129 protein-coding genes, 4 tRNA genes and 1 pseudogene (2 of these 134 running past the window's edge) are annotated in these 106,692 nt (G+C 61.1%); 45 read left to right on the forward strand and 89 right to left on the reverse strand.

Going from position 1 to position 106,692, the window contains the following annotated elements; genetic code table 11:
* From ACODR6_RS17470 to ACODR6_RS17485, 4 genes are all read left to right on the forward strand, one after another.
* On the forward strand, positions 1 to 63 hold the 3' portion of the coding sequence (locus ACODR6_RS17470; protein ID WP_130278479.1) for a universal stress protein. 780 nt of this gene lie to the left of the window's left edge; the window shows 63 of its 843 coding nt (coding positions 781-843); the start codon falls outside the window, past its left edge; it ends in the stop codon at positions 61 to 63.
* Positions 64 to 222: 159 nt separating this feature from the next.
* The gene (gene gpt / locus ACODR6_RS17475) at positions 223 to 717 is read left to right on the forward strand and encodes a xanthine phosphoribosyltransferase (RefSeq protein WP_112711515.1); all 495 of its coding nucleotides are present in this window, start codon (positions 223 to 225) and stop codon (positions 715 to 717) included.
* A gap of 197 nt (positions 718 to 914) precedes the next feature.
* Positions 915 to 1,508: a hypothetical protein gene (locus tag ACODR6_RS17480; protein ID WP_489023272.1), complete on the forward strand. Its 594-nt coding sequence runs from the start codon at positions 915 to 917 to the stop codon at positions 1,506 to 1,508.
* Between the two features lie 590 nt (positions 1,509 to 2,098).
* Positions 2,099 to 5,923: a vitamin B12-dependent ribonucleotide reductase gene (locus tag ACODR6_RS17485; RefSeq protein ID WP_489023274.1), complete on the forward strand. Its 3,825-nt coding sequence runs from the start codon at positions 2,099 to 2,101 to the stop codon at positions 5,921 to 5,923.
* Between the two features lie 501 nt (positions 5,924 to 6,424).
* Here ACODR6_RS17485 and ACODR6_RS17490 read toward each other — a convergent pair.
* A complete protein-coding gene (locus tag ACODR6_RS17490; protein WP_489023276.1) occupies positions 6,425 to 6,721 on the reverse strand; it encodes a GIY-YIG nuclease family protein in 297 nt (98 codons plus the stop codon).
* 203 nt (positions 6,722 to 6,924) lie between these two features.
* Here ACODR6_RS17490 and ACODR6_RS17495 point away from each other — a divergent pair, with 203 nt between their 5' ends.
* Positions 6,925 to 7,137 carry a hypothetical protein gene (locus ACODR6_RS17495; protein ID WP_112711510.1) on the forward strand — a complete coding sequence of 71 codons (213 nt, stop codon included), beginning with the start codon at positions 6,925 to 6,927 and terminating at the stop codon, positions 7,135 to 7,137.
* A 90-nt stretch (positions 7,138 to 7,227) separates the two neighbouring features.
* Positions 7,228 to 7,821 carry a carboxymuconolactone decarboxylase family protein gene (locus ACODR6_RS17500; protein WP_489023278.1) on the forward strand — a complete coding sequence of 198 codons (594 nt, stop codon included), beginning with the start codon at positions 7,228 to 7,230 and terminating at the stop codon, positions 7,819 to 7,821.
* Between the two features lie 419 nt (positions 7,822 to 8,240).
* Here the strand turns inward: ACODR6_RS17500 and ACODR6_RS17505 are convergent, their stop codons facing one another.
* The 4 genes from ACODR6_RS17505 to ACODR6_RS17520 all read right to left on the reverse strand — a co-directional run bounded on the left by ACODR6_RS17505 (position 8,241) and on the right by ACODR6_RS17520 (position 11,386).
* The gene (locus tag ACODR6_RS17505; RefSeq protein WP_203429011.1) at positions 8,241 to 8,432 is read right to left on the reverse strand and encodes a hypothetical protein; all 192 of its coding nucleotides are present in this window, start codon (positions 8,430 to 8,432) and stop codon (positions 8,241 to 8,243) included.
* Positions 8,433 to 8,451: 19 nt separating this feature from the next.
* Entirely contained in the window at positions 8,452 to 9,447 is a 996-nt protein-coding gene (locus ACODR6_RS17510) for an alpha/beta hydrolase (protein WP_489023280.1), read from the reverse strand.
* Positions 9,448 to 9,563: 116 nt separating this feature from the next.
* Positions 9,564 to 10,409 (reverse strand): oxidoreductase, encoded by an 846-nt coding sequence (locus ACODR6_RS17515; protein WP_489023282.1) that lies wholly within the window; start codon positions 10,407 to 10,409, stop codon positions 9,564 to 9,566.
* A gap of 89 nt (positions 10,410 to 10,498) precedes the next feature.
* Positions 10,499 to 11,386: a LysR family transcriptional regulator gene (locus ACODR6_RS17520; RefSeq protein WP_489023284.1), complete on the reverse strand. Its 888-nt coding sequence runs from the start codon at positions 11,384 to 11,386 to the stop codon at positions 10,499 to 10,501.
* Positions 11,387 to 11,514: 128 nt separating this feature from the next.
* On the opposite strand from ACODR6_RS17520, the gene ACODR6_RS17525 reads away from it, so the two are divergent.
* Entirely contained in the window at positions 11,515 to 12,348 is an 834-nt protein-coding gene (locus tag ACODR6_RS17525; RefSeq protein WP_489023286.1) for an oxidoreductase, read from the forward strand.
* Between the two features lie 56 nt (positions 12,349 to 12,404).
* Here ACODR6_RS17525 and ACODR6_RS17530 read toward each other — a convergent pair whose 3' ends face one another.
* Entirely contained in the window at positions 12,405 to 13,391 is a 987-nt protein-coding gene (locus ACODR6_RS17530) for a zinc-dependent alcohol dehydrogenase family protein (RefSeq protein ID WP_489023288.1), read from the reverse strand.
* A gap of 101 nt (positions 13,392 to 13,492) precedes the next feature.
* On the opposite strand from ACODR6_RS17530, the gene ACODR6_RS17535 reads away from it, so the two are divergent.
* Positions 13,493 to 14,350, forward strand: a complete 858-nt coding sequence (locus tag ACODR6_RS17535) for a LysR family transcriptional regulator (protein ID WP_489023290.1) — start codon at positions 13,493 to 13,495, stop codon at positions 14,348 to 14,350.
* Positions 14,351 to 14,365: 15 nt separating this feature from the next.
* On the opposite strand, the gene ftsZ is transcribed toward ACODR6_RS17535, so the two are convergent.
* Positions 14,366 to 15,388 carry a cell division protein FtsZ gene (gene ftsZ / locus ACODR6_RS17540; protein WP_112711502.1) on the reverse strand — a complete coding sequence of 341 codons (1,023 nt, stop codon included), beginning with the start codon at positions 15,386 to 15,388 and terminating at the stop codon, positions 14,366 to 14,368.
* Positions 15,389 to 15,589: 201 nt separating this feature from the next.
* Between ftsZ and ACODR6_RS17545 the strand changes: the two genes are divergently transcribed.
* The 6 genes from ACODR6_RS17545 (at position 15,590) to ACODR6_RS17570 (ending at position 18,870) form a co-directional block, all read left to right on the forward strand.
* Entirely contained in the window at positions 15,590 to 15,808 is a 219-nt protein-coding gene (locus ACODR6_RS17545; RefSeq protein WP_130282461.1) for a hypothetical protein, read from the forward strand.
* An 87-nt stretch (positions 15,809 to 15,895) separates the two neighbouring features.
* Positions 15,896 to 16,897: a ketopantoate reductase family protein gene (locus ACODR6_RS17550; RefSeq protein ID WP_489023293.1), complete on the forward strand. Its 1,002-nt coding sequence runs from the start codon at positions 15,896 to 15,898 to the stop codon at positions 16,895 to 16,897.
* Between the two features lie 113 nt (positions 16,898 to 17,010).
* Entirely contained in the window at positions 17,011 to 17,154 is a 144-nt protein-coding gene (locus tag ACODR6_RS17555) for a hypothetical protein (RefSeq protein ID WP_489023295.1), read from the forward strand.
* A 7-nt stretch (positions 17,155 to 17,161) separates the two neighbouring features.
* Positions 17,162 to 18,061 carry a dihydrodipicolinate synthase family protein gene (locus ACODR6_RS17560; protein ID WP_489023297.1) on the forward strand — a complete coding sequence of 300 codons (900 nt, stop codon included), beginning with the start codon at positions 17,162 to 17,164 and terminating at the stop codon, positions 18,059 to 18,061.
* Positions 18,062 to 18,180: 119 nt separating this feature from the next.
* Positions 18,181 to 18,447 carry a hypothetical protein gene (locus ACODR6_RS17565; RefSeq protein ID WP_489023298.1) on the forward strand — a complete coding sequence of 89 codons (267 nt, stop codon included), beginning with the start codon at positions 18,181 to 18,183 and terminating at the stop codon, positions 18,445 to 18,447.
* 117 nt (positions 18,448 to 18,564) lie between these two features.
* Complete coding sequence (locus ACODR6_RS17570) at positions 18,565 to 18,870, forward strand: DUF1883 domain-containing protein (protein ID WP_203429021.1); 306 nt, start codon at positions 18,565 to 18,567, stop codon at positions 18,868 to 18,870.
* Positions 18,871 to 18,879: 9 nt separating this feature from the next.
* Here the strand turns inward: ACODR6_RS17570 and ACODR6_RS17575 are convergent, their stop codons facing one another.
* Together ACODR6_RS17575 and ACODR6_RS17580 are read right to left on the reverse strand one after the other, a co-directional pair.
* Positions 18,880 to 20,196 carry a replication-associated recombination protein A gene (locus tag ACODR6_RS17575; protein ID WP_489023300.1) on the reverse strand — a complete coding sequence of 439 codons (1,317 nt, stop codon included), beginning with the start codon at positions 20,194 to 20,196 and terminating at the stop codon, positions 18,880 to 18,882.
* Positions 20,193 to 21,596 (reverse strand): DegQ family serine endoprotease, encoded by a 1,404-nt coding sequence (locus tag ACODR6_RS17580; protein ID WP_112711495.1) that lies wholly within the window; start codon positions 21,594 to 21,596, stop codon positions 20,193 to 20,195. The genes ACODR6_RS17575 and ACODR6_RS17580 overlap by 4 nt, the downstream gene beginning before the upstream one ends.
* Positions 21,597 to 21,668: 72 nt before the next feature.
* On the opposite strand from ACODR6_RS17580, the gene ACODR6_RS17585 reads away from it, so the two are divergent.
* A complete protein-coding gene (locus tag ACODR6_RS17585; protein ID WP_489023302.1) occupies positions 21,669 to 21,806 on the forward strand; it encodes a hypothetical protein in 138 nt (45 codons plus the stop codon).
* On the opposite strand, the gene ACODR6_RS17590 is transcribed toward ACODR6_RS17585, so the two are convergent.
* Entirely contained in the window at positions 21,803 to 23,053 is a 1,251-nt protein-coding gene (locus ACODR6_RS17590) for a sensor domain-containing diguanylate cyclase (protein ID WP_489023304.1), read from the reverse strand. The genes ACODR6_RS17585 and ACODR6_RS17590 overlap by 4 nt on opposite strands.
* A gap of 154 nt (positions 23,054 to 23,207) precedes the next feature.
* Here ACODR6_RS17590 and ACODR6_RS17595 point away from each other — a divergent pair, with 154 nt between their 5' ends.
* Positions 23,208 to 23,579 (forward strand): YkvA family protein, encoded by a 372-nt coding sequence (locus ACODR6_RS17595; protein WP_489023306.1) that lies wholly within the window; start codon positions 23,208 to 23,210, stop codon positions 23,577 to 23,579.
* Positions 23,580 to 23,610: 31 nt separating this feature from the next.
* Positions 23,611 to 23,955, forward strand: a complete 345-nt coding sequence (locus tag ACODR6_RS17600) for a lysozyme inhibitor LprI family protein (RefSeq protein ID WP_489023308.1) — start codon at positions 23,611 to 23,613, stop codon at positions 23,953 to 23,955.
* Positions 23,956 to 23,958: 3 nt separating this feature from the next.
* Here the strand turns inward: ACODR6_RS17600 and ACODR6_RS17605 are convergent, their stop codons facing one another.
* The 3 genes from ACODR6_RS17605 to ilvD all read right to left on the reverse strand — a co-directional run bounded on the left by ACODR6_RS17605 (position 23,959) and on the right by ilvD (position 26,485).
* The gene (locus ACODR6_RS17605) at positions 23,959 to 24,297 is read right to left on the reverse strand and encodes a type II toxin-antitoxin system PemK/MazF family toxin (RefSeq protein ID WP_130282474.1); all 339 of its coding nucleotides are present in this window, start codon (positions 24,295 to 24,297) and stop codon (positions 23,959 to 23,961) included.
* The gene (locus ACODR6_RS17610) at positions 24,284 to 24,502 is read right to left on the reverse strand and encodes a type II toxin-antitoxin system PrlF family antitoxin (RefSeq protein WP_489023310.1); all 219 of its coding nucleotides are present in this window, start codon (positions 24,500 to 24,502) and stop codon (positions 24,284 to 24,286) included. The genes ACODR6_RS17605 and ACODR6_RS17610 overlap by 14 nt, the downstream gene beginning before the upstream one ends.
* A gap of 147 nt (positions 24,503 to 24,649) precedes the next feature.
* Positions 24,650 to 26,485 (reverse strand): dihydroxy-acid dehydratase, encoded by a 1,836-nt coding sequence (gene ilvD / locus ACODR6_RS17615; RefSeq protein ID WP_489023312.1) that lies wholly within the window; start codon positions 26,483 to 26,485, stop codon positions 24,650 to 24,652.
* Positions 26,486 to 26,810: 325 nt separating this feature from the next.
* On the opposite strand from ilvD, the gene msrP reads away from it, so the two are divergent.
* From msrP to ACODR6_RS17630, 3 genes are all read left to right on the forward strand, one after another.
* Positions 26,811 to 27,758 carry a protein-methionine-sulfoxide reductase catalytic subunit MsrP gene (msrP, locus tag ACODR6_RS17620; protein WP_489023314.1) on the forward strand — a complete coding sequence of 316 codons (948 nt, stop codon included), beginning with the start codon at positions 26,811 to 26,813 and terminating at the stop codon, positions 27,756 to 27,758.
* Positions 27,758 to 28,417, forward strand: a complete 660-nt coding sequence (gene msrQ / locus ACODR6_RS17625) for a protein-methionine-sulfoxide reductase heme-binding subunit MsrQ (RefSeq protein WP_489023316.1) — start codon at positions 27,758 to 27,760, stop codon at positions 28,415 to 28,417. The genes msrP and msrQ overlap by 1 nt, the downstream gene beginning before the upstream one ends.
* 105 nt (positions 28,418 to 28,522) lie before the next feature.
* Positions 28,523 to 29,362, forward strand: a complete 840-nt coding sequence (locus ACODR6_RS17630) for a dienelactone hydrolase family protein (protein WP_489023318.1) — start codon at positions 28,523 to 28,525, stop codon at positions 29,360 to 29,362.
* 69 nt (positions 29,363 to 29,431) lie between these two features.
* Here ACODR6_RS17630 and rplQ read toward each other — a convergent pair whose 3' ends face one another.
* The 31 genes from rplQ to rpsL all read right to left on the reverse strand — a co-directional run bounded on the left by rplQ (position 29,432) and on the right by rpsL (position 48,721).
* Positions 29,432 to 29,857, reverse strand: a complete 426-nt coding sequence (rplQ, locus tag ACODR6_RS17635) for a 50S ribosomal protein L17 (RefSeq protein ID WP_489023319.1) — start codon at positions 29,855 to 29,857, stop codon at positions 29,432 to 29,434.
* A 122-nt stretch (positions 29,858 to 29,979) separates the two neighbouring features.
* A complete protein-coding gene (locus ACODR6_RS17640; protein ID WP_112387893.1) occupies positions 29,980 to 30,990 on the reverse strand; it encodes a DNA-directed RNA polymerase subunit alpha in 1,011 nt (336 codons plus the stop codon).
* A gap of 100 nt (positions 30,991 to 31,090) precedes the next feature.
* Positions 31,091 to 31,480: a 30S ribosomal protein S11 gene (gene rpsK / locus ACODR6_RS17645; protein ID WP_003547577.1), complete on the reverse strand. Its 390-nt coding sequence runs from the start codon at positions 31,478 to 31,480 to the stop codon at positions 31,091 to 31,093.
* A 131-nt stretch (positions 31,481 to 31,611) separates the two neighbouring features.
* Positions 31,612 to 31,980 (reverse strand): 30S ribosomal protein S13, encoded by a 369-nt coding sequence (gene rpsM, locus ACODR6_RS17650; protein ID WP_112711484.1) that lies wholly within the window; start codon positions 31,978 to 31,980, stop codon positions 31,612 to 31,614.
* 223 nt (positions 31,981 to 32,203) lie between these two features.
* Positions 32,204 to 32,854, reverse strand: coding sequence for an adenylate kinase (locus ACODR6_RS17655; protein WP_112711483.1), 651 nt, complete (start codon positions 32,852 to 32,854; stop codon positions 32,204 to 32,206).
* Positions 32,851 to 34,191 carry a preprotein translocase subunit SecY gene (gene secY / locus ACODR6_RS17660; protein ID WP_112711482.1) on the reverse strand — a complete coding sequence of 447 codons (1,341 nt, stop codon included), beginning with the start codon at positions 34,189 to 34,191 and terminating at the stop codon, positions 32,851 to 32,853. Before secY ends, ACODR6_RS17655 begins: the two co-directional genes overlap by 4 nt.
* Positions 34,192 to 34,424: 233 nt before the next feature.
* Positions 34,425 to 34,898, reverse strand: a complete 474-nt coding sequence (gene rplO / locus ACODR6_RS17665; RefSeq protein ID WP_112711481.1) for a 50S ribosomal protein L15 — start codon at positions 34,896 to 34,898, stop codon at positions 34,425 to 34,427.
* A gap of 16 nt (positions 34,899 to 34,914) precedes the next feature.
* Positions 34,915 to 35,124 (reverse strand): 50S ribosomal protein L30, encoded by a 210-nt coding sequence (gene rpmD / locus ACODR6_RS17670; protein ID WP_112711480.1) that lies wholly within the window; start codon positions 35,122 to 35,124, stop codon positions 34,915 to 34,917.
* A gap of 14 nt (positions 35,125 to 35,138) precedes the next feature.
* Positions 35,139 to 35,708 (reverse strand): 30S ribosomal protein S5, encoded by a 570-nt coding sequence (rpsE, locus tag ACODR6_RS17675; protein ID WP_112711479.1) that lies wholly within the window; start codon positions 35,706 to 35,708, stop codon positions 35,139 to 35,141.
* Positions 35,709 to 35,840: 132 nt separating this feature from the next.
* Positions 35,841 to 36,203 (reverse strand): 50S ribosomal protein L18, encoded by a 363-nt coding sequence (rplR, locus tag ACODR6_RS17680; RefSeq protein WP_112711478.1) that lies wholly within the window; start codon positions 36,201 to 36,203, stop codon positions 35,841 to 35,843.
* A 12-nt stretch (positions 36,204 to 36,215) separates the two neighbouring features.
* Entirely contained in the window at positions 36,216 to 36,749 is a 534-nt protein-coding gene (rplF, locus tag ACODR6_RS17685; RefSeq protein WP_112711477.1) for a 50S ribosomal protein L6, read from the reverse strand.
* Between the two features lie 44 nt (positions 36,750 to 36,793).
* Positions 36,794 to 37,192 carry a 30S ribosomal protein S8 gene (rpsH, locus tag ACODR6_RS17690; protein WP_003547562.1) on the reverse strand — a complete coding sequence of 133 codons (399 nt, stop codon included), beginning with the start codon at positions 37,190 to 37,192 and terminating at the stop codon, positions 36,794 to 36,796.
* Positions 37,193 to 37,204: 12 nt separating this feature from the next.
* On the reverse strand, positions 37,205 to 37,510 hold the full coding sequence (gene rpsN / locus ACODR6_RS17695) for a 30S ribosomal protein S14 (protein ID WP_112711476.1): 306 nt from the start codon (positions 37,508 to 37,510) through the stop codon (positions 37,205 to 37,207).
* 32 nt (positions 37,511 to 37,542) lie between these two features.
* A complete protein-coding gene (gene rplE, locus ACODR6_RS17700; protein ID WP_112711475.1) occupies positions 37,543 to 38,100 on the reverse strand; it encodes a 50S ribosomal protein L5 in 558 nt (185 codons plus the stop codon).
* Complete coding sequence (gene rplX / locus ACODR6_RS17705; RefSeq protein ID WP_112711474.1) at positions 38,100 to 38,402, reverse strand: 50S ribosomal protein L24; 303 nt, start codon at positions 38,400 to 38,402, stop codon at positions 38,100 to 38,102. Before rplX ends, rplE begins: the two co-directional genes overlap by 1 nt.
* 12 nt (positions 38,403 to 38,414) lie before the next feature.
* On the reverse strand, positions 38,415 to 38,783 hold the full coding sequence (gene rplN, locus ACODR6_RS17710; RefSeq protein ID WP_003547558.1) for a 50S ribosomal protein L14: 369 nt from the start codon (positions 38,781 to 38,783) through the stop codon (positions 38,415 to 38,417).
* 259 nt (positions 38,784 to 39,042) lie between these two features.
* A complete protein-coding gene (gene rpsQ / locus ACODR6_RS17715) occupies positions 39,043 to 39,282 on the reverse strand; it encodes a 30S ribosomal protein S17 (protein WP_004674926.1) in 240 nt (79 codons plus the stop codon).
* Between the two features lie 12 nt (positions 39,283 to 39,294).
* Positions 39,295 to 39,495 carry a 50S ribosomal protein L29 gene (rpmC, locus tag ACODR6_RS17720; RefSeq protein ID WP_007531673.1) on the reverse strand — a complete coding sequence of 67 codons (201 nt, stop codon included), beginning with the start codon at positions 39,493 to 39,495 and terminating at the stop codon, positions 39,295 to 39,297.
* A gap of 10 nt (positions 39,496 to 39,505) precedes the next feature.
* On the reverse strand, positions 39,506 to 39,919 hold the full coding sequence (rplP, locus tag ACODR6_RS17725) for a 50S ribosomal protein L16 (RefSeq protein WP_003573792.1): 414 nt from the start codon (positions 39,917 to 39,919) through the stop codon (positions 39,506 to 39,508).
* A gap of 36 nt (positions 39,920 to 39,955) precedes the next feature.
* Entirely contained in the window at positions 39,956 to 40,675 is a 720-nt protein-coding gene (gene rpsC / locus ACODR6_RS17730) for a 30S ribosomal protein S3 (RefSeq protein WP_018857109.1), read from the reverse strand.
* Positions 40,675 to 41,064 carry a 50S ribosomal protein L22 gene (rplV, locus tag ACODR6_RS17735; RefSeq protein ID WP_007531667.1) on the reverse strand — a complete coding sequence of 130 codons (390 nt, stop codon included), beginning with the start codon at positions 41,062 to 41,064 and terminating at the stop codon, positions 40,675 to 40,677. The genes rpsC and rplV overlap by 1 nt, the downstream gene beginning before the upstream one ends.
* Positions 41,065 to 41,066: 2 nt before the next feature.
* Positions 41,067 to 41,345 carry a 30S ribosomal protein S19 gene (gene rpsS, locus ACODR6_RS17740; protein ID WP_007531666.1) on the reverse strand — a complete coding sequence of 93 codons (279 nt, stop codon included), beginning with the start codon at positions 41,343 to 41,345 and terminating at the stop codon, positions 41,067 to 41,069.
* Between the two features lie 15 nt (positions 41,346 to 41,360).
* Entirely contained in the window at positions 41,361 to 42,197 is an 837-nt protein-coding gene (gene rplB, locus ACODR6_RS17745; protein WP_112711473.1) for a 50S ribosomal protein L2, read from the reverse strand.
* 11 nt (positions 42,198 to 42,208) lie between these two features.
* The gene (locus tag ACODR6_RS17750) at positions 42,209 to 42,502 is read right to left on the reverse strand and encodes a 50S ribosomal protein L23 (RefSeq protein ID WP_112711472.1); all 294 of its coding nucleotides are present in this window, start codon (positions 42,500 to 42,502) and stop codon (positions 42,209 to 42,211) included.
* Positions 42,499 to 43,119 carry a 50S ribosomal protein L4 gene (gene rplD / locus ACODR6_RS17755; protein WP_112711471.1) on the reverse strand — a complete coding sequence of 207 codons (621 nt, stop codon included), beginning with the start codon at positions 43,117 to 43,119 and terminating at the stop codon, positions 42,499 to 42,501. Before rplD ends, ACODR6_RS17750 begins: the two co-directional genes overlap by 4 nt.
* A 13-nt stretch (positions 43,120 to 43,132) precedes the next feature.
* The gene (gene rplC, locus ACODR6_RS17760) at positions 43,133 to 43,774 is read right to left on the reverse strand and encodes a 50S ribosomal protein L3 (protein ID WP_008521348.1); all 642 of its coding nucleotides are present in this window, start codon (positions 43,772 to 43,774) and stop codon (positions 43,133 to 43,135) included.
* Positions 43,775 to 43,808: 34 nt separating this feature from the next.
* The gene (rpsJ, locus tag ACODR6_RS17765; protein ID WP_003547547.1) at positions 43,809 to 44,117 is read right to left on the reverse strand and encodes a 30S ribosomal protein S10; all 309 of its coding nucleotides are present in this window, start codon (positions 44,115 to 44,117) and stop codon (positions 43,809 to 43,811) included.
* 311 nt (positions 44,118 to 44,428) lie between these two features.
* Positions 44,429 to 45,604: an elongation factor Tu gene (gene tuf, locus ACODR6_RS17770; protein WP_130282487.1), complete on the reverse strand. Its 1,176-nt coding sequence runs from the start codon at positions 45,602 to 45,604 to the stop codon at positions 44,429 to 44,431.
* Between the two features lie 68 nt (positions 45,605 to 45,672).
* The gene (gene fusA / locus ACODR6_RS17775; protein ID WP_112716894.1) at positions 45,673 to 47,772 is read right to left on the reverse strand and encodes an elongation factor G; all 2,100 of its coding nucleotides are present in this window, start codon (positions 47,770 to 47,772) and stop codon (positions 45,673 to 45,675) included.
* 29 nt (positions 47,773 to 47,801) lie between these two features.
* Complete coding sequence (rpsG, locus tag ACODR6_RS17780; protein WP_112716896.1) at positions 47,802 to 48,272, reverse strand: 30S ribosomal protein S7; 471 nt, start codon at positions 48,270 to 48,272, stop codon at positions 47,802 to 47,804.
* A gap of 77 nt (positions 48,273 to 48,349) precedes the next feature.
* Complete coding sequence (gene rpsL / locus ACODR6_RS17785; RefSeq protein WP_003547537.1) at positions 48,350 to 48,721, reverse strand: 30S ribosomal protein S12; 372 nt, start codon at positions 48,719 to 48,721, stop codon at positions 48,350 to 48,352.
* A 496-nt stretch (positions 48,722 to 49,217) separates the two neighbouring features.
* On the opposite strand from rpsL, the gene ACODR6_RS17790 reads away from it, so the two are divergent.
* Positions 49,218 to 49,511: a transcriptional regulator gene (locus ACODR6_RS17790; protein WP_112716928.1), complete on the forward strand. Its 294-nt coding sequence runs from the start codon at positions 49,218 to 49,220 to the stop codon at positions 49,509 to 49,511.
* 97 nt (positions 49,512 to 49,608) lie between these two features.
* Here ACODR6_RS17790 and ACODR6_RS17795 read toward each other — a convergent pair whose 3' ends face one another.
* Together ACODR6_RS17795 and ACODR6_RS17800 are read right to left on the reverse strand one after the other, a co-directional pair.
* The gene (locus ACODR6_RS17795; RefSeq protein WP_489023331.1) at positions 49,609 to 49,824 is read right to left on the reverse strand and encodes a type II toxin-antitoxin system RelE/ParE family toxin; all 216 of its coding nucleotides are present in this window, start codon (positions 49,822 to 49,824) and stop codon (positions 49,609 to 49,611) included.
* Positions 49,821 to 50,075 (reverse strand): type II toxin-antitoxin system ParD family antitoxin, encoded by a 255-nt coding sequence (locus ACODR6_RS17800; protein ID WP_199630022.1) that lies wholly within the window; start codon positions 50,073 to 50,075, stop codon positions 49,821 to 49,823. The genes ACODR6_RS17795 and ACODR6_RS17800 overlap by 4 nt, the downstream gene beginning before the upstream one ends.
* A 172-nt stretch (positions 50,076 to 50,247) precedes the next feature.
* Between ACODR6_RS17800 and ACODR6_RS17805 the strand changes: the two genes are divergently transcribed.
* Positions 50,248 to 50,958, forward strand: coding sequence for an acid phosphatase (locus tag ACODR6_RS17805; protein ID WP_112716902.1), 711 nt, complete (start codon positions 50,248 to 50,250; stop codon positions 50,956 to 50,958).
* 131 nt (positions 50,959 to 51,089) lie between these two features.
* Positions 51,090 to 51,293 (forward strand): hypothetical protein, encoded by a 204-nt coding sequence (locus ACODR6_RS17810; RefSeq protein ID WP_489023333.1) that lies wholly within the window; start codon positions 51,090 to 51,092, stop codon positions 51,291 to 51,293.
* A 62-nt stretch (positions 51,294 to 51,355) separates the two neighbouring features.
* Here ACODR6_RS17810 and rpoC read toward each other — a convergent pair whose 3' ends face one another.
* The 15 genes from rpoC to ACODR6_RS17885 all read right to left on the reverse strand — a co-directional run bounded on the left by rpoC (position 51,356) and on the right by ACODR6_RS17885 (position 67,137).
* Positions 51,356 to 55,567, reverse strand: coding sequence for a DNA-directed RNA polymerase subunit beta' (gene rpoC / locus ACODR6_RS17815; protein ID WP_130282491.1), 4,212 nt, complete (start codon positions 55,565 to 55,567; stop codon positions 51,356 to 51,358).
* Positions 55,568 to 55,756: 189 nt separating this feature from the next.
* Positions 55,757 to 59,896 carry a DNA-directed RNA polymerase subunit beta gene (gene rpoB / locus ACODR6_RS17820; protein WP_112716906.1) on the reverse strand — a complete coding sequence of 1,380 codons (4,140 nt, stop codon included), beginning with the start codon at positions 59,894 to 59,896 and terminating at the stop codon, positions 55,757 to 55,759.
* 261 nt (positions 59,897 to 60,157) lie between these two features.
* Positions 60,158 to 60,538, reverse strand: a complete 381-nt coding sequence (gene rplL / locus ACODR6_RS17825; RefSeq protein WP_112716908.1) for a 50S ribosomal protein L7/L12 — start codon at positions 60,536 to 60,538, stop codon at positions 60,158 to 60,160.
* Positions 60,539 to 60,596: 58 nt separating this feature from the next.
* Positions 60,597 to 61,115, reverse strand: a complete 519-nt coding sequence (gene rplJ, locus ACODR6_RS17830; protein ID WP_112716910.1) for a 50S ribosomal protein L10 — start codon at positions 61,113 to 61,115, stop codon at positions 60,597 to 60,599.
* A gap of 323 nt (positions 61,116 to 61,438) precedes the next feature.
* Positions 61,439 to 62,137 (reverse strand): 50S ribosomal protein L1, encoded by a 699-nt coding sequence (rplA, locus tag ACODR6_RS17835; protein WP_112716912.1) that lies wholly within the window; start codon positions 62,135 to 62,137, stop codon positions 61,439 to 61,441.
* A 4-nt stretch (positions 62,138 to 62,141) separates the two neighbouring features.
* Complete coding sequence (gene rplK / locus ACODR6_RS17840) at positions 62,142 to 62,573, reverse strand: 50S ribosomal protein L11 (RefSeq protein WP_112716914.1); 432 nt, start codon at positions 62,571 to 62,573, stop codon at positions 62,142 to 62,144.
* Between the two features lie 175 nt (positions 62,574 to 62,748).
* Positions 62,749 to 63,279 carry a transcription termination/antitermination protein NusG gene (nusG, locus tag ACODR6_RS17845; protein WP_112716916.1) on the reverse strand — a complete coding sequence of 177 codons (531 nt, stop codon included), beginning with the start codon at positions 63,277 to 63,279 and terminating at the stop codon, positions 62,749 to 62,751.
* Between the two features lie 17 nt (positions 63,280 to 63,296).
* Positions 63,297 to 63,497 (reverse strand): preprotein translocase subunit SecE, encoded by a 201-nt coding sequence (gene secE, locus ACODR6_RS17850; protein ID WP_112716918.1) that lies wholly within the window; start codon positions 63,495 to 63,497, stop codon positions 63,297 to 63,299.
* 188 nt (positions 63,498 to 63,685) lie between these two features.
* Positions 63,686 to 63,761 (reverse strand) — tRNA-Trp (locus ACODR6_RS17855).
* Positions 63,762 to 63,901: 140 nt separating this feature from the next.
* Entirely contained in the window at positions 63,902 to 64,795 is an 894-nt protein-coding gene (locus ACODR6_RS17860; RefSeq protein WP_112716922.1) for an NAD-dependent epimerase/dehydratase family protein, read from the reverse strand.
* 77 nt (positions 64,796 to 64,872) lie between these two features.
* Positions 64,873 to 65,172 (reverse strand): HigA family addiction module antitoxin, encoded by a 300-nt coding sequence (locus tag ACODR6_RS17865; RefSeq protein ID WP_199630020.1) that lies wholly within the window; start codon positions 65,170 to 65,172, stop codon positions 64,873 to 64,875.
* 20 nt (positions 65,173 to 65,192) lie between these two features.
* The gene (locus ACODR6_RS17870; RefSeq protein ID WP_112716926.1) at positions 65,193 to 65,474 is read right to left on the reverse strand and encodes a type II toxin-antitoxin system RelE/ParE family toxin; all 282 of its coding nucleotides are present in this window, start codon (positions 65,472 to 65,474) and stop codon (positions 65,193 to 65,195) included.
* A gap of 107 nt (positions 65,475 to 65,581) precedes the next feature.
* Complete coding sequence (tuf, locus tag ACODR6_RS17875; protein ID WP_130282487.1) at positions 65,582 to 66,757, reverse strand: elongation factor Tu; 1,176 nt, start codon at positions 66,755 to 66,757, stop codon at positions 65,582 to 65,584.
* Positions 66,758 to 66,955: 198 nt separating this feature from the next.
* Positions 66,956 to 67,029: transfer RNA gene (locus ACODR6_RS17880), tRNA-Gly, on the reverse strand.
* Between the two features lie 23 nt (positions 67,030 to 67,052).
* Positions 67,053 to 67,137: transfer RNA gene (locus ACODR6_RS17885), tRNA-Tyr, on the reverse strand.
* A gap of 202 nt (positions 67,138 to 67,339) precedes the next feature.
* On the opposite strand from ACODR6_RS17885, the gene rlmB reads away from it, so the two are divergent.
* The 3 genes from rlmB (at position 67,340) to ACODR6_RS17900 (ending at position 68,686) form a co-directional block, all read left to right on the forward strand.
* The gene (gene rlmB, locus ACODR6_RS17890) at positions 67,340 to 68,230 is read left to right on the forward strand and encodes a 23S rRNA (guanosine(2251)-2'-O)-methyltransferase RlmB (protein WP_199628676.1); all 891 of its coding nucleotides are present in this window, start codon (positions 67,340 to 67,342) and stop codon (positions 68,228 to 68,230) included.
* An 89-nt stretch (positions 68,231 to 68,319) separates the two neighbouring features.
* Positions 68,320 to 68,487: a hypothetical protein gene (locus tag ACODR6_RS17895; RefSeq protein ID WP_199628677.1), complete on the forward strand. Its 168-nt coding sequence runs from the start codon at positions 68,320 to 68,322 to the stop codon at positions 68,485 to 68,487.
* 61 nt (positions 68,488 to 68,548) lie between these two features.
* A complete protein-coding gene (locus tag ACODR6_RS17900) occupies positions 68,549 to 68,686 on the forward strand; it encodes a hypothetical protein (RefSeq protein WP_165402738.1) in 138 nt (45 codons plus the stop codon).
* A gap of 55 nt (positions 68,687 to 68,741) precedes the next feature.
* On the opposite strand, the gene ACODR6_RS17905 is transcribed toward ACODR6_RS17900, so the two are convergent.
* The 3 genes from ACODR6_RS17905 to ACODR6_RS17915 form a co-directional block, all read right to left on the reverse strand.
* A complete protein-coding gene (locus ACODR6_RS17905; RefSeq protein WP_413709317.1) occupies positions 68,742 to 69,245 on the reverse strand; it encodes a hypothetical protein in 504 nt (167 codons plus the stop codon).
* A 1-nt stretch (position 69,246) separates the two neighbouring features.
* Entirely contained in the window at positions 69,247 to 70,020 is a 774-nt protein-coding gene (locus ACODR6_RS17910) for an NAD kinase (protein WP_112720409.1), read from the reverse strand.
* Between the two features lie 111 nt (positions 70,021 to 70,131).
* Positions 70,132 to 70,207: transfer RNA gene (locus ACODR6_RS17915), tRNA-Thr, on the reverse strand.
* A 174-nt stretch (positions 70,208 to 70,381) separates the two neighbouring features.
* Here ACODR6_RS17915 and ACODR6_RS17920 point away from each other — a divergent pair.
* Positions 70,382 to 70,696: a hypothetical protein gene (locus tag ACODR6_RS17920; RefSeq protein WP_130282513.1), complete on the forward strand. Its 315-nt coding sequence runs from the start codon at positions 70,382 to 70,384 to the stop codon at positions 70,694 to 70,696.
* Positions 70,697 to 70,749: 53 nt separating this feature from the next.
* On the opposite strand, the gene prfB is transcribed toward ACODR6_RS17920, so the two are convergent.
* From prfB to ACODR6_RS17935, 3 genes are all read right to left on the reverse strand, one after another.
* Positions 70,750 to 71,881, reverse strand: a protein-coding gene (gene prfB, locus ACODR6_RS17925) for a peptide chain release factor 2 (protein ID WP_112720412.1) whose coding sequence is annotated in 2 segments (ribosomal slippage) — positions 70,750 to 71,811 and positions 71,813 to 71,881 — 1,131 coding nt in all. Because the reading frame shifts where the segments join, the coding sequence is not laid out codon by codon here.
* A gap of 101 nt (positions 71,882 to 71,982) precedes the next feature.
* Positions 71,983 to 74,442, reverse strand: coding sequence for a penicillin-binding protein 1A (locus tag ACODR6_RS17930; RefSeq protein WP_112720413.1), 2,460 nt, complete (start codon positions 74,440 to 74,442; stop codon positions 71,983 to 71,985).
* Between the two features lie 241 nt (positions 74,443 to 74,683).
* Positions 74,684 to 75,895 carry an N-acetylmuramoyl-L-alanine amidase gene (locus tag ACODR6_RS17935; protein WP_489023339.1) on the reverse strand — a complete coding sequence of 404 codons (1,212 nt, stop codon included), beginning with the start codon at positions 75,893 to 75,895 and terminating at the stop codon, positions 74,684 to 74,686.
* A 675-nt stretch (positions 75,896 to 76,570) separates the two neighbouring features.
* Here ACODR6_RS17935 and ACODR6_RS17940 point away from each other — a divergent pair.
* Positions 76,571 to 79,468: an Rne/Rng family ribonuclease gene (locus ACODR6_RS17940; RefSeq protein WP_489023341.1), complete on the forward strand. Its 2,898-nt coding sequence runs from the start codon at positions 76,571 to 76,573 to the stop codon at positions 79,466 to 79,468.
* Between the two features lie 89 nt (positions 79,469 to 79,557).
* On the opposite strand, the gene ACODR6_RS17945 is transcribed toward ACODR6_RS17940, so the two are convergent.
* The 5 genes from ACODR6_RS17945 to ACODR6_RS17965 form a co-directional block, all read right to left on the reverse strand.
* The gene (locus ACODR6_RS17945; RefSeq protein WP_112720416.1) at positions 79,558 to 79,815 is read right to left on the reverse strand and encodes a hypothetical protein; all 258 of its coding nucleotides are present in this window, start codon (positions 79,813 to 79,815) and stop codon (positions 79,558 to 79,560) included.
* Positions 79,816 to 79,980: 165 nt separating this feature from the next.
* The gene (locus tag ACODR6_RS17950; RefSeq protein WP_489023343.1) at positions 79,981 to 81,234 is read right to left on the reverse strand and encodes a D-arabinono-1,4-lactone oxidase; all 1,254 of its coding nucleotides are present in this window, start codon (positions 81,232 to 81,234) and stop codon (positions 79,981 to 79,983) included.
* A gap of 75 nt (positions 81,235 to 81,309) precedes the next feature.
* On the reverse strand, positions 81,310 to 81,510 hold the full coding sequence (locus ACODR6_RS17955) for a hypothetical protein (RefSeq protein ID WP_489023345.1): 201 nt from the start codon (positions 81,508 to 81,510) through the stop codon (positions 81,310 to 81,312).
* Between the two features lie 29 nt (positions 81,511 to 81,539).
* On the reverse strand, positions 81,540 to 81,947 hold the full coding sequence (locus ACODR6_RS17960; RefSeq protein WP_489023347.1) for an SRPBCC family protein: 408 nt from the start codon (positions 81,945 to 81,947) through the stop codon (positions 81,540 to 81,542).
* Positions 81,944 to 82,273, reverse strand: a complete 330-nt coding sequence (locus ACODR6_RS17965; RefSeq protein WP_112720420.1) for an ArsR/SmtB family transcription factor — start codon at positions 82,271 to 82,273, stop codon at positions 81,944 to 81,946. Before ACODR6_RS17965 ends, ACODR6_RS17960 begins: the two co-directional genes overlap by 4 nt.
* A 151-nt stretch (positions 82,274 to 82,424) precedes the next feature.
* Between ACODR6_RS17965 and ACODR6_RS17970 the strand changes: the two are divergent.
* Positions 82,425 to 82,922: pseudogene (locus tag ACODR6_RS17970) on the forward strand (ribonuclease H family protein).
* Between the two features lie 56 nt (positions 82,923 to 82,978).
* Here the strand turns inward: ACODR6_RS17970 and ACODR6_RS17975 are convergent.
* Positions 82,979 to 84,136, reverse strand: a complete 1,158-nt coding sequence (locus tag ACODR6_RS17975) for a pyridoxal phosphate-dependent aminotransferase (protein ID WP_489023349.1) — start codon at positions 84,134 to 84,136, stop codon at positions 82,979 to 82,981.
* A gap of 203 nt (positions 84,137 to 84,339) precedes the next feature.
* Between ACODR6_RS17975 and ACODR6_RS17980 the strand changes: the two genes are divergently transcribed.
* The 5 genes from ACODR6_RS17980 (at position 84,340) to aat (ending at position 88,164) form a co-directional block, all read left to right on the forward strand.
* A complete protein-coding gene (locus ACODR6_RS17980; protein ID WP_489023351.1) occupies positions 84,340 to 85,098 on the forward strand; it encodes a DsbA family protein in 759 nt (252 codons plus the stop codon).
* Between the two features lie 145 nt (positions 85,099 to 85,243).
* Positions 85,244 to 85,681 carry a type II 3-dehydroquinate dehydratase gene (gene aroQ / locus ACODR6_RS17985; RefSeq protein WP_112720423.1) on the forward strand — a complete coding sequence of 146 codons (438 nt, stop codon included), beginning with the start codon at positions 85,244 to 85,246 and terminating at the stop codon, positions 85,679 to 85,681.
* Positions 85,682 to 85,703: 22 nt separating this feature from the next.
* Positions 85,704 to 86,183, forward strand: a complete 480-nt coding sequence (accB, locus tag ACODR6_RS17990) for an acetyl-CoA carboxylase biotin carboxyl carrier protein (protein WP_112720424.1) — start codon at positions 85,704 to 85,706, stop codon at positions 86,181 to 86,183.
* 10 nt (positions 86,184 to 86,193) lie between these two features.
* Positions 86,194 to 87,543, forward strand: coding sequence for an acetyl-CoA carboxylase biotin carboxylase subunit (gene accC, locus ACODR6_RS17995; RefSeq protein WP_130282528.1), 1,350 nt, complete (start codon positions 86,194 to 86,196; stop codon positions 87,541 to 87,543).
* A 6-nt stretch (positions 87,544 to 87,549) separates the two neighbouring features.
* Entirely contained in the window at positions 87,550 to 88,164 is a 615-nt protein-coding gene (gene aat / locus ACODR6_RS18000) for a leucyl/phenylalanyl-tRNA--protein transferase (protein ID WP_203429048.1), read from the forward strand.
* Positions 88,165 to 88,435: 271 nt separating this feature from the next.
* Here the strand turns inward: aat and ACODR6_RS18005 are convergent, their stop codons facing one another.
* From ACODR6_RS18005 to gatB, 5 genes are all read right to left on the reverse strand, one after another.
* Complete coding sequence (locus ACODR6_RS18005) at positions 88,436 to 88,873, reverse strand: DUF2155 domain-containing protein (RefSeq protein ID WP_489023354.1); 438 nt, start codon at positions 88,871 to 88,873, stop codon at positions 88,436 to 88,438.
* A 118-nt stretch (positions 88,874 to 88,991) separates the two neighbouring features.
* Complete coding sequence (locus tag ACODR6_RS18010; RefSeq protein ID WP_112720428.1) at positions 88,992 to 89,387, reverse strand: NADH:ubiquinone oxidoreductase subunit NDUFA12; 396 nt, start codon at positions 89,385 to 89,387, stop codon at positions 88,992 to 88,994.
* Positions 89,388 to 89,491: 104 nt separating this feature from the next.
* Positions 89,492 to 89,956, reverse strand: a complete 465-nt coding sequence (locus ACODR6_RS18015) for a GNAT family N-acetyltransferase (protein WP_489023356.1) — start codon at positions 89,954 to 89,956, stop codon at positions 89,492 to 89,494.
* 7 nt (positions 89,957 to 89,963) lie between these two features.
* Positions 89,964 to 90,470 (reverse strand): GNAT family N-acetyltransferase, encoded by a 507-nt coding sequence (locus ACODR6_RS18020; RefSeq protein WP_489023358.1) that lies wholly within the window; start codon positions 90,468 to 90,470, stop codon positions 89,964 to 89,966.
* Positions 90,471 to 90,520: 50 nt separating this feature from the next.
* Positions 90,521 to 92,026: an Asp-tRNA(Asn)/Glu-tRNA(Gln) amidotransferase subunit GatB gene (gatB, locus tag ACODR6_RS18025; protein ID WP_203429050.1), complete on the reverse strand. Its 1,506-nt coding sequence runs from the start codon at positions 92,024 to 92,026 to the stop codon at positions 90,521 to 90,523.
* A gap of 135 nt (positions 92,027 to 92,161) precedes the next feature.
* On the opposite strand from gatB, the gene ACODR6_RS18030 reads away from it, so the two are divergent.
* Complete coding sequence (locus ACODR6_RS18030; protein ID WP_489023361.1) at positions 92,162 to 92,467, forward strand: DUF1294 domain-containing protein; 306 nt, start codon at positions 92,162 to 92,164, stop codon at positions 92,465 to 92,467.
* On the opposite strand, the gene ACODR6_RS18035 is transcribed toward ACODR6_RS18030, so the two are convergent.
* Entirely contained in the window at positions 92,464 to 92,973 is a 510-nt protein-coding gene (locus tag ACODR6_RS18035) for a GNAT family N-acetyltransferase (RefSeq protein ID WP_489023363.1), read from the reverse strand. The two genes, ACODR6_RS18030 and ACODR6_RS18035, sit on opposite strands and share 4 nt — an antisense overlap.
* Before the next feature lie 288 nt (positions 92,974 to 93,261).
* Here ACODR6_RS18035 and ACODR6_RS18040 point away from each other — a divergent pair, with 288 nt between their 5' ends.
* The 3 genes from ACODR6_RS18040 to ACODR6_RS18050 all read left to right on the forward strand — a co-directional run bounded on the left by ACODR6_RS18040 (position 93,262) and on the right by ACODR6_RS18050 (position 94,071).
* Positions 93,262 to 93,519: a YjhX family toxin gene (locus ACODR6_RS18040; protein WP_130282543.1), complete on the forward strand. Its 258-nt coding sequence runs from the start codon at positions 93,262 to 93,264 to the stop codon at positions 93,517 to 93,519.
* 86 nt (positions 93,520 to 93,605) lie between these two features.
* The gene (locus tag ACODR6_RS18045; protein ID WP_130282545.1) at positions 93,606 to 93,791 is read left to right on the forward strand and encodes a hypothetical protein; all 186 of its coding nucleotides are present in this window, start codon (positions 93,606 to 93,608) and stop codon (positions 93,789 to 93,791) included.
* Positions 93,781 to 94,071, forward strand: coding sequence for a type II toxin-antitoxin system RelE/ParE family toxin (locus tag ACODR6_RS18050; protein WP_130282547.1), 291 nt, complete (start codon positions 93,781 to 93,783; stop codon positions 94,069 to 94,071). Before ACODR6_RS18045 ends, ACODR6_RS18050 begins: the two co-directional genes overlap by 11 nt.
* 2 nt (positions 94,072 to 94,073) lie before the next feature.
* On the opposite strand, the gene ACODR6_RS18055 is transcribed toward ACODR6_RS18050, so the two are convergent.
* The 4 genes from ACODR6_RS18055 to ACODR6_RS18070 form a co-directional block, all read right to left on the reverse strand.
* Positions 94,074 to 94,343 carry a hypothetical protein gene (locus ACODR6_RS18055; RefSeq protein WP_489023366.1) on the reverse strand — a complete coding sequence of 90 codons (270 nt, stop codon included), beginning with the start codon at positions 94,341 to 94,343 and terminating at the stop codon, positions 94,074 to 94,076.
* A gap of 179 nt (positions 94,344 to 94,522) precedes the next feature.
* Entirely contained in the window at positions 94,523 to 96,004 is a 1,482-nt protein-coding gene (gatA, locus tag ACODR6_RS18060) for an Asp-tRNA(Asn)/Glu-tRNA(Gln) amidotransferase subunit GatA (RefSeq protein WP_130282551.1), read from the reverse strand.
* 54 nt (positions 96,005 to 96,058) lie between these two features.
* Positions 96,059 to 96,346 carry an Asp-tRNA(Asn)/Glu-tRNA(Gln) amidotransferase subunit GatC gene (gene gatC, locus ACODR6_RS18065; RefSeq protein ID WP_112389713.1) on the reverse strand — a complete coding sequence of 96 codons (288 nt, stop codon included), beginning with the start codon at positions 96,344 to 96,346 and terminating at the stop codon, positions 96,059 to 96,061.
* Between the two features lie 69 nt (positions 96,347 to 96,415).
* Positions 96,416 to 97,120: a metal-dependent hydrolase gene (locus ACODR6_RS18070; protein WP_489023369.1), complete on the reverse strand. Its 705-nt coding sequence runs from the start codon at positions 97,118 to 97,120 to the stop codon at positions 96,416 to 96,418.
* Between the two features lie 118 nt (positions 97,121 to 97,238).
* Here ACODR6_RS18070 and ruvX point away from each other — a divergent pair, with 118 nt between their 5' ends.
* The gene (ruvX, locus tag ACODR6_RS18075) at positions 97,239 to 97,727 is read left to right on the forward strand and encodes a Holliday junction resolvase RuvX (protein ID WP_489023371.1); all 489 of its coding nucleotides are present in this window, start codon (positions 97,239 to 97,241) and stop codon (positions 97,725 to 97,727) included.
* Here ruvX and ACODR6_RS18080 read toward each other — a convergent pair.
* The 5 genes from ACODR6_RS18080 to ACODR6_RS18100 form a co-directional block, all read right to left on the reverse strand.
* Positions 97,670 to 97,996 carry a DUF6105 family protein gene (locus ACODR6_RS18080; RefSeq protein WP_112720441.1) on the reverse strand — a complete coding sequence of 109 codons (327 nt, stop codon included), beginning with the start codon at positions 97,994 to 97,996 and terminating at the stop codon, positions 97,670 to 97,672. The two genes, ruvX and ACODR6_RS18080, sit on opposite strands and share 58 nt — an antisense overlap.
* Complete coding sequence (locus tag ACODR6_RS18085) at positions 97,993 to 98,184, reverse strand: hypothetical protein (RefSeq protein WP_199628874.1); 192 nt, start codon at positions 98,182 to 98,184, stop codon at positions 97,993 to 97,995. The genes ACODR6_RS18080 and ACODR6_RS18085 overlap by 4 nt, the downstream gene beginning before the upstream one ends.
* 124 nt (positions 98,185 to 98,308) lie before the next feature.
* Positions 98,309 to 98,962, reverse strand: coding sequence for a TetR/AcrR family transcriptional regulator (locus tag ACODR6_RS18090; protein WP_199628721.1), 654 nt, complete (start codon positions 98,960 to 98,962; stop codon positions 98,309 to 98,311).
* A gap of 127 nt (positions 98,963 to 99,089) precedes the next feature.
* The gene (locus ACODR6_RS18095; RefSeq protein WP_489023374.1) at positions 99,090 to 99,707 is read right to left on the reverse strand and encodes a GNAT family N-acetyltransferase; all 618 of its coding nucleotides are present in this window, start codon (positions 99,705 to 99,707) and stop codon (positions 99,090 to 99,092) included.
* A 3-nt stretch (positions 99,708 to 99,710) separates the two neighbouring features.
* Positions 99,711 to 101,360, reverse strand: coding sequence for an acyl-CoA dehydrogenase family protein (locus ACODR6_RS18100; protein ID WP_489023376.1), 1,650 nt, complete (start codon positions 101,358 to 101,360; stop codon positions 99,711 to 99,713).
* A 178-nt stretch (positions 101,361 to 101,538) separates the two neighbouring features.
* Between ACODR6_RS18100 and ACODR6_RS18105 the strand changes: the two genes are divergently transcribed.
* From ACODR6_RS18105 to dprA, 5 genes are read left to right on the forward strand one after another with little or no spacing between them, the layout of a single operon-like run.
* On the forward strand, positions 101,539 to 102,495 hold the full coding sequence (locus tag ACODR6_RS18105; protein ID WP_489023378.1) for an aspartate carbamoyltransferase catalytic subunit: 957 nt from the start codon (positions 101,539 to 101,541) through the stop codon (positions 102,493 to 102,495).
* Complete coding sequence (locus ACODR6_RS18110; RefSeq protein ID WP_489023380.1) at positions 102,492 to 103,781, forward strand: dihydroorotase; 1,290 nt, start codon at positions 102,492 to 102,494, stop codon at positions 103,779 to 103,781. Before ACODR6_RS18105 ends, ACODR6_RS18110 begins: the two co-directional genes overlap by 4 nt.
* An 11-nt stretch (positions 103,782 to 103,792) precedes the next feature.
* Positions 103,793 to 104,008: a hypothetical protein gene (locus ACODR6_RS18115; protein ID WP_489023382.1), complete on the forward strand. Its 216-nt coding sequence runs from the start codon at positions 103,793 to 103,795 to the stop codon at positions 104,006 to 104,008.
* Positions 104,009 to 104,054: 46 nt separating this feature from the next.
* The gene (gene plsY, locus ACODR6_RS18120; RefSeq protein WP_489023384.1) at positions 104,055 to 104,675 is read left to right on the forward strand and encodes a glycerol-3-phosphate 1-O-acyltransferase PlsY; all 621 of its coding nucleotides are present in this window, start codon (positions 104,055 to 104,057) and stop codon (positions 104,673 to 104,675) included.
* A 1-nt stretch (position 104,676) separates the two neighbouring features.
* Positions 104,677 to 105,822, forward strand: a complete 1,146-nt coding sequence (gene dprA / locus ACODR6_RS18125) for a DNA-processing protein DprA (RefSeq protein ID WP_489023386.1) — start codon at positions 104,677 to 104,679, stop codon at positions 105,820 to 105,822.
* A gap of 5 nt (positions 105,823 to 105,827) precedes the next feature.
* Here the strand turns inward: dprA and ACODR6_RS18130 are convergent, their stop codons facing one another.
* Entirely contained in the window at positions 105,828 to 106,007 is a 180-nt protein-coding gene (locus ACODR6_RS18130) for a hypothetical protein (protein ID WP_112720450.1), read from the reverse strand.
* A gap of 251 nt (positions 106,008 to 106,258) precedes the next feature.
* Between ACODR6_RS18130 and topA the strand changes: the two genes are divergently transcribed.
* Positions 106,259 to 106,692 carry the 5' portion of a type I DNA topoisomerase gene (gene topA / locus ACODR6_RS18135; protein WP_489023387.1) on the forward strand. 2,263 nt of this gene lie beyond the right edge of the window, so only the first 434 of its 2,697 coding nucleotides appear in the window; the start codon lies at positions 106,259 to 106,261; its stop codon lies beyond the right edge, outside the window.

Consider the following 106,692-nt stretch of genomic DNA (forward strand, 5'->3'; position numbering starts at 1 on the left):
TTTGGCGGCACGACCAAGTCCCTCTTGCAGTCGATGACGGCGCTGACGCTGCTATCCCGTTGATGATTGCGTGCCGGGACTTGCGTTCCGGCCGCAAATGCCGCTATTTCAGGCGACCGGTGACGGGCCCCGGCAATCATTCGCGCAGCTCCGGCTGCGCGATTTGCGTTTGTGGTCGCCCTGAGGTCGCCGGCGGTTTCCATCATGCCGCGGAGCAGTCCCATGTCCCTTCCCGATAAAGCCTTTCCCGTTTCCTGGGACCAGTTTCACCGCGATGCGCGCGCGCTCGCCTGGCGGATCGCAGGATTGAACAAGGAATTCACAGGCATCGTCTGCATCACCCGCGGCGGCCTGGTTCCGGCAGCGATCATCTGCCGCGAGCTCAACATCCGCCTGATCGAGACAGTCTGCGTCGCCTCCTACCACGACTATGTGAACCAGGGTGACATGGTCGTCCTGAAGGGCATCGCGCCCGAGCTGCAGGAAAATGGCGGCGAAGGCATTCTCGTCATCGACGACCTGACCGACACCGGCAAGACGGCGGCCCAGGTGCGCGGCATGCTGCCGAAGGCGCATTTCGCCTGCGTCTACGCCAAGCCCCAGGGCGTGCCGACCGTTGATACCTTTGTCACGGAAGTCAGCCAGGATACGTGGATCTATTTCCCGTGGGATATGGGCTTCACCTATCAGGAGCCGATTGCAAAAGGCCCGAAATAAACCTAAAGATGATAATATCCGAAGCAGCAGCCGCTGCGGGTATTGATTGTTATCTTAGTAATATTGCGAATGTATAGTGGGTGCTCGGCAAGGGCATCCACAGTTTACCGGCATCAGGGCGCGCCGGAAAACATGCCCCCCGCTGCATAGACTATATGGGCAACCGCGTGCCGTCAGGCGCGCAGCAAGGAAGGGCAATGCGCTACGGGGGTTGGGTCATTGCGGTCGCGGCTTCAGGGCTTTCGATCTCGCCATTTGCGCTGCCCGCGCCGTCCTATGCCGAACCTGCCTATATCTCCGTCGTGCGCGAATATGTGGATACCGTGGTCCGGCCGATGGTCAACAATCCCGTCGTTCTGAAAGCCATCAAGGACCAGAACGTCCGCTTCGGCGATGTCAGCAAGACCGATATCCAGGTTCTGGACGGCACCTACCGCTCCGAGGTCGAGACCGGCCAGTTCCAGATGATCTCGAAGCTGATGATGAACCCGGTCTCCCGCTATCTGAAATCGAAGCAGGACAATTCCCAGGGCGTCATCATCGAGTTCTTCGTCACCGACAAGAATGGATTGAATGTCGGCGAGAGCCGCACGACGATGGATTACTGGCAGGGCGACGAGAACAAATACCTCCGAACCTTCGCGCGTGATTCGGACGAGACCTTCATCGACCGCGCCGAGCGCGATGACGTGACGCAAATCCTTGAAACACAAGCGAGTTTCACGATCCGGGACGAGACCGGCAAGGCCATCGGCATCGCCACCGTGACGATCGCGCTGGACGCAATCTGAAGCTTCTTCGTGTTTCGAATCGCTAGACCGATTTGCCGACGAAACACCATCGCTAGATTTAAAATTTCGTGTTTTTTTGATGACATCGGTATCATTTCCCGGCTTGACCGCGCCAAGCCCTTGAAAAACAAGGCCTCCAGGCTTTTCCCCAGTGTCCACAGCCCCATCCACAATATGTTGTGGTGAACGCTTCGTTAAAAACCACCCCTTGACGGAATCGCGTGTTTCAAACTTAATGGGATCCGATGTTGCGGCGGCAACTGGACCGGAATTAACGAGGCCGGTTCTCTTCAAAATTCAAGCGTGGAATCAGGGCGTTGCATCTATGACGGATGACCGCTGCGTGGCATTCCTTGCGCAAATTTTTGACCGCCCGGCAGTGACATTGGGGCTGGCGAAAAATAGCTGTTAATACTATATTTAGTGCTAGCAGCCATCATCACCACAATATACAGGAAGGACATCTCCGGATGACACCCCTGTCACAATACGGATACGAGAACTGGCTGCGCCCTTCCTGGCGCGCTGCCGGATGAGGAAACTTGCGCCTTGGTCATCGGGGACGGGCGCGCAGATTAGAGGTTGGCGACATGCGCATTGAACGGCGTTTCACGAAAGCGGAACAAGGTGCCTATGGGGAAATCGAATTCCGCAAGGCGACCAGCGAGATCAAGAACCCTGACGGTTCGATCGTCTTCCGCCTCGAGAACATCGACGTTCCCGCGCAGTTTTCGCAGGTCGCCGCCGACATCCTGGCGCAGAAGTATTTCCGCAAGGCCGGCGTTCCCGCACGCCTGAAGAAGGTCGAGGAAAACGACGTTCCGTCGTTCCTGTGGCGCTCGGTTGCCGATGAAGCAGCGCTGAAGGATCTGCCGAAGGATCAGCAGTACGGCTCGGAAACCGACGCCCGTCAGGTCTTCGACCGCCTGGCCGGCACCTGGACCTACTGGGGCTGGAAGGGTGGCTACTTCTCTTCGGAAGAAGATGCGTCGGCATTCAAGGACGAGCTCGCCTACATGCTCGCCACGCAGCGCGTTGCCCCGAACTCGCCGCAGTGGTTCAACACCGGCATGCATTGGGCATACGGCATCGACGGCCCGGGCCAGGGCCACTATTACGTCGATCCGTTCACCGGCAAGCTGACCAAGTCGAAGTCCGCCTACGAACATCCGCAGCCGCATGCCTGCTTCATCCAGTCGGTTGAAGACGACCTCGTCAACGAAGGCGGCATCATGGACCTCTGGGTGCGCGAAGCGCGCCTATTCAAGTACGGCTCCGGCACCGGCTCCAACTTCTCCATGCTGCGCGGCGAAGGCGAAAGGCTTTCCGGCGGCGGCCGCTCCTCCGGCCTGATGAGCTTCCTGAAGATCGGCGACCGCGCTGCCGGCGCCATCAAGTCGGGCGGCACGACCCGCCGTGCGGCCAAGATGGTCGTCGTCGACATCGACCATCCGGATATCGAGGAATACATCAACTGGAAGGTCAAGGAAGAGCAGAAGGTTGCCGCTCTCGTCACCGGCTCGAAGGTCGTCGCCAAGCATCTGAAGGCGATCATGAAGGCTTGCGTCAACTGCGACGGCGGCGATGACGGCGAGTGCTTCGACCCGGCCAAGAACCCGGCCCTGAAGCGCGAAATCCGCGCTGCCAAGAAGGACCAGGTTCCGGAAAACTATATCGGCCGCGTCATCCAGTTCGCCCGCCAGGGCTACACGGACATGGAATTCAAGACCTACGACACGGACTGGGATAGCGAAGCCTATCTCACCGTTTCGGGCCAGAACTCCAACAACTCAGTCTCGATCAAGGACGACTTCCTGCGCGCCGTCGAAAACGATGGCGACTGGCACCTGACCGCCCGCAAGGACGGCAAGGTCATGAAGACGCTGAAGGCCCGCGACCTCTGGGAGTCGATCTCCTACGCCGCCTGGGCATCGGCCGATCCGGGCTTGCACTTCAACACGACGATGAACGACTGGCACACCTCGCCGGCCGGCGGCCAGATCCGCGGCTCGAACCCGTGCTCGGAATACATGTTCCTCGACGACACGGCCTGCAATCTGGCTTCGCTGAACCTCTTGCAGTTCAAGGACAAGGCAACGAAGCGTATCGACATCGCCGACTACGAACACGCCGTCCGCCTCTGGACCGTCGTGCTCGAAGTTTCGGTCATGATGGCGCAGTTCCCGTCGAAGCGGATTGCCGAACTCTCCTACGAATACCGCACGCTCGGCCTCGGCTACGCCAATATCGGCGGCCTGCTGATGTCCTCCGGCATCCCCTATGACTCGGCAGAAGGCCGCGCCATTGCCGGCTCGCTGACCGCGATCATGACCGGCATCTGCTACGCAACCTCGGCTGAAATGGCCTCCGAGCTCGGGCCGTTCCCGAACTTTGCGCCAAACCGCGAGAGCATGCTGCGCGTCATGCGCAACCATCGCCGCGCCGCTTACGGCGAGACCTCAGGCTATGAGGCCCTGTCGGTCAACCCGGTCGCGCTGATCCATTCCGAAAACCCGGATCAGGACCTTGCCGCCCACGCCAAGAGCGCCTGGGACAAGGCGATCGAACTCGGCGAGAAGCATGGCTACCGCAACGCGCAGGTCTCGGTCATCGCTCCGACCGGCACGATCGGCCTCGTCATGGACTGCGACACGACGGGCATCGAGCCTGACTTCGCACTCGTCAAGTTCAAGAAGCTCGCCGGCGGCGGCTACTTCAAGATCATCAACCGCGCCGTTCCGGATGCGCTGCGTTCGCTCGGCTATTCCGAAGCGCAGATCGCCGAGATCGAAGCTTACGCTGTCGGCCACGGCAACCTGAACCAGGCGCCCGGCGTCAACCCCTCGACCCTGAAGACCAAGGGCTTCACCGACGAGAAGGTGGAAGCCGTCAACGCCGCGCTGAAGAACGCCTTCGACATCAAGTTCGTCTTCAACCAGTGGACGCTCGGCACAGATTTCCTCAAGGACACCCTGAAGGTTTCCGACGAGCAGCTCGCCGACATGAGCTTCAACCTGCTCGATCACATGGGCTTTTCGAAGAAGGAGATCGAGGCCGCCAACGTTCACGTCTGCGGCGCGATGACCCTGGAAGGCGCACCGTTCCTGAAGAACGAGCACCTGCCGGTCTTCGATTGCGCCAACCCGTGCGGCAAGATCGGCAAGCGTTATCTCTCGGTCGAAAGCCACATCCGCATGATGGCGGCTGCCCAGCCGTTCATCTCGGGTGCGATCTCCAAGACGATCAACATGCCGAACGACGCCACCGTCGAGGATTGCAAGAGCGCCTACATGCTCTCCTGGAAGCTCGGCCTGAAGGCAAACGCCCTCTACCGTGACGGCTCCAAGCTGTCGCAGCCGCTGAACGCCTCGCTGATCGAAGACGAAGCCGATGAGGATGCACTCGAAGAGCTGCTGCAGCAGCCGGTCGCGGCCCAGGCCGTCACGGTCACCGAGAAGATCATCGAGCGTGTTATCGAACGCGTGACCCGCGAACGCGAGAAGCTGCCGAACCGCCGCCAGGGCTACACCCAGAAGGCAGCTGTCGGCGGACACAAGGTTTATCTGCGCACCGGCGAATTCGGTGACGGCCGCCTTGGCGAAATCTTCATCGACATGCACAAGGAAGGCGCTGCTTTCCGTGCGATGATGAACAACTTCGCGATCGCCATCTCGCTCGGCCTGCAGTATGGCGTGCCGCTCGAGGAATATGTCGAAGCCTTCACCTTCACCAAGTTCGAGCCGGCCGGCATGGTCATCGGCAACGACGCGATCAAGAATGCCACGTCGATCCTCGACTACGTGTTCCGCGAACTCGCCGTCTCCTATCTCGGCCGTCATGACCTGGCGCATGTCGATACGTCCGACTTCTCGAACACGGCACTCGGCAAGGGCATCCAGGAAGGCAAGACCAACCTCGTCTCGACCGGCTGGACCCGCGGCTACAAGCCGACGCTCGTTCCCGGCACCGGCGACCGCCTGGTCGGCGAACCGAAGGGCGCATCGGCAGCAACGCCTGTCCGCGCCTCCTCGGCCGGCACGGTCACCGCCTTTGCTGGCTCTGCCGCCCGCAAGCTCGAACCGGCAACCGCCGTCGCCACCTCCGAAATCGTCGCCTTCAAGCGCGATTACGAGGAACGCGCCAAGGAACTGGCCGAGGAAATCGCCGAGGAAGTGACCGAAGAGCTCGCTTCCGAAGCCCAGCAGCAGGCCACCGCCCTCTTCTCCGACAAGGCCGCCGCCGACGCTGCGACCGCCAAGACGGAAGCCAAGAAGGTCGAAGCCGAACGCCGCGCCCGCTCCATCATGCAGGGCTACACGGGCAACATGTGCTCCGAGTGCCAGAACTTCACGATGGTCCGCAACGGCACCTGCGAGAAGTGCGACACGTGCGGCGCGACAAGCGGCTGCAGCTGAGTTCTTGATGGACAGTGAATGTGATAGGGGCGCTTCGGCGCCCCTTTTTGTTTTCGTGGCACGGCCGCTCATCACCCGCCCTCATCCTTCGAGGCTCCGGCTTCGCCTCCGCGCCTCAGGATGAGGGCTGGTCGTTGGGCGCTAGGCCGAAAGAAGCAATGCCGCGAGTGAGTTGCTAGAGGTCTGGTCGCCCGTCGCAGGCAAAACGCCCGCTCCAGCCTCATCCTGAGGTGCGAAGCCCAACGGGCGCAGCCTCGAAGGATCGGGGCTGGCCACTGGTGCCTCGTCACCCGCCCTCGACCTTCGAGGCTCCGGCTTCGCTTCCGCACCTCAGGATGAGGGCTAGTCAGTGGCGCCCGGCCGATGACAGGCATGTCGCAATTGAATTATTGGATGTCTCGGTTCTTGCCGCGAGGCGGAGCGCGACACCCACTCCAGCCTCATCCTGAGGTGCGAAGCCGGCAGGGCGCAGCCTCGAAGGATCGGAGCTGGCCACCACCCCTACTTTACCGACACCGGCCCGCGCTTCGACAGACTAGGCAACGCCTCATAATTCAGGGCGATCAGCGCCTCCTTCTTGCGCCGCGACCAGCCCTTGATCTGCCGCTCCCTCGCTATGGCATCGATAATGCGGTCGTAGGTCTCGGTGAAGACCAACTCGACGGGCCGGCGTTTGGCGGTGTAACCGTCATAGACGCCAGCATTGTGCTCCCAGACGCGCGCTTCGATATTCTGCTTCGTCAGCCCGGTATAATAGGAGCCGTCGCGGCATCGCAGGATGTAGACGGTCACTTCCATGGACTGCTCCGATGCCGACGACGGACGCTACCATGGCGAGTGCCGGAGCTACAACCCGCCCTCGTCCTTCGAGGCTTCGGCTTCGCCTTCGCACCTCGGGATGCGGGCTGGCCGTTGTGCGCGTGTTGTTTTTGCCTAGAAACACCGGCCGGCTTCATGCCATATGCAGACATCAAGACAGCCGGTTGAGTTTGGGTAGGATCATGGACGAAAAACAATTCCTCGCGCTTTGCAAGAACGGGCAGTTCAAGGAAGCGCTGGCGCTGGCGAATGAGGGCCGTGAGGACCAGAAGTTTACGCCGAGCCGGTTCTCGATGGACAAGAAGACCAAGAAGCCGATCTTCTATCGCGGCAACAAGCGCGTCGAAGTCGATGAAAACGGCGAATGGCAAATTTCCAAGAATACACATGATTGAGCGCTTGCTGTGACCGCCGGCGCGCGAAGCGCATAGGCGAAAAGGCCATTCTGGAATATCCTGAGCGGACCAGAAACGGAGGATCGCGCCATGGCCTTCATTCACACTCCCGATGCATCCACAAATGACAAGACGGCATCGATGTATGCCGCGGCGGAGGCGAGTTACGGGTATCTGCCGAACATGTACCGCGCCTTCGGGCACCGGCCGGAGGTGATGGAGCATTGGGGCGCGCTGCTGTCGAGCATCCGCAGCCACATGACGCTCAGGCGCTACGAGCTGGTGACGCTGGCTGCCGCCAAGGAGCTGAAATCCTCCTATTGCATGCTGGCGCACGGTTCCGTGCTGCTGCGCGAAGGCTTTACCAATGACGGGCTGGCGGCAACCGCCGATGGCGGCGAGAAGGCGCCTGTCGATGCGGGCGAGCGGGCGATCATGGCGTTTGCCGCCAAGGTGGTGCGCGACGCCACCAGTATCAACCAGCAGGATGTCGACGCGCTGAAGAAGCACGGGCTCTCGGATGCGGAGATTTTCGATATCACGGCAGCGGCCGCCGTGCGCTGCTTCTTCTCGAAGATGCTGGATGGTCTCGGCGCTGCACCCGACCATGCCTATGCCGAGCGGCTCGATCCCAATCTGCGCAAATCGCTCGCCATCGGCCGGCCGATCGAGGGGCTCGTCTAACAATGCAATCGACCTCTCGCCGTCCACCACCTTGCGGCTGTGGCTGGTTCGTGGAGCATGCGGCTTTTCTCGCTTAGGTTCCTCGGGTCACTCAACGCTGACGGGAGGAAATGATGGCTTACAGGAAGCGCAACGGCAAAGATACCTGGCATTGGTGCCGCAACTGCAGCAACTGGCCGATGTCAGACTATGACGAACGCCCTACGAAGCCTGCGAGCGGCGAGCTTTGCAATGAGTGCTTGGCCAAGGACAATGCAGGAAACTGCACCAAGTAGATTATTCACCCCTCGGTCCCTTTGCGTCTCAGTGGGATCAAGTGCGCCCAGTATTGGGGCATGGGCGTGGAGACGTGAGTCAGCCACCGCGCAGACGAGCGGTGGCTGGATTCCTGTGACAGGCACAGGCATGAGGGAGCGGCCCTAGGCCCGCCGTCTGGCGAGCGCGATCACCACGACGCCGACGATGGCGGCCAGCGCGCCCCAATAGATCCAGGGCGTCTGGTCGATCATGAAGCTCTCGGCGGGATAGGGGAAGTAGCCGCTGCCCTGCCCCATCCAGACGAGGCCGACGAGGATCAAGAGTATTCCGAGCACATAGGCGGCCTTGGTCATTGGCGGTCTCCTGCCCGCGTTATTGCTGCGGGCTGTCGGCGAAATGGCGCATGGCGAATTCGGCGATGCGCTGGTTGGATTTGTCGGCATCCTCGAGCAGATGCGGGAAGAGCTGCCAGCCGTGGATCAAGCCCGGCCAGACTTCAAGCGTCACATCGACACCGGCCTGGCGTGCCTTGTCGGCAAGGCGCAGGCTGTCGTCGAGCAGCGCTTCGCTGCCGGATACCTGCAGCAGCATCGGCGGCAGACCGGAAAGATCGGCGAAAAGCGGCGAGACGGCTGGATCCTGCGGCGCGGTGGCGCCGAGATAGGGCTTGGCGAACGCATCGATCACCGCCTTGCTGATCACCGGATCGGTCGCGGCATTGGCCTGCATCGAGGCGCCGCTGGCGGACAGATCGGAAACCGGGCTGATGGCGACGAAGGCTGCAGGAAGCTGGCGGCCAGCCGCCTTCTGCCGCAATACCGCTTCGAGCGCCAAGTTGGCGCCGGTGCCATCACCGGCGACGACGATATTGCCGCTCTCGTAGCCGTTTTCGAGCATCCAGCGATAGGCGGTCCTGATATCGTCGATCTGCGCCGGATAGCGCCCCTCCGGCACCAGACGGTAATCGATCAGCAGCACGTCCGACGAGGCCGCCTTGGCGAGCGAGCCCGCCAGCAGCCGGTGCGTGCGCGGCGAGCCACCGTGAAAACCGCCGCCATGGACATAGAGAATGCCGCGGCGGCCGAGCGGATGGTGAAGGCGGGCCGGCCAGATGAGATCGGCCTCGACGCCATCCGCATCCATATGGCGGATCTGCACACGGGTCGGTTCGGGGTTGTCGGCCATGAAGCTGCGGAAGGCGGCGGCCCGCTTTTCCGGCGTCGCGGCCTCGGCGAAATGCTTGGTCCAGCGGGAGCTCAGCGTCTCGACCTCGGTCTTCGACTTGGCGCTCTGCGGCGGCACATCGGCGGCGATCGCGAGCCCGGCCAAAGCAGGCAGGAGCGCAAGCGCCAGAACGGCCGTCCTCATCGCCCTTGCCTGAGATATTAACCGGTCATGCATCCAACCCTCCGAAAACCGCGGCCGCCCTGCCCGATCATCGGACAGGACGGCCGCAGAAGTCAAAGGGTTGCTCGGGATTGCCCTCAGCTTTTCGGGAAGTCGGCGCCGATGCTGGTATCCTTCCAGGCTTCGACGAGCGCCAGCCGCTCGGCAAGCTTCTTGGTGACTGCTTCATAGCCGAAGGCACCTAGCACGAGATGGCGGGGCGCCTTCTCGACCTCGGTGATCTTGATCATCGCCTCGGCAGCACGCACGGGATCACCCGGCTGCTGGCCGCTATAGCCCGATGTCTGCTTCATGCGCCCGGCAGCGGTCTCGGCATAGTCGGCGATCTTGCTTTCCGTCTGGCGCAGGGAACGGCCGGCCCAATCGGTGCGGAACGGGCCGGGTTCGACGCAGGTGACCTGGATGCCGAGGGCAGCCGTCTCGGCCGCCAGCGAATCCGAGAACCCTTCGACGGCGTGCTTGCTGGCCGAATAATAGCCGGATGCCGGGAAGCCGATGAAACCGGCAACGGAGGTGATGTTGATCACATGGCCGCGGCGACGGGTGCGCATGCCGGGCAGCACGGCGCGGGTCATGGCGAAGAGGCCGAAGACATTGGCTTCGAATTGATCGCGGATTTCCTGATCGTCGCCCTCCTCGATCGAGGACTGGTAGCCATAACCGGCATTGTTGACGAGAACGTCGATGCGGCCGAAGCGCTCCTCGGCTTCCTTGACGGCCGAGGCGATCTGTCCCTTGCCGGTGACATCGAGCGCGATGGCCAGCGCATTGTCATGACCTTCGGCGAGATCGGCGACGCGAGCCTTGTCGCGGGCGGTGACGATGGTCGGCCAGCCGCGGGCAATGGTGAGCTTGGCCAGCTCGCGGCCGAAGCCTGTCGAACAGCCGGTGATGAACCAGACGGGGGCGTTGTCTTGGGACATGGTATTTTCCTGATCTTTGGGGAGTGCCTCTGGGAGGCAAGAGGTAACAACACTGATGTAGGTCGAAACGGCCGGATTTCCAGACCAGCCTACTCCGCCCGGATCGCCTCGATCAGCGCCCGGAAGCCGGCCGACATGTGGCGGCGGCTTGGATAATAGAGGTAGAGCGGCTCCTCGGGCTGGCACCAGTCGTCCAGCACCTTGATCAACCTGCCGGCGGCGACATGCTCGGCGACGCGGTTTTCCCAGACATAGGCGAGCGCGACGCCGCCCAGCGCAGCCTGGGTCATCAGTTCGTGATCGTCGAGCGACAGCGGCCCGTTTGGATGGAAGGTGACCGGCTGGCCGTCGCGCTCGAAATCCCAGGGATAGCGGACGCCCGAAGGATACATGTTCTGGATACAGAGATGGCGCTTCAGATCATGCGGCGTCAGCGGCTTCGGGCGATGCTCGAAATAGGCGGGCGAGCCGACGACGACGAGGCGCAGGCGCGGCCGGATGCGCAAGGCAATCATCCCCTCGGTGACGCGCTCGCCGAAACGGATCCCGGCATCGAAGCCTTCCTCGACGATATCGACCAGCCGGTCCGTGGCGCTGATTTCCAATTGCAGATTGGGGTTCTTCGACAGCAACGGGCCGATGATATGGCCGATGACGAAGGGGGCAATCGAATTGGCGACGTTGAGGCGCACCTTGCCGAAGGGCGTGTCGCGGAACTGGTTCAGCGTATCGAGCGCCGAGCTGATCTCACCGAAGGCGGGATCGAGGTGGGATTTTAGGAGCTCACCGGCCTGGGTCAACGATACGCTGCGGGTGGTGCGGTTGAGCAGTCGGATGCCGATCCGCTCCTCGAGATTGAGCACGGCATGGCTGATCGCGGACGCAGTGACGCCCCGCTCCTCGCCTGCTTTGCGGAAGCTCAGATGCCGGGCGACTGCAGCGAAGGCCGCCATTTCGGAGAGATCGGTGGCGCGCATTGATGAATTTCACTCAGCATAATTCGGAGAATAACAAATCTTATGCATGAGCGCGCTTCAGGTCAAATTCTCCTAACCGGCACAGAGAGACCGGCACACAACGAAGAGAGATCTGAAAGGAACGTGTCATGAAAGTCTGGTTCATCACTGGTGCATCCCGCGGTTTCGGCGCGCTGATGACCAAGGAAGCCCTTGCCGCAGGCGATGCCGTCGTTGCCACCGCCCGCAATCCGAAGACCGTCATCGATGCCATCGGCGAGCATCCCAATCTGCTTGCGGCAGCACTCGATGTCACCAATGAGCGACAGGCGCAGGAAGCTGCGGCCGCGGCCGTCCAGCGCTTCGGGCGCATCGACATCCTGGTCAACAATGCCGGCTACGGGCTGCTTGGCGCCGTCGAGGAGGCAACGGCCGAGGAGATCGAGAAGATCTATGCGACCAATGTCTTCGGGCTGCTGAAGGTCACCCGCGCCGTGCTCCCCCATATGCGCCGCCAGCGCTCGGGCCGCATCCTGAACTTCTCGTCGATCGGCGGCTATGCCGGCTATCCCGGCTGGGGCGTCTATGGCTCGACGAAGTTTGCGGTGGAGGGCCTGTCGGAATCGCTCGCCACCGAAGTCGAGCCGTTCGGCATCAAGGTGACGATCGTCGAGCCCGGCTTCTTCCGCACGGATTTCCTGGCCGACAATTCGCTGTCGATCAGCCCCGCCTCGATCCCCGACTATGTGGGAACGCCGGCCGGCGACATGCGGGACTTTGCGGCCAGCGCCCATCATGCGCAGCCCGGAGATCCCGCAAAGTTTGCGGCCGGCATCGTGACGCTTGTCAATGCCGAGAACCCACCGCTGCGTATGCCCTTCGGCAGCGATACGGTGGCCAAGCTCGGCGAGAAGAATGCTTTCGTCGAGCAGGAACTTTCGGCCTGGCGGGCGCTTGCGGTCTCGACCGACTTCGCCGCCTGAGGGCAGACCTCATCGCCAAAATGCCGCTCGCGGATTGCGGGCGGCGTTTCGGTGTCTCAGGCGATATCGATCACCAGCTTGCCCTTGGCCTGGCGTTCCTCGATCAGGCGGTGCGCCTCGGCGGTCTCTTCGAGCGTGAAGCGGCGGGCATCGAGGCGCGGGACAAGCTTCCCGGCTTCCGCAAGCCTGGTTGCTTCCTGCATGATTTCGCCGTGATGCTCGCGGCCCTCGCCGGTCAGGAGCGGCAGCAGCGTGAAGACGCCGGAATAGCTCGCGGCCTTGAAGGAGAGCGGCGCCAGCGCATGCGTGCCCCAGCCGAGACTGGTCACCACATGGCCGAAGCGCCTGACGGCTTTGAAGGCGGCATCGAGCCCTGCCCCGCCGACCGTGTCATAGACGAGATCGAAGCCCTTGCCGCCGGTATATCTGGCGACATAGTCCTCGACGCTTTCGGCAGTGTGATCGATGGGGGTCGCGCCGAGGCTGCGGATATAATCGGCCTTCGAGGCGCCATCGGCAGCGTAGACGTCCGCGCCGAATGCCCTGGCGATCTGAACCGCGACGTGGCCGACACCACCGGCGCCGCCGAGGACCAGAACGCTCTGACCTGATTTCACGGCAGCGCGATCGACAAGGCCTTCCCAGGCGGTGATGAAGACCAGCGGCAGGGCCGCCGCCTCGCGCATCGTCAGGTTCGCGGGCTTGATCGCCAGCAGGCGGGCATCGACAGCGGCGAATTCCGCCAGCGAGCCCTGCACGCCGCCGACGCCGCCGGTCATGCCGTAGACTTCATCGCCGGGGCGGAAGCCAGAGACACCCTGGCCGACCTCTTCGACGACACCGGCCATGTCGATGCCGAGAATGGCAGGCAGCGGCTGGCGGGCATGCTCTGCGGCACCGGCGCGGATCTTGGCGTCGAGCGGGTTGACGCCGCTCGCCTTGATGCGAACGAGGACTTCGCCGGCAGCAGGCTTCGGGCGGGCGATCTCGGCCAGCCGGAACGGTGCATTGTGGTTTTCAAGGATCAGGGCTTTCATGCTCATGTCGGTCACTCCGGTTTCGATGGCCGGATGATCTCCCCAACACGATTGAATGAAAATCAAAGATATCGCATGATCTCCATTCATTATTGAATGAGGCGATCATGGAATGGAGCGATGTCAGGATCTTTCTCGCGATTGCCCGCGAAGGCACGCTCGGCGCTGCCGCGCGCAAGCTCGGCCAGACGCAGCCGACCATGGGGCGGCGGCTGAAGGCGCTGGAGGCGGCGACCGGCCACATGCTGTTTCAGCGAACGGCCGACGGCTTCGTGCTGACCGACGAGGGCAGCATCGTCCTGCAGCATGCGTTGAGGATGGAGGAAGAGGCCGTTGCGCTGGAGCGGCAACTGCAGGGCAGCACGCGATCGCTCGAGGGCATGCTGCGGATCTCGTGCTCTGACTGGTTCGGCCTTCACATGCTGACGCCGGTGCTCGCGGAATTCTCGCAGGCACATCCGAAGGTCTCGGTCGAGTTGCTCACCGATGCGCGGCTCCTCAACCTCTCCCGGCGCGAGGCCGATCTGGTGTTCCGCATCCGGCCGTTCACCGAGCCGGAGGTGATCTCACGCAAGCTGATGCATATCGGCTATGGACTTTACGTTGCGAAAGGCGCGCCTCACCCAACGGCAGGAGACGGCAGCGGTTTTACCATCGTCACCATGGACGAGGCCTTTGCCGAAATGCCCGATGTGCATTGGGTGACGCGGACCTTCCCCAACGCGACGATCACCATGCGCAGCAACAATCGCGATGTGCAGGCGGCCCTTTGCGCCCGCGGCGCGGGAATGGCCGTTCTGCCGCGGCCGCTCGGCGATCATTTTCCGGGATTGGAGCGCGTCGAGGTGCCCGAAGCGCCGCCCGGGCGCGAGACGTTCCTCGGCTATCACCGCGATCTGAAGCGGCTGCCGCGGCTGCGGGCATTCATGGATGTGGTGATCAGCCGGCTCACTCCGGCCGGCTGATCACCGGGCGGTGACTTACTGCAGCGTGCGTGTCGGGATCGCCTGCGCGGCAACGCCCGGGGCAGCAGCGGGAACGCCGTTGCCATCGAGGCCGGTCGCCACGACGGAAACGCGGAATTTGCCATCGAGGTTGCGGTCGAAGATCGCACCGACGACGATGTCGGCATCGTCCTGAACCTCGTCGCGGATGCGGCTTGCGGCTTCGTCGACTTCGAACAGCGTCATATCGGAGCCGCCGGAGATCGAGATCAGCACGCCCTTGGCGCCCTTCATCGAGATATCGTCAAGCAGCGGGTTGGCGATTGCCGCTTCGGCGGCCTTCATCGCACGGCTCTCACCGGCCGCCTCGCCCGTACCCATCATCGCCCGGCCCATGCCGCGCATGACGGATTTGACGTCGGCGAAGTCGAGGTTGATCAGGCCTTCCTTGACGATGAGATCGGTGATGCAGCCGACACCGGCGTAGAGAACGCGGTCGGCGGTCATGAAGGCATCGGCGAAGGTGGTCTTCGCGTCGGCGATACGGAACAGGTTCTGGTTCGGGATGACGATGACGGTATCGGCGGCCTGACGCAGGGCCTCGATGCCGATCTCGGCCATCTTCATGCGGCGGTTGCCCTCGAAGGTGAAGGGCTTGGTGACGACGCCGACGGTCAGGATGCCGGCCTGGCGCGCGGCGTGGGCGATCACCGGCGCTGCACCCGTTCCGGTGCCGCCGCCCATGCCCGCGGTGACGAAGCACATGTGCGAACCGGCCAGGTGATCCATGATCTCGTCGATCGATTCCTCAGCGGCCGCATGACCGACTTCCGGCAGCGAACCGGCGCCGAGACCTTCGGTGACATGCGCACCGAGCTGGATGCGGCGCGAAGCCTTGGAGGTGGCGAGCACCTGGGCATCGGTATTGGCGGCGATGAAATCGACGCCCTCAAGATTTTCAGCGATCATGTTGTTGATCGCATTGCCGCCGCCGCCGCCGACGCCGATTACCGTAATACGCGGCCGCAGTCCCGAAATGCCGCTCTTGGCGTCCGTCATCCCATTCTCCTTTGATGCAAAGTGTATGCCCCGCCCTCGTTGCGGAACAGCGAATCGAGCGTCAGGTTATGGCTGCAAGAAGGCAGAGGCAGGGCGAAAGAACAAGATGGAGACCATCCGAAATAAAATACGGAACCTTTTCCACTGTCGTGCATTGTGACGGATTCATGTCACCATCTAACGGAGAGGAGAAAAGCTGAAATGCCTAGCATTGCCGCACGCCAGACCGTCGCCCCGCCGCATGATCACGTCCTGACAGTCCAGGAGGCGCTCGAGCCGCTGTTCCTGGCGCTCGAACAGGAAGTCGAGGTCAAGATGGTGGCCGCAGCCCTTCGCGCCGGCTGGTCAGCCGAAGACGCGGTGGCCGCCATCGACGAGCTGCGCCGCAACGAACTCGTCGACCCTCCGGCCACGCATTAATTTGATGGCCCGCCAAAAATTGTCATTCGCCATCGCGCGCGAATGACCTAAGTCTAGCGCGACACTTCATGTTCGCGGAGCCTCCCCATGTCCTTCAAATCGATCTGCGTTTACGGCGCCGGTGCACTCGGCGGCGCCATCGCGGCAAAGCTTGCCGCCGCCGGTAACGGCGTCACTATCTCCGCCGTCGCCCGCGGTGCCCATCTCAGGAGCATCCGCGAAAACGGCCTGAAGCTTTACGAAGCCGGCGCCGAAAAGCCGATCAAGGTGGAGATCACCGCGACCGACGACCCCTACAGCCTGCCGAAACAGGACCTGATCATCACCGGCCTCAAGGGCCATCAGCTCGGCGATGCGGCCGAGGGCATTGCTGCGCTCCTGAAGGACGGCACGCGGGTGATGATGATCCTGAATGGCATTCCCTGGTGGTATTTCCACCGCGACAGCCAGAGCCCGCATGCCGAGCTGCAGTTCGAAGAGCTCGATCCGGCTGGACGCCTATGGCGGCTGATCGGACCGGAGCGCGTGATCGGCTGTGTTGCGATGCAGGGCGCCGAAGTCGTCAATCCCGGCGAGATCCAGCTGTCCAACAACGGCCGCTATATCCTGGGCGAGCCCTCGGGCGAGATGAGCGATGATCTCGAAGGCATCAAGGCGCTGCTGACTGCTGCCGGCCTCAACGTCTCGACGACGCCGCGCATCCGCGACGAGATCTGGAACAAGCTGACCGGCAACGCCGCCTTCAATCCGCTCAGCGCGCTGACACGAGCCCTGATGACCGACATCATGGCCGACCCGGCGCTCTACGACATGGTCGGCAAGATCATGAACGAGGTGCGCGCCGTCGGCACGGCACTCGGCGCGAAATTTTCGATCACCATCGAGGAACGCCTCGAGCAATCCCGCCATATCGGCGCTGTCCGAACATCGATGCTGCAGGATCTTCTGGCCGGCAAGGCGCTGGAGATCGTGCCTCTGAGCGGCATGGTCGTGGCGCTCGGCCGTCTTGCCTCGGTGCCTACCCCGGTCTCCGAGACGGTGCTGGCGCTCGTCTCGCAGCTCGACATCGAGAACCGCCGCAGCGCCTAGCGCCCGGCCTTTATGCTTTTCATATATGGCGCATGACGGCCCGGAATGGATTTCCTACGGCCCGCGGGATTAGCCTTTGCCGGGAATGCAGAGGTAACCCCATGCGAGACGTCATGCCTGCCAATCCCCTTCCGCACCGCCCGCGCCGCGGCACTACTCCGCGCGTGATGCGCGAACGCCGCACGGCGCGGGTGCTGATGGTGTTCGGCATCATCCTTGCCTGCGTCGAGCTCTACGTCATCCTCGGCTGGATGTGAGGCCCTGATGCGACGCAATGTTTGGCCGCGCCTTTCCGGCGCGATCACCCCGCTCGTCACGCCTTTCCGTCACGGCGCCGTCGATATCGCCAGCTTGGAGCGGTTGACCGAGTGGCAGATTGCCAGCGGCATCGGCGGCCTGGCGGTCTCAACCGTCACCGGTGAAGGTCCTGCTCTCTCCGATACGGAGCGCGACCTTGTTCTCTCCACGGTGCTGCGCGCTGCCGATGATCGCGTGCCCGTCATTGCCGCGACGGGTACGAACGGCACGGCGAGCACGATCGCGCTGACCAGACGCGCCGAAGCGCTCGGCGCCAGCGCAGCCCTCGTCACCGTTCCCTATTATTCGAAGCCGGGACAGAAGGGCATTCTGCGGCATTTCAGCGAGCTTGCCTCGGCATGCAGCCTGCCGCTGATCATTTCAAGCGATCCCGGCCGCACCGCCTCGCCGTTGCTGCCATCGACCCTCGATGAACTGTCGCAGACCGGCACGATCTTCGGCCTGCTCGATGCCGGCGGCGACATCGGCACACTGGCGCCTTACCGCGACCGGTTCCACCTGTTCACCGGCAACGCGGTGACAGCACCGGCCTTCATAGCTTGCGGCGGAGACGGCATCATCGCGCCCGCCGCCAATGTGCTGCCGAAGCTCGTCACCTCGCTGCAGCATGCGTCTGCCTGCGGCAACCTTCCGGCAGCGCTGGTGCTTGCCGACCGCCTTGCGCCGCTTGCCACAGCGATCGGCGATGGCGAGCCTGCCAATATCAAGTTCGCGCTCGGCGCTTTCCCCGGCATCCCCGCTGATGTGCGCCTGCCGCTGGTTCCTGCTGAGCAAATCGTGCAGGAGGCAATCTGTGCGGCTCTGCAGAGCTGCACCTCCCCGGTGCGCCATGCGCTATCCCTATGAGATTTTTATAGTTTCAGCCGTGGCCGCGAATGGAACGCCAACCGCACTTACCATAGATTTCCAGTGCTAGCCCGCAGCGCCCAAAGGCAGATGCGGGAAAACTTCGAAAGGACATATCGATGTCACGACTTTCTTCCGGCGCGTCCGCCGATCCGCTTCAACGCAACAACGCGCCCGCCCGCTTCACCATCGGCAGGAACAGGCGCGGACAGTGGATCGTTGCCGACCGCGACGGACTGGTCGGCGGCCTCTTCATCAACGAGGCCGCCGCCCTGCATTTTGCCGCTGCGGAGTGCAATCACAACCCGGCCGATATCTGCCGCGCGGCAGACGGAACGCTGATGGAATTCGGCGTCTCCGACGGCAGCGGCATGTGGCTGCACTAGGCGCCTACAGGCTCCCGTTGTGCCAAACCGGGAGCCTTCGCCGCCAGGCTGCCAAACCTTTCCTTAACCGCGCAGCCTTAAGATCACCGGTCAAATAGCAGCCAGTTTTCGGGACCGATGAGCAAGCCGAATTTCCGCTTCAAGCATTACGACCTTCATGAGCAGCGCGCCGGCACGATCGTCGAAGTGGCGCTGAATGCGGTGAACAACGTTCGCCTGATGACGGCACCGCAGTTCCAGCGCTTCACTGAGGTTCTCGATTTCAAATATATCGGCGGCGTCGCCAAGAAATCGCCGGTCAAGATGGTGATCCCCGATAGCGGGCATTGGCACCTGATCGTTGATATGGAAGGCCATCACGGTCTGGCGGAATCCGCCGTCAAGGTGATCGCGGCACCCGGTGGCCAGAAGAAAGCCTCCTGACGCCCTGCATCAGCGCGGATTGCGCTCTTTCCTGAGCTTCGACCACCATTCCAGCCGCTTGCGGATTTCCCGCTCGAAACCGCGCTCCGGCGGATCGTAGAAGGTCTTGCGGCCCATCTTCTCCGGGAAGTAATCCTGGCCTGAAAAGGCATCGGGCTCGTCGTGATCATAACGATAGCCCTCGTTATAGCCTTCATCCTTCATCAGCTTGGTCGGTGCATTGAGGATGTGCTTCGGCGGCAGCAGCGAGCCATTCTGCTTGGCCGCCATGATCGCCGCCTTGAAGGCCGTATAGACGGCATTGGATTTCGGCGCCGTCGCCAGATAGACGCAGGCCTGCGCCAGCGCCAGCTCGCCTTCCGGTGAGCCGAGATAGTCGTAAGCGTCCTTGGCGGCGTTGCAGATGACGAGCGCCTGCGGATCGGCAAGGCCGATATCCTCGACGGCCATCCGCACCAGACGGCGGCCGAGATAGAGCGGGTCTTCTCCGGCATCGAACATGCGCGCCAGATAGTAAAGCGCCGCATCCGGATCCGAACCGCGGACCGATTTGTGAAGCGCCGAAATCAGATTGTAGTGGCCGTCCTGCGCCTTGTCATAGACGGGCGCCCGGCGCTGAACGATGCGCGTCAGGCCTTCGGTATCGAAGACCTCGCTTGGGCGCGCGGCGCGCCAGACCTCTTCGGCGAGCGTCAGGACGGCGCGGCCATCGCCATCGGCCATGCGCAGCAGGCTGGCGCGGGCGTCCTCCGTCAGCGGCAGCGGCTTCTGCTCGACCTCCTCGGCGCGCTTCAGCAATTCGCTGAGGCTTTCCTCGTCATGCGACTTGAAAGTCAGCACGCGGGCGCGCGACAGGAGAGCGGCGTTGAGCTCGAAGGACGGGTTCTCGGTGGTAGCGCCGACGAGGATGACGGTGCCGTCCTCCATCACCGGCAGGAAGCTATCCTGCTGGGCGCGGTTGAAGCGATGGATCTCGTCGACGAAGAGCAGCGTCTGGCGGCCATCCATGCGGCGCAGCCGGGCGGCCTCGAACACCTTCTTCAGATCGGCGACGCCCGAGAAGATCGCGGAGATCTGCTCGAAGGCGAAGCGCGCCTCGCCTGAAAGCAGGCGCGCCACCGTCGTCTTGCCGGTTCCGGGCGGCCCCCAGAAGATCATCGAACCGAGCGATCCGCTCTCTATCATCCGCCGGAGAACACCATCCTCGCCGGTCAGGTGGCCCTGCCCCGCGACTTCCGACAGCGTCTGCGGCCTCAACCGATCGGCAAGAGGCCGCCGGCTGGCGACCTCGTCTGGAACGCGCGGTGCGAAGAGATCATCACTCATCGGAAGAACTGCCTGATCCTCTGGCCGTCACGCTCGATTTCGACGCGCCAGAGACCTGCATCGTCGGATGCGATCTGCGACAGCTGCTCGGTGGTCTGCACCGGCGTGCCATTGATGGCGACGATGATATCCTTCGGTTCGAAGCCGAGGCGCGCGGCCGGAGAGTCATCCTTGACCTCGGCAACGACGACGCCGGTCGATTCCGTCGGCATGCGCAGCTCGTCAGCAACGCGCGGCGAGAGGTTTTCGACGACGGTGCCGGTGAAGGGCGTGCGGCCGCCGATGGTGCGCTGGTCGCGCGGCGAGGTTTCGGGGGCGCGATCGAGCTTCAGCGCAACCTGCTGTTCGCCGCCATTCTCGACGACGCCGAGCTTGACCGTATTGCCGAGGCCGGCCGTCGTCAGACGATAGAGGAGCGCATCCGGATGCTCGACCGGGATGCCGTTGACCGAGGTGACGATCTCGCCGGCCTTCAGGCCGGCCTTCTGCGCCGGGCTACCGTCGGTCACCTTGACGATCAGCGCGCCGCGGGCCTTGTCGAGGCCGAGCGCCTCGGCGACTTCCGAGGTGACGGCATCGAAGGTGGCGCCGACATAGGGACGCTCGAAGGACTTCACGCCGGCATCGGCCGAGGTGAGGAAGACCTTCACCAGATTGGCAGGGATCGCAAAGCCGATACCGTTCGAGCCGCCGCCACGCGAGAAGATCGCCGTGTTGATGCCGATCAGCTCGCCCTTCATGTTCATCAGCGCGCCACCGGAATTGCCGGGGTTGATCGAGGCATCGGTCTGGATGAAGAAGCCGAACTCGTTCTTGACGACCTGATTGCGGGCGAGCGCGGAAACGATGCCCGAGGTCACCGTCTGGCCGACGCCGAAGGGGTTACCGATGGCGAGCACGAGATCGCCGACCTCGACGGCATCTGAATTACCGATCGGCAGCGTCGGGAAATTCGCCTTGGTATCGATCTTCAGCACTGCGAGATCGAGGCGATCGTCACGCAGCACGACCTTGCAGGGAAACTCGCGGCCGTCGGAGAGCGCCACCTTGATATCGTCGGCGCCTTCGATGACGTGATTGTTGGTGACCACGGTGCCGTTCGCCTCGACAATGACGCCGGAGCCGAGCGACGACTGCTTTTCCGACCGGTTCGGCATCTGCTGGCCGAAGAACTGCTCGAAGAAGGGATCACCGGCAAAGGGCGACTGCCGCTGCACGGTCTTTTCGGCATAGACGTTCACAACCGCGCCCGAGGTCTGCTTGACCAGCGGGGCGAAGGACAGCTGCATTTGCATCTGGCTCTGCGGTACGGTTTTCGCGTCCTCGGCATGCGCGCCAAGCGGCAGGAGAACCGCGAGCGCAAAAAGCGGGACAAACGAACGTTTCAACAGGCCTTGCATTGGAATCCCTTCTGAAATGCTTCCGGATCAGTGTTGTAGCGCCGGACGCTAGAAAGGAAAGAGGGCGGAAGCATGGAAGCTTCCGCCCGCCTGATGATGCTTCCGGCTTGCGTGTTTGATTCAGCAAAGCCGGATATGGAATTGATCGGCAAGGCAAAAGACCTCACCTGGTCACCGCAGCGTGACATCCACCTCGCAGAGAGACCCTAGAAGGCAACCTCGAGGTTCTGGCGGTCCTGGGCGATGACCCGGCAGGTGGTCTCGAAGCCCTCGCCCTTGATCGCCAGAATGAATTCCGGCGGGATCCCGGCCGAGTTCGAAACCGAGAGGCCGGCGCTATCGGCGCCGAGCGACTTGATGGTGCAGTCGATGGTCGAGCGGCGGTCGTTGAACAGGATCGAGCCTGCCTTCAGGACGCGGCGGCGGGCGCCTGCCGAACCTTCGGACCGGATGGAGCTCCACGATACGCAGCGATCGCGCCCGCTGTTCTTGGCGTGGTACATCGCGGCATCGGCCTGGGCGAGCAACGTTTCTATATCCTTGGTGATGATCGACATGGAGGAGATGCCGAAGCTCGCGGTTACCGTCAGCGAGCCAAAGTCGCCCTGGATCGGCTGGGCCGAGATTGCCGCCCGCATCTTTTCGGCCACGGCTGCGGCACCCTCGCGGTCGATATGCGGCAGCACGATGCAGAATTCCTCGCCGCCGAGGCGACCGAACAGATCGCCGGCCCGGAGATTGGCCTTGCAGGTCGCGGCCACCGCGCGCAGCACCTGGTCACCCGCGGCATGGCCATGGGTATCGTTGACGCTCTTGAAGCGGTCGATATCGAGCACGATGGTGGAGAGATTATGCTGATGGCGGATCGCCAGCGATATCAGCTGATCGGCTTCCTGTTTGAAGGCGCGCCGGGTCAAGGCTTCCGTCAGGCTGTCGGTCGCCGCCGATTGCAGGAGTTCGATACGGTCCATCGCCGCACCCGCGAGCTCTTCCAGGACGGCGAGGTCGCGGGCGCCGAAGGATCGCGGCCGGCGATCGATGGCGCAGACGGTTCCGATGATATGCCCGGCCTTGGTCGTCAGCGGCACGCCGGCATAGAAGCGGATATGGCTGTCGCCGGTGACTGCCGGATGCTGCGCGAAGCGTGGATCCTTGGTGGCATCCTGGACGATGACGGGCTCTTCGTAATCGACGACATAGCGGCAGAACGTATCTTCCCGCGGCACTTCATCGGCAGTGAGGCCAGAGCAGGCCTGATACCATTGCCGATGCGCATCGATGAGCGAGACGAGGCCGATATCGATCGCGAAGATCTGCTTGATCAGCCGGACGATGCGATCGAAGCCCTCGTCTCTCGGAGCGTCGAGAAGATCGAGCTGCTCCAGCGCCGCAAGACGCTCCATTTCCCGCTTCCGTGCGTCTACGGAAGACTTACCGAATGCACGTGCAACGACCATTGCCGCATTGCTCCTCAACCGACCGATATAGCGATGCATCCCATATATTGGTGAACAAATCGGATATATTGCATTTAGCGAATCCTTCATATTCCGATCGAGGCATGGCTGAAGGCGAAGGCCGACCTGCGATCTTGATTCAGGAAATGCGCATATGGAATTGATCGGAAAGGCAAAAGCCTGGGCGAAGTCACTGAAGCGTGACGTCACGGCGCTGTGGCTCGCGGCCCGCGATCCCAGGGTGCCATGGTATGCGAAAGCGGTCGCCGCGGCCGTCGCCGCCTATGCACTGTCGCCGGTCGACCTCATTCCGGATTTCATCCCGGTGCTCGGCTATCTCGACGATCTGATCATCGTGCCGCTCGGCATCATGCTGGCGATCAGGCTCATCCCGCAGCCAGTCATGGCGGAGCTGCGCCAGCGGGCTGCAGAGCGCGCGGGGCGGCCTGTCAGCCGGGCCGGATTGATTTTCATCCTTGCCGTATGGGCCGGCTGCATCATCTTCCTGGTCCGGGCGTTCCTATAAGCGCCTGCCAGGAAACAGGATCATAGCCCGCATGAAAGCAGCCATCGCCGCCCTCGCCTTCTCGACCGTCTCACTGCTCGCCCCGCTCGCACATGCCGCGAGCTTCGATTGCGATGCCAAGGAGCTGAAGCCCGACGAGAAGGCGATCTGCGACAACCGGGCGCTCAACGATGCCGACGTGAAGATGGTCACCACCTTCGACCTGCTCTCCGGCCTGCTCGCCATGGGCACGCGCGGCACGCTGCAGGACGAGCAGACAGCCTGGCTGAAGAAGCGCCAGGAATGCCAGGCAGACGCCGCCTGCATCAAGGCCGCCTATGACGAGCGGATGAAGCAGCTCGACGAGACCTATAAGAACATCAACCGGCCGCTTTAGCGTTTAGCCGCCAAGTTGAGCTCGGATTGCCGATATCACCACCGCAAGCGCGGCATCCGGTAGCCGTCCGATCCGGTCGATCTGCGATGTCTCGACGGTGGCGATCTTCGCCGGTCGAACGACCGAAGGCGCCGGCAGGCCTGCCGCATGATGATCAGGGATCTCGACATCTCCGAGCCATGGCCGATTTTCGGCCGAGGTTATCATGACGGCCCAGACGAGAGCATCATTCTCGCCGAGCGAACCGGCGGAAACAACGAGCGCCGGACGCCGCTGGCGCGTATCGCGATCGGTATAGGGAAAGGGCACCCGTATGATGTCACCCTGCTCAAAGGTCGGCATAGGCTTTCCGATCGGCTTCGCTATCCCATTCCAAGAAGGTCGCAAAAGGATCGTCGGACATCGGTTCGGCAGCCCGCGATATCACCACGCGATTGTCAGCCTCCAGCGTATAGACGATGGAATCCCCTTCCTTCAGGTGCAACGCGGAGCGCACGGCCTGCGGGATCGTCGTTTGAGCCTTGCTGGTCATCTTGCTTGTGATCATCATTCACCTCGGAATGGAATGTAAGGAAATTCCTTACCGATGACAACGGCGGATAAGCAAACCGTGCCGAGACCGGAACCTCTGAAAACGAAAAGACCCGCTGCCTAGGAGACAGCGGGTCTTCTGATCAGATCGAAGTTTTTCAGCTTATTCCGGCAGGATGCGCACTGCACCGCGATCGGCGCTGGTGGCGAAGGCCGCATAGGCCTTCAGCGCCGTCGTGACGTTGCGCTTGCGGACTTCGGCCGGGCGCCAGCCCTTGGCTTCCTGCTCGGCGCGGCGCGTTGCGAGTTCGGCGTCGCTGACGCGCAGGCTGATCGTGCGGTTCGGGATGTCGATGTCGATCATGTCGCCCGGCTGCACGAGGCCGATCGTGCCGCCGTTGGCGGCTTCCGGCGAAGCGTGGCCGATCGACAGGCCCGAGGTACCGCCCGAGAAGCGGCCGTCGGTGATCAGGGCGCAGGCCTTGCCGAGGCCCTTCGACTTCAGGTAGCTGGTCGGATAGAGCATTTCCTGCATGCCCGGGCCGCCCTTGGGGCCTTCGTAGCGGATGACGACGACATCGCCGGCGACGACTTCGTTGCCGAGGATCGCCTTCACGGCCGCATCCTGGCTTTCATAAACCTTGGCGGGACCGGAGAATTTCAGGATCGATTCATCGACGCCTGCGGTCTTCACGATGCAGCCGTCGAGCGCCAGATTGCCCTTCAGAACAGCGAGACCGCCATCCTTCGAGAACGGATGCTGAGCATCGCGGATGACGCCGTTTTCGCGGTCGAGATCAAGCTCGTCCCAGCGGGCGCTCTGGCTGAAGGCAACCTGTGTCGGTACGCCGCCGGGCGCTGCGCTGAAGAGCTTCAGGGCGACGGGATTGTCCGTGACCGAGATATCCCACTGCGCCAGTGCGTCGCCAAGCGTCGGCGAATGGACGGTCGGCAGGCCGGCATTGATCAAGCCGGCGCGGTTCAGCTCCCCGAGGATCGCCATGATGCCGCCTGCACGGTGGACATCTTCCATATGGACGTCGGACTTCGCCGGTGCGACCTTCGACAGGCACGGGACACGGCGCGACAGGCGGTCGATGTCTTCCATGGTGAAGTCGATTTCGCCCTCGTGGGCGGCTGCCAGAATGTGAAGAACGGTATTGGTCGATCCACCCATGGCGATATCGAGCGCCATGGCGTTTTCGAAGGCGCCCTTGCTGGCGATGGTGCGCGGCAGTGCCGTTGCATCGTCCTGCTCGTAATAGCGCTTGGCGAGTGCCACGACGCGGCGGCCGGCCTCGAGGAAGAGTTCCTTGCGGTCGGAATGCGTGGCGAGCGTCGAGCCGTTGCCGGGCAGCGACAGGCCGAGCGCTTCCGTCAGGCAGTTCATCGAGTTGGCGGTGAACATGCCGGAGCATGAACCGCAGGTCGGACAGGCCGAGCGCTCGATGACCTTGACGTCTTCGTCCGAAACCTTGTCGTCGGCAGCCGCAACCATGGCATCGACGAGGTCGAGGGCGTGGGTCTTGCCGTTGAGCACGACCTTGCCGGCTTCCATCGGGCCGCCGGAAACGAAGACCGTCGGGATATTGAGGCGCAGCGACGCCATCAGCATGCCGGGGGTGATCTTGTCGCAGTTGGAGATGCAGACCATGGCGTCGGCGCAGTGAGCGTTGACCATGTATTCGACGCTGTCGGCGATCAGCTCGCGCGAGGGCAGCGAATAGAGCATGCCGTCATGACCCATGGCGATGCCGTCGTCGACGGCGATCGTGTTGAATTCCTTGGCAACGCCGCCGGCCGCTTCGATTTCGCGGGCGACGAGCTGGCCGAGGTCCTTCAGGTGCACATGGCCGGGTACGAACTGCGTGAACGAGTTCACCACCGCAATGATCGGCTTGCCGAAATCGCTGTCCTTCATGCCCGTGGCGCGCCAAAGGCCGCGCGCACCCGCCATGTTGCGGCCGTGGGTCGTGGTTCTCGAACGATAGGCTGGCATCGGTGTCTTCCTCAAAGTGCCGGATTTATCTGCGATATAGGGCGGCGAAGCTGTTTGCTGGCCGGCGATCGCCGTATTTTTGAATTGTCCTAATCCAATCGGCGGGGGCTGTCACTACCGGCAAGGGCAAATCCGGTACGGCGCGCGCGGCGTCCATCGGGCATATACGGAGCGGAGGAGCCTTTTGTTACAGGCTATTCCTTCACATCCGAACACAAAAAATTGGCTTTCCGTCAGGCCGGTTCAAGGCCTAGACACTAATCTGAAAACGCCGATCATGCGTTTAAAGAGATATTTGGGCCGCCCCCAGCCCAGGAGGTTTGAAATGCCGACCTACCGCCCCCCGAAGATCCGCTCGTCGGAGATCACGCCGCATCAGGTCTATCTGCGCCGCCGCGAATTTCTCGGCGCTGCAACGCTTGGCGCCATGGCGCTCTACGGCGCCGGAAAGGCGAGCGCTGCCGCGCTCAACGCCGTCGACAGCAAATATACCGTCGACGAGAAGACGACGCCGCTGAAGGACGTCACCACCTACAACAATTTCTACGAATTCGGCCTCGACAAGGGTGACCCAGCAGCGCTTTCGGGCGACTTCAAGCCCCTGCCCTGGACCATCAAGGTTGACGGCATGGTCAACAAGCCGGGCACTTTCGATCTCGATGCGCTGATGAAGGAATTCCCGGTCGAGAGCCGCACCTACCGGATGCGCTGCGTCGAGGCGTGGTCGATGGTCATCCCTTGGGATGGCTTTCCGCTGGCAGCACTACTGAACAAGGTCGAGCCGCAGGGAAGCGCCAAGTACGTCGCCTTCGAGACGGTCGTCCGCCCGGAAGAAATGCCGGGCCAGAAGGGCATCTTCCAGTCGCTGGAATGGCCCTATGTCGAGGGTCTGCGCCTCGATGAGGCGATGCATCCGCTGACGCTGCTTGCCGTCGGTCTCTACGGCCAGACGCTGCCGAACCAGAACGGCGCGCCGATCCGCCTCGTGGTGCCGTGGAAATATGGCTTCAAGGGCATCAAGTCGATCATCCGCATCTCGCTGACAGACAAGGAGCCGAAGAATACCTGGCAGGTCACCAATCCGCAGGAATACGGCTTCTATGCCAATGTGAACCCGGCGGTCGATCATCCTCGCTGGAGCCAGGCGACTGAGCGGCGGATTGGCGAAAGCGGCTTCTTCGGCGCCAGCCGTCACCCGACGCTACCCTTCAACGGCTATGCCGATGACGTGGCGAGCCTCTATTCCGGCATGGATCTCAGGGCGAATTTCTGATGGCGGGCTTCTCGTTCAGCCTGCCGAAGCGCTGGCAGCCGGCTTCGGTCTGGGCACTCTATGCCGTCGGCCTGCTGCCGGCGGCCTGGACCTTCTATCTCGGCGCCACCGACCAGCTCGGCGCCGATCCGGTCAAGACCTTCGAGCTGTTTCTCGGCCTCTGGACCATCCGCTTTCTGATCCTGACGCTTGCCGTCTCGCCTGCCCGCGATCTGCTGGGCTGGAACTACCTGCGCTATCGCCGGGCGCTCGGCCTGCTGACCTTCTATTACGCGCTGATGCATTTCACCGTTTACATGGTGCTCGATCAGGCGATGGACCTTTTCGCCGTCGTCGACGACGTCCTGAAGCGGCCCTTCATCATGTTCGGCATGGCGGGCCTTGCCTTGCTCGTCCCGCTCGCCGTCACATCGAACAATTTCTCGATCCGCAAGATGGGCATGAAATGGATCTGGCTGCACAAGCTGATCTACATCATCGCCGCCGCCGGTGCCCTGCATTTCGCGCTGTCGACGAAGATCCTCGACCTTGAGCAATATATCTATGTAGGCCTGATCATCCTGATGATCCTCTATCGCTCGTGGCGCCCGATCGCAAAGAGCCGCAAGCGCGCGGCACAGGGGCGCCAGCGCGGGCGGGCTGCGGCGACGGTCTCCTAGCCGGTGGCTCGCGCCAGCTTCGAGTGAGCAGTGCCTCTCGACGTTTACGGTCCTCAGTCTAAATGATGAAGGGTGAAATAGGCGGCAGGACAGCGGAGCCGTTCGATGCAGATATCCAAACTTGCCCTCGGCATACTGGCGTCAGCACTCTTGCAATTCGACTCGGCTCAGGCGGACGAACTGGTTCGTTTCGATAGTGCAGGCACGCGGCCGAGCGCGTTTCTTGAGCGCAAGGCAAGAGAGCAAGGCGTCACGGTCCCGGACGTTCCGATAACGCATCTGCAGGGTTATCTGAGCAGACCGCCGGGAGACGGTCCGTTTCCGGCCGTTGTCGTCATGCACGGCTGCGGCGGTATCCATCCGAATACCAAGACCTATTGGCCGCAGCGATTGATCTCGTGGGGATATGTCGTGCTCGTCGTCGATAGCTTCACCACGCGTGGAATCGAAGATACCTGCCAACGCTATCTTCCTGAGCGGGTATTCGATGCCTATGGCGCTCTCGATTACCTGTCGACCCTGCCCTTCGTTGATACCGGACATGTCGCGCTGATTGGCTTCTCGGCCGGAGGGATCGCTGCGCTTGAAGCGACGAAGACAGACGGGAATGAGCAGCTGATGGATCGCAAGTTCAAGGCTGCCGTCGGCTATTATCCGGTCTGCGCGCCTCATGTGGGCGACGCGACGGTGCCGACATTGATCTTGAACGGCGATCTGGACGACTGGAGCCCCGTCGAGCGATGCCGGCAGAGGGTTTCACATCTCAGCGGCAAGGGACCATCCGTCGAACTCGACGTCTATCCCGGCGCCTATCACGCCTTCGATGCTCCCGACGTTGCCACCGCAAAGATCAAGCTCGGGCATAGGGAGGAATATAATGCGGCAACCGCGGAGCAGTCCTTCATTCGGGTAAAGGCATTCCTGCATCAGTATCTGCAGGACTGAGCACCACCACAAACGAAAACAGCCGGGCTTTGCAGCCCGGCTGTTTTGCTTCCGGAGAACCGGAAAGAATTAAGCAGCTTCGGCCGCAGCGGCTTCGGCTTCGACGCGGGCCTTGTCGGCTGCACCCTTGGCATTGACGTCGCGGTCAACGAATTCGACGACTGCGAGAGCGGCGTTGTCGCCCTGGCGGAAGCCAGCCTTCATGATGCGCAGGTAGCCACCGTTGCGGGTGGCGTAGCGCGTTGCGATGGCATCGAACAGCTTCGAGACGATCGCGGTGTCGCGGATCTGCGAGATCGCCTGACGGCGAGCGTGCAGGTCGCCACGCTTGCCGAGGGTGACGAGCTTTTCAACGATCGGACGGATTTCCTTTGCCTTCGGCAGGGTGGTCACGATCTGCTCATGCAGGATGAGCGAAGCCGCCATGTTGGCAAACATTGCCTTGCGGTGGCTGGCAGTTCTGTTCAGCTTGCGGCCGGCTTTTGCGTGGCGCATTGCTATTCTCCTTTGATGCAGGGCTCTTCGCTTCTAGCGAGCCTGCCGTTTCCTGGCACATACAGGCGATCTGCCTGCTGTTTGACTGGGAAAGGCAGCCTCAGAGCCTGCCTTTTTGGTTCTTAATACTGGTCTTCGTAACGCTTGGCGAGATCTTCGATGTTCTCGGGCGGCCATGCCGGCACTTCCATGCCGAGGTGCAGGCCCATGGAAGCGAGAACTTCCTTGATTTCGTTCAGCGATTTGCGACCAAAGTTCGGGGTGCGGAGCATTTCTGCTTCGGTCTTCTGAATGAGGTCGCCGATGTAGACGATGTTGTCGTTCTTCAGGCAGTTTGCCGAGCGAACAGACAGTTCGAGTTCGTCCACCTTCTTCAGGAGCGCCGGGTTGAAGGCCAGTTCGGTGACGGCTTCTTCCTCGGTTTCCTTCTGCGGCTCGTCGAAGTTGACGAACACGCCAAGCTGATCCTGGAGAATGCGAGCCGCGAAAGCGACGGCATCTTCACCGGAGATCGAGCCATCGGTTTCGATGGTCATGTTCAGCTTGTCGTAGTCGAGAACCTGTCCTTCGCGGGTATTTTCAACCTTGTAGGACACCTTCTTGACCGGCGAATACAGGCTGTCGACCGGGATGAGACCGATCGGAGCGTCTTCCGCACGATTGCGCTCGGCCGGAACGTAGCCCTTGCCGTTGTTGACGGTGAATTCCATACGGATTTCGGCGCCCTCGTCGAGCGTGCAGATCACATGCTCGGGGTTGAGGATTTCGATATCGCCGACCGTCTGGATGTCGCCAGCCGTTACAACGCCCGGGCCCTGCTTACGCACGACCATGCGCTTTGCGTCGTCGCCATCCATCTTGATGGCGATTTCCTTGATGTTGAGCACGATGTCCGTAACGTCTTCGCGGACGCCCGGGATCGAGGAGAATTCATGCAGCACGCCATCGATCTGCACGGCCGTAACAGCGGCACCGCGCAGCGACGACAGCAGAACGCGGCGAAGCGCGTTACCGAGGGTGAGGCCGAAACCGCGCTCCAGCGGCTCTGCTACGAGCGTCGCCTTGGTGCGCGAGCTCGAAGAGAACTCGACCTTGTTCGGCTTGATCAATTCCTGCCAGTTCTTCTGAATCATGTCTTTGCCTTCCGTTCGTTACCACCATCCAATCGTGGTAACCGAGCTTGAGAAACACCGGGAGCGCGCTGGCGCTCACCGGTGTTGTGAGTGGCGATGATCAGACGCGGCGCTTCTTGCGCGGGCGGCAGCCATTGTGCGGGATCGGCGTCACGTCGCGGATGGACGTGATCATGAAACCAGCAGCCTGGAGCGCGCGCAGAGCGGATTCACGGCCGGAGCCCGGGCCGCAAACTTCGACTTCCAGCGACTTCATGCCATGTTCCTGGGCCTTCTTGGCGCAGTCTTCAGCAGCGATCTGGGCAGCGAACGGGGTCGACTTGCGCGAACCCTTGAAGCCCTTGGCACCAGCGGACGACCAGGCAATGGCGTTGCCCTGTGCGTCGGTGATGGTGATCATCGTGTTGTTGAAGGTCGAGTTGACGTGCGCCACGCCCGACGAGATGTTTTTACGTTCGCGACGGCGAACGCGTACGGCTTCCTTGGCCATTCTTATCCCTTTCTTGGATATCGTCACCGCCGTAATACCAGCGGCTCCACCGGAGCGATGCCTTGAGGCAACGCTCCAAACTCAAAAGAGGCCGGCGGACCGCCAGCCTCCCCTTCCCGGTTTCCCGGAAATTACTTCTTCTTACCAGCGATCGCCTTTGCCGGACCCTTGCGGGTGCGGGCATTGGTGTGCGTGCGCTGACCGCGAACCGGCAGGCCGCGGCGATGACGCAGGCCGCGATAGCAGCCGAGGTCCATAAGGCGCTTGATGTTCATCGCGGTGTCGCGACGAAGATCACCTTCGACCTGGTAATCGCGGTCGATGGTTTCGCGGATCTGGAGCACTTCGGAGTCCGTCAGCTGATGGACGCGCTTGTCAGCCGGAAGACCGACCTTCTCCATGATTTCCTGTGCGAATTTCGGACCGATCCCGTGAATGTAGGTCAGCGCGATAACAACGCGCTTTGCAGTCGGGATGTTGACGCCAGCGATACGTGCCACGCCTGTTCTCCTTGCATTCCTGTTGCCATCCGGCAAGAGGGCTTCGTTATGCCGCCCTCAAGGGGCCGCTCGTTCATATTGGGGTTCGTAACATGTCAAAACGACCGAACCCGGACTTCGTAGGAAATCCGCGCCGATCGCATCAAATGTCGCGAGTTGGCGCGGTGTTTAACGGAATCAGTGCTGAAACGCAACCGCTTCCGCCAAGTTTATTTTCGAGGCTCTAGAGCTTCGAAAGAATGGCGTCGATCTCCGTCGTGACATGATCGATGTCGGCCATTCCATCGACCACCTTCAGCTTACCCTTGGCATGGTAATAACCGATCAGTGGCGAGGTTTCCTTGTAGTAAGCGGCCAGACGGGTCACCACGGTCTCGCGGTTATCGTCGGGGCGGCGCTTGAAGTGGGTCGAACCGCAGCGGTCGCAGACCCCTTCCACCTTCGGCTTGACGTTTGTGTCGTGATAGCCGGCGCCGCAGTTGGCGCAGGTGTAACGGCCGGAGACGCGATCAGCGAGAATCTTGTCGTCGACTTCGATCTCGATGACGGCCGAAAGCTCTATGCCCTTGCCCTTCAGCATCACCTCGGTGGCATCCGCCTGCACGAGCGTGCGCGGGAAACCGTCGAGGATGAAGCCATTGGCGCAATCCGGGGCATCGAGACGCTCGGAGACGATGGCATTGACGATCTCGTCAGAAACAAGCTTGCCGGCGTCCATGACGGCCTTCGCCCGCTTGCCCACCTCCGTGCCGGCCTGAACGGCTGCACGGAGCATGTCACCGGTGGAGAGCTGCGGAATGCCGTGCTTCTCCACGATCCGCTGGGCCTGGGTCCCCTTACCCGCGCCCGGCGGCCCCAAAAGTATGAGTCTCATCGCCCCCTCTTTCCTCCACGCAACTTCGATTTCTTGATCAGACCTTCGTACTGCTGTGCAATCAGGTGACCCTGAATCTGCGCAACCGTATCAAGAGTTACGCTAACCACGATCAAAAGCGAAGTCCCACCAAGGGATAATGGGATGCCGGTTTGCGACACCAGGATCTCAGGCAGGATGCAGACGAACACGAGGTAGATTGCGCCGATGACCGTGATTCGGGTCAGGACGTAATCGATATATTCGGCGGTACGCTCACCCGGACGGATGCCCGGAATGAAGCCGCCATGCTTCTTGAGATTGTCGGCCGTGTCCTTCGGATTGAAGACGATAGCCGTATAGAAGAAGGCGAAGAATGCGATAAGTGCGCCGTAGAGCAGCATGTAGAGCGGCTGGCCGTGGCCGAGCGCTGCGACGATCGAGGTTGCCCAGGACGGCAGAGCGGTCGTGTTGGCAAAGCCTGCAACGGTTGCCGGCAAGAGCAGCAGCGACGACGAGAAGATCGCCGGGATGACGCCCGAAGTGTTGAGCTTCAGCGGCAGGTGCGACGTATCGCCCTGGAACATCCGGTTGCCGACCTGACGCTTCGGATACTGGATCAGAAGGCGGCGCTGGGCACGTTCGACGAAGACGATGATGGCGATGACGGCGATCGCGATGACGATGACTGCGAGAATCAGCGTCGTCGACAGAGCGCCGGTACGGCCGAGCTCGAGGGTGCCGGCAAGCGCGCTCGGAAGACCGGCGGCGATACCTGCGAAGATGATCAGCGAGATGCCGTTGCCGATGCCGCGCGAGGTGATCTGCTCACCGAGCCACATCAGGAACATCGTGCCGCCGAGCAGCGTGATGACAGTCGAAATCTTGAAGAACCAGCCCGGATCGACCACGAGGCCGTTGCCGCTTTCGAGGCCGACGGCGATGCCGTAGGCCTGCAGCGTGCCGAGCAGCACCGTGCCGTAGCGGGTGTACTGGTTGATGATCTTACGGCCCTGCTCGCCTTCCTTCTTCAGGTTTTCGAGCGCCGGGACGACCGAGGTCATCAGCTGCACGATGATCGAAGCGGAGATGTAAGGCATGATGCCGAGCGCGAAGATCGCCATGCGCTGTACTGCGCCGCCCGAGAACATGTTAAAGAGGCCGAGAATGCCGCCTGCCTGGCCGCGGAAGGCCTGGGCATAAGCTTCGGGGTTCAGACCCGGAAGCGGAATGTGCGTACCGAGCCGGTAGACGAGGAGAGCTGCCAGTGTGAACCACAGGCGCTTCTTGAGATCCTCGGCTTTGGCGAAGGTCGAAAAATTGAGGTTGGAAGCCAACTGTTCCGCTGCAGAAGCCATGCGATTCTCCGCGCTACCTCTTCCGGCGCTTCGCGAATTGGGCCGGATCCGGAAAAGGCTGTCTATTATTTAAAGCCGGGCTTCGGACGGATTGCTGGCGCAATCGATGCCTCACCCTTGATTTCGTCGAAACCTGACCGTTGCGGGGTGCAACGTTTCAGGTTTTGTGAGGCCCACATATGGGAGCAAAATCGCCCGGTGTGAAGCACCCCGGGCGACATATCATAAGATTATTATTCTGCCGCTGCGGCAGAAAGAAGCGTGATGGAACCGCCAGCTTTTTCGATCTTCTCGACGGCAGACTTGGAAGCGCCTGCAACTTCGAGCTTGATCTTGGCCTTCAGTTCGCCGCCGGAGAGGACGCGAACGCCATCCTTGGTACGGCGGATAACGCCAGCAGCCTTCAGGGCAGCTGCGTCGACGGTCTGCTTGGCATCGAGCTTGCCGGCATCGACGGCAGCCTGGATACGCTCAAGCGACACGACAACGAAGTCGGCCTTGAAGATGTTGTTGAAGCCGCGCTTCGGCAGACGACGGTAGATTGGCATCTGACCGCCTTCGAAGCCATTGATGGCAACGCCGGAACGGGACTTCTGACCCTTGACACCACGGCCGCCGGTCTTGCCGGAGCCCGAGCCGATGCCGCGTCCGAGACGCTTGCGGCTGTGCGTAGAGCCTTCGTTGTCCTTGATTTCGTTCAGTTTCATGATCGTATCCTCTGGCTTACTTCTCGTCGACGATGCGAACGAGATGCTGCACAGCACGGATCATGCCACGAACGGAAGGGGTATCTTCCAGCGTGCGGCGGCGGTGCATCTTGTTGAGGCCCAGACCGATCAGCGTGCGCTGCTGAACGTCAGGACGGCGGATGGGGCTGCCGATCTGCTCGACGGTGATCGTCTTTGCTTCGGTCTTCTTGGTAGCCTTGGCCATAGGTCAGACTCCTCTTATTCTTCAGAGGCGTTGCCGGAGGCGGCACGGCGAGCCTGGAGCGTAGCATACTTGATGCCGCGCTGAGCTGCGATGTCCTTCGGGTGAACCTGATGCTTCAGAGCGTCGAAGGTTGCGCGAACCATGTTATACGGGTTCGAGGAACCGGTCGACTTGGCGACAACGTCGTGAACGCCGAGCGTTTCGAAAACGGCGCGCATCGGACCACCGGCGATGATACCGGTACCGACCTTAGCCGAACGCAGCAGAACCTTGCCGGCGCCGTGGCGGCCGTGAACGTCGTGATGCAGGGTACGGCCTTCGCGCAGCGGCACGAAGATCAGCTCGCGCTTGGCAGCTTCGGTTGCCTTGCGGATAGCTTCCGGCACTTCGCGTGCCTTGCCATGACCGAAGCCAACGCGGCCCTTCTGGTCACCAACAACGACGAGAGCGGCGAAACCGAAACGGCGGCCACCCTTAACAACCTTAGCAACGCGGTTGATCGCGACCAGCTTGTCGACGAATTCGCTATCGCGCTCTTCACGGGCCTGGCGGTCTTCCCGCTGCGGCCTTCTTTCCTGTGCCATTGTCCTCTTCCTTTTTCTTTTCCGGGTGCAATCGGCAAACAAAATGAGGACCGCCCCGGCCTCCCCTTCGGAGACGCCTGCGGTCCGGTGAGATCCGGCCGGAGCTTTTGAGGCTTCCGGCCGGAAACTTTATTAGAAGGACAGACCGCCTTCGCGGGCTGCGTCTGCCAGGGCCTTGATGCGGCCGTGGTAGATGAAGGCGCCACGGTCGAATACGACCTCCTTGACGCCTGCCTTCGTTGCGCGCTCTGCAACAAGCTTGCCTACGAGGGCAGCTGCTGCGGTGTCAGCACCGGTCTTCAGAGAACCGCGCAGATCCTTATCGAGAGTCGAGGCAGCCGCGAGGGTCTTGCCGGCAACATCGTCGATGACCTGAACATAGATGTTCTTCGAGGAGCGATGAACCGACAGGCGCGGACGGCCATTGGCCACCGACTTGAGATGACGGCGCACGCGGTTGGCACGACGTGCAAGTGCTTCTTTCCTGCTAGCCATTTCGCGTGATCCTTACTTCTTCTTGCCTTCTTTGCGGACAATCCGCTCTTCGGCATACTTAACGCCCTTGCCCTTGTAAGGCTCAGGACCGCGATATTCGCGGATTTCAGCGGCAACCTGGCCGACCTGCTGCTTGTTGATGCCGGTGACGACGATTTCCGTCGGCTTCGGCACAGCAATCGTGATGCCCTGCGGCGGCTCGTAAACTACGTCGTGGCTGAAACCGAGAGCCAGCTGCAGGTTCTTGCCCTGAAGCGATGCGCGGTAACCGACGCCGTTGATTTCGAGCTTGCGCTCGAAGCCGTCCTTAACACCCTTGAAGATGTTCTCGATCATCGTGCGGGACATGCCCCACTTCGAACGAGCATCCTTGGACTGGTTGATCGGAGCAACCGATACCGCGTTGTCCTTGAACTCGAGCTTGATTTCGTCGTTGGCGACGAAGAAGAGCTCGCCCTTCGGACCCTTTGCGGTGACCTTCTGGCCGTCAACCGATGCCGTCACACCTGCTGGAACCGGGACGGCTTTTTTACCGATACGAGACATGTTTCAATCCTGTCTGTTCGTTATGGAGTTCCCCTGCTCTGATCTTAGAAGACCGAGCAGAGAACCTCGCCGCCTACGTTCTGTTCGCGAGCCTGGTGATCGGCCATCACGCCCTTCGGGGTCGAAAGGATGGTGATGCCGAGGCCGTTCGCGACCTGCGGAATGGACTTGACCGAGACATAAACCCGGCGGCCCGGCTTGGACACACGGCCGATCTCACGGATCACCGATGCGCCTTCATAGTACTTGAGTTCGATGCTGAGCTCCGACTTGCCATTGCCGAAATCGACAACGGAATAGCCACGGATGTAGCCTTCGGACTGCAGAACATCGAGAACACGTGCACGGAGCTTCGAAGCAGGCGTCGAGACCGACGACTTGCGGCGGGAAGCGCCGTTACGGATACGGGTGAGCATATCGCCCAACGGATCAGTCATTGTCATCTAACCTGCTCCTTACCAGCTGGACTTGACGATGCCCGGCACCTTGCCGAGATTGCCGAGTTCACGCAGCGCGATACGCGACATGCGCAGTTTGCGGTAGTATGCGCGCGGACGGCCCGATACTTCGCAACGGTTGCGAATGCGGGTCTTCGATCCATCGCGCGGCAGGGATGCCAACTTGATCGAGGCCTTGAACCGCTCTTCGATCGGAAGAGACTGGTTCATGATGATCGCCTTCAGAGCTGCGCGCTTGGCAGCCTGATTTGCGACCGTATTACGGCGGCGCTTGTTCTTTTCAACTGCGCTGGTCTTCGCCATGTCAGGTTCCTTTTCTACGCTCGTCGTTACGGTTACTGACGGAACGGGAAGCTGAACTCTGTGAGCAGAGCGCGTGCTTCGTCGTCCTTCGTCGCCGTCGTGCAAACGATGATGTCCATGCCCCACATCTGATCAACCTTATCGTAGTTGATCTCAGGGAACACAATGTGCTCCTTGATGCCCATGGCGAAGTTGCCACGGCCGTCAAAGCTCTTCGGGTTCAGGCCGCGGAAGTCGCGAACGCGCGGGAGCGCGATGTTCACGAGACGGTCCAGGAACTCGTACATGCGGGCGCCGCGGAGGGTAACCTTCGCGCCGATCGGCATCTGTTCGCGGACCTTGAAGCCAGCGATAGAGTTGCGTGCACGGGTGATAACCGGCTTCTGACCAGCGATAGCGGCCAGGTCAGCTGCAGCAACAGTCGGCTTCTTCGAATCAGCCGTTGCTTCGCCAACACCCATGTTGATGACGATCTTGTCGATCTTCGGGATCATCATTTCGTTGGCGTAGGAGAACTTCTCCTGCATCGCATTGCGAATGCGCTCAACGTATTCCTTCTTGAGCCGCGGCTCGTACTTTGCCTGAGCCATTAGATCACCTCACCGGAACGCTTGGCCACACGGACCTTCTTGCCGTCAACGACCTTGAAGCCAACGCGGGTCGGCTTGCCGTCCTTGTCGACGATTGCAACGTTGGACAGGTGAACCGAGGCTTCCTTGTTGATGATGCCGGCTTCCTGGGTCTGCGTCTGGCGCTGATGGCGCTTTACGACGTTGACGCCACGGACAACCGCGCGATCTTCCTTCGGCAGAACCTGGAGGACTTCGCCGGTACGGCCCTTGTCCTTGCCCGTGAGCATGACGACCTTGTCGCCTTTACGAATCTTCTGCATCGGTCTCGCTCCTTACAGTACTTCGGGAGCCAGCGAGATGATCTTCATGTGGTTCTTGGCGCGAAGTTCGCGCGGAACCGGTCCGAAGATACGGGTGCCGATCGGCTCTTTCTTGTTGTCGATGAGAACTGCTGCGTTCGTGTCGAAACGAATGACGGAACCATCCGCACGGCGGATGTCCTTGGCGGTGCGAACAACAACCGCCTTCATAACGTCACCCTTCTTCACGCGGCCGCGCGGGATCGCTTCCTTGATCGAAACGACGATGACGTCGCCGATCGAGGCATACTTGCGCTTCGAGCCGCCCAGCACCTTGATGCACATGACACGACGCGCGCCGGAATTATCCGCGACGTCGAGGTTTGTTTGCATCTGAATCATATCAGGTCGCCTTTTTGGTTTACCGGACTGGTTGGGCTTTCGCCCCCTACCCCGGCTTATGAAAATTTGTCAGCCGACCGAGCCCGCAAAACGGGCACAGAAACGGCAATAGCTTGAATAGCGCGGGAAAAATCGTGCCAAGGTGGTTTCCCGGTGGGACCTTCCGTGCGCTCAAAGCAAAAGAACGCCCGGCTTTCGAGCGTTCTGACGCTGCTTCATACAGATATTTCCGCGAGACGCAAGGCCTCGCGAGAAATTCTTACTTGCCCTGGGCGGCGATAACCGTCCAGCGCTTGTCCTTGGAGATCGGAGCGCATTCCTCGATGGAAACGGTGTCGCCGATCTTGTACTGGTTGTTTTCGTCGTGGGCCTTGTACTTCTTGGAACGACGAACGGTCTTCTGAAGCAGCGGGTGAGCGAAACGGCGCTCGACGCGGACTACTACAGTCTTCTCGTTCTTGTCGCCAACGACGACGCCCTGCAGAATGCGCTTCGGCATGTTATTCTTCCTTTACGCCTTTGCTTCTGCCGCCTTCTGGCGGGCAATGGTTTTCACGCGGGCGATGTCCTTGCGGACTTCGTTGATGCGCGAGGACTTCTCGAGCTGGCCGGTTGCCTTCTGGAAGCGCAGGTTGAACTGCTCCTTCTTGAGGTCGGCGAGCTTGTCCTTGAGCTGATCGGCCGTGAGGCCGCGGACTTCTTCGGCTTTCATCTGCCTCTCCTTACTCTGCAATGCGCTGTACGAAGCGTGTCTTGACCGAGAGCTTGGCAGAGCCGAGACGAAGCGCCTCACGGGCGATTTCTTCGCTGACGCCGTCGATCTCGAACATCATACGGCCGGGCTTGACCTTGCATGCCCAGTATTCAACGGAGCCCTTACCCTTACCCATACGGACTTCGGTCGGCTTCGCGGTTACCGGAACATCCGGGAACACGCGGATCCATACACGGCCGGCGCGCTTCATGTAACGCGTGATCGCGCGGCGTGCCGCTTCGATCTCGCGTGCATTCACGCGGTTCGGCTCCTGAGCCTTAAGGCCGAATTCACCGAAGGCGAGGTCGGAACCACCCTTGGCGACGCCCTTGATGCGGCCCTTGAATTGCTTGCGGTACTTGGTACGCTTTGGCTGCAACATTTTCTTATTCTCCGAACTTCTTTGCCACCAACGCTATCAAGCGTTGTCGCGGCGACGATCGCGGTCGCGGCTTGCCGGACCCTGAGCGTCACCCTCGAGTGCGCGGCGCTCGGAGGCCATCGGATCATGCTCAAGGATTTCGCCCTTGAAGATCCAAACCTTGATGCCGCAGATGCCGAAAGCGGTTTCCGCTTCAGCTGTGCCGTAGTCGATGTCAGCGCGCAGCGTGTGCAGCGGAACGCGACCTTCGCGGTACCATTCGGTACGAGCGATTTCAGCACCGCCGAGACGGCCTGCGCAGGTGATCTTGATGCCTTCGGCACCAAGACGCATTGCAGACTGAACAGCGCGCTTCATGGCGCGGCGGAAAGCCACGCGACGCTCGAGCTGCTGGGCGATCGACTGAGCAACGAGCGTTGCGTCGACTTCCGGCTTGCGCACTTCAACGATGTTGAGGTGCGTTTCGGAGTTCGTCATGTCCGACAGCTTCTTGCGGAGCTTGTCGATGTCTGCACCCTTCTTGCCGATGATCAGACCCGGGCGAGCCGAGTGGATCGTGACGCGGCACTTCTTGTGCGGACGCTCGATGACGACCTTGGCGATACCAGCCTGCTTCAGTTCGCTCATGACGAACTTGCGCATCTTCAGGTCTTCGTGCAGCAGCTGACCGTATTCGGCATTGTCCGCAAACCAGCGGCTATCCCAGGTACGGTTGATGCCAAGACGGAAACCGATTGGATTGATTTTCTGACCCATTATGCGGCCTCCTCTTGTGCCTGCACTTCGCGGACCACGATCGTGAGGTGCGCGAACGGCTTCTCGATGCGAGATGCACGGCCGCGGCCACGAGCGTGGAAACGCTTCATGACGATCGACTTGCCGACGTAGGCTTCTGCTACGACAAGCGTGTCAACGTCGAGATCGTGGTTGTTCTCAGCGTTGGCGATCGCAGATTCGAGCGTCTTCTTGACGGCGCCTGCGATGCGCTTGCGGGAGAACTCCAGCTCAGCGAGTGCACGGTCGACCTTCTTGCCGCGGATAGCCGCAGCAACCAGGTTGAGCTTCTGTGGGCTGACGCGGAGCGTGCGGGCGACTGCTTGCGCCTCGTTGTCCTTCAGCCGGCGTTCGGCTTTTGCCTTGCCCATTGTTACTTCCTCTTTGCCTTCTTGTCCGCGCCGTGACCGTAGTAGGTCCGCGTCGGAGAGAATTCACCGAACTTGTGACCGACCATGTCTTCGTTGACGCTGACCGGTACATGCTTGCTGCCGTTGTAGACGCCGAAGGTGAGACCGACGAACTGCGGCAGGATCGTGGAGCGGCGGCTCCAGATCTTGATTACTTCTGCACGTCCGCCTTCACGAACCTTCTCAGCCTTCTTGAGAAGATAGCCGTCAACGAACGGACCTTTCCATACTGAACGAGCCATTGGAGACTTCCTCTCTTACTTCTTACGCTGATGACGCGAGCGCATGATGAACTTGTCGGTCGACTTGTTCGACCGGGTGCGCTTGCCCTTGGTCGGCTTGCCCCACGGGGTAACCGGATGACGGCCACCAGAGGTGCGGCCTTCACCACCACCGTGCGGGTGGTCGACCGGGTTCATGACAACACCGCGGTTATGCGGACGCTTGCCGCGCCAAACCGTACGACCGGCCTTGCCGTCGTTGATGTTGGCGTGATCCGGGTTGGAAACGGCACCGATCGTCGCCAGGCACGAGCCGTGGACGAGGCGCTGTTCGCCAGAGTTCAGGCGAAGGATCGCCATGCCGGCATCGCGGCCGACGAGCTGTGCGTAACCGCCAGCCGAACGAGCGATCTGACCGCCCTTGCCCGGCTTCATTTCCACGTTGTGGATGATGGAGCCGACCGGGATGTACTGCAGCGGCATGGTGTTGCCGGGCTTGACGTCGACAGCCTTTTCAGAAGCGATGACCTTGTCGCCGGCAGCGAGGCGCTGCGGAGCGAGGATGTAGGCCTGTTCGCCGTCCGTGTAGCTGACGAGCGCGATGAATGCAGTACGGTTCGGGTCGTATTCGATACGCTGAACGGTGCCTTCGACGTCGAACTTGCGACGCTTGAAGTCAACGATACGGTACGTACGCTTGTGACCGCCGCCGATGAAGCGGGCAGTGATACGGCCGAGGTTGTTACGACCGCCGCTCTTGGTCAGACCTTCCGTCAGCGCCTTGACCGGCTTGCCCTTCCAGAGGCCAGAACGGTCGACGATGACCAGCTGACGCTGGCTCGGGGTCGTAGGATTGAATGTTTTCAATGCCATTGTTTTATTCCTCAGAGACCGGTGGAGACGTCGATCGTCTGGCCTTCAGCCAGCGTTACGACAGCCTTCTTCACGTCCTGCTGCTTGCCGGCAAAACCGCGGAAACGCTTGGTCTTGCCCTTGCGGAGCAGCGTGTTGACGGCCGTGACCTTGACGCCGAAGAGCGCCTCGACTGCAGCCTTGATTTCCGGCTTCGACGCCGTCTTGGCGACATTGAAAACAACCTGGTTGTTTTCCGATACCAGAGTGGACTTTTCGGTGATCGCCGGCGAGACGATCACATCGTAGTGGCGAAGATCGGTCACTTGAAACGCTCCTCTAGAGCTTCAACGGCAGCCTTGGAAAGCACGAGCTTGCCGCGGCGCACGATGTCATAAACGTTGATGCCCTGGATCGGGAGAACATCGATGTTCGGGATGTTCTGGGCAGCGAGCTTGAAGTTGCCGTCGAGCTCAGCACCACCGATGAAGAGCGCGTTGGTCAGGCCGAGCGTCTCAAAGGTAGCGGCCAGAGCCTTGGTCTTGGCTTCAGCAGCAACGAGGTTGTCGATGATGATGACATCATCGGACTTCAGCTTTGCCGAGAGAGCGAGACGCAGGCCGAGAGCGCGAACCTTCTTGGGAAGGTCGTGTTCGTGGCTGCGAGCAACCGGGCCGTGAGCCTTACCACCGCCGCGGAACTGCGGAGCACGAGCCGAATGGTGACGAGCGCGGCCCGTACCCTTCTGCTTGTACATCTTGGCGCCGGTGCGCGAAACGTCCGCGCGGCCCTTTGCCTGGTGCGTGCCCTGCTGCTTCTTGGCAAGTTGCCAGCGGATGACGCGGGCAAGAATGTCTTCGCGGGGCTCGAGACCGAAGATCGCGTCAGAGAGAGAAACCTTCCCTGCGTCTTTTCCCTCGAGGGTCTTGACGTTGAATTCCATTGGTCTGGCTCCCTTACTTCGCGGCCGACTTGACGGCGTCGCGCACGATGATCCAGGCACCCTTGGAACCGGGTACTGCACCCTTGATCAGGATCAGACCACGATCTTCGTCGGTCGAAACCACTTCAAGGTTCTGAGTCGTTACGCGCGTCTGGCCCATGTGACCAGCCATCTTCTTGTTCTTGAAAACCTTGCCCGGATCCTGGCGCGAGCCCGTCGAACCGTGCGAGCGGTGCGAAACCGACACACCGTGCGTGGCGCGGAGACCGCCGAAGCCGTGGCGCTTCATGGCGCCGGCAAAGCCCTTACCAATGGTCGTGCCCGTCACGTCGACGAGCTGACCTGCTGCGAAGTGACCAGCCTTGAGCTCGGTACCGATCTCCAGCAGGTTGTCTTCCGAAACGCGGAATTCCTGGAGCTTGGCCTTCGGCTCGACGTTGGCGACAGCAAAGTTGCCGCGCATCGCCTTGGACGTGTTCTTAACCTTCGCCTGGCCAGCACCGAGCTGAACTGCGGTATAGCCATTCTTTTCTACAGTGCGCGTTGCGACGACCTGGCAGCCGTCCATACGCAGTACCGTTACCGGAACATGTTCGCCAGCGTCGTTGTAGACGCGGGTCATGCCCACCTTCTGTGCAATCACACCTGAACGCATCGGTTCAATCCTTCCAAATCCGCTCGAGCCAGGCTCAGAGCTTGATCTCAACATCGACACCGGCGGCGAGATCGAGCTTCATCAGCGCGTCTACCGTCTGCGGGGTCGGATCTACGATGTCGAGGAGGCGCTTATGCGTGCGCATCTCGAACTGCTCGCGGCTCTTCTTGTCGATGTGTGGGGACCGGTTAACCGTAAACTTCTCGATGCGAGTCGGAAGCGGAACGGGGCCCCGGACGCTTGCGCCGGTGCGCTTCGCCGTCGACACAATCTCGCGCGTGGAAGCATCGAGAATTCGGTGATCGAACGCCTTCAGGCGAATGCGGATATTTTGGCCGTTCATTCGACATTATCCTTGTGTTCTGTTTTTCGCGCGCCTTTCTCAAGACGCGTTTTTTGTTTTCGCTAAGGCGGACCACCGGTTTCAAAGATCGAGAAGGACACCGCGGAACGGCATCCCTATCCACTCTTCGGGCCTTTTCAGCCCACCTTATTGTTAGTTTTGTTCGCCGCTCCGTAAACCGAAGCAGCACGCAAACAGCGCTCGCGCGCCATGTGCAACATTTCTGTGTAATAAGCAAGCGGCTAGAGCCGCTCACATCATAATAATGTCATCGAATCGGCCGCCCCTCTTGGAGGCGGCCGTTTCTCTGATTACTCGACGATCGAGGCAACGATGCCTGCGCCGACGGTACGGCCGCCTTCGCGGATAGCGAAGCGCAGCTTTTCTTCCATCGCGATCGGAACGATCAGCTCGACGTCAACCGTGACGTTGTCGCCCGGCATAACCATTTCCGTGCCTTCCGGCAGCGTGACGATGCCCGTCACGTCCGTCGTGCGGAAGTAGAACTGCGGACGGTAGTTGGTGAAGAACGGCGTATGACGGCCGCCTTCTTCCTTCGTCAGGATGTAGGCTTCTGCCTTGAACTTCTTGTGCGGCTTGACCGAACCCGGCTTGCACAGGATCTGACCACGCTCGACGCCGTCACGGTTAACACCGCGAACCAGAGCGCCGATGTTGTCGCCGGCCTGGCCCTGATCGAGCAGCTTGCGGAACATTTCAACGCCGGTAACCGTCGTCTTCGAGGTCGCGCGAATGCCGACGATTTCGACTTCTTCGCCAACCTTGACGATACCACGCTCGACGCGGCCCGTAACAACCGTACCGCGGCCCGAGATCGAGAACACGTCTTCGATCGGCATCAGGAACGGCTGGTCAACCGGACGCTCAGGCGTCGGGATGTAGGCGTCGACCTGAGCCATCAGCTCGCGGATCGCGTCTTCGCCGATCTTCTTGTCGGAATCTTCGAGAGCGGCCAGAGCCGAACCCTTGACGACCGGGATATCGTCGCCCGGGAAGTCGTAGGACGACAGCAGTTCGCGAACTTCGAGCTCGACGAGTTCGAGAAGCTCGGCGTCGTCAACCTGGTCGACCTTGTTGAGGAACACGACGATAGCCGGAACGCCAACCTGGCGAGCGAGCAGGATGTGCTCGCGGGTCTGCGGCATCGGGCCGTCAGCAGCAGAGCAAACCAGGATCGCGCCGTCCATCTGTGCGGCACCGGTGATCATGTTCTTGACGTAGTCGGCGTGGCCGGGGCAGTCGACGTGCGCGTAGTGGCGGTTCGGGGTCTCATACTCGACGTGCGCCGTCGAGATGGTGATGCCGCGTGCCTTTTCTTCCGGAGCAGCGTCGATCTGGTCGTACGCCTTGAACTCGCCGAAGTACTTCGTGATCGCTGCCGTCAGAGACGTCTTGCCGTGGTCAACGTGGCCGATCGTGCCGATGTTTACGTGCGGCTTGTTGCGCTCAAACTTACTCTTTGCCATTTTCGGCTCTCCATTTTGCTAGGCCCCGAAGGGCGCTAATTCTTGTTATCGGTCAATTGGTATTCCGGTCACTTCTGACCGGAATACTTTGCCTGGATTTCAGTTGCGACGTTCGACGGGACCGGCGCGTAGTGATCGAAGGTCATCGTGTACTGAGCACGGCCCTGCGACATGGAGCGCAGGTTATCGACGTACTTGAACATGTTCGCCAGCGGAACGTTGGCGCTGATGACGATCGCAATACCGCGCTGTTCCTGGCCCTGAATCTGGCCACGGCGGGAGTTCAGGTCACCGATGACGTCGCCGACGTAATCTTCCGGCGTTACGACTTCGACCTTCATCATCGGCTCGAGGAGCTGAGCGCCGGCCTTCTTGGCTGCTTCACGGAAGCAGGCACGCGAAGCGATTTCGAACGCCAGGACCGACGAGTCAACGTCGTGGAAGGCACCGTCAACGAGCGTCGCCTTGACGCCGAGCATCGGGAAGCCAGCCAGCGGACCGGAGGACAGAACGCTTTCGATACCCTTCTGAACGCCCGGGATGTATTCCTTCGGAACGGCACCGCCGACGATCTTGGATTCGAACTTGAAGTCGTCGCCTTCCGGGTTCGGTTCGAAGATGATCTTGACGCGTGCGAACTGACCGGTACCACCGGACTGCTTCTTGTGCGTGTAGTCTTCTTCGTGCTGACGCGTGATCGTTTCACGGTAAGCAACCTGCGGAGCACCGACGTTGGCTTCAACCTTGAACTCGCGACGCATACGGTCGACGAGAATGTCGAGGTGAAGTTCGCCCATGCCGGCGATGATCGTCTGACCGGATTCCTGATCAGTCTTGACGCGGAAGGACGGGTCTTCAGCAGCGAGGCGATTGAGCGCGAGGCCCATCTTTTCCTGGTCGCCCTTGGACTTCGGCTCGATCGCGATCTGGATGACCGGCTCCGGGAATTCCATGCGCTCGAGGATAACCGGCTTCAGCGGATCGCAGAGCGTATCGCCAGTGGTGGTTTCCTTGAGGCCGGCGAGAGCAACGATGTCGCCTGCGAAGGCTTCTTCGATGTCTTCACGCGAGTTGGAGTGCATCTGCAGCATACGGCCGACACGCTCGCGCTTGTCCTTGACCGTGTTGATGACGGATACGCCCTTTTCGAGCTTGCCCGAGTAGATACGGGCGAAGGTCAGCGAACCGACGAAGGGGTCGTTCATGATCTTGAACGCCAGCATCGCGAGCGGCTCGGCGTCGTCAGCGTGACGCTCGATTTCGGCTTCGGTCTTGAAGTCGATGCCCTTGATGGCCGGAATGTCGAGCGGCGACGGCAGGTAGTCGACGACGGCGTCGAGGAGCGGCTGAACGCCCTTGTTCTTGAAGGCGGTGCCGCAGAACATCGGGTGGAACTTGACGTCGATCGTGCCGCGGCGAACCAGGGCGCGGATCTTGTCGTTGTCCGGCATGTCGCCGTTCAGGTAAGCTTCCATCGCTTCTTCGTCGATCTCGACAACGGTCTCGATCAGCTTTTCGCGATATTCTTCAGCCTTGGCCTTCAGGTCATCCGGGATTTCGACGACGTCCCACTGGGCGCCGAGCGATTCATCGCGCCAGACGAGAGCGTTCATTTCGATCAGGTCGACGACGCCCTTGAAGTCGCTTTCTGCGCCGATCGGCAGCTGCATGACGACAGCCGTTGCGCCGAGACGGGTCTTGATCATCTCGACGGAGCGGTAGAAGTCCGCACCGGTCTTGTCCATCTTGTTGCAGAAGATCATGCGCGGAACATTGTACTTCTCAGCCTGACGCCAGACGGTTTCCGTCTGCGGCTCAACGCCGGCGTTGGCATCGAGAAGAGCAATAGCACCGTCGAGAACGCGCAGCGAACGCTCGACTTCGATGGTGAAGTCGACGTGGCCGGGGGTGTCGATGATGTTGAAGCGGCGCATCTTGCCGTCACGGCCCTTCCAGAAGGTCGTGGTGGCAGCAGACGTGATCGTGATGCCACGCTCCTGCTCCTGCTCCATCCAGTCCATGGTGGCTGCGCCGTCGTGCACTTCGCCGATCTTGTGCGACTTGCCGGTGTAGTAAAGGATACGCTCGGTCGTCGTCGTCTTGCCGGCGTCGATGTGCGCCATGATACCGAAATTACGGTAGTCTTCGATTTTATATTCGCGAGCCATAATGGACTGCCTTTCGATACCGTTCGGGATTACCAGCGATAATGCGAGAACGCACGGTTGGCGTCAGCCATCTTGTGCGTGTCTTCGCGCTTCTTGACCGCGGAACCACGGTTGTTGGATGCGTCGAGAAGCTCGCCCGACAGACGATCGATCATGGTCGTTTCGTTGCGCTTGCGCGCAGCGGTAATCAGCCAGCGAATAGCAAGGGCCTGGCGGCGCTCAGGGCGGACATCAACCGGAACCTGATAGGTCGCACCACCGACGCGGCGCGAGCGGACTTCGACGTGCGGGGCAATGTTGTCGAGGGCGGCGTGGAAAACGACCAGCGGCTCCTGCTTGGACTTGCCCTGTACGGAGTCAAATGCGCCGTAAACGATGCTTTCAGCAACGGACTTCTTACCATCGAGCATGATGGCATTCATGAACTTCGTGACAACCAGATCGCCGAACTTGGGATCCGGGTTGATTTCACGCTTTTCTGCTCTGTGACGTCTGGACATACTTCTCGTCTCTTAATTGTTAGGGCGCTCAACCACGCGGAGAACCTCGCGCAGCGCCGGGGATTTCAAAACCGAAATTACTTCGGACGCTTCGCACCGTACTTCGAACGGCGCTGCTTGCGGTTCTTGACACCCTGGGTATCGAGAACGCCGCGGATGATGTGGTAACGAACGCCCGGCAAGTCCTTAACGCGGCCGCCACGGATCATGACGACAGAGTGTTCCTGCAGGTTGTGACCTTCGCCCGGGATATAGCCGATGACTTCGAAGCCATTGGTCAGGCGGATCTTGGCGACCTTACGGAGAGCCGAGTTCGGCTTCTTCGGGGTCGTGGTGTAGACGCGGGTGCAGACGCCGCGCTTCTGCGGGTTTTCCTGCAGAGCAGGAACCTTATTGCGCTTTACGTTCGCCTGACGCGGCTTGCGGATAAGCTGGTTTACGGTAGGCATTCAACCATCCCTTACGTTAATCTGTACCCTTTCGGGCGTAAATCGCGCCGTCTCCGGCAAGATCACACGCTAGTCTCAATGCGCAAAACGTGGCCCGATCCGCTTTCGCAGATGGACCACCGAGGGCAGAGGACGCAAAAGACATGCGTCATGCGTGCAGGCATCATATCTTCAACGTGCGTTTCGAACCTTGTTTGAGGAGAACTCCAGGGCAAGGCGCCCCAGAAAGCCATGCCTCACATGGGTTCCGATGGCGCGGGTACTACTGGTTTCCCTCACCTACGTCAAGGCCGCGCCGGAAATAATCTTTAACGGAATGCCTTGAAATGCCGGGCTATCGCCCTCTTTGCAGGGGTTCCAGCGGAATTTTGAAGCACCCGGCCAAGTTCAACTTGGGGCCGACATGAAAAGCCGCTAAGGAATCGGCGATTGCAAGCGAAATCCGCTGAGAGCGGATTCGTATTTTCGAATCGTCACGTACCCGAAGGACATGAGCATGATCGCGAGCCCAGACAATGACAACAATTCCGAAGGCCCGATGATCTTCATCATCATCGGCAAGGGCTACGAGACGGATGGCAGCGAAGGCGTCGACCTGCACGTCATGCTGAAGGCCGCCGACGACGACAGCGCGGTGCGCGAGGCGCTCAACGCGCTCGCCGAAGAAGGCTTCATCGAAGCCGACCTCGACCAGATCGGCATGCTGACCGAAGTGCCGGAAGAAGAGCCGCACGCCTCGGCCTATCAGGGCGCCCTCGAGGGCGAAGTCTCGATCATCCGCTTCAGCTGATAAGCCGCGGCCTAATCGCCGCCCGGAAACAGCACCGCTTCATAATTCATCGCACCGCTGACTATGTGCAGGATGTGAACGGTGCCCTCACCCGCCGTTAGAATATATTGTAGCGGCCATACACAGCGCGGCGAATGCCGGACGCCTCGTGTCTCGGCACCAGAGCATAGGCAAGCGGATGATCAGCGATCCGCTTGCAGTGCCATTCGATCTCCTCGACGAAAGACAGGGCGCGGCGCGGATTATCCTTGGCGATGTAGTCGCCTATGGCGAAGAGGTCCCGGCGGGCTTCTTCCGCAAAGACCAGTTTCATTCGCCATCCGCCATGCGCTTGTAGCGCTCCTTCATCTCGGCAAAGACATCCTCTGCGGCATGGACGCGGCCCGCTTCGATATCCGCCCTGCCCCGTGCCAGCGCCGCATCCATGAGAGCGAGCTGCTTCTCGCGCTCCTCGACCAGGCGCACGCCTTCGCGCAGCACCTCGCTCTTCGAGTTGTAGCGGCCGCTTTCGACGAGCCGCTTTACCACCGCTTCCAGATTTCCAAGTTCAACGCTTTGAGCCATAGCAGCCTCCGATAACTATTATCGGACCGGTCTTGTTCTTTGGCAAGTCCGGCTTGCATGCGTGCCAACGGTCCGCGGCCAATATGCCGCAGCCTCTGACACCGTTCTGTCATCTTCGCCAAACAATCCTCGGCTACCCGCGGGATGCATTATTGCCCCAAGGAGTCTCCCGATGCGTTCCATTTCCAAATTCGTTGCTTTCGGCCTCGCGGCCGCGATTGCCTTTTCGGCCCCGGCCTTTGCCGAAGAGAAGGCCAAACCCTTTACCGACAATACCGAAGTCAACCTTTTGAACCTGCTGCCACCTCCGCCGGCCAATGATTCCGCCAAGACCAAGGCCGAGATCGGCGAACTCCTGAAGATCCAGGTGACGCGCACGCCCGAGATGGAAGCCCGCGCCGTTGCCGATGCAGAAGAGAATGTCTGGCGCTATGCCGACGTGATCGACAATCCGAAGTTCACCAAGGAGAACCTGCCGAAGTTCTCCGCCTTCTTCGACCGCATCGTCGAGACCGAAGCCGCCGTCGTCGATCCGGCCAAGGACGTCTGGAAGCGCACCCGCCCTCACCTCCTCTATCCGGATCTCGTCAAGCCGGTCGTTCCGCTCTCCAAGTCCGGTTCCTATCCGTCGGGCCACACGACGCTCGGCACGCTGATGGGCGTCGTTCTCTCCAACATGGTTCCGGAGAAGAAGGACGCGATCATGGCGCGCGCCTGGGAATACGGCTGGAACCGCGTCATCGGCGGCATCCACTACCCAACCGATATCGAAGCTGGCCGCATTGCCGGTATCGCGACGGCACAGACGATCATGCAGCATGATGACTACAAGGCGGAATACGAAGCCGCCCGCACCGAGCTGCGGACCGTTCTCGGCATGTGATATCGCCAGCATATGATCTGAAGGCCGCGGCGAGAGCTGCGGCCTTTTGCCTTGCTGAAATCTGACGAGCTGAACTTTTCGGCGCCCTTGCCGTTCACCGGAGACATTTGCACTGTCTTGGGGAGGCACCGATGGCTCAATGCGAATATTGCGAGCGGGAGATCCCGCCGGGCCTGCTGATCTGCCCACAATGCGGGCGGCGGCCGCCGGGCGATGAGGAGCGAAAGCGGCGGATGAAGCGGATCTCCGTCGTCATCGGCATCACCGCCGTCTTCATGCTGCTGCTTCTGCTGCGCGATGCAGTCATGCGCGGGACGATCCCGCACTTTTCCTAAGCCTAAAAGAAAAACCGCCCGGATTGCTCCGGGCGGTTTTCGATTTCCAAGACGCTGGTCGCTTATTCGGCGGCCGGAGCGTTTTCGGCAGCCATGTCCTGCAGCATCGGCGTGGCCGATTCTGCACCGCTGCCCTTGCGGCGCTCTTCGAGGATCATCTCGTCGCGCGACGTGGCGATGCGGCGGATCTGGGTCATCGTACCGCCGGTACCAGCCGGGATGAGGCGGCCGACGATGACGTTTTCCTTCAGACCCTGCAGGCCGTCGGTCTTGCCGGCGATCGCAGCTTCCGTGAGCACCTTCGTCGTTTCCTGGAAGGACGCGGCGGAGATGAAGGACGGGGTCTGCAGCGACGCCTTGGTGATGCCGAGCAGAACCGGATCGCCGTAAGCGGGCTTCTTGCCCTGTTCGATCAGGCCGTCGTTGACGTCCTCGAGCTCGATACGATCGACGTTGTCGCCGACGATATAGGTCGAGTCGCCTGCATCGGTGATTTCCACCTTCTGCAGCATCTGACGGACAATCACTTCGATGTGCTTGTCGTTGATGACAACGCCCTGCAAGCGGTAGACTTCCTGGATTTCGTTGACCAGGTACGAAGCGAGTGCCTCGACGCCCTTGATCGCCAGGATGTCGTGCGGAGCCGGGTTACCGTCGAGGATGTAGTCACCCTTTTCGATATAGTCGCCTTCCTGAAGGTGGAAGGGCTTGCCCTTCGGGATCAGGTATTCGACCGGCTCGACACCGTCTTCCGCCGGCTCGATGATGACGCGGCGCTTGTTCTTGTAGTCGCGGCCGAGGCGGATCGTACCATCGATCTCAGCGATGATGGCGTGATCCTTCGGACGGCGAGCTTCGAACAGTTCGGCAACGCGCGGCAGACCACCGGTGATGTCCTTGGTCTTGGCGCTTTCCAGCGGCGAACGTGCGAGAACGTCACCCTGGGAGACCTTCGTGCCCGGCTCGACCGACAGAATGGCGTCGACCGAGAGCAGGAAGCGGGCGTCACCACCACGCGACAGCTTCATGACATTGCCGCTGGCGTCCTTGATGACGATTGCCGGCTTCAGGTCGGAACCGCGCGGCGTCGAGCGCCAGTCGATAACCTGACGCTTGGTGATGCCGGTGGATTCGTCGGTCGCTTCGAGAACGGAGAGACCGTCGACCAGGTCTTCGAACTGAACGGTACCGGCTACTTCCGTCATCATCGGACGGGTGTAGGGGTCCCACTCTGCCAGACGCTGACCGCGCTTGACCTTGTCGCCTTCGTCGACATGCAGCTTCGAACCGTAGGCGACGCGCTGCGAGGAGCGCTCCACGCCACGCTCGTCCAGGATCTGGACGGTCATGTTGCGGCCCATGGCAACGAGGTTGCCTTCCGAGTTGCGCAGAACGTTGCGGTTCTTGATCTGGATCGTACCTTCGTACGAGGCTTCCAGGAACGACTGGTCGACCACGTTTGCCGTACCACCAAGGTGGAACGTACGCATGGTGAGCTGCGTGCCCGGCTCGCCGATCGACTGAGCCGCGATGACGCCGACTGCTTCGCCCATGTTGACAGGCGTACCGCGAGCAAGGTCGCGGCCGTAGCAGACCGAGCAGACGCCCGTCTGAACTTCGCAGGTCAGAGCCGAACGGATGCGGATCGACTGGATACCAGCCTTTTCGATCTCGATGACATCGGGCTCAAGGATCATCTTGCCAGCGTCGACAAGACGCTCGCCGGTGATCGGATGATCGATGTCGTCAAGAGCCGTACGGCCGAGGATACGAGCGCCGAGCGAAGCAACGACCTGACCGGCATCGACGATGGCGGTCATGGTGAGGCCCTTGTCGGTGCCGCAATCCACGAGGTTGACGATGCAATCCTGCGCGACGTCGACGAGACGGCGGGTCAGGTAACCGGAGTTAGCCGTCTTCAGAGCGGTGTCTGCGAGACCCTTACGGGCGCCGTGCGTCGAGTTGAAGTACTCGTTGACGGTCAGACCTTCCTTGAAGTTCGACGTGATCGGCGTTTCGATGATTTCGCCCGACGGCTTGGCCATGAGGCCGCGCATGCCGCCCAGCTGGCGCATCTGGTTCGGAGAACCACGGGCACCCGAGTGCGACATCATGTAGATGGCGTTCATCGGCTTCTGGCGGCCGGTGTTCGGATCGAACTCGACAGCCTTAATGCGGGCCATCATGTCTTCAGCGACCTTTTCGGTAGCCTTACCCCAGGCGTCAACGACCTTGTTGTACTTCTCGCCCTGAGTGATCAGGCCGTCGTTGTACTGCTGCTCGTATTCCTTGACCAGGTTTTCGGTGTCGCCAACGATCTTTGCCTTGGTTTCCGGAATGACCATGTCGTCCTTGCCGAACGAAATGCCGGCGCGGCAGGCATGGGCGAAGCCGAGCTGCATGATGCGGTCGCAGAAGATGACCGTGTCCTTCTGGCCGCAGTGACGGTAGACCGTGTCGATCATCTTGGAGATGTTCTTCTTGGTCATTTCCTGGTTGCAGACGTCGAAGGTCACCTTGCCGTTCTTCGGCAGGAGTTCGCCGATGAGCAGACGGCCCGGAGTCGTTTCATAGATCTTCGAGTACGGCTTGCCGTCCTCGCCGATCGACTTGAAGCGGCCGCGGATCTTGGTGTGCAGCGTCACGACCTTGTTTTCAAGCGCGTGATGCAGCTCGCCGAGATCGGAGAAGGCCATGCCTTCGCCCGGCTCGTTCTGGTTCATGATCGCGAGGTAGTACAGGCCGAGAACCATGTCCTGCGACGGAACGATGATCGGTGCACCGTTTGCCGGGTGCAGGATGTTGTTCGTCGACATCATCAGAACGCGGGCTTCGAGCTGGGCTTCGAGCGACAGCGGCACGTGAACGGCCATCTGGTCACCGTCGAAGTCGGCGTTGAAGGCCGTGCAGACGAGCGGGTGCAGCTGGATGGCCTTGCCTTCGACCAGGGTGGGTTCGAAGGCCTGGATACCCAGGCGGTGCAGCGTCGGTGCGCGGTTCAGGAGAACCGGATGCTCGCGGATGACCTCGTCGAGGATATCCCAGACTTCCGGCTTTTCCTTTTCAACCAGCTTCTTGGCCTGCTTGACGGTCGAGGAATAACCCTTGGCGTCGAGGCGGGCGTAGATGAACGGCTTGAAGAGCTCGAGCGCCATCTTCTTCGGAAGACCGCACTGGTGAAGCTTCAGTTCCGGACCGGTCACGATGACCGAACGGCCGGAATAGTCGACGCGCTTGCCGAGCAGGTTCTGACGGAAGCGGCCCTGCTTGCCCTTGAGCATGTCGGACAGCGACTTCAGCGGACGCTTGTTGGCGCCGGTGATGACGCGGCCACGGCGGCCGTTGTCGAACAGCGCGTCCACAGATTCCTGCAGCATGCGCTTTTCGTTGCGGATGATGATGCCCGGAGCGCGCAGTTCGATCAGGCGCTTCAGACGGTTGTTACGGTTGATGACGCGGCGGTACAGATCGTTCAGATCCGACGTCGCGAAACGGCCGCCATCGAGCGGAACGAGCGGGCGCAGGTCCGGCGGGATGACCGGGACGACCTTCATGATCATCCATTCCGGACGGTTGCCCGATTCCATGAAGTTCTCGACGATCTTCAGGCGCTTCATCAGCTTCTTCTGCTTGAGATCCGACGTGGTGTCGGCAAGCTCGGAGCGCAGATCGCCAGCGATCTTCTCGAGGTTCATCGATGCCAGCATCTCGTAGATGGCTTCAGCACCGATCATGGCGGTGAACTGGTCTTCGCCGTATTCGTCGACGGCCAGCATGTACTCTTCTTCCGTCAGGAGCTGGTGCTCCTTGAGCGCTGTGAGGCCCGGCTCGGTGACGATGTAGTTTTCAAAGTAGAGAACGCGCTCTACATCCTTCAGCGTCATGTCGAGCAGGGTCGAGATGCGCGACGGAAGCGACTTCAGGAACCAGATGTGGGCAACGGGAGCGGCGAGCTCGATGTGACCCATGCGCTCACGGCGAACGCGCGACAGCGTAACTTCGACACCGCACTTTTCGCAGATGATGCCCTTGTACTTCATGCGCTTGTACTTGCCGCAAAGGCATTCGTAGTCCTTGATCGGTCCGAAAATGCGCGCGCAGAAGAGACCGTCGCGTTCCGGCTTGAACGTACGGTAGTTGATGGTTTCCGGCTTCTTGATCTCGCCGTAGGACCAGGAGAGGATCTTCTCCGGCGATGCGATAGAAATTCGAATGCTATCGAAATTCTGTGCAGGCACCTGCGGATTGAAAAGATTCATGACCTCTTGGTTCATGCCTGTCTCCTTCATGGGCGGATGCGCCCTTAGCTTGCGATCGACGGCGGCAAATCCCGGGAGCCGCGCCAACGCTCAAAACGACAATAACCGCAGAATGCGGCGAAATCGTCCCTGCCCGGCCAACACGTTACGGGGCCAGAGCGGGAACGGTGTGCGCTGATTTACAGCGCACACCCTATCAGATGGTTACTCGGCTGCGTCCGGCAGCTGGCTCGCCTGCTGTTCATCGACCTTGGAGTTCTCCAGTTCGACAGACAGACCGAGCGAGCGCATTTCCTTGACGAGAACGTTGAAGCTTTCGGGGATACCCGCTTCGAACGTATCGTCGCCACGGACGATGGCTTCGTAGACCTTGGTACGGCCGGCGACGTCGTCCGACTTGACCGTGAGCATTTCCTGCAGCGTGTAAGCTGCACCGTATGCTTCCAGTGCCCAGACTTCCATTTCGCCGAAGCGCTGACCGCCGAACTGCGCCTTGCCGCCCAGCGGCTGCTGGGTAACGAGCGAGTAAGGACCGATCGAACGGGCGTGGATCTTGTCGTCGACAAGGTGGTTCAGCTTCAGCATGTAGATGTAGCCAACAGTGACCTGGCGGTCGAACTGCTCGCCCGTACGGCCGTCGTAAAGGGTCGACTGACCGCTTTCCTTCAGACCGGCGAGAGCCAGCATCTCGTTGACGTCACCTTCGTGCGCGCCGTCGAAAACCGGCGTCGCGATCGAAACGCCGCGCTTCCACTGGTCGGCAAGACGCAGGACCGACTCGTCGTCGAAATCCTTGACCTGCTCGGCCTTCGGACCCTCGCCGACAACGTCGCCAATCGTCTTGCGCAGAGGCTCGATGTTGCCGCTCGCCTTGTAGGCTTCCAGCATGTCGCCGATCTGGCGGCCCATGCCGGCGCAAGCCCAGCCGAGATGCGTTTCGAGAATCTGACCGACGTTCATGCGCGACGGCACGCCGAGCGGGTTCAGAACGACGTCGACATGCGTACCGTCTTCGAGGAACGGCATGTCTTCGACCGGCACGATACGCGACACGACACCCTTGTTGCCGTGACGGCCGGCCATCTTGTCGCCTGGCTGGATCTTGCGCTTAACAGCGACGAAGACCTTGACCATCTTCATGACGCCCGGAGGCATTTCGTCGCCGCGCTGGACCTTCTCGACCTTGTCCATGAAGCGCTGTTCAAGGCGCGACTTGGATTCGTCGTACTGGCCACGCAGAGCTTCGAGTTCGCTCTGGACCTTCTCGTCTTCGACGGCGAACATCCACCACTGCGAGCGGGGATATTCGGAGACGACGGCGTTCGACAGTTCGGTGCCCTTCTTGAAGCCCTTCGGGCCCGCGATGGACATCTGGCCGCGGAGCATGTCGATCAGACGGCCGTAGACGTTACGGTCGAGGATCGCCTGCTCGTCGTCGCGGTCCTTTGCAAGACGCTCGATCTCTTCGCGCTCGATTGCCATCGCGCGCTCGTCCTTCTCAACGCCGTGGCGATTGAAGACGCGCACTTCGACGATCGTGCCGTAGGTGCCGGGCGGCATGCGCATGGACGTGTCGCGCACGTCGGATGCCTTTTCACCGAAGATGGCGCGCAGGAGCTTTTCTTCCGGCGTCATCGGGCTTTCGCCCTTCGGCGTGATCTTGCCGACGAGGATATCCCCCGGCTGAACTTCGGCGCCGATGTAGACGATACCGGCTTCGTCGAGGTTCTTCAGCGCTTCTTCCGAAACGTTCGGAATGTCGCGCGTGATTTCTTCCGGACCTAGCTTGGTGTCACGGGCCATCACTTCGAATTCTTCGATGTGGATGGAGGTGAACACGTCATCAGCAACGATACGCTCGGAGAGCAGGATCGAGTCTTCGTAGTTGTAACCGTTCCACGGCATGAACGCGACGAGCGCGTTGCGGCCGAGTGCGAGATCGCCCAGGTCCGTCGACGGGCCGTCGGCGAGGATGTCGCCGCGGTTGACAACGTCACCGACGGTGACCAGCGGACGCTGGTTGACGCAGGTGTTCTGGTTCGAACGCTGGAACTTCTGCAGGCGGTAGATATCGACGCCGGACTTGCCAGCTTCGAGGTCTTCCGTCGCACGGATAACGATACGCGTCGCGTCGACCTGGTCGACAACGCCGCCGCGGCGGGCGCCGATAGCAGCGCCGGAGTCGCGGGCAACGACCGGCTCCATGCCGGTGCCGACGAACGGAGCTTCAGCACGCAGCAGCGGAACGGCCTGACGCTGCATGTTCGAGCCCATGAGAGCGCGGTTGGCGTCGTCGTTTTCCAGGAACGGGATGAGAGCGGCTGCGACCGAAACGACCTGCTTCGGCGAGACGTCCATCAGGTTCATGCTGTCGCGCGGAGCAAGCATAACTTCGCCGGCGTGACGGCAGACGACGAACTCGTCAACGAAGGAACCGTCCTTCTCGAGCGCGGCGTTGGCCTGTGCGACGTAGTATTTCGCTTCTTCCATGGCCGACAGGTAGAGAACGTCGTTCGTGACCTTGCCATCGACGATGCGGCGGTACGGGCTTTCGATGAAGCCGTACTTATTGACGCGCGCGAAAGTCGCCAGCGAGTTGATGAGACCGATGTTCGGACCTTCCGGCGTTTCGATCGGGCAAATGCGGCCGTAGTGGGTCGGATGAACGTCGCGGACTTCGAAGCCTGCGCGCTCGCGGGTCAGACCACCCGGGCCAAGTGCCGAGAGACGGCGCTTGTGGGTGATTTCCGAAAGCGGGTTCACCTGGTCCATGAACTGCGACAGCTGCGAGGAGCCGAAGAATTCGCGGACGGCAGCTGCTGCCGGCTTGGCGTTGATCAGATCCTGCGGCATGACCGTGTCGATTTCGATCGAGGACATGCGTTCCTTGATCGCGCGCTCCATGCGGAGCAGGCCGAGACGGTACTGGTTTTCCATCAGTTCGCCGACGGAGCGAACGCGACGGTTGCCGAGGTTGTCGATGTCGTCGATTTCGCCCTTACCGTCGCGCAGTTCGACGAGCATCTTGACCACGGCCAGGATGTCGTCCTTGCGCAGGATGCGGACGGTGTCGTCGACCTGGAGGTCGAGACGCATGTTCATCTTCACGCGGCCGACGGCGGAGAGGTCGTAACGCTCCGCATCGAAGAACAGCGAGTTGAACATGGCTTCGGCCGATTCCATGGTCGGCGGTTCACCCGGGCGCATGACGCGGTAGATGTCGAACAGAGCGTCCTGACGGTTCTCGTTCTTGTCTGCGTGTAGCGTGTTGCGGATGTAGGCGCCGACATTGATGTGGTCGATACCGAGAACCGGGATCTCGTCGAAACCGTTCGACAGGATGACCGGCAGGGTCTTCTCGTCGATTTCGTCGCCGGCTTCGAGATAGATCTCACCGGTCGAGTAGTTGACGATGTCTTCGGCCAGGAAGTTGCCGTACAGGTCGTCGTCAGACGCCTTCAGGGCCTTGAGACCCTTTTCGGAGAGCTGGCGGAGCAGACGCGGGGTCAGCTTCTTGCCGGCTTCGACAACGACTTCGCCGGTGTCGGCGTCGACCATCTCGGTGATCGCCTTGGCGCCACGCAGCGTTTCCGGCTTGAAGGGAATGCGCCAGCCTTCGCCGTCGCGCTTGTAGAGCGACTTCGTGTAGAAGGTGTCGAGGATTTCCTCACCGTCCATGCCGAGGGCCATCAGCAGCGACGACACCGGAATCTTGCGGCGGCGGTCGATACGGGCATAGACGATGTCCTTGGCGTCGAATTCGATATCGAGCCAGGAACCACGATACGGGATCACGCGGGCAGCAAAGAGCAGCTTGCCGGAAGAATGGCTCTTGCCCTTGTCGTGATCGAAGAACACGCCCGGCGAACGGTGCATCTGCGAAACGATGACGCGCTCGGTGCCGTTGACGATGAACGTACCGTTGTTGGTCATGAGCGGCATGTCGCCCATGTAGACGGACTGTTCCTTGATGTCCTTGATGGACTTCGCGCCGGTATCCTCGTCGATATCGAACACTATGAGGCGCAGCGTCACCTTGAGGGGCGCTGCGTAGGTCAGGTCGCGCTGACGGCATTCATCGACGTCGAACTTCGGCGGCTCGAATTCGTAGGAAACGAATTCCAGCATCGAAGCGCCGGAGAAATCCGTGATCGGGAAAACAGACTTGAAGACGGCCTGAAGGCCTTCGTCAGGGCGGCCGCCCTTGGGCTCTTCAACCATCAGGAACTGGTCGTAGGACGCCTTCTGAACCTCGATGAGGTTCGGCATCTCTGCGACTTCGGGGATTTTACCAAAAAACTTGCGTACGCGCCTACGACCGTTGAACGAAAGGGTCTGAGCCATCGTCGCTCCTTCAAAAATTGCATCCGGGCCTGCAACGGACGGGAACCGATGGCCAGTCGACCCCGTCAACCAATGGGTTGGTTCAATCTCGTCTCACTTCCCGAAACAAGAGGCCGGATTGCCTTCATGCTGCGGTTCGAGACCATCCTCTTGAAGAACCCATTACCCAAAAGCCGTTTTCACGCGGCTTTTGGGTAATTTGTTCAGGAAAACGGCAAATGGGAGACGGTAAACATACCGCCTCCCAGATGCAGTTCAAGATTACTTGACGTCGGCCTTTGCGCCAGCGTCTTCAAGCTTCTTCTTGATGTCGGCAGCTTCAGCCTTGGAAACGCCTTCCTTGACAGCCTTCGGAGCGCCTTCGACGAGGTCCTTGGCTTCCTTCAGGCCGAGGCCGGTGATGCCGCGGACTTCCTTGATGACGTTGATCTTGTTGGCGCCAGCGTCAACCAGGATAACGTCGAACTCGGTCTTTTCTTCTTCAGCCGGAGCTGCAGCGCCACCAGCGCCACCAGCAGCAGCAACTGCTACCGGAGCAGCAGCAGAAACGCCCCACTTTTCTTCGAGCATCTTGGAAAGCTCAGCAGCTTCCAGGACGGTCAGAGCAGAGAGGTCTTCAACGATCTTTACGAGATCAGCCATGTTATCAGTTCCTTTTGTTCGGTTCGAACCGGTGTTTTATAAACAGCAAAAAACCGCCTTATGCGGCTTCGTCCTTCTTGGCGTAAGCCGAGAACACGCGAGCAAGCTGGCTTGCCGGTGCTGCAACAACGCCTGCGATGCGGGTAGCCGGGGTCTGAATCATACCGACCAGCTTTGCACGCAGTTCGTCCAACGACGGCAGGGTCGCAAGCGACTTGACTGCATCGGCGTTGAGCGTGGTTGTTCCCATGGCGCCGCCCAAAACAACGATCTTATCGTTGGTCTTGGCGAAATCCACGACGACTTTCGGAGCGGTGATCGGGTCATTGCTGTATGCAATGAGCGTCTGACCGGTGAAGAGATTGGAAATCCCTTCCGCTTCCGTACCCTGAAGGGCGATCTTGGCCAGGCGGTTCTTCGCGACTTTGACGGTACCGCCAGCTGCGCGCATCTTCGAACGGAAGTCGTTCATCTGCGCGACTGTAGCACCAGCATAGTGGGCCACGACAACCGAGCCCGAAGCCTTGAAGACTTCGTTCAGTTCCGTGACGAATTCGCGTTTTTCCGCTCTTTCCACTGCCTATCTCCAGTTGGCAGGACCTGTAAGGCCCTACCGGGTTGCCTTTTGCCTCCCGGGATCAATTGCGATCCCAAGCGACGCTTGAGGATCCTGTCCCCTCGCGCTTCGCGCCAGAAAAGGCCGAAGGCACAAGGCATCCAAGGCTCGAACCGGATCAATGAAGCGAACTTCAGAAATTCGGGTCTTACCCGTCTCATGCAGGCCAAGTGATTAAGGGAAAACCACCTGCAATCTCGGACAGGATTCCGGATTTCTCCGGAATATCCCGGCCCCTTGCGAGGCCGGAATTCTTGCTGCCGGGCAAAAGCCCGGCAAATTCATTAGGCGGCCGGAGCCGTGACCGAGCCAACCTCGATCTTGACGCCCGGACCCATGGTCGAAGAGATCGCTACGCGCTTGACGTAGTTACCCTTGGCGCCAGCCGGCTTTGCCTTGATGACGGCGTCAGCGAAGGCGCGGATGTTTTCTTCCAGAGCCTTGGCATCGAAGGATGCCTTGCCGATGCCGGCGTGTACGATACCGGCCTTTTCGACGCGGAATTCAACGGCGCCGCCCTTGGAAGCCTTAACGGCACCCGTGACGTCCATCGTTACCGTGCCAACCTTCGGGTTCGGCATCATGCCGCGCGGGCCGAGAACCTTACCGAGACGGCCGACGAGCGGCATCATGTCGGGGGTCGCGATGACGCGGTCGAAATCGATCTTGCCGCCCTGGACGATGTCGACCAGGTCTTCGGCGCCGACGATGTCTGCGCCTGCAGCCTTGGCTTCGTCAGCCTTGGCGCCGCGGGCGAAAACAGCGACGCGAACGTCGCGGCCGGTGCCGTTCGGCAGGTTGACGACGCCGCGGACCATCTGGTCGGCGTGGCGCGGGTCAACGCCGAGGTTCATCGAGATTTCGATGGTCTCGTCGAACTTGGCGACAGCACGCTCCTTGACCATGCCGATAGCGAGGCCGAGTGCGTAGAGCTTCGTGGGATCAACACCTTCGTTGATCTTCTTGGTGCGCTTGCCTGACATGGTCTTAACCTACCACTTCCAGGCCCATGGCGCGGGCAGAGCCCTCAATCATCGCCATTGCACCTTCGATATCTGCTGCGTTCAGATCCTTCATCTTGGCTTCGGCGATCGACTTGATCTGAGCCTTGGTGAGCTTGCCGGCGTTGGCGCCCTTGCCGGGCGTCTTCGAACCGGACTGGATCTTCGCTTCCTTCTTCAGGAAGTAGCTGACCGGCGGCTGCTTCATGATGAAGGTGAAGGACTTGTCCTGGTAATAGGTGATGACGACCGGGATCGGCATACCCTTTTCCATTTCCTGCGTAGCCGCGTTGAACGACTTGCAGAATTCCATGATGTTAATGCCACGCTGACCAAGCGCCGGGCCGATCGGCGGGGACGGGTTAGCCGATCCTGCCTTGACCTGAAGCTTGAGCTGGCCTGCAACTTTCTTAGCCATATCTCTCTGCCTTTCACTGACGGCCGGTTGCCCGGCCCTTGATGCCGGATTGCTCCGGCGGCTGCGGTTGCGTGGTTCGGATAATTGCGACCCGGCTAAGGCCCCTCACCTTCCACGCGCTGCGGCTTTCGCCGCCCGAAGGCCAGCCTCAAGGACCAGCCTCCGATTCTTGAAATCAGACCTTCTCGACCTGACCGTATTCGAGCTCGACCGGCGTCGCGCGGCCGAAGATCGACACTTCCACCTTCAGGCGCGAACGCTCTTCGTCCACATCCTGAACCGTGCCGTTGAACGAGGCGAACGGACCATCGGAAACCCGAACCTGCTCGCCGATCTCGAAGCTGACCGAGGCCTTCGGACGCTCGACACCCTCCTGAACCTGGCCGAGAATGCGCTCGGCTTCGGAGTCCGGGATCGGAACCGGCTTGTTGTCGGAACCAAGGAAGCCCGTGACCTTCGGCGTGTTCTTGATCAGGTGGTAGGCTTCGTCGGTCAGGTTCGCACGAACCATGACGTAGCCCGGGAAGAACTTGCGCTCGCTGTCGACCTTGCGGCCGCGGCGCACTTCAACCACCTTCTCGGTCGGCACGAGAATCTTTTCGAACAGGTGCTCAAGCCCTTTCTGGCGAGCCTTGTTCTCGATGTCCTCGGCAACCTTCTTTTCAAAATTCGAATACGCGTGGACGATGTACCAACGTGCCGCCATCTTTTATCTCCACCCGATCAGTTGCTGACGTTGAGCACGAAGCTCAAAAGCCAGCTGATCAGCTGGTCGGCAGCAAAGAAAAACAGCGCGGCAAAAACCACCATTACCAGAACCATGATCGTCGAGATCATCGTCTCACGGCGCGACGGCCAAGTGATCTTCGCCGTCTCGGAGCGAACCTGCTGGAGAAACGCTAGTGGATTGGATTTGGATGCCATCGACTGCCCACGCAATTACGGCGCGTAAAGCTGAACATATCAGCCCCACGCACCGCGTGTCTGTTGAACCCTACATAAACACCGATTCCCAATTCGACAAGAGGGAAACCGAAGTTTAACGAAATTAGCCATTGCGCCTCCCCGGCCGGAACGCCGCGAGAACGTCCGCGCTTCCCGTTCGAGGAAAATGGCAGGGGCAGAGGGGCTCGAACCCCCGACCTGCGGTTTTGGAGACCGCCGCTCTACCAACTGAGCTATACCCCTTTACGCTTTCGTTTCAGCTCCTTGGCCATTCGGCCGAAGCGCTTCCGCAAAGCATGGCGCTCCCTTTAAGACGGCGGCAAAGGATTGGCAAGTCCCGTTTTCGATTTTTCCCAATCCTCTGCCGCTTCAAGACGTTTCCGTCAGACCTTCACGTAGTTGCGCCAGTTGTGTTCTTCCTTGAAGCCCAGCACTTCGCGGATCTTGCGGTTGGAGAGAAGCCCCTCATATTCGCCGATCTCGCGCGTGAAGGGAACGTTGGGGAAAAACCGTCTGGCGAGCTCCTTCGACGGCGTATTGGCCGAGACAGTGTCGTTCGCGGCATTGAAGACCTGGTAGCCGAGACCATCCTTTTCGATGCAGAGATGGCAGATCTGGCCAAGATCGCGAGCATCGATATAGCTCCAGGCAATGCGCTTGCGAATCTCCGGATCGGCGAAGAAGGCCGGGAACTTCTCGTATTCATGCGGCTCGATGACATTGCCGATGCGCAGCGCATAGATGTCGGCGCCGGTGCGTTCGGCGAAGGCCCTTGCCGTCTTCTCGTTGATCACCTTCGACAAGCCATAGGAATCCATCGGATTGACGTCGTAATCCTCATCCAGCGGAAACTGGTGGAAATCGCGATGTCCCTCGGCGAAGCAGACGCCATAGGTCGTCTCGCTTGAGGCGACGATGATCTTGCGGATGCCGAGCTTCACTGCCGCTTCGATGACATTATAGGTGCCCATCGTATTGATGCGGAAGGTCTCGTTATCAGGCTTGATGAGGATGCGCGGCACGGCGGCAAAATGAATGACCGCGTCGAACGGCTGGACGCCCTTCCCGCTCTCGAGATCGGGAAAGTCACGATGCATCGACAGCGCGTTAAAGACCTGGCCGCTATCGGTGATGTCGGCGATCAGATTGGTGACGCCGGGGCTTTCCAGCGGCACGAGATCGATATTGTGGACCTCATAGCCCTTGGCGACCAGCCACGGCACGGTGTGCCGCCCTGCCTTGCCCGAACCACCGGTGAAAAGAATACGCTTCTTCATGAAATATCCTCCGCGTCATGAAAATCGCAGGGATAGATAAAGGCTTTGCAACGCAGCGCAAGGGTGGCGCTGCTGCGTCAGGCTGCCTCGACCTCGGGGATGGCGGCAAGCGCCGTCGCCATAGCGTCCTTTTGGACCTTGATGTCGTAGCTCACCTGCAGGTTCATCCAGAACTCGGGCGTCGTGCGGAAGAATTTGGCGAGCCGCAGCGCGGTATCAGTCGTGATGCCCACCTTCCCACCCGCGATACGCTCGATGCGGGTCCGGGGAACGCCGAGCTTCTTTGCCAGCATATAGGGCGAGATTTCCAATGGCTCGAGATAGAGCTCCCGCAGGATTTCACCGGGATGGATCGCCGGCAGAATATTCTCAACCATGGTCCATAGCTCCATTCATTCTAATGATAGTCCGTGATTTCGACATCGCCCGGTCCGCTTTCCGTCCAGACGAAACAGATGCGCCATTGCTTGTTGATGCGGACGGAATGCTGCCCTTCCCGGTCTCCCGCCAATTTCTCCAAGCGATTTCCCGGCGGGGATCGAAGGTCGTTGAGATCGGCCGCGGCATTCAGCACTGCCAGCATCAGCTGCGTCCTGCGAACAAGATCAGCAGGAAAGCCCTTTCGGATCGATCCATCGGCAATCGATTGGCTGAGCTTGTCCTTATATGATCGGATCACCGGGCGTCTCGCATTGGTATCATACGATGATACTAATCGAAGTCAACAAAAACGAAAAAGGCCCCGCTGTTTCCAGCGAGGCCTTCTTTATTCAATGCGACAGCCGATTACTCGACGATCGAGGCAACGATGCCGGCGCCGACGGTACGGCCGCCTTCGCGGATAGCGAAGCGCAGCTTTTCTTCCATCGCGATCGGAACGATCAGCTCGACGTCAACCGTGACGTTGTCGCCCGGCATAACCATTTCCGTGCCTTCCGGCAGCGTGACGATGCCCGTCACGTCCGTCGTGCGGAAGTAGAACTGCGGACGGTAGTTGGTGAAGAACGGCGTATGACGGCCGCCTTCTTCCTTCGTCAGGATGTAGGCTTCTGCCTTGAACTTCTTGTGCGGCTTGACCGAACCCGGCTTGCACAGGATCTGACCACGCTCGACGCCGTCACGGTTAACACCGCGAACCAGTGCGCCGATGTTGTCGCCGGCCTGGCCCTGATCGAGCAGCTTGCGGAACATTTCAACGCCGGTAACCGTCGTCTTCGAGGTCGCGCGGATGCCGACGATTTCGACTTCTTCGCCAACCTTGACGATACCACGCTCGACGCGGCCCGTAACAACCGTACCACGGCCCGAGATCGAGAACACGTCTTCGATCGGCATCAGGAACGGCTGGTCAACCGGACGCTCAGGCGTCGGGATGTAGGCGTCGACCTGAGCCATCAGCTCGCGGATCGCGTCTTCGCCGATCTTCTTGTCGGAATCTTCGAGAGCGGCCAGAGCCGAACCCTTGACGACCGGGATGTCGTCGCCCGGGAAGTCGTAGGACGACAGCAGTTCGCGAACTTCGAGCTCGACGAGTTCGAGAAGCTCGGCGTCGTCAACCTGGTCGACCTTGTTGAGGAACACGACGATAGCCGGAACGCCAACCTGGCGAGCGAGCAGGATGTGCTCGCGGGTCTGCGGCATCGGGCCGTCAGCAGCGGAGCAAACCAGGATCGCGCCGTCCATCTGTGCGGCACCGGTGATCATGTTCTTGACGTAGTCGGCGTGGCCGGGGCAGTCGACGTGCGCGTAGTGGCGGTTCGGGGTCTCATACTCGACGTGGGCCGTCGAGATGGTGATGCCGCGTGCCTTTTCTTCCGGAGCAGCGTCGATCTGGTCATACGCCTTGAACTCGCCGAAATACTTCGTGATCGCTGCCGTCAGAGACGTCTTGCCGTGGTCAACGTGGCCGATCGTGCCGATGTTTACGTGCGGCTTGTTGCGCTCAAACTTACTCTTTGCCATTTGAATGCTTCCTGTGAACGAAATGGGTGACCCCGGCGAACCGGTTTAGTGCCGCCGTTTAAGGCTTTCGGCGGGATTGCGCAAGACCTAATTGCGAACGGTCTTCCGGGCTTTGCTGCCCATATGGGAGACAATCTTCAGCGCACAAGATCGATGCCGCTCAAGACTGCAGAATTATTTGAAAATGAAAAGAAAACCTGGAGCGGGTAGCGGGAATCGAACCCGCGTATTCAGCTTGGAAGGCTGCTGCTCTACCATTGAGCTATACCCGCGGGATTGGTCCGATCGAGACGAATGGTGGAGAGAGTTGGATTTGAACCAACGTAGGCTGAGCCAACGGATTTACAGTCCGTCCCCTTTAACCACTCGGGCATCTCTCCATAACTTTTCGTCTGGATCGGAAGACCAAGCTTGCGATCGTTTGGCGTCGCCGCCCTCGATCTGCGCCGCGTATATGACCGGTGCGTTTTCACATGTCAACACGAAGACAAAAGAAAAAATGTGAAAAAATTCATTGCCTGTTGAAAGGCCCGGAGACGAATGAGACCTATGCGCAGCGAGATCGCGCCGCTATAAAGCCGCATGAGCAAAGACAACAAATCCGGCGGCAAGCCCGCAACCGAAAAAACCCCGCGCGACACGCATTATGCAACGCTGCGCCGCCAGCACCGCGATGCAAAACGCGAGCGCGGCGAGATCCCCACCCCTGCCCCGCAAAAACGCAAGCGCGGCGGCGACGACTGGAAGCCGCCGGTTCTGGCGCCCGAACAGGTCTATCTCTATGGCCTGCACACGGTGCGCGCCGCGCTCGACAATAAAGAGCGACGCAACATCAAGCTTTCGGTGACGCAGAATGCGCTCGTCCGCCTGGAGATCGATCCCGAGACGCTCGGCATTCCGGTCGAGATGGTGGCGCCGCATGATATCGACAAGATGCTTGGCCCCGACGCCATCCACCAGGGCGTCATGCTGGAAACGCGGCCCCTGCCCGTACGCCGGCTGGAAGCGCTGAAGGACAGCCCGCTGCTTCTGGTTCTCGACCAGGTGACCGATCCGCATAATGTCGGCGCCATCATGCGCTCGGCCGTCGCCTTCAATGCCGGTGCCGTGATCACCACGCAGCGGCACAGCCCGACCGAATCGGGCGTGATGGCAAAATCGGCCTCCGGCGCCCTTGAACTCATTCCTTATATACAGATCACCAATCTCGCCGATGCGGTGGGCGAGCTGCACAAGCTCGGCTTCGTGACGATCGGGCTTGATTCGGAAGGACCGGCGCCGCTCGAAGGGACCTTTACCGGAGAGAAAGTGGCACTCGTTCTCGGCTCAGAGGGCAAGGGCCTGCGGCAGAAGACGCGCGAGACGGTCAATGCGCTGGCGCGGCTCGACATGCCGGGCGCGATCAAATCGCTCAACGTCTCGAACGCGGCAGCGATCGCGCTCTATGCGGCGCGGCTTTATCTGGCGAAATAGGTGAGATCAGCCGGCGGACTCAAAATGAACGCATGCGGCGGCTAGAAGCCGCCGGACCGAAACGGCAAGCGAGAAGGAAGCAATCCGGCATGGCAATCCGGCCCCTCCTGTTCGGCATTCTGTTCATCGCAGTTTTCGTCGGCATCATCCTCAGTCTGGTCTGGGTCGATCCCTCCCAGCCGACACGGCAATCCGACCCCCTGGCGCCCTCGCCACCTGCCGTTACCGACCCCACAGCGCCTGCTCCTGCGCAATAGGCGCCTGGAACCACAAACCGCACCGCGCGTTTGCCTCGCAGATTAACGCAAGGAAAACCGCATGCGAATCATGATCGTGGTCGTAGTTCTGATGGTCGGCTCAGTGCTCAGCATCGTGATGATGACGCCATCCGGCGCCGGACAGACCGGCAACGGCGCCAAGATCGAGGCTAGCATCAACGAGCCTGTGCAGCAGTAGACCTGAATCCATCACCTGATGTGCAAGGCCCCGGCATGACCGGGGCTTTCTGCTGTCAGTTGCTGGCCTTCTCGACGGTGATCTCGCCGAACTCGTCGATCATCACGGTCCAGCCGTCGGGCTCGGCATCCGGATCGGTCTTCAGGTAGACCGTGGCGAAGAGGCCCGGCTGCTTGATGATGCCGGTGGAATTCTCCGGACGGATGTCGGTCACATAGGGCTTTATGTCGGTGAACTCATGCAGCTCGAGAGTGGAAACGACCTCGGGGCCCTCGTCGGCCTGGGCAATCTGCTGCAGGTAGACCTTGGACGTGCGGTCCGGCTGACGGACGGCGAAGATCTTGTAATAGCCGTGCCGCGGCTCCGCACTGATGGCAGCCGGCTGGGCTGCACCTGGCGCGCGCTCGATGGCAATCTCGCCCTTCGCCTCTTCCCAGTAGCCGGTGCTCGTCGCAAAGGTGATCGACGACGGCAGGATCGTGTCGGCGGCTGGTGCTGCAGCCGCCATCCCCGCGCCCGAGAAAAGAGCGGCAGCCAGAAGTAAGTTTGCGGCTCTCATCTCAATCCTCGAATTGTTCTGCCAGAATGCGGTCGGACCAGGAGCGGTCCGGATCGGAGAGGATGCGTGCCGTCATATGTTCCGACTGGGCGATGCGCACATGCAGCACCGACTTGACCTCGGAATTATCGGCAACGGCATTCACCGGCCGCTTCTCCGCTTCCAGAATATGGATATCGACCGTCACCTTGTTCGGCAGCAGCGCGCCGCGCCAGCGCCGCGGACGGAAGGCGCTCACCGGCGTCATCGCCAGAAGCGGCGCCTCCAGCGGCAGGATCGGACCATGGGCCGAGAGGTTATAGGCCGTCGAGCCCGCCGGCGTCGCCACCATCAGGCCGTCGCAAATCAACTCTTCGAGCCGCACATGGCCATCGACCTCGACCCGCAGCTTCGCGGCCTGGTAGGACTGGCGAAACAGCGAGACCTCGTTGATCGCAAGTGCTGTCGAATTGGTCCCGTCGGCATTGGCTGTCGTCATCTGTAGCGGCCGGAAGACATTCTCGACGGCAGCGCAGATACGGTCCTGCAGATCTTCCGTCTTGTAATCGTTCATCAGGAAGCCGACGGAACCGCGGTTCATGCCATAGACAAGCTTGCCACTGTTCATCGTGCCATGCAGCGTCTGCAGCATGAAGCCATCGCCGCCAAGCGCGACAATGACATCGGCCTCCTCGGCGGGCACATCGCCATAGATGCGAATCAATTCCTCACGCGCCGCCAGCGCCTCGGTGGCGGAAGATGCCAGAAAACCAAGCGTCTGAAATGACCGGCCCATGCAATGCCCTTTTATGATGCTCGCCTAGCTAAAGGATAAAGGGCTTGTGCGACAAGGTGTTTTGCGCGCCGGCGTGGCGTCTGGGGAAAACATGGCTTGTCCGGCTTGGAATGGTGCCCCCGGCAGGGTTCGAACCCGCGACCCCCTGATTACAAATCAGGTGCTCTACCAACTGAGCTACAAGGGCAATGCGTGCCAAGTAGCAGATTCTGCCCTTGTGTAAAGGAGAAAACCTTTTTGACGCGATTTCGTGATCGATCTTCGCGCTTTCCTCCGCATGAACCTAACATGAAGCCCGTCTTCAGAGCGAGTTCAGGCCGCCGGGGCCAACCTTGGGCATGAACTACCAAGGAGATGCGTTATGAAAATCGCCCATTTTGCCATTGCGGCCGTTCTTTCGATCGGCTCGGCCTTCGTTGCGGCGGAGCCTGTCTCGGCCATGCCGCGGTCGCAGGCGCCGGTTGCGGCTGTGGAAAAGAGCGATGTCGTTCAGGTCCGGCACCGTCACTACCGGAACAACCATCGTTATTATTATCGCCATGGCTGGCGCTATAACAGACACCACTATCGCGACTGGCGCGCCGAGCGGCGCTGGCGGGAGCATCGTTACTGGCGATATCACGACCGTTACTACCGGCCGCATCGCAACGGCGTCTATTTCCGCCTGAACCTCTAGAACGAAAAAGCCCCGGGAGACCGGGGCTTTCTTTATTCACATGCCTGCAGCGATCAATCGATGTCGTCCACGACGGCGTCGGGCTTGCCGCTGATGCGGTGCGCGAGAGCCGCTTCCATGAACTCGTTGAGTTCGCCGTCGAGAACATCGCCCGGAGCGGTGCTGGCAACGCCGGTGCGCAGGTCCTTGACCAGCTGGTACGGCTGCAGGACGTAGGAGCGGATCTGGTGGCCCCAGCCGATATCGGTCTTCGATGCCGCTTCGGCGCTGGCCGCGTCTTCGCGCTTCTTCAGTTCCGCTTCGTACATGCGGGCGCGCAGCATGTCCCAGGCCTTGGCGCGGTTCTTGTGCTGCGAGCGTTCCTGCTGGCAGGCGACCACGATGCCGGTCGGGATATGGGTGATACGAACGGCCGAGTCGGTCGTGTTGACGTGCTGGCCGCCGGCGCCCGAGGAGCGGTAGGTATCGATGCGGCAGTCGCTTTCGTTGATCTCGATGTTGATCGAGTCATCGACGACGGGATAGACCCAGATCGACGAGAAGGACGTGTGACGGCGCGCGTTGCTGTCATAAGGCGAGATACGCACCAGGCGGTGAACGCCCGATTCCGTCTTCAGCCAGCCATAGGCATTGTGGCCCTTGACGAGCAGGGTCGCGGACTTGATGCCCGCTTCTTCGCCGTCATGGACTTCCAGAAGCTCGACCTTGAATTTCGAACGCTCAGCCCAGCGGGTGTACATGCGCAGAAGCATGTTCGCCCAGTCCTGGCTTTCCGTGCCGCCGGCGCCGGAATGGACTTCGAGATAGGTATCGTTGCTGTCGGCCTCGCCCGACAGCATCGCCTCGACCTGGCGGCGCGCAGCTTCGGCCTTCAGGCCCTTCAGCGCTTCCTCGGCCTCGGTGACGATGCTCGCATCGCCCTCTTCCTCGCCCATCTCGATGAGCTCGATATTGTCGTTCAGCTGCTGCTCGAGCTGCCGCACGCCGTTGATGCCGTCATCCAGCTGCTGGCGCTCGCGCATCAGCTTCTGTGCTTCCTGGGCATCGTTCCAGAGGTTCGGGTCCTCTGCCTTGTTGTTCAACCAGTCCAGCCGTCTTATCGCCTGGTCCCAGTCAAAGATGCCTCCTCAGCAGGGTGATAGCCTGCTTGGTTTCATCGACTACGTTTATGATCTCCGCGCGCATTTTCCTGCTTCTCTGCGTTGGTCTCGAGATGGCCCGTCAAATAGTTGCGGCGGCAGCGGATGTAAAGCCCGCAGCCGCCGCCTGGCGTTCGACGAAGGTGATTAGTAGAGGCCGCCGCTGTTCGACTGAACGGCCTGATTGGCCTGCGGCGAGGTCTTCAGGATCTCTTCCGGAGACATGGTGCTGTCCATGCCGATGACCGAGAAGCTGTCGGCCGGGCCGGTGCCGGGCTTGAAGGCTTCGATGATCGTGTTCGGATCGCCTTCCTGCGCCGCCATGCCGGTCTTGCGGTCGATGGCGACGAGGTTCATGCCCTGTGGGATCACGAATTTAGACGGCGGCATGTCCTTGACGGCTGCCTGCATGAACTCGTTGAAGATCGGCGCCGAGAGACCGCCACCCGTACCCCCGCGGCCAAGCGGCGCCGGCGTGTCGAAGCCCATGTAGAGACCGGCGACCAGATCCGGCGTGAAGCCGACGAACCAGGCGTCCTTTTCATCGTTGGTGGTACCGGTCTTGCCGGCGACATCGCGGCCGCCGAGATCAATCTTGCCTGCGGCGGTACCGCGGGTGATGACGCCCTGCATCATCGAGGTGATCTGGTAGGCGGTCATCGGGTCGAGAACCTGTTCGCGGTTGTCGACGATGTTCGGCTCTTCCTGGTTCTGCCAGTCGCCGGCATTGCAGCCGTCGCAGACGCGCTCTTCATGCTTGAAGATGGTCTTGCCGTAGCGGTCCTGGATGCGGTCGATCAGCGTCGGCTTGATCTGCTTGCCGCCATTGGCAATGACCGAATAGGCCGAGACCATGCGCAGAACGGTGGTTTCGCCGGAGCCGAGCGACATGGCGAGCAGCGGCGGCATCTTGTCGTAGATGCCGAAGCGCTCGGCATATTCGGCAACGATGTTCATGCCAAGGTCGTTGGCGAGGCGGACCGTCATCAGGTTGCGCGAATGCTCGATGCCCGAACGCAGCGTCGAGGGGCCGCCGACTTCGCCGCCGTAGTTTTCAGGCTTCCAGACCTGACCGCCGGAGACGATCTCGATCGGGGCGTCCATGATAACGGAGGCGGGCGTATAGCCGTTGTCCATCGCGGCTGCGTAGACGAAAGGCTTGAAGGAGGAACCCGGCTGGCGCATCGCCTGCGTCGCACGGTTGAATTCCGACTGGCCGTAGGAGAAGCCGCCGGCCATGGCGAGAACACGGCCGGTTTTCGGGTCCATGGCAACGAGGCCACCCTGAACCTTCGGTGGCTGCTGCAGCCGGTATGATGTCGATGTCTCACCGCCCTGGCGCGCAACATAGACGACGTCGCCTGGCGACAGAACGCCCTCAGGCGACTTCGCCGTCTTGCGGTCGCCGGTCGACGAGCGATAGGCCCACTGCATGTTCTTTGCCTGGATGGTGCCGCGCTCGCGATCCGGGCCGATCTTGCCGCCACCGTCCTTCGGCGGCTGCAGGCCGATATCGACGCTGTCGTCGGAGACGGCGAGAACGACGGCAAGGCGCCATTCGGGAACGTCCGACAGGGCCGGAATGTCGGCGAGGGCCTTGCCCCAGTCGGCAGTCGTGTCGATCGTCTTGATCGGGCCATGGAAACCGCGGCGCTCGTCATAGGTCGTCAGACCATCCTGCAGGGCGCGGCGGGCAGCCAGCTGCATCTGCGGATCGAGGGAGGTGCGGACCGAGAGACCGCCTTCATAAAGCGCCTTCTCACCGAACTGGTCGATCAGCTGACGGCGCACGGCTTCGGCGAAGTAATCGGACGCGAAGAGCGACGGGCCGGTGCTGCGGGCGGTGACGCCGAGCGGCTGCTTCTTGGCTTCTTCGCCGTCTTCCTTGCTGACATAGCCGTTTTCGACCATGCGATCGATGACCCAGTTGCGGCGCTCAAGCGCTGCTTCCGGGTGGCGGAACGGATGGTAGTTTGCCGGGCCCTTCGGCAGCGATGCCAGATAGGCGGATTCGGCGATCGTCAGTTCGGTGACCGACTTGTTGAAATAGGTGAGTGCTGCGCTGCCGATACCGTAGGAGTTCAGGCCGAAGAAGATCTCGTTCAGATAAAGCTCGAGGATCTTGTCCTTGCTGTAGGCCTGCTCGATGCGGAAGGAGAGGATCGCTTCCTTGATCTTGCGGTCAATCGTCTGGTCCGAGGTCAGAAGAAAGTTCTTGGCGACCTGCTGGGTGATCGTCGAGGCGCCGACCGGGCGGCGGCCGGAGCCGAAATTCTGGACGTTGACGAGGATAGCACGGCCGAGACCGGTGAGGTCGACGCCCGGATGGTTGTAGAAATTCTTGTCTTCAGCCGAAAGGAAGGCAGCCTTGACGCGGTCCGGGATTGCCTGGATCGGCAGGAACAGGCGCTTTTCCTTGGCATATTCGGCCATCAGCGCGCCGTTGCCGGCGTGAACGCGGGTGGTCACGGGCGGCGCATAGCTGTTCAGCACGGCGTAATCGGGGAGATCCTTCGCGACGTTGGCCAGATAAACGGCCACGACAGCTGCTGCGCCAAGAAACATGACGCAAGCAATGCCGAAGAAATATCCAAGAAGTCTGATCATGTTGGGCTACCGGTATTCCAAATCTTCAATCGGCGCAGGCGGTATCATCGCATCAGATCGCGCAATTTACACGTTGCGCGCGGCTTACTCCATGCGCGGCACTGCGACAAGCCGATTCCGCCTCTCGGGTCAGAAACATAGCCGGGAGTAACGGCCTGAATGTGAGCAAAATAGGGCTCCCCTGCCCCATTCCACTGCCATCCTCAGCTTTCGCTCAAACTGTCACATCTTCGCCACGGCATCAGCCGCCATTGGCGGCAACCGACGAATGGTATCGCTTTACGGCATCGGTCAGCAGATCGGCCATCTTCAGCCGCCACTGGTCGTCAAGGAGAAGCTTCTCATCCTCGACATTCGAGAGGAAGCCGAGTTCCAGCAGGATCGAGGGCACGTCGGGTGCGCGCAGGACCTGGAAACCGGCATGCCGGTGCGGATTGTTGATCGTGCCGATCTGATCCTTGAAGGAGCCGAGCACATTCTCGGCAAGCGAGATCGAGAAGGCCTGGGTCTCGCGCCGCGTCAGATCAAGAAGGATGTCGGCGACCTCAGGCGGCTCGGCGACGGTTTCCTTGCCGGCGATCTGGTCGGAGAGGTTTTCGCGCTCGGCGAGATCGGCGGCGAGCTTGTCGGATGCCTTGTCGGAGATCGTGTAGACGGTGGCGCCCCTGATATCCTTCTGCTTCAGCGTATCGGCATGAAGCGAGATGAACAGACCGGCATGGTGCTGGCGGGCGAGCTGCACGCGCTCGGAAAGCGACAGGAATTCGTCGCTATCGCGGGTGAGGAAGGCCTTGATGCCGGGCTCGCGGTTCAGCCGGTCGGCCAGCGCCTTGGCAAAGGCAAGCGTCACCTGCTTTTCCTCGGTCTTGGTGTCGACGCCGATCGCGCCGGTATCGATGCCACCGTGACCGGCATCGACGGCAATGATGAAGTCGCCGGGCTTCGGCGCCTCTCCGGCCGGTATCGCGCTCGTCACCTGCTGATCGGCCGGATCGCTCCAAGACTGGCCTTTGACGAGGGCCGCGAATTCCTCCTTGGTCGTCATCTCGGCATCGAGCACCAGTCGGTGGCCCTTGCCGTCCTCATCCTTCTGCACCTTGGCGATCGCCAGCTTCACCGGTTTGATCGCCGTCAGCACGATGCGGGCACTGCCCTCGCCCATCGCGCCGTAGCGGATATCCTTGAAGAGACCGCGGGCACCGAGCTGCTTGGCATCGAAGCCGAAGGCGGTCGCCGGCAGGTCGATGACGATACGCTCGGGATTGGCGATGTAGTGAACGGAGAAAGCCGGTTCGCGGTCGAAATCGACGACGATGCGGGTGCGGGCGTCATCGCCGATGATGCGGGCGCCATAGGCAAGCAGCGGTTCGGGCTTGCCGCCATCGGCAGCCGAAGCAGGCCCCACATGAAGACACAGCGCGGCAGCAACGAGCGCGCCCGCCAAAATATTCATCCGCCTGCCGGATTGCCCTTTAGCGGGCCGCTCCCTCTTAACCAATCGACCGCCACACCCTATCTGTCATTGCATATCGGTCCCGAACGCCCGCCAGCGCCGTCAGGCTCCCCCGAGCCTTGTAACACAGCGCATGCCGAATCAGGACCGTTTATCCCCGATTTTCTATGCGTGCCGAAATCCATCAATATTATGGCACATTTGGCTTTTCCCTTGCTATTGTGACAGAGAAACCATACAACGAATTCAGGTTAGAAGTGCTGACGGGATAGAGTCGCCGCGAAGGCTGCCAACCCCACTAGGACCTGGCGCCGCAACCGGCAATCGTCCGCCGTCATATGTGTTTCTAGCCGAGTGAACTGGATTCTGAATTTTCCGGCGTATGCGGAAACTTCATCGGTGGATAGCCACCAAACGCTCTGAGGAGCAAACCCATCGGACCTACGGGTCTTAGTATTGTCGATCTCGCTTGGTCATAATGGTGTCGCAGCAGGTTTTATCCAAAGTCTACAGGCCCCGGGAGAATATCTTCCCCGCTGTTGCCTGGCTGCTGCCTACCCTCCCGAACCAATCGCGACTTTCATTATCCGGCGCAACCGCTCATAACCGTTCCCTGCCTGTCCTAGACACCGGCGGGAATGCGCGTATCGGGCTGCGCCGAGGAGCACAGCTTACATGGCAGACAAAATGCTTATCGACGCGTCTCACGAGGAAGAGACGCGCGTCGTTGTCGTTCGCGGGAACCGCATAGAAGAATTTGACTTCGAGTCGCAGCACAAGAAGCAAATCCGCGGCAACATCTATCTTGCTAAGGTAACGCGGGTAGAACCCTCGCTGCAGGCCGCTTTCGTTGATTACGGCGGCAACCGGCATGGCTTCCTGGCCTTTGCCGAAATCCATCCCGATTACTACCAGATCCCGCTGGCCGACCGTCAGGCGCTGCTGCGCGCCGAGGCCGAAGAGCATCGCCGCGACGACGACGTCGAGCATGTCGAGACCGCGCCGATGAACGATCCGGCGAACCAGGAGCAGCCCGACATCGGCATCGTCGCCAAGGACGAGCCTGCCGAGGACGTCGCAGCCGAGGCTCCGGCCGAGGCAGAGGCTCCGGTTGCCGAAGAAGCCGCTCCGGCCAAGAAGAAGGCCGCGGCCAAGCCGCGCCGCAGCCGCAAGAAGGCTGTCGAAACCACCGCGACCGAAGACGCCGTTCCGACCGATGTCGAAGCACCGGTTGCTTCCGTCGATAGCGACGACGATTCGAATGGCGGCTCGATGGCCGCAATGGTCGAAAGCGACTCGATCTCGGAAGAAGTCGATTCCCGCCGCCGCGGCCATGACGACGATGACGACGACGATCACGACCATGAAGAAGAAGTGATCGAATCCGTCGGCGCCGAAGACGCGATGGAAGAAGTGCCGGATCGCGCAGCCCGCCGTCCGCGCAAGCAGTACCGCATCCAGGAAGTCATCAAGCGCCGCCAGATCCTGCTCGTGCAGGTCGCCAAGGAAGAGCGCGGCAACAAGGGCGCGGCTCTCACCACTTATCTGTCGCTCGCAGGCCGCTATTCGGTTCTGATGCCGAACACGGCGCGTGGCGGCGGCATTTCGCGCAAGATCACCAACCCGCAGGACCGCAAGCGGCTGAAGGAAATCGCCCGCATGCTGGAAGTGCCGCAGGGCATGGGCGTGATCCTTCGTACCGCCGGTGCCAACCGCACCAAGGTCGAGGTCAAGCGCGACTTCGAATATCTGATGCGCCTGTGGGAGAACGTCCGCACGCTGACGCTCGCCTCGACGGCTCCCTGCCTGGTTTACGAAGAGGGATCGCTGATCAAGCGCTCGATCCGCGACCTCTACAACAAGGATATCGGCGAGATCATCGTTGCCGGCGAAGAAGGCTACCGTGAAGCGAAAGACTTCATGAAGATGCTGATGCCGAGCCACGCCAAGGTGGTTCAGCCTTACCGCGACATTCACCCGATCTTCTCGCGCTCCGGCATCGAGGCACAGCTCGACCGCATGCTGCAGCCGCAGGTGACGCTGAAGTCCGGCGGCTACCTGATCATGAACCAGACGGAAGCGCTGGTTTCGATCGACGTCAACTCCGGCCGTTCGACGCGCGAGCACTCGATCGAAGACACGGCGCTGCAGACGAACCTCGAAGCCGCCGACGAAGTGGCGCGCCAGCTTCGCCTTCGCGACCTTGCCGGCCTGATCGTCATCGACTTCATCGACATGGAAGAAAAGCGCAACAACCGCGCTGTCGAGAAGCGTCTGAAGGAATGCCTGAAGAACGACCGCGCCCGCATCCAGGTCGGCCGCATCTCGCATTTCGGCCTTCTGGAAATGTCGCGCCAGCGCATCCGCGCTTCGGTTCTGGAATCGACGACGCAGGTCTGCTCGCATTGCGGCGGCACCGGCCACGTCCGTTCGCAGTCCTCCGTTGCCCTGCACGTCCTGCGCGGCATCGAGGAATATCTGCTCAAGAACACGACGCACGACATCACCGTACGCACCACGCCTGACATCGCGCTCTACCTGCTCAACCACAAGCGCCAGTCGATCGTCGATTACGAAACCCGCTTCGGCGTGGCGATCGTCATCGGTGCCGACAACAGCATCGGTTCGCAGCATTTCGCGATCGATCGTGGCGAACCGGTCGAGAACCCGGTCAAGATCGAAACGCTCTTCAACTTCGCGGCTATCCCCGACGATGACGACGACGATGTCGTGATCGAGATGGACGAGGAAGAAGACGAAGAGCTGGAAGAAAAGGCAGCCGCCAGCGAGCGTCCTGCCCAGCAGCGTTCGGAAAGCGATAGCGAAGGCGGCAACCGCAAGCGCAAGCGCCGCCGCCGCCGTCGTGGTGGCCGTGGCGGCAATGGCGACCAGGCTTCGGGCCTCGAAGCCTCCGCTGAAGACGGTGCCGACGAAGCAGAAGGCGATGAGGACGAGGCAGAAGGCGATGAAGCCGCTGCAACCGAAGCCCGCGCCGAAGGCGATAGCGACAACGAGCAGCGCCGCAAGCGCCGCCGCCGTGGCAAGCGTGGCGGACGCCGCAACCGTGACGAAAACGGCGAACTGAGTGCCGATGCCGCCGACGGTGAAGGTGAAGGCGACGCCGAGTCGGAAGCCGAAGCCGGCGAGACCGTCGCGGTCGAAACCCAGGCCGAAGTGATCGAAGCCGTTGCAACTGACGCAGCCGAGGGCGAAGGCGCCATGGCAGCAGTCGAAACCGGTGCCTTCGTCACCGAAGAGGTCAAGCCTGCCAAGGGTCGCGGTCGTGGCCGCCGCAAGGCAGCTGCATCGCCGGTCGAAGAGCCTGTTGTCGCCGAAGAAGCGCCTGCAGCCGCTGCAGAGCCGGAAGCCGAGACTGTCGAAGCATCCGCCGATCTCGCCGCTCCTGCTGCTGAAGCCGCTGCGGCCGAAGAAGCAAAGCCGGTCCGTGCCAACCGCGAATCGAACATCTCCTCGTCTGCGCCGACCGTGAAGTCGACCCGCGAGGCTGCCGAGGCCGAAGGCGACGGCAAGCCGAAGAAGGCCGGCTGGTGGCAGCGCCGCGGCTTCTTCTAAGAAGCCTGACAGTTCAAAACAAAAATCCGGCCGTGGAAACGCGGCCGGATTTTTTTATGGCTCAAGGATTGATTGGGATCGGCGAAGGCTCAGACTTCGACATGGATCGCCAGGACGGCGGTCGCGGCGTGGTCGCGGACGTTATAGCGCAACTCGCCCTCGACCTTGACGAGGACGTAGGATTTGCGGCCTTCCTTCAGCTTGGCATCGATGTGATCGGTATCGAAGGGGCTGACCAGCGTCACCATGTGCGAGCGGTCGGTTTCGAGGCTTCCGAGCTTCTGCAAAGAGGTCAGTATCTTGACCCAGTCGCGGTCGTCCGGAAGGTATATGATAAAGCGGTTCACTGCCTGCTCCTGAACAAGAAGCAGACGTCATATCACCCTCCAGCGTGACCTGAGCGTGACACCACCGGCAGTTATCAAAGGCATCGGAAGAGCCTGCCTTCCTGCTACCGGAAAGACATTTTCATGAGTAAAGCCGGAAGTACGGATGTAGCGGCATGCCGATTTTCAGGCCTCGCCGGCGCCGAAGACGACCGCGTCCAGCCAGGGATTCGAGAACTTGCGTTCCGGGTCCATCCTGTTGCGAAGATTGACGAAATCGCCAAACTTCTCATAGCGCGCACCGATGCCGCGCTCGTTGAAGACCTTGCCCCAATGCGGCAGCGCGTTGAACGGCTGTAGCGCCTCCTCGATATGGCGCACCGCCTCGTTGACGGCATCCTGATCCCGCTGCCAGGTGAAGTGCATCGATAGCGTATCGCGCTGATATTGAGGGCTGAGCCAGAGCGTGTCGGCTGCGACGGTACGGAACTCGCCGGCCTGGATAAGCGGCGCGAAACGCTCGCGAATCTTCAGCAATGCCTCGATTGCGGCTGCGCCATGCTGCCGGGGCACGTGGAATTCCGACTGTATCTCCGCGCCGCTGCTCGGGGTGAAGCCCATCTTGAAATGCGGCAGCCGGTCGGACCAGCGTCCGTAGCGGCCGAGCTGCTCCGTCGAGTTGCCGGCGTCGAGCCCGATGATCGGGTGACGGTTCACCGTGGCGCGCACCGCGCCATGGAGCTCTGCCGGCCAGTCAGCGTCGGAAGCCGTCCGCTTCAGCCAGATCGCCCCCGCCTTCTCCGCCCATTGCGTGAAGACGCTGACGCTGTAGCCGGCGGCCATGATTTGATCGAGATTGGCAAGCAGCTGATCCCAGGCGAGATCCTCATAGACGCTCTGGGCGATTTCGAATTGCGGTCTTACATCGAGGCTCACCCGCGTCACGATGCCGAGCGCGCCGAGATGGACGACCATGCCGTCGAAACCGGGCTCGCCGCGCTGGATCTTGACGAGGCTGCCGTCAGCGGCGACGAATTCCAGAGCCGATACCGCGGTTGCCAGATTGCCGTTGCCGTCGCCCGATCCATGGGTGGCCGTGGCGATCGCGCCGGCAATCGAGATATGCGGCAGCGAGGCGAGATTGTGGATTGCCAGCCGCTGGCCGTGGAGAAACTGGGCAAGATCGCCATAGGTCCAGTGTCCGCCGACGCTGACTTCGGTGCCGTTGCTCTCGACCACCGGATTGGCAGGCATATCCGTCAGCCGGATCGCGGTACTGCCATCGGCGATACCGTTGAAGGAGTGGCCGGAGCCGACTGCCTTCAGCGATCCCGATTGCGCGACGATGCTGCAAAGCTCATCCACCGAGGTGGGGCTGAGGCATTCCCTGAAGCTGTAGTGATAGCTCTCCGCCCAATTGGCTGCCGGAACCTGACGCACGCTACGAACCCTCCCGAATCCATTTGTCGCCTCGACGTTAGCCGAAACGCGCCGGGTTGAAGAGGCCGCTTGGCGTCAATTCCGTCCTGCCAGATAAGGCAGGACGAAGAGATAGAGGCCGCTGAAAAGCAGCAGGAACAGCGGCAGCAGCGGCGAATAGACGACCCATGCCGGCGGTGTACCGAAGGCCATGGTTGCAAAATTGGCGGCGACGGTCACCGTGAAGATGATCGAGATCCAGCGGTGCGCCTGCCGGATAAATCTGCTGAAAGCCAATGTTTCCTCCCTGAAGATATGACCGAAACTCAAGCGCGCGCCAGCAGCTGCTCGAGGTTCTCGAAGAATTTGTGCCAGCCTGCGCGTGCGCCCATGAAGCCCTGCTGCTGGTCGGGGCGGAATCCGGATTGCTCCATGCGCAGATGCGTGCCCTTCGCCGTCGGCGTCAGGGTCCATGTCACGACGCTTTCGAGGCCATGGGCGTCCCAGCTGTAGGAGAGCGTCCTGTTCGGCTCGACTTCGCGGACCGCGCAATCGACCGAGCCCCAGTCGCCGCTGAACTTGAAGCGGTGGTCGACCACCGGCTTGAAATCGTTCCGCATCAGCCAATCCTGCAAGAGATGCGGCTGCGTCAGCGCGCGCCATATCTTTTCCGGCGGAAAGGCGATCTCCCGCTCGACGATCACGGTGCGCCGTTCGTGGGTTGCGTCGCTCATTGGTCCATCCTCTTCAAAAGCTCTTCGAGATCATCGAACCGGCTCTCCCAGAAGCCGGCCATCTTCGTCGTCCAATCCGCCAGCGGGGCCAGAGCCTCGATGCGGGCGCTGTAATGCGTCTGGCGTCCCTCATGCCGGTCGCGCACTAGGCCCGCCTGCTTGAGGACGGCGAGATGCTTCGAGACGACGGGCTGCGAGACCCCTGCTCCCGATGTCAGCACGCCGACCGTCTTCTCGCCCTCCAGACACAGGCGCTCGAAAAGCGCGCGGCGGGTCGGATCGGCGAGCGACCGGAAAAGCAGGTCCTGGGTGCTTTGTGTTTCCAATTCATACCTCATTGGCTATGGGTTTATTCATAGCCATATGGGTATTGATTAGTCAAGAGGCTTGTGAACGGGCTCCGCTCGAACGCAGACAGGCCTTCACCTTGCCGCTACCCTAAAAGCAATGATTCCAGCACAAGGCCCCTCCACTGGCATGACCGAGATCTTAGACGCGCCGGATATGCGCCGCGGCCTCCACCTGTTCACCGATGGCTCCTTCGATCCGAAGTCCGGCCACGGCGGCTGGGCATTCGCTGCGTATCGCGACGGCGCCGAAATCGCATCGGCATCCGGTGGCGTCGTTAAGGCCGAGAATAACGGCATGGAACTGCGGGCAATCCTGTAAGCGGCGCGGTGGGTCGATGCAAACGCATCTGGCGAGACCGCAGTCATCTGGACAGACTCGGCCTATGCCATAAAGGGCTGCACGCTCTGGAGGCCGATCTGGCGGAACAACGGCTGGAAGAAGATCGGCGCCAACGCCAATCTGAGGAATCGGGCGATCGCCAACAAGGACATCTGGCAGGCGATCGACGGCGCGCTATCGCGCAACGCCGCCTTGACGATCGCCTGGTGCAAGGGCCATGCCGGCATCGGCGGCAATGAGCTGGCGGAGCGCGGGCGCCTGTCGCTTCGCCCGCTCACAAACTGATTCAAGCGCCTGCGGAATTGATTCAGGAAACCGGCGCAAGCGCAGGAAAACAGACTCTATTTCAGCCAGCCGGCCATGCGCTCGACGGCCTCAGCGATCTCCGATTCGGATCCCGCGTAGGACATGCGCATCGTCCTGTTTCCCTCCAGCGGATCGAAATCGAGACCCGGCGTGGCCGCGACATTGATCTCCGCCAGCATACGCTTGGCAAAGGCCATGCTGTCATTGCTGAAGCGTGTGACGTCGACATAGGCGTAGAAGGCGCCGTCCATCGGCGATGCCACCGGCAGGCCGATTTCGGGCAGCCGCCGAAGCAGGAAGTCACGATTGGCGGCATAGCTCGCCTTGTAGACGTCGAGCTCGGCCGCAGCGCCAAGCGCTGCCGTCGCGGCGATCTGCGACAGTTCCGGCGGCGAGATATAGAGGCTCTGGGCGACGCGCTCGATCGGGCGCACCAGTCGCTCGGGCAGCACCATCCAGCCGATCCGCCAGCCCGTCATGCAATAGTATTTCGAGAAGGAGTTGATCACGATCGCCTCGTCGGTCAGCTCCAGCGCGCTGGCCTCCTCGCCGGCGAATGTCAGGCCGTGATAGATCTCGTCGGAGATGAAGGCGATCGAATTGGCGGCGCAATAGTCCGCAAGCGCCTTCAGCGCCGCCCTGCCTGTCACCGTTCCGGTCGGATTTGCCGGGCTTGCGAGCAAGATGCCCTTCAGCTTCACGCCATTCTCGCGCTGTGCGGCTTCCAGGCTTTCCGGCGTCAGCGTGAAATGCGTCTCGGCCGTCACGGCAACTTCGATCACCTTCAGTCCGAGGGCGCCGAGGATGTTGCGATAGGCCGGATAGCCGGGCCGAGCAATCGCCACAGCGTCACCGGCATCGAAGAGCGATAGGAAAGCGAGATTGAAACCGGCAGACGAGCCCGTGGTGATGGCGATCCGCGCCGGATCGATCTCCAGACCGTGGCGATCGCGATAGTGCCAGGCGAGCGCATGTTTCAGCCGCGCTGTCCCCAGCGCATCGGTATAACCGATCTTGCCTTCCGCAAGGGCTGCGCGGGCCGCCTCAAGCGCTGCCTGCGGGGCCGGATGCGAGGGCTGGCCGACCGCCATGGAGATGACCGGGTGGCCGGCGGCGCGCCGTTTGGTCGCCTCGGCCAGGACATCCATGGCGTGGAATGGCTCGACTTCGCTGCGCTTCGATACGGAAAACAAGGTCTGATAACTCCGGATATTCAATTGCGGCCAGACAATTGCCGCATTATCAGGTTCATCACAATCCCGCGATTGCGCGGCGATCCAGAAAAATCCTGTTTGATGGCCGGGCCGCACACCGTAATTTGATGCTTCGCATTCAAGCCCATTAACCGGGCGATGTTATGAAGCGGCATCGCATTCGATCAGCCGACGAGGACACAATGGCTCTCTTTCCGAAAACCTTCACCGCCCTTGCGCTCGCTGCCAGCTTTGCGATGCCCCTGCCCGCTGCCGCACTCGACGATGCGCAGAAGAAAGAATTCGGCGAGTTCATCAAGGAGTACCTGATCCAGAACCCCGAGATCATGCTCGACGTTCAGGACGCCCTGCAGAAGAAGCAGGAAGAAGCCCGTCTCGTCAAAGCCAACCAGGTGATCAGCGAGAACAGCAAGAGCATCTTCGACGCCAAGGACGATATCTCGATCGGCAATCCGAAGGGCGACGTCACCATCGTCGAGTTCTTCGACTATAATTGCGGCTACTGCCGCCACGCGCTCTCCGACATGCAGACGATGCTGAAGAAGGACAAGAATGTCCGCTTCGTGCTGAAGGAATTCCCGATCCTCGGACCGGAATCGGTTGCCGCCCACAAGGTTTCGGACGCTTTCCGCAAGCTGGCGCCGGAGAAATACGAGCAGTTCCACCTGGCGCTGCTCGGCGGCGAAGGCCGTGCGGATGAAGACAGCGCCATGGAAGTCGCCTCCTCGCTCGGCGTCAACGAAAAGCAGATCCGCGACGAAATGGCGAAGAGCCCGGATACCGGCTCGGTGCAGAACGCCTATGACCTGGCGCAGAAACTCGGCATTTCAGGCACGCCGTCCTATGTGATCGGCAACGAGCTGGTGCAGGGTGCGGTCGGCTTCGACGACCTGGAAGCGAAGGTCAAGAACATGCGGACCTGCGGCAAGACGAGCTGCTGAGGCTCTCGCCCATCAAATCGCCAAAATCCAAGCGTTTCAGCCATGTGGACAAATATGGCACGATTCGGGATGCCTATCCCAAAGGGCTTTCATTAAGGCCATGGGGAGTCTATAGGTTGCCCTCGTGCATTCAATGGAACACTCGATGACGCAAACGATTTTCGTCCTGAACGGGCCAAACCTGAACATGCTGGGCAAAAGAGAACCCGGCATCTACGGTGGCAAGACGCTTCAGGACATCGAGGCGGATTGCCGGGCTGCGGGCAAGGAACTCGGTTTCGAGATCGACTTCCGCCAGAGCAACCACGAAGGCACGCTGATCGACTGGTTCCATGAAGCCAACGACAAGGCGGCAGGCGTTGCCATCAATGCCGGCGCCTACACGCATACATCCATTGCACTGCATGATGCGATCAAGGCTATTTCCATTCCGGTGATCGAGCTCCATATCTCGAACGTGCATGCACGCGAAGAATTCAGGCACAAGTCGATGATTGCCCCTGCCTGCAAGGGTGTAATCGCCGGCTTCGGCCCCCACAGCTACATTCTGGCGCTCCAGGCGCTGAAGAACCTCACGGCATAAGAAGAAGACAGGGCAAACACTCATGGCTGAAAAGAAATCCGGTATCGACCAGGCACTGATCCGTGACCTCGCGAACATCCTCAACGACACGGACCTGACGGAAATCGAAGTCGAGCAGGACGATCTGCGCATCCGCGTTTCGCGCGGCGGCAACATGCAGTACGTCCAGGCGCCGATGGCGGCTCCGGCTTACGCTGCTGCTCCGGCAGCTGCAGCACCCGCCGCTGCCGCGGCACCGGCCGCAGCAGCCGCTCCGGCGCGCAACCCGGCCAACACGGTCAGCGCTCCGATGGTCGGCACTGCCTATATGGCACCGGCTCCGGGCGCGCGCGCCTTCATCGAAGTCGGCTCGACCGTCAAGGAGGGCCAGACGCTGCTCATCATCGAAGCGATGAAGACCATGAACCAGATCCCGTCGCCGAAGTCGGGCAAGGTCACGGAAATCCTCGTCGAGGACGGAAGCCCCGTCGAATACGGCCAGGCCCTGGTCGTCATCGAATAAGGCGGGCGTCATGGTCTCCAAAATCCTCATTGCAAACCGCGGTGAAATTGCGCTGCGCGTCTTGCGCGCCTGCAAAGAGCTCGGCATTCCCTGCGTCGTGGTTCACTCCACGGCAGATGCCGACGCCATGCATGTGCGCCTCGCCGACGAGAGCGTCTGCATCGGCCCGCCGCCTTCGCGTGACAGCTATCTGAACATTCATCAGATCGTTGCCGCCTGCGAAATCACCGGCGCCGACGCGGTTCACCCGGGCTACGGCTTCCTCTCCGAGAACGCCAAGTTTGCGGAAATCCTCGAAGCCCACGGCATCACCTTCATCGGCCCGACGGCGGAGCATATCCGCATCATGGGCGACAAGATCACCGCCAAGACGACGGCGCAGGAACTCGGCATCCCCGTTGTTCCGGGCTCCGACGGCGAAGTGAAGACCGAAGAAGATGCGCTGAAGACGGCCGCCGAAATCGGTTATCCCGTCCTGATCAAGGCAACCGCCGGCGGCGGTGGACGCGGCATGAAGGTTGCCAAGTCCGAAGCCGACCTGATCGAGGCATGGTCGACGGCCCGTACCGAAGCTGCTGCCGCTTTCGGCAACGAAGCCGTCTACATGGAAAAGTATCTCGGCAAGCCGCGACACATCGAAGTTCAGGTGTTCGGCGATGGCGAAGGCAATGCGATCCATCTCGGTGAGCGCGACTGCTCGCTGCAGCGCCGTCACCAGAAGGTCTGGGAAGAAGCCAATTCTCCCGCCCTCAACGTCGAGCAGCGCATGAAGATCGGCCAGGTCTGCGCCGACGCCATGAAGAAGCTGAAGTACCGCGGCGCCGGTACGATCGAGTTCCTCTACGAGAACGGCGAGTTCTATTTCATCGAAATGAACACCCGTCTTCAGGTCGAGCATCCGGTCACCGAAGCGATCACCGGTATCGACCTCGTGCATGAGCAGATCCGCGTTGCCTCCGGCGGCGGTCTCTCGGTTACGCAGGACCAGATCACCTTCGAAGGCCATGCCATCGAATGCCGCATCAATGCCGAGGACGCGCGCACCTTCGTGCCCTCGCCCGGCACGATCACGCATTTCCATGCGCCCGGCGGTCTCGGCGTGCGCATCGATAGCGGCGCGTATCAGGGCTACAAGATCCCGCCCTATTACGACAGCCTCATCGGCAAGCTCATCGTGCACGGCCGCACCCGCGTCGAATGCATGATGCGCCTACGCCGCGCGCTGGACGAATTCGTCGTCGACGGCATCAAGACCACGCTGCCGCTGTTCCAGGACCTGGTTTCCAACCAGGACATCGCGAATGGCGACTACGACATTCACTGGCTGGAGCAATATCTGGCCAGCACCAAACCGGCCTGATCCGGAATGGCAGGGTCGCGCAGGAAGTCCCCAGGTATTACCCCGGAGATCCTCCTGCGCGCCTACTCCATCGGCCTCTTCCCGATGGCCGAATCGGCTGACGACCCGGAAATCTTCTGGGTCGAGCCGGAGCTTCGCGGGGTGATCCCGCTGGACGACTTCCACATTTCGAAAAGCCTGGCGAAGACCATTCGCCGAAAGCCGTTCGACATCCGCTTCAATTCGGATTTCGACGCGGTGATCTCGGCCTGCGCCGAGGAAACGTCCGGGCGGCCGAGCACCTGGATCAACGGCACCATCCGGCAGCTCTATTCGACGCTCCATCGCATCGGCCATGCGCATTCGGTCGAGGCCTGGGACGGCGACGAGCTGGTCGGCGGCCTCTATGGCGTTTCGCTGGGAGCGGCCTTCTTCGGCGAGAGCATGTTCTCGCGACGCACCGATGCCTCGAAGATCTGCCTCGTGCATCTGGTCGAGCGGCTGCGGGAGAAGGAATTCAAGCTGCTCGACACGCAGTTTACTACCGAGCATCTGAAGACGTTCGGGGCGATTGATGTTCCGAAGGAAGAGTATGCCGTGATGCTTGATGCGGCGATGGATTCGCCTCATCTGCAGTTTTAGGGACAGAGCGCCCGCCCTCCTCCTTCAAGGCCCTTTGGGCACCTCAGGATGAGGGCCCTCTTGGGTCGTTGCGCTTATCGTGGGGTTGCGGTTGGTGCGCCCGCCCTCGCCCTTCGAGGGTCGCTTTGCTCCCACCTCAGGGTGAGGGCTTCTCTATCTTGAATGCAGCTTCCCACGACGGCATATGCTCCGCCCTCATCCTGAGGTGCCCGAAGGGCCTCGAAGGACGAGGGTCGGCCACCGGGGGCACGACACCAAACCAATCAGAAATTCACTTGGCCTTTGCCGCGCCATCTGGCGCCGGCACGTCGGACTGCGCCTTGCAGTCCTTCAGCCAGACGTCATAGATCGGATGCTCGACGGCATTCAGACCCGGGCTGTCGGCAAACATCCAGCCGGTGAAGATGCGGCGGATCTTGCGGTCGAGGGTGATCTCGTCGACCTCGACGAAACCGTCGATCTTCTGCGCTTCCGACTGGTCGCGCGAATAGCAGGCCTTCGGCGTCACCTGCAGGGCGCCGAACTGGACGGTCTCGTTGACATAGACGTCGAAGGTGGTGATGCGGCCGGTGATCTTGTCGAGGCCGGAGAAGACGGCGACAGAGTTTTCGATGCGCGCGGCGGACGCCGCCTGCGGCAGGAAAGAGGAGCCAAGCGCCAGGGCGATCCCGGCGGCACGCAGGACATGGTTCCGCGTGAAAAGCTGCATATCTACCCGTCTCCACCGCATCTCAAGACAATGGCCGCAGCTTCTGCGGCCAACCTGCGGGTAAAGGTCAATTGTGGCCAAAAGCGGGGCCGGATGGCCCGCTTCACGGTCGAGAAACTCAGTTGCCCGGCGTCCAGGCGTCGTAGTCGCCGGTGACGCGCGGACGCTCGCCGGTTGCGGCCAGCGAACCCGGCGGACGGTAAGCCTGCGGCGAACCGGTCGGGTTGGCGCGGTGCGCCTTTTCCCATTCCTTGGCCGCGTAGTTTTCCTTGGACGGCGGGGTATCGGTGCGATGATGCATCCAGCCGTGCCAGCCCGGAGGGATGGCGGAGGCTTCGGCATAGCCGCTGTAGATCACCCAACGCTTCGGCAGACCGTAGGAAGACAGGCCGCCTTCGTAATAGACATTGCCAAGCTCATCTTCGCCAACACGCTTGAAGCCGCGAAGCGCAAACAGTGTTCCCAGCGTGTAGTGGTTCCACCAGGTGAAAATGTGCAGCAGGAAGTTCTTCATGTCTGTTCCTTGTGCTTGAGGGAGGTCAAGCGGGACTGGAATTCGTTCACTCGCTTATGCCGCCGGAAGACCTGATTGTCCAGTGATTCCAGATCGGCAAAGGCTCATTTCAGGGCCATCTTGAAGCCGAGATGCGACGGCTCAAAGCCCAGGCGCTCGTAGAAGCGGTGTGCATCCTTGCGCTTGCCATTGGAGATCAGCTGAACGCGGGAGAAACCGCGGCTTTTTGCCTCTGCGATGCAGAACTCGATCATCTGCCTGCCGATGCCCTGCCCGCGCAAATCATCGCGCGTCTGCACCGCTTCGATGATCATGAAGGAGGCGCCGCGGCCGGTCAGCGTTGTCGCTATCGATATCTGAAACGTGCCGGCAACTTCGCCGGACAGTTCGGCAACATAGAGCGTCTGATCCGATGACGCGGCAATCGCGGAGAAGGCCCGCAAATAGTCGGGAAAGGCAGCCTCGTCAGTCGTATCGCCATGGCCGCCGATATCGTCGGCGGCAAACAGCGCGATCAAGGCGGCAAGGTCGGCTTCCCGGGCTTCACGGATGATGAGCTGGCCGGTCATGAGGCTCTCAATGGGTGGGGAGATGCTTTTCGAGCACGAGCGTGGCGATGCCCGACTGGCCGGGACCGACATTCTCGTTGCGGCCGACTTCGGCGAAGCCGAGCCTGGTGTAGAAGCTGATCGCTTCGGCGTTCTTCGGCTCCACCTCGAGGCGCATGATCTCGGCGTCGGGGAAGCAGGTTTCGAGCTCGGCGAACATGTCGCGGCCGATGCCCTGCCGCTGCAGCGCCGGGCGAACGTAGAGGAGATGCAGCACTGCGGTCTTCGCCATATCCGTGGACATCACGGCATAGCCGACGCCGCCGATATCCTTGCCGCTATCGGCAACGACGAACTCGGCACTCTTCTTCGCCAGCCGCTCTTTCAGGGCTGCCGAAGAGAACAGATGGGCGATGAGTTCGTTGACCTTCGGCTCGCCATAGAAGCGATCGTAGGCGGCGTGAAAACTCTCGACCAGGAGAGTGCGGACCTGCTCCAGATCACGCTCACCGGCGGTGCGGACGAAATAGACCATTGTCGCTTTCCTGTGGCGCGGCGGCAGCGCGGTGCTGCCGCCTGCCGAGGTTATTCCTCGACGATGCCGAGCTTGGCCTTGACCAGCGCCTGGACGGCCTGCGGATTGGCCTTGCCGCCGGTTGCCTTCATGACCTGACCGACGAACCAGCCGGCCAGTGTCGGCTTTGCCAGAACCTTGGCGACCTGATCCGGGTTGGCGGCGATGATCTCGTCGACAGCCTTTTCAATGGCGCCGGTGTCGGTCACCTGCTTCATGCCGCGGCTTTCGACGATCTCGGCCGGGTCGCCGCCTTCGTTGAGAATGATCTCGAAGAGGTCCTTGGCGATCTTGCCGGAGATGGTCTCGGCCTTGATCAGGTCGATGATGCCGCCGAGCTGGGCCGGGGAAACCGGAGTCGATTCAATGTCTTTGCCGAGTTTGTTCAAGGCGCCGAGCAGGTCGTTGATGACCCAGTTGGCAGCCATCTTGCCATCGCGGCCAGCGGCAACGGCTTCGAAATAATCGGCAATCGCCTTTTCCGAAACCAGAACCGAGGCGTCATAGATCGACAGGCCGAGTTCGCGCACGAAGCGCTCCTTCTTGTCATCAGGCAGCTCCGGCAGATCGGCCTCGAGCGCCTTGATGAAGGCGTCGTCGAATTCGAGCGGCAGCAGGTCCGGATCGGGGAAGTAGCGATAGTCATGCGCATCTTCCTTGGAGCGCATGGAGCGCGTCTCGCCCTTGTTCGGGTCGAAGAGGCGGGTTTCCTGATCGATGCTGCCGCCGTCTTCGAGAATGCCGATCTGGCGGCGTGCTTCGTATTCGATCGCCTGGCCGATAAAGCGGATCGAGTTGACGTTCTTGATTTCGCAGCGCGTGCCGAAACCTTCGCCCGGGCGGCGCACGGAGACGTTGACGTCGGCGCGCATCGACCCCTCGTCCATGTTGCCGTCGCAGGTGCCGAGGTAGCGGACGATCGAGCGCAGCTTCGTCATATAGGCCTTGGCCTCATCGGACGAGCGCATGTCGGGCTTCGAGACGATTTCCATCAGGGCTACGCCCGACCGGTTCAGGTCGACATAGGACATGGTCGCATGCTGGTCGTGCAGTGACTTGCCGGCGTCCTGTTCCAGATGCAGGCGTTCGATGCCGATCTCGATATCCTCGAACTGGCCCTGGCGATCAGGACCGAGAGAGATGACGATCTGGCCCTCACCGACGATCGGATCCTTGAACTGCGAGATCTGATAGCCCTGCGGCAGGTCGGGATAGAAATAGTTCTTGCGGTCGAACAGCGAGCGCTTGTTGATCTGCGCCTTCAGGCCGAGACCGGTGCGCACAGCCTGCTTGACGCATTCCTCGTTGATGACGGGCAGCATGCCGGGCATGGCCGCATCGACGAGCGAGACGTTGGAATTCTGCGGCTTGCCGAATTCGGTCGAAGCGCCGGAGAAAAGCTTCGAATTCGACAGCACCTGCGCATGGACTTCCATGCCGATGATGACTTCCCAATCGCCAGTGGCGCCGGGAATGAAGCGTTTCGGATCAGGCGTGCGAACGTCGACAAGGGTCATTTGATGCTCTTTGGAAGGCTGTTCTTTTCATCTGGTGAGGTAAAGGAAATGGCTTGCGGGTGCAAGGCTTTCGGCGCGCTTGAGCTATCGGCTCCCGTTTTCGGGCTGTTAACAGCGGCGCGCTAGCATGGATCCATGATCGCCTCTCATCTGCTTCAACTCGCCGCCCTGCTTCTCGGCTACAATTTCTTCGTCTTCGCCACCTATTTCATCGACAAGCGCGCCGCGCGGCTGGGACATCGGCGCGTCAGCGAGCGGACCTTGCTGATGCTTGCATTATTCGCCGGCAGCCCGGGCGCCATCACCGCACAGCGTCTGCTGCGTCACAAGACGCAGAAGGAGCCGTTCCGCACGCTTCTCATGGGAATCGCCGCACTTCATGTCGTGCTGATTGGCGGCGCTGTTGCGTTTTTCACCGCACGCCAATTGGGGCTCGCCTAGAAGTCCGGCCCATAGGTGCCGTCGCCGGCGCTTTCCAGCGGCTTGGTCAAGCCGACCGAGGGGACGTCGCGGCCGAGCTTCGGATTATAGACGATCGACAGCCAGTGGATGGAATAGCCATGCTTCTGGAAGAAATTGATCGCCTCGTTGTTTCCCGAATGCGTCTGCATGCCGGCGCTGGAAAAACCCTGATCGGCGATATCGGTCTCGATCCGCGAAAGCAGCGCGGCGCCGACGCCCTGACGGGTGAAGGAAGGGTCGATCCAGAAATCCGAGATCGTCTCGTCGAACTTTTCCCGCGCGCCCCAGCCGACAATCTGGCCGTTGAGCTCGGCAACCGTGATCGTCAGCCAGCTGTTATGGGTGAAGTTCGAAAAGGCACTGCGCGCGGCATCGAGCAGCGCGTCCGTCTCGCCCATGGCCGCCATCGCCTTTTGCCAGGCTCTGAGGCCGATCTCACTCAAAAGGTCCGCCTCGCCCTCGCGGGCATTGCGAATGTGGATCATGGAACCCCCGTTCAATGATCAAAGTAGAACACCGAATCGCCAGCTTTTCCATCGGTTTGCGCGGCTTGCGCACCGTTTTCGCAGGCCCGTGGCGAATCCGGCGCGCTTGACGGCAACCTGTGCGTGGGTTAGCAAACCTTATGTTGAATTCGTCTGAGACCCGCTAAGGGCCCTGCCCGCAAATCTCTTTGCGCGCATGGGCCAGAAAAAAACGAAGCCCCGCCGTTCGCCTTGAACGACGGATCGTTTTTTTGCGCTTTCGAGCGCTGCGACCGGATCAACACAACAATGGACATTTCACGCGCCGAACAGCGCATCCTGCACCTGCTCGCCCAGGGCGGCAGGATCGAACTCACCCGCGGCGAAAACCGCACGATCGAGAAGCTGCAACTCTTCACGAGAGAAGGCTGGGTCTTCTCCGGCCTCGACATCCTCACCTTCCGCAAGCTCAAGCAGAAACGGGCGATCCGCTCACAGGGCGGCAAGCCCTACCGGATCACCGAGCGGGGGTTGGTGCTGGTGCGGGCGGAGCAGGATAACAGGTGACGATTGTGGGTCAGCTCGCTGATGAGCTGGCCCACCTCTAAATCGACAGGGTTGGCGCAAAACCTTCTTCGCGCTATCTTAGTGTTATGAGCGATCTGCGAGACACCATCCCTGTCGAAGACCTGACCGAAGTGCAGCCCACTGCGGCTGCCGACGCGGGCTATGATGCGTGGAAGGAAAAGAAGATCCGAGCCGCACTGAAGCAGGCGGATGATCGCTCCTCAATGGTCCCGGCAAAAAAGGTCTGGGAGCGTTTCGGGTTTGAACGTTAGTTTCACGCCACAGGCCATCGCCGACCTCAGCGAAATTCATAGCTATATCAGGGAATTCGACCCGAGTGCCGCCGATAGGATTCTCTCGCGCATCCGGCAAGTCATCGAGATATTCGAGAATTTCCCTCTGCTCGGCCGGGAGGGCAGCATCAACGGCACGCGAGAATTCGCAATTTCCGGACTGCCCTATACGATCGTCTATCGCATCATCTCGGCCGTCGATCTCGATATCCTGACCATCGTCCACCAACGCAAGCTTTATCCGCCGCAGCGGGATTGAAGTCAGGCCGATAGCTCAGCCTTCATCGCCACCCATTCCTCAGCGAGCGTCCCAGCTCCACGAGAGCGTCCAGCGCGGCGGTACCAATAATCGGCGTTCCAGTCGTCGCCTTCGATGCGGTGGCAAAGGGCGTGGCCCCAGTCGAAGGGGCGCTGCCCTTCGTGCGCCTGGCAGATATTGTGAACGGCGGTCCATTCCGCGCCCATGACGAAACCGGCGGCCGCGAGGCGGTCGAGGGCTTCGATCAGATTTTCAAGATCAGCTTTGGACATGGCCACCTCCCAGCGTTGCCTACCCCAGATGCATTTCGAGGTTCACCTTTTCAAGGTCTATTCCGAGGCTCGCGCCGGCATCGGAAAACTCCACCTCTCCCTCGACACTCCGGCAGTAGAATTGACTTCGCCGACCACGATGTGGTCGGCGACGGTCATCTTCCGAATTGTCAGTCCGCTTACCACCACTTGGCAGGCGAGAACTTGCCGGCAGCCTGTTCGATGACATGCGCGGTCTTGAAGAGGGTTTCCTCGTCGAAGGGCTTGCCGATCAGCTGGAGACCGAGGGGCAGGCCCTTGTGGTCGAGACCGGCGGGAACGGCGATGCCCGGGAGACCTGCCATGTTGACAGTCACCGTGAAGATGTCGTTCAGGTACATGGCAACAGGATCGGCAGCCAGATTTTCGTCGGCGACGCCGAAGGCCGAGGACGGGGTGGCGGGCGTCAGGATGGCGTCGACACCGGCATCGAAAGCGATTTCGAAGTCGCGCTTGATCAGCGTACGGACCTTCTGGGCCTTGATGTAGTAAGCGTCGTAGTAACCGGCCGAAAGAACGTAGGTGCCGATCATGATGCGGCGCTTGACTTCCTTGCCGAAGCCCGCGGCGCGGGTCTTCTCGTACATGTCGGCAATGTCCTTGCCATCCACGCGCAGGCCGTAGCGAACGCCGTCGTAACGGGCAAGGTTCGAGGACGCTTCGGCGGGAGCCACGATGTAATAGGCCGGAAGGGCGTATTTCGTGTGCGGCAGCGAGATGTTGACGATCTCGGCGCCAGCATCCTTCAGCCAGGCGATACCCTGCTGCCAGAGGGTTTCGATCTCCTCCGGCATGCCATCGACGCGGTATTCGTTCGGGATACCGATCTTCATGCCCTTCAGCGATTTGCCGAGTGCGGCTTCATAATCCGGAACCGGCAGATCGACCGAAGTCGTGTCCTTGGCATCGACTGATGCCATCGACTTCAGGAGGATTGCGGCATCGCGCACGTCGCGGGCGATCGGGCCCGCCTGGTCGAGCGAGGATGCGAAGGCCACGGTGCCCCAGCGCGAGCAGCGGCCATAGGTCGGCTTGATGCCGACGGTGCCGGTGAAGGCTGCGGGCTGGCGGATCGAACCGCCGGTATCGGTCGCGGTAGCGCCGGCGCAGAGATGGGCCGCAACGGCAGCGGCCGAACCGCCAGACGAACCGCCCGGAACGAGCTGCTGGTTGGAGCCGGAGGCGCGCCAGGGGTTGATGACCGCGCCGTAGTGCGAGGTCTCGTTCGACGAGCCCATGGCGAATTCGTCCATGTTCAGCTTGCCGAGCATGACGGCGCCATCGTCCCAGAGGTTCTGGGTGACGGTCGATTCGTAGCGCGGCTCGAAGCCGTCGAGAATGTGGCTGCAGGCCTGGGTGTGGACGCCGACGGTGGCGAACAGATCCTTGATGCCGAGCGGAATACCTTCGAGATCACCAGCCTTGCCGGCAGCGATACGCTCATCCGACTTCTTCGCCATGACGCGGGCGAGATCGGGGGTGGTCTTGATATAGGCGTTCAGCTGGCCATTGGCCGCGTCGATCGCCGAGATATAGGCTTCGGTGAGTTCGGTCGCGGTGATCTCTCTGGCGCGCAGCTTCTCGCGGGCTTCGGCAATGGTCAGGCTGGTGAGTTCGCTCATGGTCTCTACTCGGATATCTCTGTTGGTAACGGGTGTCGGAAAAAGCGGCAGCGCTTATTCGACGACTTTCGGCACCAGGAAGAAATTGTGGTCGGTGACGGGGGCGTTGGCGACGACGTCGTCGGCCTTGTTGCCGTCGGTCACCTGGTCGGTCCGCTTCTTCATCGCCATCGGCGTAACGGAGGTCATCGCCTCGACGCCTTCGACATTCACTTCGGAGAGCTGTTCGACGAAGCCGAGAATGCCATTGAGCTCGCCCACCATGCGATTTGCCTCGTCTTCGGAGACGGCTATGCGGGCAAGGCGCGCAACGCGCTTAACGGTGGCAAGATCGACGGACATGGCATACTCCGAAAGGGAAATTTCCCACCCGCTATAAAGACCATGTCCGCCTTGTGCAACGGGCTTTCGTTAGATCGCCACGCTCTCGGAAGGCTTGATTGCCTTCACTTCGGTCTTCGAACCTTCCATGCCGGAGACGAACTTGTCGGCGGTCTGGTCGATGATCGGGAAGGTGCCGTAATGGCAGGGGATCGCGGTCTTGAAGTTGAAGTAGCGCTGGCAGGCGAGAGCCGCCACAGCACCGCCCATGGTGAAGCGGTCGCCGACGGGAACGAGGCCGATATCGGGCTGGTGCAGCTCGTTGATCAGCGCCATGTCGGAGAAGATATCGGTGTCGCCCATGGCAAGGATCGAGGCTTCGTCGTCGAAATGCAGCATCAGGCCGTTTGCGTTGCCGAGCGCGTGGGCGATGCCGTCTTCGGTGACCTGTGCGGAGGAATGCAGCGCATTCGTAAAGGTCGCCGAGAAGCTGCCGAGCGAAATCGTGCCGCCGGTATTGCCCATTTCGATCTTCGAGACGCCCTTGGCGGCAAGCCAGGAGCCGAGATCGGCATTAGCGAGGACGGTGGCGCCGGTTTCCTTGGCAAGTGCAATGGTGTCGCCGACATGGTCGCCATGGCCGTGGGTGAGGAGAATATGGGTGACGCCCGCCGATACATCCTTGATGTCCTGTCCCTCGAAGGAAGAGTTATAGGTCAGGAAGGGGTCAAGGAGGATGGTTGCCTTGCCGGTTTCGATGCGGAAGGCGGAATGACCGAGCCAGGTGATCTTCATGAAATGGGTCCCTTATTATCAGATGCAAAAGCGGATTTCGCTTGTTATGGACATAGCCGATATGGCCGCAAAGAAAAGCGCCGCAGGCTTCAATTTGTTTTGACGGGATGAAACGCCGATGACAGTGATGACGATCGAGGAGATGGCTGCCGCCCTGCAGCCCGGACAGGCGATCGCGGGCCTCGATCTCGGCACCAAGACGATCGGCCTTGCGATGTCCGATCTCGGCCGCCGCTTCGCCACACCCCGGCCGGTGCTGAAGCGCGAAAAGTTCACGCTCGACGCCGAGGCGCTGCTGGCTTTCGCGGAGAAGGAAAAGGTCGCCGGTTTCGTCATCGGACTGCCGATGAATATGGACGGCTCTGCCGGTCCCCGCGTTCAGGCGACGCGCGCCTTCGTGCGCAACATGGAACAGAAAACCGCCCTGCCCTTCGTCTATTGGGACGAGCGGCTTTCGACGGTGGCGGCCGAACGGGTCTTGCTTGAGATGGATGTGTCGCGCGCCAAGCGGGCCGAGCGGATCGATTCCGCCGCGGCGAGCTTCATTCTTCAGGGCGCTCTGGACAGGCTGTCGGCGCTTTCGAGATCGGCCGATTTCGACGACTGACGCGCTGCCCACCAGGCCGCGATCTTCTTGCGGCGGCGGAAGGCGATGATGGCAATAACGACGAGGCTATCGACGGCGATGGCGCGGGCGACGAGCGGCGGAATGGTCTCCGGCGGAACGCCGAGGATCTTGCCATAGACCTCAAATGTCAGGTCATGAACCTGACGGCTCAGCATGAAGATGCCGAAATTGATGTCGTAATAGGAAAGCCAGTACCAGCCGCTCAGGAAAACGATCGGGCCCAACCAGAAGATCAGGAACCACTTCATGCGGCCTCCCCTCGGTGACGCCAGGTGTTTCTATAACGCCAGGCGGCCGGACTTTCGAGACCGACAACCCAGGTCGACAATGCCATGACGCTCAGGACGACCGCCGGGACGGTGATATCGAGGGCGAGCACCGCGAAAAACATCATCGCGGCGACAAGCAACGCAGCTTTGGCGGCTCTGGTTCCCATCATGGGTCCTGACAGCTAAGAATTTAACTGCCGGTACCCTGTCGCCTTAACGCCGACGGCGCAACGTAAACCATTTATTAAGGTTAACGGCCGGGCGGGGGCCTGTGGATGACCGGAGGGGCGATCAGCCGTAGACGCCGCGGACGATGCGCTTGACGGCCAGCGCCGCCTTTTCCCAGTCCTTGGCATTCTTCAGCGGCAGCCCGGCGCATTGGCCGCCGGCAGCGGCCGAGAGCACCAGATGCTGGATCGCGGCAAAGAGGATCGCGTTGACGGCAGCGGTATCGACACCTTTCGGCGGCGTCAGCGAGCCGCGCATGCGGTCCAGCCATACCGACAGCGCCTTGGAGCGCGCCTCGGAGAGCCGCCTCACTTGCTCGGTATTTTCGGAGACTTCCCAGGCAACGATGCGGCGCATCAGCGGATCGTCGCGCAGCGCCTCAAGGAAGAGCAGCGACAGCCGCTCCATCAGGTCACCATAGGTCAGCAGGAACATGCCGCCGGTATCTTCCGGGATACGGTCCTTGACCCAGGTGCCGAGATCGGCGCCGATCGCCTCGACCAGACCGTTGAGGCCGCCGTAATAGCGATAGATCAGCTGTTTGTCGCAACCGGCGCGGCGGGCCACGGCATTGATGCCGAAATTCTGGAAGCCTTCCTCGGCGAGCAGTGCCTTGGCGGCGTTCAAGATCGCCTTCTCGGTGGCGCTGCGGTCGCGGATGCGCTTTTCCGGTTCGCCGGGGGCGACGGGCGCCAAAACCATGGTGTCGTTCAGCATATCGAGGCCGATTCCGTTCGTGTCACTACAAGGTGAGTAACAACGGCCTTCCGGCCCGGCAACGTTCAAGCCCTTGAAAGCTTGTGGATAGACGGCGCGTTCCACAGATGTCTCCTTGCGGAGACACCTAGAGATATTGGCCGAACCAGACGGAGCGGTCTGCGGGTGCCACCAGCGGCGGCGCCAGGCGTTCGAAGCCGCGGGAAGCCCAGAAGCGCTGGCCGCTGACATTCTCGGCGTTGGCGCCGAGATAGACGCCCTTCACCCCGGCCTCGCGCGCCGTCGATATCCAGAGATCGAGAAGCCTGGTGCCGAGCCCCTGCCCCTGCAGGCGCGGCAGCAGGTTCATGTGGATATGGGCGGGAAAGGCCGCCACCCTCGGTGCGAAAGCGGCTTCGGGATGATGGATCGTGTGGATGCGGCGTTCGTCGGCATTCCAGCCCGCGGGATCGCCTTGCGGCTCCTCATAGCGGGCGCGCAGGGCCGGCCACCATTCACGCTCGAGTCTCGCTTCGAAAGCCGCCGTATCATGGGGGCCGACGATATAGCCGGCGACGCCTTCGTCATCCTCAACGACGAATGAGGTCTCGAGGCTCAGCACGATGTAGGGCGCCGAGTAAATGTGGCCGATCAGCTGGCCGTCTTCGTAAAGACGGGTGGCATCCTTGCCTGCATCGCCTGTCAGCAAAGAGATGGCGTAGATCTGGTCGAGATCGCCGAGACGGGCCTTGCGGATTTCGCTCATGCGTCAGCTGGCCGGCGGGTAGAGAAGATCGACGATGTAGCTGGCATCGAAACGGGCATCGAGCATGCCGTAGGTGGCGCGCCAGCCGCCGGCAAGACGGGTTTCGATGAAGGCATCGGCGATGCGTCCGGCACCGAGACGGTAGAGCTCGGCGGCACCGGCAGCGAGTGCCAGCTGCTCGATCAGCAGGCGGGCAGCGCCCTCGTCGCGCTCGCAGAGCGCCATGGCGGCGCGCAGCACGTCGATGGTCTTCTTGCCGGCCGGACCGAGATCGCGGGCAAGACCGGCGAAAACAGTCTCGAACAGATCCTTGCCGCGCGAGAGAACCCGCAGCAGATCGAGCGCCATGACATTGCCGGAGCCTTCCCAGATCGCGTTGACCGGGGCCTCTCTGTAATGACGGGCGATCGGGCGTTCCTCGATGTAGCCGCTGCCGCCGATGCACTCCATCGCCTCATAGATCAGCGCCGGCGCGATCTTGCAGCACCAGTATTTGGCAACCGGCGTCATGACACGGGCGTAGGCCGCCTCTTCGGCATTGTTGCGGGCCTTGTCGAAGGCATCGGCAAGACGGAACGACAGCGCCGTTGCAGCAGCGACGTCAAGCGCCATGTCGGCGAGCACGCGGGTCATGATCGGCTGATGGACGAGCATCTTGCCGAAGACGCTGCGGCCGCGGGTGTGGTGCACGGCTTCGGCGAGCGACGCGCGCATGATGCCCGACGAGGCCAGCGCGCAATCGAGCCGCGTCAGCGTCACCATGTCGAGGATGGTGCGGATGCCGGCATCGGGACCGCCGAGCAGGAAGCCGAACGTGTCGTTGAACTCGACTTCCGAGGAAGCATTCGAACGGTTGCCGATCTTGTCCTTCAAGCGCTGGAACTGCAGGCCGTTGGCGGAACCGTCTTCAAGCAGGCGCGGAACGAGGAAGCAGCCCATGCCCTCCTTCGTCTGCGCCAGCATGATGAAAGCGTCGCTCATCGGCGCCGACATGAACCACTTGTGGCCCGAGAGACGATAGATGCCTTCGCTAACCTTTTCGGCCGAACTCTTGTTGGAGCGAACGTCGGTGCCGCCCTGCTTCTCGGTCATGCCCATGCCGATCGTCACGGCAGTCTTCTGCATGGCCGGCTTGTTCGACGAATCGTATTTGCGCGACAGGATCTTCGGCGCCCAGCCCTTCTGGACGGCGGGCGACGCCGAGAGAGCAGCGACCGAGGCGCTCGTCATCGTCAGCGGGCAGAGATGGCCGGATTCGAGCTGCGCCGTCAGGTAAAAACGGGCGGCGCGGATCTTGTGCGACTGGTCCTTGGCATCGGCATCGGCCTGCGGATCCCAGACGGAGGAATGCAGACCGACGGACACCGAGCGGCGCATCAGCGCGTGCCAGGCCGGATGGAACTCGACGACATCCAGACGCTCGCCGCGCGGGCCATGCGTGCGCAGCTGCGGCGTGCCCTGGTTTGCCATGCGCGCCAGCTCCTGCGCCTCCGGAGAGGTGACGTAGCGGCCCATGTTTTCCAGGTCTTCGCGCGTGCCGCGCGGCAGCCCTGCCGTCAGGTCGACGATCAGCGGATCGGAGCGGTAGGCATTGATACCTGACCAGAGGCTTGGCTGGTTCAGCTCGGCGAGTTTTTCTTCAGCGGGAGTCATGAGTCGCTTCTATTGCATGAGCCAGACAAAGGGAAACCGGAACTTGACGATTTCAACCTCAGCTCTAGCGGATTTGCGGCAAAATTGCATGGGGACATAAGCCTTTGCCCACAGCGCAAGCTTGCGGCGGCGGGCAGCACTCATTATAGACCCCACCGGTATAGCAAGAGGCAGGTCCATGGTCTTTTTTCCCCACCGCCACCTCATCGGCATCAAGGGTCTCACCGAGCAGGATATTACCTATCTCCTCGACAAGGCCGACGAGGCCGTCAAGATCAGCCGTCAGAGAGAAAAGAAGACGTCGACGCTGAGAGGGCTGACACAGATCAACCTCTTCTTCGAAGCATCGACGCGCACGCAGGCATCCTTCGAACTCGCCGGAAAGCGGCTCGGCGCAGACGTCATGAACATGTCGGTCGGCAACTCTTCGGTAAAGAAGGGCGAGACGCTGATCGATACGGCGATGACGCTGAATGCGATGCGCCCCGATGTGCTGGTTATCCGCCATTCGAGCGCCGGTGCGGCCGCCCTCCTCGCACAAAAGGTCTCCTGCTCGGTCGTCAATGCCGGCGACGGACAGCATGAACATCCGACCCAGGCACTGCTCGACGCGCTGACGATCCGGCGCGCCAAGGGCAAGCTCTCGCGCATCATCGTGGCGATCTGCGGCGACGTGCTGCATTCGCGCGTCGCGCGCTCCAACATCCTGCTTTTGAATGCCATGGGCGCCCGGGTCCGCGTCGTCGCTCCGGCGACGCTGTTGCCGGCCGGGATTGCCGATATGGGCGTCGAGGTCTTCCATTCGATGAAGGAAGGCCTGAAGGACGCCGATGTCGTGATGATGCTGCGCCTGCAGCGCGAACGCATGTCCGGCGCCTTCGTGCCGTCGGTGCGTGAATATTACCACTTCTACGGCCTCGATGGGGAAACGCTGAAGGCGGCGAAGGAAGATGCGCTGGTCATGCATCCGGGTCCGATGAACCGCGGCGTCGAAATCGCATCCGAGGTGGCCGACGGTCCGCAGAGCGTGATCGCCGAACAGGTCGAAATGGGCGTTGCTGTGCGCATGGCGGTGATGGAGACGCTGCTTGTTTCCCAGAACCAGGGTCCTCGCACTGAAGGAGCGGGCGCATGAGCAACCTCGTCCTCAAGAACGTCCGCATCATCGACCCATCGCGCAATCTCGATGAAACAGGCACCATCGTCGTCAAGGACGGCGCGATCGTCGCATCGGGCAAGGATGCGCAGAACCAGGGCGTGCCTGATGGCGCCGAAGTGCGCGATTGCAACGGCCTCGTCGCGGTCCCCGGCCTCGTCGATGCGCGCGTGCATATCGGCGAACCCGGTGCTGAGCACCGCGAGACCATCGCATCGGCCAGCCGCGCTGCGGCAGCGGGTGGCGTGACCTCGATCATCATGATGCCGGATACCGATCCCGTGATCGACGACATCGCGCTGGTCGAATTCGTCAAGAAGACCGCCAAGGACAAGGCACTCGTCAATGTCTATCCGGCAGCGGCGATCACCAAGCATCTGGCCGGCGAGGAAATGACCGAGATCGGCCTGCTGATGGAAGCCGGCGCGGTTGCCTTTACCGATGGCCGTTCGAGCATCCATGACACGCAAGTGCTGCGCCGGGTGATGACCTATGCGCGCGAATTCGGCGCCGTCATTTCCTGCGAGACCCGCGACAAATATCTCGGCGCCACCGGCGTCATGAACGAAGGGCTGTTTGCCAGCTGGCTCGGTCTCGGCGGCATTCCGAAAGAAGCCGAACTTATCCCGCTGGAGCGTGATCTGCGCGTCGCGCAGCTGACGCGCGGCAACTATCACGCGGCAATGATCTCGGTACCGGAATCGGTCGACGCGATCAAGCTTGCCAAGAGCCGCGGCGCCAAGGTGACCTGCGGCATCTCGATCAACAATCTGGCGCTCAACGAAAACGACATCGGCGAGTACCGCACCTTCTTCAAGCTCTACCCGCCGCTGCGCACCGAAGACGATCGCGTGGCGATGGTCGAGGCGCTCGCCAAGGGCGAGATCGACATCATCGTTTCCTCGCACGATCCGCAGGACGTCGATACCAAGCGCCTGCCCTTCGGCGAAGCAGCAGACGGCGCCGTCGGTCTCGAAACCATGCTGGCGGCGGCCCTTCGGCTGCATCACAGCGGCCAGGTCAGCCTGATGCGGCTGATCGATGCGATGTCGACCCGTCCGGCACAGATCTTCGGCCTCGATGCCGGAACGCTGAAGCCCGGCGCCAAGGCCGACATTGCGCTGATCGATCTTGAAGAGCCTTGGCTCGTCGCGAAAGACATGCTTCTGTCGCGCTCGAAGAACACGCCTTTCGAGGACGCCCGTTTCTCGGGCCGGGCGGTTGCGACTTACGTGGGTGGAACGAAGGTACATTCGCTGGACTGAGGAGGCCGCGTATGAATCAGAACGAAACCGAAAGGCATTTCCAGCTGCGCAATCTCGACAAGGATATGGCGGCGGCACACAAGAACGCCTTCCCCGTACTTCCGAAGAAGCAGGCGTCGCGGCGTTACTCGTCGACCATCGTGCTCGGCACGGTGTTCGTGGCGCTCTGCACGCTGATCGCCACGCTGCTCGGCGGCATGGAAATCTGGATGATCGAAAACGGCTAAGGCAAGCGGCGTCGGGACAATGCTGCGAAGGAAAAGGTAGAGGGGCATGATTTCGGAACTCACCAACTGGCAGATCGCCTTGCCGATGGCGCTTGTGGCAGCCGTCGTCGGCTACCTGCTCGGCTCGATCCCCTTCGGACTGATCCTGACGCGGGCGGCCGGCCTCGGTGACGTTCGCAGTATCGGTTCCGGCAATATCGGCGCCACCAACGTGCTGCGCACCGGCAACAAGAAGCTTGCTGCAGCAACCCTGCTGCTCGACGCGCTGAAGGCAACGGTCGCTGCCTGGATCATGGCCTATGTCGCAGGCCCGGAAGCCGGCGCAATCGCCGGTCTCTTCGCCTTCCTGGGGCACCTCTTTCCGGTCTGGCTCGGCTTCAAAGGCGGCAAGGGCGTCGCTACCTATATCGGCACGCTGCTCGGCATCGCGCCGCTTTTCGTCCTCGTCTTCGCGGCCATCTGGCTCGCGGTCGCCTTCATCTTCCGTTACTCGTCGCTGGCGGCGCTGACGGCGATGCTTGTCATTCCGGTTGCATTGTGGATATTTGGAGCCGAAAAGGTTGCAGCCGTCATGGCGATCATGTCGGTCATCTCCTATTACAAGCACAAGGCCAACATCTCCCGGCTCATCAGCGGGACGGAAAGCAAGATCGGGGCGAAGGGATAGGATGACCGTCGAAAGCGCAAAGCCAAGGGGAATTGCGCTTTCGGACCGGCAACGGATCGCCTGGCTGCGTCTCATCCGCTCCGACAATGTCGGCCCTGCCACCTTCCGCGATCTCATCAATCATTTCGGTTCGGCCGAGGCGGCACTGGCCGCCCTGCCCGAGCTCTCGGCCCGCGGCGGCGCAACGCGCGCCATCAAAATTGCAACCGAACACGAAGCCCATCGCGAGCTTGAGATCGCCCGCCGTTTCGGCGCCCGATTCATCGGCATCGGCGAACCCGATTACCCCCAGGCCCTGCGCCAGATCGATGGCGCCCCGCCGCTGATTGCGGTCAAGGGCGATGTCTCCGTTCTCCATCGCCCGGCTGTCGGCGTCGTCGGCTCCCGCAATGCCTCGATCAGTGGTGCGAAGTTTGCGGCGATGATCGCCAGGGATTGCGGACGGGCCGGATATGCCGTGGTCTCCGGCTTGGCGCGCGGCATCGATACGGCCGCCCATCGCGCCAGCCTCGATACCGGCACCGTCGCCGCACTCGCGGGCGGCCTCGATCAGCCCTACCCACCCGAGAACGTGCCGTTGCTGGAGGAAATCTGCGAAGGGCGCGGACTGGCGATCAGCGAGATGCCATTCGGCTGGGAACCCCGCGCCCGTGACTTCCCGCGCCGCAACCGGCTGATCGCCGGTATCGCGCTTGGGCTCGTCGTCGTCGAGGCGGCGACGCGCTCGGGATCGCTGATCACCGCACGCCTTGCCGCCGAATTCGGGCGGCTGGTCTTTGCCGTTCCCGGCTCGCCGCTCGATCCGCGCTGCCAGGGCACCAACGGATTATTGAAGGACGGGGCGATGATCATCACCTCGCCCGAGGACGTCATCGAGGCGCTGGCGCCGCTCTCGCAGCTCGACCTGTTTTCGGCACCGGTTGCCGAGGAGCCTGCGGGCAGCGGCAGCGACCTTGCGCCACCTGATGATTCCGATCGCGCGCGGATTGCCGATGCGCTTGGGCCGACGCCCGTCGAGATCGACGACATCATCCGGCATACCGGCCTTCCGGCGGCGTCCGTCTATCTCGTTCTCCTAGAGCTGGATATCGCCGGGCGGCTGCACCGGCATCCCGGCGGCACCGTCTCCCTTGCGATGGGAGACTGAGCACACTACATGCGGTTGTGAAGCTCGCCTGCCTCGACATAAGCCATCTCGATCAGATAGCAGAGCATGCTGGCGTCCTCTTTCTCGGCAACCTGACGCAACTCCGCCAGCATCTGCCGGATGAAGGCGATGTTTTCGCGCGAAGCCGATCTGTCGGTTCTCTTGTTGAAACCCTTGGGCGACATGGACAGTCTCTGAATGACGGACGGCTGCTTGGGAGGGGCCTTGACCACACTTCAAAAACGATAACGCAATTATCTTAAATTGCAATACGTTTATAATCCCTCTCAGGTTGCATCGCGTTGCAAGGCGTAAAATTGAAGCAAACCCCTTGACCGAAGCGATTTCCCTGTCCATGTCGGAGAACCGGCAATCTGCAAGCGGCAAGTATTGCGCTCATCCTCCCGCCGGGCGCGGTAGTTTTTAGAGAATCATCATGAATGTAGTCCTGGTAGAATCGCCTGCGAAGGCAAAGACGATCAACAAGTATCTGGGTCCTGGATACAAGGTGCTCGCCTCCTTCGGTCATGTTCGCGATCTGCCTGCAAAGGACGGATCGGTTCTGCCCGATCAGGATTTCGAAATGCTGTGGGAGGTCGATGGGGCATCGGCCAAGCGTATGAAGGATATTGCCGATGCGGTGAAATCCTCCGACGGCCTGTTCCTGGCGACCGACCCTGATCGCGAAGGCGAAGCGATCTCCTGGCATGTCCTCGACATGCTCAACAAGAAGAAGGTGCTCGGCGGCAAGACCGTCAAGCGCGTGGTCTTCAACGCCATTACCAAGAAGGCCGTTCTCGATGCGATGGCCGAGCCGCGCGATATCGACGTGCCGCTGGTCGACGCCTATCTGGCGCGCCGCGCTCTCGA

It is taken from the genome of Rhizobium sp. FG96 (assembly GCF_057808655.1).

Coding starts and splice junctions, on each gene's coding strand:
- ACODR6_RS17655 (WP_112711483.1), bottom strand. CDS start 32,854: ATGAGACTCATACTTTTGGGGCCGCCGGGCGCGGGTAAGGGGACCCAG.
- gatB (WP_203429050.1), bottom strand. CDS start 92,026: ATGACCCTTGTCGACGTTCGCACGCCTGATCCGAAACGCTTCATTCCC.
- ACODR6_RS18020 (WP_489023358.1), bottom strand. CDS start 90,470: ATGGTCTATTTCGTCCGCACCGCCGGTGAGCGTGATCTGGAGCAGGTC.
- ACODR6_RS17555 (WP_489023295.1), top strand. CDS start 17,011: ATGCCTGCCAATCCCCTTCCGCACCGCCCGCGCCGCGGCACTACTCCG.
- ruvX (WP_489023371.1), top strand. CDS start 97,239: ATGACAGTGATGACGATCGAGGAGATGGCTGCCGCCCTGCAGCCCGGA.
- gpt (WP_112711515.1), top strand. CDS start 223: ATGTCCCTTCCCGATAAAGCCTTTCCCGTTTCCTGGGACCAGTTTCAC.
- ACODR6_RS18055 (WP_489023366.1), bottom strand. CDS start 94,343: ATGTCCAAAGCTGATCTTGAAAATCTGATCGAAGCCCTCGACCGCCTC.
- rpoC (WP_130282491.1), bottom strand. CDS start 55,567: ATGAACCAAGAGGTCATGAATCTTTTCAATCCGCAGGTGCCTGCACAG.
- ACODR6_RS18030 (WP_489023361.1), top strand. CDS start 92,162: ATGATCGCCTCTCATCTGCTTCAACTCGCCGCCCTGCTTCTCGGCTAC.
- rpoB (WP_112716906.1), bottom strand. CDS start 59,896: ATGGCTCAGACCCTTTCGTTCAACGGTCGTAGGCGCGTACGCAAGTTT.
- ACODR6_RS17610 (WP_489023310.1), bottom strand. CDS start 24,502: ATGATCACAAGCAAGATGACCAGCAAGGCTCAAACGACGATCCCGCAG.
- ACODR6_RS18040 (WP_130282543.1), top strand. CDS start 93,262: ATGGACATTTCACGCGCCGAACAGCGCATCCTGCACCTGCTCGCCCAG.
- rplA (WP_112716912.1), bottom strand. CDS start 62,137: ATGTCAGGCAAGCGCACCAAGAAGATCAACGAAGGTGTTGATCCCACG.
- ACODR6_RS17515 (WP_489023282.1), bottom strand. CDS start 10,409: ATGTCCCAAGACAACGCCCCCGTCTGGTTCATCACCGGCTGTTCGACA.
- rplR (WP_112711478.1), bottom strand. CDS start 36,203: ATGGCTAGCAGGAAAGAAGCACTTGCACGTCGTGCCAACCGCGTGCGC.
- rplX (WP_112711474.1), bottom strand. CDS start 38,402: ATGCAGAAGATTCGTAAAGGCGACAAGGTCGTCATGCTCACGGGCAAG.
- fusA (WP_112716894.1), bottom strand. CDS start 47,772: ATGGCTCGCGAATATAAAATCGAAGACTACCGTAATTTCGGTATCATG.
- ACODR6_RS17520 (WP_489023284.1), bottom strand. CDS start 11,386: ATGCGCGCCACCGATCTCTCCGAAATGGCGGCCTTCGCTGCAGTCGCC.
- dprA (WP_489023386.1), top strand. CDS start 104,677: ATGACCGTCGAAAGCGCAAAGCCAAGGGGAATTGCGCTTTCGGACCGG.
- rpsH (WP_003547562.1), bottom strand. CDS start 37,192: ATGACAATGACTGATCCGTTGGGCGATATGCTCACCCGTATCCGTAAC.
- ACODR6_RS17490 (WP_489023276.1), bottom strand. CDS start 6,721: ATGGAAGTGACCGTCTACATCCTGCGATGCCGCGACGGCTCCTATTAT.
- rpsJ (WP_003547547.1), bottom strand. CDS start 44,117: ATGAACGGCCAAAATATCCGCATTCGCCTGAAGGCGTTCGATCACCGA.
- ACODR6_RS17495 (WP_112711510.1), top strand. CDS start 6,925: ATGGACGAAAAACAATTCCTCGCGCTTTGCAAGAACGGGCAGTTCAAG.
- ACODR6_RS17630 (WP_489023318.1), top strand. CDS start 28,523: ATGCAGATATCCAAACTTGCCCTCGGCATACTGGCGTCAGCACTCTTG.
- ACODR6_RS17865 (WP_199630020.1), bottom strand. CDS start 65,172: ATGGTTGAGAATATTCTGCCGGCGATCCATCCCGGTGAAATCCTGCGG.
- rplL (WP_112716908.1), bottom strand. CDS start 60,538: ATGGCTGATCTCGTAAAGATCGTTGAAGACCTCTCTGCTCTGACCGTC.
- ACODR6_RS17910 (WP_112720409.1), bottom strand. CDS start 70,020: ATGGGCCGGTCATTTCAGACGCTTGGTTTTCTGGCATCTTCCGCCACC.
- rpsQ (WP_004674926.1), bottom strand. CDS start 39,282: ATGCCGAAGCGCATTCTGCAGGGCGTCGTCGTTGGCGACAAGAACGAG.
- rplV (WP_007531667.1), bottom strand. CDS start 41,064: ATGGGCAAGGCAAAAGCCGAACGCCGGCTGAAGGACAACGAGGCGCAA.
- ACODR6_RS17585 (WP_489023302.1), top strand. CDS start 21,669: ATGGAAGCTTCCGCCCGCCTGATGATGCTTCCGGCTTGCGTGTTTGAT.
- ACODR6_RS17790 (WP_112716928.1), top strand. CDS start 49,218: ATGATCGCGAGCCCAGACAATGACAACAATTCCGAAGGCCCGATGATC.
- ACODR6_RS17605 (WP_130282474.1), bottom strand. CDS start 24,297: ATGCCGACCTTTGAGCAGGGTGACATCATACGGGTGCCCTTTCCCTAT.
- ACODR6_RS17810 (WP_489023333.1), top strand. CDS start 51,090: ATGGCTCAATGCGAATATTGCGAGCGGGAGATCCCGCCGGGCCTGCTG.
- ACODR6_RS17940 (WP_489023341.1), top strand. CDS start 76,571: ATGGCAGACAAAATGCTTATCGACGCGTCTCACGAGGAAGAGACGCGC.
- ACODR6_RS17805 (WP_112716902.1), top strand. CDS start 50,248: ATGCGTTCCATTTCCAAATTCGTTGCTTTCGGCCTCGCGGCCGCGATT.
- ACODR6_RS17550 (WP_489023293.1), top strand. CDS start 15,896: ATGTCCTTCAAATCGATCTGCGTTTACGGCGCCGGTGCACTCGGCGGC.
- rplC (WP_008521348.1), bottom strand. CDS start 43,774: ATGCGTTCAGGTGTGATTGCACAGAAGGTGGGCATGACCCGCGTCTAC.
- ACODR6_RS17570 (WP_203429021.1), top strand. CDS start 18,565: ATGAGCAAGCCGAATTTCCGCTTCAAGCATTACGACCTTCATGAGCAG.
- ACODR6_RS17500 (WP_489023278.1), top strand. CDS start 7,228: ATGGCCTTCATTCACACTCCCGATGCATCCACAAATGACAAGACGGCA.
- ACODR6_RS17545 (WP_130282461.1), top strand. CDS start 15,590: ATGCCTAGCATTGCCGCACGCCAGACCGTCGCCCCGCCGCATGATCAC.
- ACODR6_RS18100 (WP_489023376.1), bottom strand. CDS start 101,360: ATGACTCCCGCTGAAGAAAAACTCGCCGAGCTGAACCAGCCAAGCCTC.
- rpsS (WP_007531666.1), bottom strand. CDS start 41,345: ATGGCTCGTTCAGTATGGAAAGGTCCGTTCGTTGACGGCTATCTTCTC.
- rplE (WP_112711475.1), bottom strand. CDS start 38,100: ATGGCTCAGGCAAAGTACGAGCCGCGGCTCAAGAAGGAATACGTTGAG.
- ACODR6_RS17920 (WP_130282513.1), top strand. CDS start 70,382: ATGAAAATCGCCCATTTTGCCATTGCGGCCGTTCTTTCGATCGGCTCG.
- ACODR6_RS17900 (WP_165402738.1), top strand. CDS start 68,549: ATGCGAATCATGATCGTGGTCGTAGTTCTGATGGTCGGCTCAGTGCTC.
- ACODR6_RS18130 (WP_112720450.1), bottom strand. CDS start 106,007: ATGTCGCCCAAGGGTTTCAACAAGAGAACCGACAGATCGGCTTCGCGC.
- rpsN (WP_112711476.1), bottom strand. CDS start 37,510: ATGGCGAAGACCAGCGCAGTTGAAAAGAACAAGCGCCGCCGTAATACG.
- rplF (WP_112711477.1), bottom strand. CDS start 36,749: ATGTCTCGTATCGGTAAAAAAGCCGTCCCGGTTCCAGCAGGTGTGACG.
- rplB (WP_112711473.1), bottom strand. CDS start 42,197: ATGGCATTGAAAACATTCAATCCTACGACCCCGAGCCAGCGTCAGCTG.
- rpsL (WP_003547537.1), bottom strand. CDS start 48,721: ATGCCTACCGTAAACCAGCTTATCCGCAAGCCGCGTCAGGCGAACGTA.
- accB (WP_112720424.1), top strand. CDS start 85,704: ATGGCTGAAAAGAAATCCGGTATCGACCAGGCACTGATCCGTGACCTC.
- ACODR6_RS18115 (WP_489023382.1), top strand. CDS start 103,793: ATGAATCAGAACGAAACCGAAAGGCATTTCCAGCTGCGCAATCTCGAC.
- ACODR6_RS17980 (WP_489023351.1), top strand. CDS start 84,340: ATGGCTCTCTTTCCGAAAACCTTCACCGCCCTTGCGCTCGCTGCCAGC.
- ACODR6_RS17565 (WP_489023298.1), top strand. CDS start 18,181: ATGTCACGACTTTCTTCCGGCGCGTCCGCCGATCCGCTTCAACGCAAC.
- rplQ (WP_489023319.1), bottom strand. CDS start 29,857: ATGCGCCACGCAAAAGCCGGCCGCAAGCTGAACAGAACTGCCAGCCAC.
- plsY (WP_489023384.1), top strand. CDS start 104,055: ATGATTTCGGAACTCACCAACTGGCAGATCGCCTTGCCGATGGCGCTT.
- ACODR6_RS17800 (WP_199630022.1), bottom strand. CDS start 50,075: ATGGCTCAAAGCGTTGAACTTGGAAATCTGGAAGCGGTGGTAAAGCGG.
- ACODR6_RS17530 (WP_489023288.1), bottom strand. CDS start 13,391: ATGAGCATGAAAGCCCTGATCCTTGAAAACCACAATGCACCGTTCCGG.
- rpmD (WP_112711480.1), bottom strand. CDS start 35,124: ATGGCCAAGGCTACCAAGAAGACCGAAGCAAAGACGATCACCGTCGAG.
- rplK (WP_112716914.1), bottom strand. CDS start 62,573: ATGGCTAAGAAAGTTGCAGGCCAGCTCAAGCTTCAGGTCAAGGCAGGA.
- ACODR6_RS18080 (WP_112720441.1), bottom strand. CDS start 97,996: ATGAAGTGGTTCCTGATCTTCTGGTTGGGCCCGATCGTTTTCCTGAGC.
- ftsZ (WP_112711502.1), bottom strand. CDS start 15,388: ATGACGGACGCCAAGAGCGGCATTTCGGGACTGCGGCCGCGTATTACG.
- ilvD (WP_489023312.1), bottom strand. CDS start 26,485: ATGCCAGCCTATCGTTCGAGAACCACGACCCACGGCCGCAACATGGCG.
- gatC (WP_112389713.1), bottom strand. CDS start 96,346: ATGTCCGTCGATCTTGCCACCGTTAAGCGCGTTGCGCGCCTTGCCCGC.
- ACODR6_RS17895 (WP_199628677.1), top strand. CDS start 68,320: ATGGCAATCCGGCCCCTCCTGTTCGGCATTCTGTTCATCGCAGTTTTC.
- rplO (WP_112711481.1), bottom strand. CDS start 34,898: ATGAAACTGAACGAAATCAAGGACAACGAAGGCTCTACGCACAGCCGC.
- ACODR6_RS18095 (WP_489023374.1), bottom strand. CDS start 99,707: ATGAGCGAAATCCGCAAGGCCCGTCTCGGCGATCTCGACCAGATCTAC.
- ACODR6_RS18035 (WP_489023363.1), bottom strand. CDS start 92,973: ATGATCCACATTCGCAATGCCCGCGAGGGCGAGGCGGACCTTTTGAGT.
- msrP (WP_489023314.1), top strand. CDS start 26,811: ATGCCGACCTACCGCCCCCCGAAGATCCGCTCGTCGGAGATCACGCCG.
- ACODR6_RS18110 (WP_489023380.1), top strand. CDS start 102,492: ATGAGCAACCTCGTCCTCAAGAACGTCCGCATCATCGACCCATCGCGC.
- rpmC (WP_007531673.1), bottom strand. CDS start 39,495: ATGAAAGCCGAAGAAGTCCGCGGCCTCACGGCCGATCAGCTCAAGGAC.
- ACODR6_RS17930 (WP_112720413.1), bottom strand. CDS start 74,442: ATGATCAGACTTCTTGGATATTTCTTCGGCATTGCTTGCGTCATGTTT.
- ACODR6_RS17905 (WP_413709317.1), bottom strand. CDS start 69,245: ATGAGAGCCGCAAACTTACTTCTGGCTGCCGCTCTTTTCTCGGGCGCG.
- ACODR6_RS17510 (WP_489023280.1), bottom strand. CDS start 9,447: ATGAGGACGGCCGTTCTGGCGCTTGCGCTCCTGCCTGCTTTGGCCGGG.
- ACODR6_RS17480 (WP_489023272.1), top strand. CDS start 915: ATGCGCTACGGGGGTTGGGTCATTGCGGTCGCGGCTTCAGGGCTTTCG.
- ACODR6_RS18105 (WP_489023378.1), top strand. CDS start 101,539: ATGGTCTTTTTTCCCCACCGCCACCTCATCGGCATCAAGGGTCTCACC.
- ACODR6_RS18005 (WP_489023354.1), bottom strand. CDS start 88,873: ATGCAGCTTTTCACGCGGAACCATGTCCTGCGTGCCGCCGGGATCGCC.
- nusG (WP_112716916.1), bottom strand. CDS start 63,279: ATGGCGGCACGTTGGTACATCGTCCACGCGTATTCGAATTTTGAAAAG.
- ACODR6_RS17640 (WP_112387893.1), bottom strand. CDS start 30,990: ATGATTCAGAAGAACTGGCAGGAATTGATCAAGCCGAACAAGGTCGAG.
- ACODR6_RS17485 (WP_489023274.1), top strand. CDS start 2,099: ATGCGCATTGAACGGCGTTTCACGAAAGCGGAACAAGGTGCCTATGGG.
- aroQ (WP_112720423.1), top strand. CDS start 85,244: ATGACGCAAACGATTTTCGTCCTGAACGGGCCAAACCTGAACATGCTG.
- gatA (WP_130282551.1), bottom strand. CDS start 96,004: ATGAGCGAACTCACCAGCCTGACCATTGCCGAAGCCCGCGAGAAGCTG.
- ACODR6_RS17560 (WP_489023297.1), top strand. CDS start 17,162: ATGCGACGCAATGTTTGGCCGCGCCTTTCCGGCGCGATCACCCCGCTC.
- ACODR6_RS17590 (WP_489023304.1), bottom strand. CDS start 23,053: ATGGTCGTTGCACGTGCATTCGGTAAGTCTTCCGTAGACGCACGGAAG.
- ACODR6_RS18070 (WP_489023369.1), bottom strand. CDS start 97,120: ATGAAGATCACCTGGCTCGGTCATTCCGCCTTCCGCATCGAAACCGGC.
- ACODR6_RS17600 (WP_489023308.1), top strand. CDS start 23,611: ATGAAAGCAGCCATCGCCGCCCTCGCCTTCTCGACCGTCTCACTGCTC.
- secY (WP_112711482.1), bottom strand. CDS start 34,191: ATGGCTTCTGCAGCGGAACAGTTGGCTTCCAACCTCAATTTTTCGACC.
- rplD (WP_112711471.1), bottom strand. CDS start 43,119: ATGGAATTCAACGTCAAGACCCTCGAGGGAAAAGACGCAGGGAAGGTT.
- ACODR6_RS17525 (WP_489023286.1), top strand. CDS start 11,515: ATGAAAGTCTGGTTCATCACTGGTGCATCCCGCGGTTTCGGCGCGCTG.
- tuf (WP_130282487.1), bottom strand. CDS start 66,757: ATGGCAAAGAGTAAGTTTGAGCGCAACAAGCCGCACGTAAACATCGGC.
- rplN (WP_003547558.1), bottom strand. CDS start 38,783: ATGATTCAGATGCAAACAAACCTCGACGTCGCGGATAATTCCGGCGCG.
- ACODR6_RS17580 (WP_112711495.1), bottom strand. CDS start 21,596: ATGCAAGGCCTGTTGAAACGTTCGTTTGTCCCGCTTTTTGCGCTCGCG.
- msrQ (WP_489023316.1), top strand. CDS start 27,758: ATGGCGGGCTTCTCGTTCAGCCTGCCGAAGCGCTGGCAGCCGGCTTCG.
- rpsE (WP_112711479.1), bottom strand. CDS start 35,708: ATGGCACAGGAAAGAAGGCCGCAGCGGGAAGACCGCCAGGCCCGTGAA.
- ACODR6_RS18015 (WP_489023356.1), bottom strand. CDS start 89,956: ATGACCGGCCAGCTCATCATCCGTGAAGCCCGGGAAGCCGACCTTGCC.
- ACODR6_RS18090 (WP_199628721.1), bottom strand. CDS start 98,962: ATGCTGAACGACACCATGGTTTTGGCGCCCGTCGCCCCCGGCGAACCG.
- ACODR6_RS17960 (WP_489023347.1), bottom strand. CDS start 81,947: ATGAGCGACGCAACCCACGAACGGCGCACCGTGATCGTCGAGCGGGAG.
- ACODR6_RS17535 (WP_489023290.1), top strand. CDS start 13,493: ATGGAATGGAGCGATGTCAGGATCTTTCTCGCGATTGCCCGCGAAGGC.
- secE (WP_112716918.1), bottom strand. CDS start 63,497: ATGGCATCCAAATCCAATCCACTAGCGTTTCTCCAGCAGGTTCGCTCC.
- accC (WP_130282528.1), top strand. CDS start 86,194: ATGGTCTCCAAAATCCTCATTGCAAACCGCGGTGAAATTGCGCTGCGC.
- rpsK (WP_003547577.1), bottom strand. CDS start 31,480: ATGGCCAAGGAAGCCGTACGCGTTCGCCGTCGCGAACGTAAAAACATC.
- ACODR6_RS18085 (WP_199628874.1), bottom strand. CDS start 98,184: ATGGGAACCAGAGCCGCCAAAGCTGCGTTGCTTGTCGCCGCGATGATG.
- ACODR6_RS18045 (WP_130282545.1), top strand. CDS start 93,606: ATGAGCGATCTGCGAGACACCATCCCTGTCGAAGACCTGACCGAAGTG.
- ACODR6_RS17795 (WP_489023331.1), bottom strand. CDS start 49,824: ATGAAACTGGTCTTTGCGGAAGAAGCCCGCCGGGACCTCTTCGCCATA.
- rpsC (WP_018857109.1), bottom strand. CDS start 40,675: ATGGGTCAGAAAATCAATCCAATCGGTTTCCGTCTTGGCATCAACCGT.
- ACODR6_RS17575 (WP_489023300.1), bottom strand. CDS start 20,196: ATGAGTGATGATCTCTTCGCACCGCGCGTTCCAGACGAGGTCGCCAGC.
- ACODR6_RS17860 (WP_112716922.1), bottom strand. CDS start 64,795: ATGAAGAAGCGTATTCTTTTCACCGGTGGTTCGGGCAAGGCAGGGCGG.
- tuf (WP_130282487.1), bottom strand. CDS start 45,604: ATGGCAAAGAGTAAGTTTGAGCGCAACAAGCCGCACGTAAACATCGGC.
- ACODR6_RS17935 (WP_489023339.1), bottom strand. CDS start 75,895: ATGAATATTTTGGCGGGCGCGCTCGTTGCTGCCGCGCTGTGTCTTCAT.
- ACODR6_RS18010 (WP_112720428.1), bottom strand. CDS start 89,387: ATGAAGAACTTCCTGCTGCACATTTTCACCTGGTGGAACCACTACACG.
- rpsG (WP_112716896.1), bottom strand. CDS start 48,272: ATGTCCAGACGTCACAGAGCAGAAAAGCGTGAAATCAACCCGGATCCC.
- ACODR6_RS17595 (WP_489023306.1), top strand. CDS start 23,208: ATGGAATTGATCGGAAAGGCAAAAGCCTGGGCGAAGTCACTGAAGCGT.
- rplP (WP_003573792.1), bottom strand. CDS start 39,919: ATGTTGCAGCCAAAGCGTACCAAGTACCGCAAGCAATTCAAGGGCCGC.
- rlmB (WP_199628676.1), top strand. CDS start 67,340: ATGAGCAAAGACAACAAATCCGGCGGCAAGCCCGCAACCGAAAAAACC.
- ACODR6_RS17505 (WP_203429011.1), bottom strand. CDS start 8,432: ATGACCAAGGCCGCCTATGTGCTCGGAATACTCTTGATCCTCGTCGGC.
- aat (WP_203429048.1), top strand. CDS start 87,550: ATGGCAGGGTCGCGCAGGAAGTCCCCAGGTATTACCCCGGAGATCCTC.